This window comes from Pedobacter sp. MC2016-05 (genome assembly GCF_026239735.1).
Classification (GTDB): domain Bacteria; phylum Bacteroidota; class Bacteroidia; order Sphingobacteriales; family Sphingobacteriaceae; genus Pedobacter.
The window spans coordinates 115,344-203,200 of sequence record NZ_JAPIVT010000008.1; the positions used below are offsets into that span (position 1 = coordinate 115,344).

Here is an 87,857-nt window from a genome sequence, read left to right on the forward strand (position 1 = left end):
CCTCGGTGAAGCAAGTGTAACCAGCAAAATGGCCATATCCAAATTTGCAGCCAGAATTTGCGCCTGCTTGCTTAAGTTAATCGATTTGCGGATAATGTAATTTTTTCGAGGCAGCAACTCGTTTATTAAGCCTTGATTACTGTCTTTCTCCAGGTCGAATTTCACCCGATCGCCCACAGCAATTGGATTGGTAGTTTTAATTCCTTTAATCCTGAATTTACCAATAATACGACAGTCGTAACGCTTGCCAGTATCAGCCAAAACGCTATACCAACTTCCCGTAGATTTAATAATTAAGCCCTGCATAGTTGAAAACAAAGGTATGAAAAGGATGGAAGATGTGGGTGGGAAAAATTACTTGTAGCGCATCATTTCGACCATAGCATAGCAAAGTCGAGAAATCTTTTAACCATAACGTTCTTTATGATACAGGAATTCTCTGCTGCGCTCGAAATGACGGATATCTTTAAGATTTTAAATATTAACTTCGCCAAAAACCTACAAATGGAAAACTTCAAAATTATTGGCATCTCAACAGAAACCAGCAATCAAAACAATCAGGCAGCAGCAGATTTAGGAAAACTGTGGCAAAGATTTTTCGCTGAAGAAACAGCTTCGAAAATTCCCAATAAAGAAAATGAAGATATTTATGCCATTTACACCGATTATGAAAGCGACTACACTGGCAGATACACCACGATTATCGGGCAACAGGTAAGCACATTAGATAACATTCCAGATGGTTTTGTGGGTAGAGAAATTAAAAATGAGAGGCTCATTAAATACAAAGCAAAGGGAGAAATGCCACATGCTGTTGTAGATACGTGGCAGGAAATATGGGCAAACGACATTGCTTTATATAGAACCTACAATGCCGACTTTGAAGTTTACGGAGAAAAATCTCAGCAGGGGTCAGATTCGGAAGTAGAGATTTATATTGGGGTGAGGAGTTAGATTAGCCTTTTTTAAGATAGGGTTTTAAGCGATTAAATTCCTTTCTTGAGTCTGCATTCTTTATAGTTACCACAATAACACCATTTGCTGCCCTGACACCATAGATCGCAGTAGCAGCCGCATCTTTTAACACTTCTACCTTTTCAATTGTATTCGGGTTTATCATTGTTGAAGAGGGATCATTTAAAATATAACTCTTCTTTTTAAAGACAACTACCCAAAGCGGAGGATTATCCGAAATCGTTGAAGAACACCTTAATCTTATTGTTGGTTGAGTTTGTGAATAAGCATTGAAACTAAAAGCTGCGCATAGCAGAATAAAGAAAAGAGATTTCATAAAGATGTTTTAATGATGATTCTTACTGGATGGAAATTCCATAAAATAGTAAAGGCAGTATAGCGCTCGAACATTCTACATCACGATTTTTTAAAACATACCAGCAACAAACTCAAATAGTACCTTAAACTAGCTTAGCTAAACCTGACAGCAGCGGAAATACTTTTTGTTGCATTAACTAAATAGATTGCCACGTCGTTCCTCCTCGCAATGGCGGAAATGGGAAAGGCAGAGGAATCCGCAAAAAAGATTGTAGCGAATGGCAGGATTGCTTTAGCATAAGAATTACTGAATCTGCTTTTTCAACAAAATAAAATAATCATTTATTAACCACCCCGCCCTGCGGGCACCCCTCCTTATAATAAGGAGGGGAGATGAAAACCCAGAGCATTAAGATTCTTGCGTCGATCATCTTCGAAATAACGATTTCTATTTTAGTTTTCGGTTCAAAAAATGCCGCTATTTCATTTGATTAAACGTTTTATTAAAAGTTTTTCAAATAAATTTAAAAATTGTTTGCAATTAAGAAAAATAATCTGCTACTTTACGGTGTACAAAATACACCAACAGAAATGATTTTCAATACTTCAATTATTACAACCATTATTATTACCACCGGGATAAACCAGCGGGGCTAATTTGTTGTAAGTTGAATTAACATATAACACAGAAAGCGTCCCGACACAAATCGGGGCGCTTTTTTTTTAAACCAAAACCATTGAAAACTGCACAAACTAATTAACAAGCAAGCGTGCAAGGTTCATTAAAACTAAAAACTAATGAAAGTATTAAAATTCGGCGGCACATCCGTAGGTTCGGCCGAGAACATCAAAACGTTACTGAGCATAGTAGCCAAAGAAAAATTACAGAGCAATCCGGTAGTTGTATTATCGGCAATGAGTGGCGTAACCAATTTGCTAACCGATATGGCCGAAAAAGCCGAACGTGGCGAAGATTATGACACTGGTTTAAAAGAAATTGAGGCCAAACACTTTGCAGTGATTCGTTCGCTTTTACCGGCAGCGGCCCAAAACCCCGTGTTTACGCGTTTGAAAATCTTCTTTAACGAGCTGGAAGATCTATTGCAGGCCGTAACCAACCTTCGCGAATTGAGTTTGCAAACCAAAGACCAGATTTTAAGTTATGGTGAACGTTGCTCTTCTTTCATGATTGCACACATCGCCTCACAGCAATTTGCTGAAGCTTTGTATGTAAATGGTTCGGAATTTATAAAAACCGATAGCAATTTCGGACAAGCAAAGGTTGATACCGAGCTGACTGGAATGTTGATTAATGATTTCTACCTGGCCAATAAAAATAAGATATTGTTTGTTACGGGTTTCATTGCCAGCAATGCGACCGGCAGAGTAACTACTTTAGGTCGTGGCGGTTCTGATTATACCGCAGCAGTTTGGGGTGCTGCTTTAAATGCTGAAGAAATTGAAATTTGGACTGACGTAAACGGGATGATGACTGCCGATCCACGTATTGTGAAAAAGGCTTTTTCATTACCTGAGTTGAGTTATACGGAAGCAATGGAATTGAGTTATTTCGGAGCCAAGGTAATTTACCCACCAACAATGATTCCGGCTTTCATGAAGAAAATTCCGCTGGTAATCAAGAATACATTTGAGCCTGATTTCTCTGGAACCTATATCAAAAGTGATGTTAAAGCGTCAACCCTGCCGATAAAAGGCATTTCATCTATCGACCATATCAGCATTATCAATCTTACCGGTAGCGGCATGGTAGGCAAAGCAGGTTTCAGCGGAAGATTATTTTCTTTATTATCTCGCGAGCAGATTAACGTTGTGCTGATTACGCAATCTTCATCAGAGCACAGCATTACTTTTGCGGTTAAGCCCACTGATGCGGGTCAGGCGATTGCTTTAATTAAAAAAGAATTTGAACTGGAGCTCGATGCCAACAAACTGGCTCTACCAGAGGTTGAAAACAATCTAGCCGTTTTGGCCATTGTTGGCGAAAATATGAAACGTACGCCTGGCATGAGCGGAAGGTTGTTTAACGCATTGGGTAGAAACGGAATTAATGTTAGAGCAATTGCCCAGGGTTCATCCGAATACAATATCTCAGTAATTATCAGCGCAGCTGATTTATCAAAAGCGGTAAATGCCGTTCACGATGCTTTCTTTACCGACTTAAAACGCACATTAAACATCTTCTGTTTGGGAACAGGAAACATTGGTAAAACCTTGTTCAACCAGCTGAAAGAGCAAATGCCATTCTTAGCCGCAAACAATGATTTGCAAGTTAAGGTTGCCGGAATTAGCAATACCCGCAAGATGATTTTCAATGCCGATGGTTTATCACTTGAAAATTGGGAAAGTAACTTGGATACAAATGGTGAGCAGGCAGACTTAGCGGGTTTTGTAGAACGCATGAAAGCATTAAACTTACCCAACTGCGTTTTTGTGGATAATACCGCAGCAGAATCGCCGATTGAATATTATCAGGGCATTTTTGAAAACAGTATTTCTGTTGTTACTTGCAATAAAAAGGGAAATTCAGCAGACTTTGCTCAATACAAATCGTTCAAAGATACTGCCCGAAAATTTGGTGTTGATTTCTACTACGAAACCAATGTTGGTGCAGGCTTGCCAATCATCCGTACTTTAAGAGAGTTGATGATGAGCGGCGATAAAGTTGCTCGTATCGAGGCAATTTTATCTGGAACAATTTCTTACATCTTTAACAACTTTAAAGGCGATGCCGGATTTTATGAAACGGTTAAAGAAGCGCAGGAATTGGGTTATACCGAACCCGATCCACGTGATGATTTGAACGGAAAAGATTTCATGCGCAAAATGTTAATCCTGGCTCGTGATGCAGGCTATCCATTAGAAGCAGCTGATGTTAAAATTGATAACATTTTACCAGAATCTTGTTTAAAGGCAACTTCTGTAGAAGATTTCTATGTTGAACTACAAAAAAATGCATCCTACTTTGAAGATTTGAAAACTAAAGCTGCAAACGATAAGAAAGTGTTGCGCTACATTGGTAAACTCGAAGATGGAAATGTAGAAATCAGTTTGCAAATGGTTGATGACAGTCATCCCTTTTATATGCTTTCGGGGAGTGATAACATCATTTCATTTACGACAGATCGATACAAATCTCGCCCACTAGTGGTTAAAGGCCCTGGTGCAGGAGCAGAGGTTACCGCGGCAGGTGTTTTTGCAGATATTATAAATGTTGGAAGCAATTAGACAGCGATAAATCAAAAACAAAATATATAAATATAAATGAGTTGGAGTCTAGGCCTATAATTTTAGCTCCTTCATCATTATTCAAATTATGAAAGAAATAAAAGTTTTCGCACCTGCAACCGTTGCAAACGTAGTATGTGGCTTCGATGTTTTGGGTTTTGCTGTTAATGAACCCGGCGATGAAGTTGAAATGCGTCTAAAAGATATACCCGGTGTGGTAATCAAAAGAATTACTGGCGATGATGGTCGGTTGCCTTTGGATTCGACTAAAAACACGGTTAGTGCAAGTGTTCAGTATTATTTGCAACACATCAATCGGGTAGATGTAGGCGTCGAAATCGAGCTACATAAGAAGATGCCAATTGGTAGCGGATTAGGTTCAAGCTCGGCAAGTACCGTTGCAGGTTTATTCGCCATAAATAAATTGATGGGCGATTTACTAACGCCTAAAGAACTTGTTCCTTTTGCCATGAAAGGCGAAGAACTAGCTTGTGGTTATGGCCATGCCGATAATGTTGCACCAGCCATTCTTGGTGGGTTTGTATTAGTTAGAAGTTACCATCCTTTGGATGTAATTTCATTACCTACTCCTGCAGGGATGTATGCAGCGATTGTTTATCCTGAGGTGAATGTACCCACAAAAGATGCCCGTCAAATGATTCGCAGCAAAGTATTGTTGAAAGATGCGGTTACCCAATGGGGCAATGTTGCTGGTTTGGTTAGTGGCTTATTTATGAATGATTTTGACTTAATTGGCCGCAGCATGAAAGATGTTTTGGTAGAACCAACCCGATCGATTTTAATTCCAGGTTTTGAAGAAATGAGAGCAATAGCCATGGAAAACGGCGCTATCGGTTTCGGAATTTCAGGCTCAGGCCCATCGGTTTTTGCTTTAGCAAAAGATGAAGAAACTGCCAAAAGAATAACAAAAGCACAGCAACAACATTTACATAAAATAAATATCAACAGCAAAGCTTATGTTTCTTCGGTTAATGCCGAAGGACCTAGAGTAATTTAAGTAATAATTTTTTACTGAAAAGTTAGCCTGTGCGAACTTATAACGTAAAAATTAGAACCTAAAACTTAAACCATGAAACTATACTCAACCAAAAATAAAGATTTACGTGTTTCTTTCAAAGAAGCCGTTTTTAACAGCATGCCTCAAGATAAAGGTTTGTATATGCCTTTGGAAATCCCTCAATTGGATGCAGACTTTTTAGCTAACATCGAACAGTATGCTTTGCCAGAGATTGCTTATAAAGTAGCTTCAACTTTATTAAAAGATGAAATCCCTGCGGAAGATTTAAAAGCTTTGATTGAAGATGCCATTAACTTTGAAGCACCAGCGGTAAAACTAGACCAAAAAACCTTTGTACTCGAACTTTTCCACGGACCATCCTTAGCTTTTAAAGATTTTGGCGCCCGCTTCATGAGCAGGGTGATGGCTTATTTCTTAAAGGATGGCGAGCAACTTTTAGACGTTTTAGTTGCTACTTCCGGAGATACCGGTGGTGCAGTTGCTTTAGGTTTTTTAGGTGTACCCAACACCCGCGTAACTATTCTTTATCCCGAGGGGAAAGTAAGTCCGATACAGGAATTGCAATTAACCACCAACGGACAAAACATTAGAGCAGTTGAGGTAAAAGGCACTTTTGATGATTGCCAGGCTTTAGTTAAACAAGCTTTTGCAGATGAAGAGTTGAATGCAAATTTCCGTCTAACATCAGCCAATTCGATAAATATCTCGAGGTTAATTCCGCAAACGTTTTATTATTTTAACACTTACGCACAGCTAAAAAAACAAGGGTTAAATGATGTAATATTTTCCGTTCCGAGTGGAAATTTTGGCAATATCGGGGCAGGTTTATTGGCCTTTAAACTAGGTTTGCCGGTTAAGCAATTTATTGCTGCTACTAACATAAACGACACTGTTCCACGCTTCCTGGAATCAGGTATCTACGAAACGAAACCGTCTACTCAAACTTATTCAAATGCGATGGATGTCGGTGCGCCAAGTAACTGGGTTCGCATCATGGATTTATTTGGCGAAGATGTAAATGCCTTGAAAAATGTGGTTACATCGTATCGGTTTAATGATGAAGAAACGCTTGCTGGAATCAAAGAAATCGACTCAAAATTTGATTATGTTGCCTGTCCACATACAGCGATTGCTTATCTTGCAATTGAAAAATACAGGCAGGAAAATCCGGAAGATGAGAGCGCAGCAATCTTTTTATCAACCGCTCATGCTTGTAAGTTCCCGGATATTTTCCCTTTAGATATTGCAGCAAAAATTGAAATTCCCGAGCAGGTTAATGTATTAGAAAGCCTGCCTCGATATGCAGATAAACTAGGTGTAGATTTTGAAGCTTTTAAAAATTATTTGTTGAATAACATCGATGGCTGATTTAATTCATGCCTAGTTTGGAACTTTTGCATTAATAAGCTTTGCTTCTCGAGTTTCGAGCAAAAAATGAAGTCTAAAGTAAATAAAGCAAATGGAATTTTGCAGGGTAAAAAAAGATGATATAATCATAAATAATCTAGTTAGTAAACTACAAACAAAAAAGGCTGGAATTAAAAACTCCAACCTTTTGAACTATAAAACTAAACCTAACTATTTCGATGCTTGCGACTTTAGTGAATGCAATTCGCGTTTCAACTCGTCAATTTGCTGTTGCTGTTCTTTAATACTACCCACCAAAAGCGGAATCAAGCTTTCATAATCAACTTTGGTTATTGTAGCTGAGTTGTAGGCATTTTTGCCTGCCGGATATTGCTTGGCTTGTACAGTAACCACACTTGGAACAGCACTTTTAGCCTCAGCTCCCACAAAACCATATTGGGAGGTGGCTGGAAGTTTTAATTTTTCAGCCCAGGTTTTGTCGTAATTAAAGCTTACTGGCTGAAGTTTTGAAACCATCTCTAAAGAGTTACTTACTGGTTTTACATTAGCTTGCGTCACTTCTTGTGCGCTAACTTTTAATGATGCGGAAATTGTAAATACCGCAAAACAGAATGAAATTGCTCGTTTCATATTCTTTATAAATTAATAGAAATAAATACTGGATATTGCCCGACAAAGGGTTTGTTTAGAAACTAGTTACTAAACGGAGGGCGGAGGGGTTAAAACATCCGCGAAGTAGGGAGGGTGATCAAGACATGCTGGAATAGCTATCTTTTGTTTCATTGCAAGGGGAAGATTGCAAAGTTCTTCAGCAATAAAATTTTGCATAAAGTACTCTGTTTCAACTTTTTTTTCTTCTTTCTCAGTCGCATCATCATTTGACACGATATTTTCAATATAGGAAGACGAATAGCTTAAATACGACAATACATTGCCAACCTTTAAAAAAAGAGTTATGGCGATGCATAAAACCAAAAAGTATTTAAGTGTTAAAAACTTCATCCTTACAAATATAAGTTGTACAGTTAAATTAACAAAAATAGACAGTTAAAGTTCTGTAAAATAAAAATCCGCTCTCCCAAATGAAGCGGATTTTGTGTCAAAGTTAAAATATAGCCTTCGCGATGGCTTTGGTTTGCTGCGGTTTTCCCATGGTATAAAAATGGAGCACTGGTACTCCGAAGTCGATTAACTCTTTGCATTGTTTAATCATGGCTTCGGTTCCAATTTCTTTAGCTTCAGCGTTGCTTTTTGCATAAGATAATGCGTCTGTTAACTCATCAGGCAAATCAATATGGAAAATTTTTGGCAAGACATTTAGTTGAGTAAGTGTGCTTATAGGCTTTAAGCCAGGAATAATGGGCACATTAATATCATTCTCCCTACACTTTTTCACAAAGTCAAAATATTTCTGGTTATCAAAAAACATTTGCGTAACGATAAACTCTGCACCCATATCAACTTTCTTTTTTAGGTATTTGAAGTCGGCATTTAGATTGGGTGCTTCAAAGTGCTTTTCGGGATATCCGGCAACACCTATACAGAAATCGCTTTTGAAAGTTTCTACATCTTCATGCAGAAATTTACCATCGTTATGATTTTTGATATGCTGAATTAAATCAGTTGCGTAGCAGTGTCCCCCTTTAGTTGGAACAAAAGAATGATCGGCTGCACGCGCATCACCACGTAAGGCCAATACGTTATCTATCCCTAAAAACTGCAAATCGATTAAAGCGTTCTCAGTTTCCTCTTTGGTAAAACCACCACAAATTAAATGAGGAACTGCATCTATCTTATATTTGTGAATAATTGCAGCGCAGATCGCGATTGTACCTGGACGCTTGCGGTACGACACCTTTTGCAACAATCCGTTTTCCTGCTCTTTGTAAATATAATCTTCCCTTAAGGAGGTTACATCAATAAAAGGAGGATTAAACTCCAGCAAAGGATCGATGGCATCGTAAATCCATTGGATACTTTGTCCCTTAATAGGCGGCAGAAGCTCAAACGAGAATAGGGTTTTGCCCTTTGAATTATTTATATGGTCTGTAATTTTCAATTGTAGTTAAAAGTTATGGGTTAAAGGTTATAAGGCTGGATGCTTATTTAATCAGCTTCTGATAATAATTTATAAATCCGTTAAGTAGTTTTCTAGTTGTTTCAATTTTAAGCACTAGCGTTTTTAAGTCTATTTCTTCGATAAATCCCGAATCAAACGCAAGAGATAGTTGAGTTTCGACCCCATAAACGGAACCCCTTGCGACAAAAAAAATGAATGCTGTCTTTGGGACGATTTCTACCACAACCCTCAGCAATGTCCGATGGAATGGATACAGCGGCTTTTCTAATCTGGCTTATCAACCCGATTTTTTTGTCAATTGGAAAATTTGAAGATACTAAATATACTTCCTTAGACAAAATTCGGTCTTGTTTCCAAACATCCACATCAGTATAATTTTCCTTTTCCTGGTCCATGTTATCTGCAATTTGACTTGTAACATTTAACTCATAACTGGCAACTGCTAGTACGCCAAATTAGGCGAGAGCCATTTCTCCGCTTCTTCTATAGTCATACCTTTTCTGATTGCGTAATCTTCCACCTGATCTTTTGTGATTTTTCCCAAGCCGAAATATCTTGATTCGGGATGGGCAAAGTAAAAACCACTTACCGCAGCTGTTGGATACATGGCGTAACTTTCTGTTAAGTGTAAGCCTATTTTGTTTTCCGCATCAAGCAAGCTAAACAAAGTTCCTTTTTCCGTGTGCTCCGGACAAGCTGGATAACCCGGTGCCGGGCGAATACCGGCATATTCTTCCTTGATCAATTCCTGATTGCTTAAATTTTCGTCCTTTGCATAACCCCAGTATTCTTTACGAACCCGCTCGTGCATGCGTTCGGCAAAAGCTTCAGCCAGACGATCCGCTAATGCTTTGGCCATGATGCTATTATAATCATCATGATTGGCCTCAAATTCTGCTACCAACTCATCAATCCCTATTCCTGCAGTTAGAGCGAAACACCCAAAATAATCTTGAATACCGGATTCTTTAGGAGCAATGAAATCTGACAAAGCATAATACGGCTGTCCATCAACCTTTTCGGCCTGTTGGCGGAGGGTATGGATAGTAACCAGTCTTGAGTCTTCAGTCTTAAGTCCAGAGTCGACATTCAGACTTCTGACTGCAGACTTCAGACTTTCGACTTCTAAATGAATATCGTCTCCAACGGCGTTTGCTGGCCAAAATCCAATTACCGCTCTAGCAGTTAACAATTTTTCGTCTAATATCCGTTTCAATAATGCCTGCGCATCATCAAAAAGTTTTTTTGCTTCACTCCCTACATTTCTATCATCAAATATTTTCGGGTAGCTTCCGCGAAGTTCCCAGGTATGAAAAAAAGGAGTCCAATCGATATATGGAACTAATTCATTCAAAGGATAATGATCAAAAACTCTGGTTCCGGTAAATTCAGGAACTGGTAAATTTTGATCGAAATCTATCTTAAATTTATTTTTCCGTGCCTCTTCAATGGTTTTGAAACGCTTGTCAGAACGCTTGTTCAAATGCGCTTCCCTGGCTTTTTCATACTCTGCTTTTATGCCTGCAACGTAGTCGGCTTTTGTTTCAGGATTCATCAGCGTACTGCAAACGGTAACACTTCGCGATGCATCTAAAACATGGATAGCCGGACCAGAATAATTCGGGGCAACTTTTACAGCAGCATGAATCCTTGACGTGGTCGCTCCACCTATAATTAATGGAATGGTAAAGCCTTCTCGTTCCATTTCTTTGGCAAAGTGGACCATTTCATCAAGTGATGGCGTAATTAAGCCACTTAAGCCAATAATATCAGCATTTATTTCTCTAGCTTTTTTGATGATCTCCTGAGCAGGAACCATCACGCCCATATCTACAATTTCAAAGTTATTACAAGCCAAAACTACCCCCACAATGTTCTTCCCGATGTCGTGAACATCACCTTTAACAGTAGCCATCAATACCTTACCTGCCGAGGAATTCTGATCCTGATCTGGATTATCTAATTTCTCCTGCTCGATAAACGGAAGCAAATAAGCCACGGCTTTTTTCATCACCCTAGCCGACTTTACCACCTGAGGCAAAAACATCTTTCCAGCACCAAATAAATCACCAACAATGTTCATTCCGTCCATCAAGGGTCCTTCAATTACTTTTATTGGGCGGGCATATTTTTGACGAGCCTCTTCAACATCATCGTCAAGATACTCTACAATTCCTTTTACCAGGGAGTGAGAAAGGCGTTCTTCAACGGATCCTTTCCTCCATTCTTCATCTTTTACAATTTCTTTCCCTTTTGATTTTACCGTATCAGCATATTCAACCAATCGCTCCGTAGCATCATCCCGTCGGTTCAAAAGTACATCTTCTACCCTTTCCAAAAGCTCGGGTGGAATTTCCTGATACACCTCAAGCATACCTGCATTTACAATCCCCATATCTAACCCGGCCTGAATGGCATGGTAAAGAAATGCAGAGTGCATCGCTTCGCGAACAACATTATTTCCTCTAAATGAAAAGGAAATATTTGATACACCCCCACTTACTTTTGCATGTGGTAGGTTTTCTTTGATCCAACGGGTCGCATTAATAAAATCGACCGCGTAGTTATTATGTTCTTCTAAACCTGTGGCTACGGTAAGGATATTCGGATCGAAAATAATGTCTTCTGGAGGAAAACCGATTTCATGTACCAGAATATCGTAGCTTCGTTTACAAATCTCTTTTCTACGCTCGTAGTTATCGGCCTGGCCTTGTTCATCAAAAGCCATTACAACAACGGCAGCGCCATATTGCATAATTTTGCGGGCGCTTTCACGGAATTTATCTTCGCCTTCTTTAAGTGAAATAGAATTAACGATACCTTTCCCTTGCAAACATTTCAATCCATTTTCTATCACCGACCACTTAGAGGAATCGACCATGATAGGCAATTTGGCGATATCCGGTTCGGAGGCAATCAGATTCAAAAACTTCGTCATCGCAGCTTCAGAATCGAGCATGCCCTCATCCATGTTCACATCAATAATCTGCGCTCCACCTTCTACCTGTTGTAGGGCCACAGCTAAGGCCGCTTCGTAGTCGCCACCTAAAATTAACTTCGAGAATTTTGGAGATCCGGTGATGTTTGTCCTTTCGCCAACGTTTACAAAAATACTCTCTGGCGTTATCGTTACAGGCTCCAATCCACTCAATCGCATAAAAGGCTCAATGGTTGGCAATTTCCGTGGCGAAGCTTTTTTAGCATTCTTTGCAATGCAGCCAATATGATCAGGAGTGGTGCCGCAACAGCCACCCACAATATTTACAAATCCAGATGTAATAAAATCGTCGACCAGATGAGCCGTTTCGTGCGGTTGTTCATCATAAGCACCAAACTCATTCGGGAGGCCGGCATTTGGGTAAGCAGAAACATAACATCCCGCTTTTGTAGCCAGTTCTTCGATGTGCGGACGCATTTCTTTAGCCCCTAAAGCGCAGTTAAAACCAATACTCAAAGGTTTTGCATGCATCACCGAATTTAAGAAAGCTTCTGCTGTTTGACCGGAAAGCGTTCTTCCAGAAGCGTCGGTAATGGTTCCCGAAATCATAATTTCGAGCTTACGACCGATTACTTCCTCATATTTTTTGATGGCCACAATGGCCACTTTTGCGTTTAGTGTATCGAAGATGGTTTCGATGAGAAGCACATCAGAACCTCCATCTACCAAACCGCGAACCTGTTCATAATATGCCGCTTCAAGTTCGTCAAAATAAACCGCCCTAAAACCTGGGTCGTTTACATTTGGTGACATAGAAAGGGTTCTGTTGGTTGGCCCGATTGCGCCTGCAACAAAACATTTCCGATCAGGATTAGCAGCCATAAATTCAGTAGCAGCCTCTTTTGCCACCTTCGCACCTTCAAAGCTTAACTCATAAGAAAGATCTTCCATCTGGTAATCAGCCATAGAAATTCTTTGTGTACTGAAGGTATTGGTTTCAATAATATCCGCACCAGCGGCTAAATATTCAAGATGTATGGCTTTAATAATATCAGGCCGAGTGATGTTGAGCAAATCGTTATTGCCTTTTACATCACATGGATGATTTTTAAAACGTTCCCCTCTAAAATCCTCTTCAGTTAAAGTATAACGTTGAATCATGGTACCCATCGCACCATCAATTACCAAAATACGTTTTTCTAATTCTTCTCTTATGCTCATTCTGTAGTTAGATGTGAGATTGGAGATGTGAGCTATGAGAAATTCAGTCTTGCGTACCAAGTCTCAAATCTCACATCTATAATCTAAAATCTCAAAAAGCTTATTTAAAAAGTTGGTACGAGAATCGTAATCCTAAACTTATCTGTTTCTGCCAGTGGCAGAATAGAATTTAGCACCTTGTAGGTTACAGGTTGCTAAGACTTCGTTGGGTCTAATCCCTCCGTCTTTCTTAATAAGCGTACAAAAATGCAACAAAGCAACATCAATTCCAAAAATTATCGCTCCGCTACCAAATAAAATTACAAAGGCCATGCAAATTTGCACAGCCTTAAGAATATTGTTTTGTATGAGGGCTTTAAACAACCTCTCTTTTTATAAATCTTTTGTTGTAGTAGGTAATCAAATATCCCATCCAAAATGCACTAGGCAAACAACTAAAAAATACATGATCTGTAATATAAGTTACAGTAATTGCCTCAATTATGCCGCCAACTAAAATGAAAAACATGATTACCAAAAACTTGCTCATTATTTTCTACTTCCGAAAATACGTAGCAAGAAAAGGAAGATATTAATAAAATCAAGGTATAGCGATAAAGCTGCCATTATAGCTAATTTCTTTGTATCAGCAGATGGAATTGATTCTCCGCTTTCTTCAATTCCCATTCCAATTCTTTTAATTTTTTGAACATCGTATGCAGTAAGTGCTGTAAAAACAGCTATACCAACAAATGCCATAATTAAGCTAAACTGTTCGCTTTTGATAAACATGTTTGCAATACTGGCTATAAATAAACCGGCAACACCAACCATTAAAATTGGGCCAAACTTACTCAAATCTATATTTGTTGTATAGCCCATTACAGCCATTATACCAAAAATACCTGCGGCGGCAGCAAAACAAGTTATAATCGATGTGCCAGTGTAAATTAAGAGAATGAAACTCAAACTTACGCCCAGCAGCACAGAAAACAGCACAAACACACCTAACAAGGCGCCATAAGATAGTCTCGAAAAGCCAGCTCCCATTACTAAAACTAGCCCAAGTGGCGCAAACATGGCCACATAACCTAACGCAGTTCTTCTTCCAGTTTCAAAGTCTATTAAAGATCTTAATGCCGACTCCGTGTTTGAAATATAAAAAGCAGATAGAGTTGATAAAGCCAACGCTACAAACATCCACAGGAATACGTTTGCAAAAAACTTTTTCGATACAGAGTTTTCCTGTACAAAGACACTATCGGTTTGATAATTATAATTTTGTTGTTCCATTTTAATTTTGCGTATTTAAATAATTTTAAAAATAACAATTTAGTTTAATCTTTTTGTCAGCAGTTCTTCAACTTTTTTAAAGAACTGTAGCGGTTTAAGTGTACGCCAAGGCAGATTATCAAAAGCTCCTCCGAAATTGATATAGTAATCTATATTATTGTCTTTAAATTCGGAAATAACGTGTTCTTGAAAATTTACACCAACAATCCATCCATCTTCCACTTCCTGAAACCACTCTTCATAATAGCTATCATCAGATGCGTGAAAATTTAAAACGTTCTCTCCAATAAGAATAAATTTGGCAATGCCTTCGTCCATCATCAATTCTAAAATATCACGCTTAAGTAACATGATATCATTATTGATCGCATCATTCCATTCGCCGATAAATTCGATAATGGCATAACTGCGATCATAATCGGCATACAAAACCTTCATGTAAAGGGTGTTCGATCCAAATTCGTCCCACTGCGGATGCAGCAAGAAATTATAAATCTGTTTGTCGAAATAAATTTCCGAATACTCGGTATTGTAAAATGGCGAGCGCTCATCTTCTGCCGAAACATAATCATCTCTCCACTGGTAATAAGGCTCGATTTCGTGCATTTTAATATCTAATTTTTTTGAGTGAGTGAACTTTGAATGACTGAATCTAGCGGCGATGCTACCTCTATCATTCACTCATTATATCATTCATTCATTTACTGTGGTTGTCGTTGTCCCGCCTCCACCGCTTTACGTACGCTTCCATATTTTGTAAGTAAATCTGCCGCTTCATCATAGCCTATGTTTAATTCATCGGCCACCATCTGCGTTCCGCGATCAACTAATTTGTTATTGGTTAACTGCATATCTACCATTTTGTTTCCAACTACACGTCCTAATTGAACCATCACGGTGGTACTCAACATGTTTAAAACCAATTTCTGTGCAGTACCAGATTTCATTCGTGTAGAACCAGTGATAAATTCCGGGCCAACAACAACCTCAACCGGAAAATCAGATTCAGCAGCGATTGGTCCACCAGTATTACAAACAATACAACCGGTTAAAACACCGTGTTTACGAGCAGTATTTAAACCACCAACTACATAAGGTGTGGTTCCAGATGCGGCTAAACCCACTAAACAATCTTTTTCATTGATGTCGAATTCTTCCAAATCTTTCCAGGCTTGTTCGGCATCGTCTTCCGCAAATTCTACCGCCCTTCTAATCGCCGTATCGCCACCGGCAATAATTCCAACAACCCAATCGAAAGGAACCCCATAAGTTGGTGGGCATTCAGAGGCATCAACTACACCTAAACGACCGCTTGTACCTGCGCCAATATAAAATAAGCGGCCGCCTTTTTTCATTCTTTCGGCAACTGCCGAAGTTAGTTTTTCTATCTGAGGCAAAGATTTTTCGACTGCAAAAGCAACCGTCTTATCTTCGTTATTAATGCCCTGCAAAACCTCCAATACCGACATCTTGTCGATGTTATCATAATTAGATTCCTGCTCGGTAACTCTGTTCATAAATTTAATTTTGATAAAATTCGGTAAATTCTTTTTAAAAAGTGGCGTAAAAACTTAAAAATATATCTTCCAGTCGCTGTAAGAAGAATTACATCCGTTAATTTATGTTAAATATTAGAAACAAAAGACACGAAAATGTAGTTAAAAAACATAGTAACCCGCTAAATTTCATAAATTTGCAAAACGCCAATGAAAAAAAATACCCGAAACAACCTACTGATTGCAATAAGCTATTCTGTAATTTTAATAGTAGGTATGATTTTGGGGATAAAATTCATAAAAGACCAGGGTTTTGGCGTTCAGCGAAGTCCGCAGTTGGCTGTAAATAGTGACGGCAAACTTGAAGAGATTCTGCACATTATCAATAAAAACTACGTTGATGAAATCAATACGGATTCTTTACAGAATCTTCCTATAGATAGCGTTCTACATCAACTAGATCCTCATAGTGTTTATTTGCCTCCTACCGATGCGCAAGATATGACCAACAGTTTGGAAGGCAACTTTGAAGGTGTTGGCATTGAGTATTATATGCTCAATGATACGATGATGGTTACTGGAGTAGTCAAAGACGGGCCTGCCTACCAGGCCGGAATAAAACTGGGAGATAAAATTTTGAGTATTGATACCGCAGTTGTAAGCGGGCGAAACTTACCAAAAGAGCAGTTAACCGGACGCTTTCGAGGTAAAGCCGGAAGCGGCGTTAGCGTTGTTTTAATGCATAATGGAACACAGGTGCAAAGTAGGTTAATGGTTACCCGTGGCAAGGTAAACATTAGTAGCATTGATGCTTCTTATATGATTGGTCCTGAAACTGGATATGTAAGAATTAGTAAGTTCGGAGCAAATACCGATAATGATTTCGCTAGTGCTGCTAATAGTTTAAAAGCCAAAGGCATGAAGAAGCTCATTCTGGATCTCCGCGATAATGGTGGAGGGTATTTTTCTGCTGCTACGGGTCTAGCTGATCAGTTTTTACCAGAAAATAAACTTATTGTTTACACTCAGGGTAAACACGAACCTCGTACCGATTATTTTTCAACAGGGACCGGTGCATTTCAAAATGGCAAATTAGCAGTATTGATTAACGAGAATACTGCATCTGCAAGTGAGATTGTTGCAGGTGCTATTCAAGATTTAGGTAGAGGGGTGATTATAGGCAGGCGATCTTTTGGCAAAGGGTTGGTTCAAGAACAGTTTTCTTTTGGTGATGGATCTGCTTTAAACTTAACCATTGCTCGATATTATACCCCATCGGGACGAAGCATTCAGAAATCGTACAAAAAAGGTTATGATGCTTACAAACATGAGTTGGATGAGAGAATGATGGATGGAGAACTGACCGGAGATCGCACATCTTTTCAGGACTCGATAGAAAAAGCAGAAGGTGTAGCCATACAAAATGTAAAAAGACAAAAGCCTAGTGGAGGCATACAGCCAGATGTTTTTGTTAAACTGGATACCGTTGGTTACAATAAATTTTATGCAACACTGGTAAGCAAAAAGATTCTATCAGATTATGTTTTTAATGTATTAACAAACAAATATAACGCTGGCTTTGTAGAGCAAAACATTAATTCTTTCGCGTTAGGAGATAATGATTTCAAAGATTTCATAGGTTATATTCAACGCAAAAACGTACAGATCGATCGTTTTCAACTGTACAATGCCAAGCCTGTAATTTTGAGTGATTTGAAAGCATTGTTATGCCGTTATTACCTTGGCGATGTGGGCTACTACCGGTCAATAAATCAGACCGATAACGCGGTAAAGCAAGCCTTGATAAACCTTCAATAATTATCTCCAGTCCCAAACCACCACATTCCACTCGGTGCTCATTTGATCTGTGTAGGTATCAATCGTTTTGAAGCCAATACGCTCATGCGCTTTCATTGAGCGTAAATTTATAGTGGCAATTTCAGTTATTGCGAATTCAAATTTATCTTCGAAAAAATTCTTATAAGCCTGATAGCATTGATCAAATAAGCCTTTCCCACGGTAATCTTTATCAACACAAACCTGGCCCACAACAATATATTGATACTCAGCCACCGATTTTCCATGATATTGAATGTGATCGAAACTCTCGTACATTTCTACTAATCGGGGAATATCGTTTTTCGATTGCTCCGTCATCCCTAGTACATAAGCGATTACCCTTTCACCATCCTTAGCAATGATGTTCGGTTCATGCTGATGCATTTTTTCCAAATCATCAAGCGTGTGCGATACCGTTACGAAACCCTGCTGTTCAATTTCTTCTGGAGATAAATCTGCTCTTAGATTCTTTTTTTGAAGCGTAATAATACCTTCTAAATCCCGTACTGTTTGTGATGTTGAAATTTCAATCATGAGTATGCTCTAAACTAATCGCCGAATATAAGAAATTCAGTTTTTCATCCATCTTTTACTTCGGCACATTTATTATCTTTGCGACATGCTTTTATATAACGTTACCCTAATTTTAGATGATGCTGCAGCTGAAGAATGGTTGCAATGGATGCAGGAAACCCATATTCCAGAAGTGATGGCTACAGGAATGTTTGTATCCAATCGCTTATTAAAGGTGCTTGATTCGCCAAATGAAGGCGTAACTTATTGCGCACAATATGTTGCCGAAACTTTAGAAAATTACAACGAATACCAAAGCACATTTGCTCCAGAGCTACAAGAGAGATTAAACAGCAAGTTTAAAAACCGCTTTGTGGCCTACAGAACTTTAATGGAGTTTGTGCCACCAACCTCCTAAAGATGGCTTTTGAAAGACTAAGCCGATTTCGACACATAAAAACAAATGTTAGTAGCGCTTATTTAAGTCATGACTCTTGACTAAAGACTTAAGACTTATTTTAGCTTCTCGTTGTTATTATGTCTGTCTGCATCGCGAATGGTTTTCTTTTCGAGATTTTTCTGAAAGGCGTCGGTTAAGTCAATACCTGTTTGATTGGCCAAACAGATCAGCACGAACATCACATCGGCCATTTCATCGGCAAGGTTTACCGCTTCATCACTCTTTTTAAATGACTGCTCACCGTATCTCCGAGCCATAATCCGAGCTACCTCCCCCACTTCTTCCATTAAAATAGCAGTATTGGTTAACTCGTTAAAATACCTGATACCTGTAGTTTTGATCCACTGATCTACTGTTTCCTGTGCTTCATTAATGGTCATCGTGTTAGCTTTTATATTTCGCTGATTACTTCTTTAAACTAAAATCTCCTCTAAAAGATTGCAGTGACGAGGAATATAGGTTTTTTACTCTTTATTCTTCGTATCAATTAAAATTGTAGTTGGCCCATCATTTACCAAAGCAATTTTCATATCGGCTCCAAAAATCCCTGTCTGCACTTTCCTGCCCATTAAAGTCGACAACTTTTCGATCATTTTTTCGTAAAGCGGAATAGCGGTGTCTGGCCTTGCGGCTCGGGTGAAACCTGGGCGGTTACCTTTTTTTGTAGATGCAAATAAGGTAAACTGGCTAATCAACAAAATATCTCCATTAACATCAGCCAACGCTTTATTCATTAAGCCATTTTCATCACCAAACACCCGCATATTAACAATTTTCTGAGCAAGCCAATCCAAATCATCGGCTGTATCGGCATCTTCAATACCTAAAAGCACCAAAAATCCGGTTTTAATCTCGCCCGTAATTGTGCCATCAACTGTGCAACTTGCTTGTGTAACTCTTTGTAAAACTGCTCGCATTTTATCTTACTTTTGATCAATAAAATTGATATGCGCAAGATAAGTATTTTAGTGATTTCTATATTTTTCTTATTCGGTTGTAAGCAAAAGTCAATCGTTCACCCCACTTTTTATTTTTGGCGAACAAACTATAAAAACAAAAAAGTTGAAACTGATTACCTCGAGAAATTTAAGTCAAAATCACTTTACGTTCGCATTATGGATGTAGATTTTAATCCCGACTTTCAACAGGATGTTCCTATTTCTCCTATAAAGTTCTCCGATCCGCTTCCAAAAACAATCGGCATCATTCCTGTGGTTTTTCTTGTTAACCATATTTTTAAGGACATAGATTCGAGCAGAATAAAATCGCTAGCCACTAGAATTGCAGTATTCGTTGATGCCAAAGTTAAGCAGGCCGGAAAGACGGATTATTCTGAACTTCAAATAGACTGCGATTGGACTAAAACCACTAGAGACAAGTATTTCAATTTTCTAAATCAACTGCAAGCTCAGCCGCTTTTGAAGAACAAAACAATTTCCGTCACCTTAAGATTACATCAGGTAAAAAACAAGTCGACCAGTGGTATTCCCCCGGTAAAAAAGGCCATGCTGATGTGTTACAACATGGGGAATCTGCGTAAGTATGGCGAGCAAAATTCCATTCTTGATCAAAGAGAAATGGATATCTACTTAAAAGATTACCTCCGCAATTACCCATTAAATCTTGATGTTGCCTTACCAATTTTTGAGTGGGCAGTCGTATTCAGGAATAAAGAATATGCTGGAATTTCTAAACGAATTACCAAAGATCAAATTAATGACAAAAACCTATTTAAGCAAAAAGGCCATTCCATTTTATACGATCTCTTAATCGATAATCCAGCGGCGGGCTTAAAACGCGGTGACGTGATTAGGTGGGAAGAAATCTCAGCCGGAGATTTATTTACAACATCTAATTTTTTATCCCGATATTTAAAACCTGAAGAGCGAAATCTCGTTTTTTATCATCTCGATACCGACCTTTTAAAACATTTTACAGATGAAGACTTTCAAAAAGTTATCGCTAATTTTTAGCGTTTTTCTTGTTACTTTCTTTGGCGAAATCGCGGTAAATATCGCGTGTGGCGGCGAAATTGACCCCTACGATTATTATATTTCCTATTTCCACAACAATGTTGAGGGTGATGAGTATACGCCTTTTGCTTATAACCAAATGGCCTATTTGAACAACGAGGAAGATGTAGAAAGCGAATCGCAAATTAATAGCCGAGAATGGGCGAAATATTTAGATGTTAAGGAACAGGATGTTCATGAGATTATGTACAATGTAGATAGTGCAACAAGTCACCAGCTTGCACATTTCGACGGAAAGCTTTCAGATTTGGCAGATAGTTTGCAAAACAACACTTTCGTACAAGGATTGAGTAAAAACAAATCCGCCTTGAAATATTATACTTTCGCTAAAAGCTGTGAGCCCCATGCTAATATTAACTTCGATCTTTGGGATCCGATACCTCGAGATAGCACACAAATGGATGTGCTTGCGAAAGAAGCCCTCAAATCAACAGAATTGGAGAAAGATGATTTCTTAAAATTGCGTTATGCTTATCAGGCAGAGCGGATGTTTCATTATGCAGGCCTGCATACCGATAGCAAAAGCGTTTACGAAAAATTTATCAAAACTAATAAAACCAATAGTGCTGTTAAAGGATGGGCTTTGGCACTTTATGCCGGTTCTATTCGCCGATTGGGAAATCCAGCAGAATCTGCATTTTTATTTTCAAAAGTATTTGCAACCAACCCGGAAAGGAGAGTGCAGGCTTATAAGAATTATTATTACAACAGCGCTCCTATAGACGGGGCCTTGAAATACGCTAAAACCAATAGTGAAAAAGCCAACATTTGGGCAATTAACGGCTTTGGAAATCCAGATTTCAATATTGAAAGTTTATATAAAGTATATCAATACGAACCTAAAAGTGAGCTTAACGGGGCGCTATTGGTTAGAGAAGTTAACAAACTGGAGCAGGCATTGATTGAGGCGAATGATATTGCAAAAATATCCTATAGCTATTATTTCTCTCAGAGTAACCCGCGACGAAGGGATAGTGTTAAAAATTTGAACTTAAAACAGCTAAACCTGGTTAGAGATTTTGCCGTTAAATTAGCAACCGAAAAGAAATATCCGCAGCCAGAATTGGTTACTTTAACAGCTGCTTATTTATCGTGGATGGAAAATAAAGATGCAGTTGCCACCAATTACTTAAGTACACTGAATCCTGAAAAACTTCCTGAAAAATTGCGTGATCAATACCGAATTACTGATTTATTGATTAAAGCTAAAAATATTAAGAAAGGAAATCCATTTAACGAAAATGAACTATTGCCGACACTAAAATGGCTAGACGAAAAAAGATTTGCCGAAAATAAATCGCATCCTGGAGATAAATATTATGATTGGGCAGATGCAGAAAGCAAACATTTTAGCAGAACCACAAGAAGTTTCTATCAGCAGCTATTAGCACCTGCATATTTAAAATTAGGCGATACAGCCAAAGCTGCCCTGGCAATGGTTAAAGGGGATTTGGAATACAAGATCGTAAAAGATAACTCGCTTTTCAAAAATATGAGCTATCAAACGACTGCTTTCTGGCAACAATTTTTAAGTCCGAAAAGTATGCAAGATTTGCTAAATTATAAAAAGAAAGCAGTTGGAAACGATGTAACGGCTTTGCTTTCGAAGGCTTTAAATCAACTTAAGAATGATGATTTCTATGAGCTATTTGGAACCACTTATTTGAGAACGCATCAGTATGAAAAAGCGGTTCAAATGTTTGCAAGGGTATCGCTGGATTATAATTATTTCAATCCCGAAAACTGGTATGCTGATGATGCCCGTTCGAAGCTTTATGCAAATCCATTTATTCAAACCATTAATGATTTCCCTAAAAAATATGTAGCGGCAAAAGCTTCTATTACGAAGAAAACTTTTGCGGCGGAAATGCTTCGGTTACAACGACTGATTGTTAGTGAACAGAAGAATGCTTCCCTGTATTATTACAAAATGGCGAACGCCGTTTATCAAACTGGCTATTACGGAAATAGCTGGTTTTTGATTAGCTACGATTGGTCGACTTATGACAATGCCAGCCCGGCAAAGTACGGTTATGATGTAGACTATAAAAAAGCTCAAACTGCCAAAAGCTGGTATTTGAAAGCTAGAGCGCTGAGTACAAATGCAGATTTTAAGGCAAAATGTACATTCATGCTCGCCAAATGTGCTCAAAAGCAGATCATTTTGAACGCCAAAATAAATTCATTTAGTTATTGGGATAAAGATGATGTGAAATATCAAAATTTCATCAATGCAAATTACAACAATCCGTATTTCAAAGAATTGAAATTGAAATACAGCAAAACGCCGTTTTATCAGGTGGCAGCTGGAGAATGTAGTTATTTAGGGGATTTTATAGCGAGGAATTAAAGGTTGAAAAGCTGTTAGACCTGGGACAAAAATTGAAATGGCACTGATAAAAGTATTTGGAGTTTCGTTGATCCTGCTCGGATTTTTTCTGGCTTATGGATTGATAGGTTCGTATCGCCCATTACTATTCGGAACAAAAACCGAAGCTACAATTGTTGCTGTTGAACGGGTGAACAATAAAAGGTTTACATATATATATTATCCCGTGTTTCAATTCAAACATAAGAACAAATTGGTTAAAGCGGTAGATAGAAGCCGTGATATTGAGGAAAATAGCATCGGAATAAAGGAATTTATATTTTATAACGAAAGGTATGGCATTAGTAGGGGGCTTGCATCAACCACTATAGTTTTTTCCTGCATTAGTGCTTGCTTCACCTTATTTGGCTTCGTTGCGCTATTTTATAAAGGAAGGATTTAAACTTCAAATAGATAATAAATTTTACTGTTCTAAACAAAATGACGTTGAGGACATTAATCTTAAGCTTCAATACCCTCAACCTTTTACCTCAAGTTACCACCTGATTAGCGCACTTGCCCAGGTAAAACCTGATCCAAATGCGGCAAGGCAAACTAAATCACCATCTTTAATTTTTCCGGCTTCCCAGGCTTCGCACAAAGCAATAGGGACAGATGCTGCTGTGGTATTTCCGTATTTTTGAATATTATTAAATACCTGATCATCGCTCAAGCCTAACAAGTTTTGTACGTATTGGCTGATCCGTAGATTTGCCTGATGTGGCACAAGCATATCAATGTCCTTTTCCGTTAAGTTGTTTGCAACCAGAGCTTCTTTAATCACTTCTGGAAATTTTACTACTGCTTTTTTGAAAACCGAAGGTCCATCCATGTAGGGCAGTGCGGCACCACTTTCTAAAATTTCAGGCGTCATAAACAATCCGCCTAATTCCTGATCAGGAAAAGCAGGTTTATCCTTCATCCATTTATTTGCATGAGAACCTGGATAATACATGGCTAAAATTTCTGCATCAGCGCCATCACTGTGTAAATGAGTGCTCAAAATCCCTTTACCTTTATCATCGGTAGGTTGTAAAATGACAGCACCTGCACCATCGCCAAAAATTACTGAAACATTACGACTGCGAGTTTCGAAATCCATAGCAAACGAATGTTTTTCGCTACCGACCACCAAAACATTTTTATACATACCGGTTTTCACAAACTGATCGGCAACCGAAAGTGCATAAACGAATCCTGAACATTGATTGCGAATATCCAGGGCACCGATTTCGCCCATCCCCATTTCGCGTTGTAGCAAAACACCACATCCCGGAAAATAATAATCAGGGCTTAAGGTAGCAAAAACAATAAAGTCGACATCTTTTGTGGTGATACCAGCACGCTCGATAGCAATTTTTGCTGCTTCAATTCCCATTGTGGTGGTAGTTTCTTCATTACGATCGGCGAAACGACGCTCCTTAATCCCGGTTCGTTCCTGAATCCACTCATCGTTGGTATCCATAAAACGACTTAAGTCGGTATTGGTATAAACATTTTTTGGAACGTAGTAACCTATTCCTGCTATTTTGGATTGATGCATGCTCATATATTTGATTAGGTAAATGTAATTATTTTATAAAGATATGAGATGAGGGAGAGATAGGAAACGCATATCCTCTGACTTGTCAAATCAAATCTCTCAAATCTTCTAATTATTGTTTATTTTTGCAACCATGTCTACAGAAACCAAAGAAGAGACCTTTACGCTCGAAGAAATTTTAACTTCCCTGAAAACTGTGCATCGCCTTATTTTGTGGAATGATGATGTAAATACTTTTGATCATGTGATTTACTGCATGATGAAGTATTTGGATTATAACGAATCTCAGGCGGAAAAAATTGCGTGGAAAGTACATAATGACGGAAAGTGCCCAGTTTTGGAAGGTTCTTTTACTGAAATGGAAGTTTACCGTAAAATTTTACAGCAAGAAGGATTAACGGTTTCAGTTGATTAGATTTTGGATAAAGTTTTTGTTCAAATAATGCATGAAAAGTATTGATAAAAAAAGTTTGGAGAATGCATTCCATTTATTCGAGCGTGGTATATCTATGAAATAGAAATTGGCACTACGAAAGCCTTACAAGATATACACCTCTATCTTTTTAAAGACTTGTTTGATTTTGCAGGCAAAATACGAACATTAAATATTTCTAAAGGTGGTTTTCGATTTGTTGCAGCTTTATATCTAAATGAGATTTTGGTAAAAGTAGAACAGATGCCAGAAAGCACTTTTGAAGAAATTGTAGCTAAATATGTAGAAATGAATATTGCACACCCTTTTATGGGAGGGAACGGGAGAACAATGCGAATCTGGCTTGATATGATCTTGAAAGAACGCCTAACGAGATTGGTTAATTGGCAGTTTATTGATAAGACATTGTATTTACAAGCGATGGAACGCAGTCCTATAAATGATTTAGAGTTAAAAACCCTACTTGCGGCTCACCTCACAGATGATGTAGATAATAGAGAAGTAATCTTCAAAGGAATTGAGCAATCATACTACTATGAAGGCTACGAAAAAGATAGTGAAGAAAATTAGTTATTTACTTCCAATCCTCTCAAAAGCACATTTAACTCTGCTTGTGTTGTTTGTGTTTTATCTTTAGCATACCAGCTGTGAAGTTTCTCTGCCAGAACAGGCATTTCAGTTGTTTCCTTTCTCCACTCTTTAAGCAATTCTTGCAAAACCTGTGGACGTGGTGCCCACGTTGCTAAAACTTGATCTGCATTTTCATTCAACACAATCAAAACCGGTATTGCTCTCCCTCCGTTAGTCAAATGCGCATCTATCAATGGAAGATTCTTATCACGAAGTACAAATCTTAAATCAACTTTGCCTAAAGACGCTGTGGCTATTTTATTAAAAATAGGAATAATTTGAGCCGCATCTCCGCACCAACCTTCTGTAATTACCAAAAATTTGTAGTTGGCTTTAAAATTATCGATAGCAGCAATTAATTCATCAGTCAAACTTGCGGTTTTATCAACTCGGTTCATACGTTGCACATTCATTTTTGTATAGTGCAAATCGTAAGTAACATCGCCGGTAGCCTTCCCTTCCAGCAAAAGCTGGTCTACCAGCGCACGGTACGTTTGATAATCCATTCCCTGCTCATTGAAAATTTCGCTATAGTTAACCATGATGTTTTTAATTGATGTGACAAAGAAAAGGAGAAAGTTGATAATTTAAATCATCGGTTTGCAATTTGATTGTTCTATAATTAATCAAATTATTAAACCTATTAAAACGCTGAAACTGCTGAAACAACTTTAGCTTTATGATCAAAAATCCTGACAATAGGTTTGATAGTCTTTTTAGATACATTTAAAATCTCCAGATGATTTCCAGCCGGAATAGATAGCGAAACGTTATCATTAACGATAACCTGATCCTGATTATTCCGTTGTTTAATGATCAAGGTATCTTTAGTTGGATTTTGTATATCCACATTAAATGCGCTTGTATCTGCCAAATTCACCGTTAATTTCTTTTTAGCTTCTAGAGGAATCATAAGTGTCCATGACTTTGGATCCGTTCTTAGCGTTGCGCAAGAAGATATTAACAGGATAGACAATAGATAAGTAACAGAAGCAAATTTGTTTTTCATATTTTTTAGTTTGTTATTTATCAGACGAAAATTTGTAAATTTTAGTTGCATGGACAAGCAAGAAAATTTAGCTCTTAAATTCGCTCGTTTTATGGAAATCGATATCCGGGTAATCTTGCTTCGTTAAATTAATCATATAGTCACTGTCTGATAGATAAACTGGGTTTGCCTCTTTATCAAAACCAATGTGCTGCTGTTTACGCTTCACAAATTCATCAAGCTTTTTCCTATCTGTTGAAGTTACCCAGCTCGAGCGTGTGTAACTTAATGTACGGAAACGACATTTAGCACCATATTCGTGTTCTAAACGGAAATTAATCACCTCGAACTGAAGTTCTCCTACTGCACCGATCACCTTTCTATTTCCGGGCTGCATCACAAATAATTGCGCAACCCCCTCATCAGTTAATTGTTCAATACCTTTCTCCAACTGTTTAGTACGCATCGGATCCATGTTTTCTACCTCTTTAAAAATAGATGGCGAGAAACTTGGAATACCTTTAAATTGCAACTTTTCGCCCTCAGTTAAAGTATCGCCAATTTTGAAGTTGCCACTATCATATAAACCAACCACATCACCTGGCCAGGCTTCTTCAACAATACTTTTCTCATTCGCCATAAAATCCATCGGGTTCGAAAACTTTAATTTCTTATCCTGACGGGTATGGTAATAAAATTTGTTACGTTCAAATTTCCCTGAACAAATCCGTAAAAACGCAATTCTATCACGGTGTTTTGGATCTAAGTTGGCATGGATTTTAAATACGAAACCACTAAAGTTTTTCTCCTCTACCAATACATCACGCTCTTCGGCTTCTCTATGGCGGGGACTTGGCGCAATATCAATGAATGTATCTAAAAGCTCCTTAATACCGAAGTTGTTAATGGCACTTCCAAAAAATACTGGCGCCACCAAACCCTCGGTATATAAATCTTTATCAATGTTTCCATAAATACCATCAACCAATTCAACATCATCTTTCAGGTTGTTAATTTCGTTTTCTTTTAGGTAGTTCAACAAAGAAGGATCATTCAAATCATTTGCCGCCACCACAGAATCGGTTACTTTGGTTTTATCAGAATTGAATAGGTTTAAATGTTTGTTATAAATGCTGTAAACACCTTTAAAGGTATGGCCCTGACCAATTGGCCACGAAAGCGGGCACAGGCTGATGTTTAGTTTTTCTTCAATTTCATCCAGCAAATCGTAGGCTTCTTTACCCTCGCGATCCATTTTATTGATAAATATAATTACCGGGGTGTTACGCATCCTACAAACCGACATCAGTTTTTCGGTTTGTTCCTCCACTCCTTTTACACAGTCTACCACCAAGATAACGCTATCCACAGCAGAAAGCGTTCGGTAAGTATCCTCAGCAAAATCTTTGTGACCAGGGGTATCCAAAATATTAATTCGCTTGCCGCTGTATTCGAAACCCATAACCGAAGTAGCTACCGAGATTCCACGTTGCTTCTCAATTTCCATAAAATCGGAAGTATTGCTTTGGTTCGCTTTATTCCGTTTTACCGCACCAGCTGTGTTAATGGCACCACCAAACAACAGAAATTTTTCTGTCAATGTGGTTTTGCCCGCATCGGGGTGACTAATAATGGCAAAGGTTTTACGTTTTTCTATTTCAGGGTTAAGCATAATAAATTTGGGGTAAAAATGGCGATGAAACCGGGTTAAAGAAATTTAACAGCGATAAGATTTGAATAATTTTGTTTCATCAGGCTGCAAAGATAAGAAAATTGGTTAACTGTTTGAACTGGTTAATGGTTTAATCTTTAATAGGGTTACCCGTTCAAATCTTAAATCACGTTTAGAAAAGCAACTGCAGTAGTTCATCGGTAAAAGCAGTCCCGCCATTCATTACAATCTCTTTTAACTTCTGTCATTCTGATGGTTAATTTATTTCACAAAAATCAATATGAATGACGCTAAGGGCGGTCGTCATTGCCTGCCTACGGCAAGCAGGCGAGGCACGAAGCAATCTCATTTAATAGCGCAATACCACCAATGATATTGTTCCAAAGGCACTCCTCTGGAGCTTCTCCCGATGAAAAATCGATTTCGAAATGACGGAAAAAATAATATCGTCAATGGTAAGAATCTGTTTCATCGCTTGCAGATGCTTCGTTCCTCAGCATGAACTGTATTTTCACGGTTAGTGCAATATTTAACCAGAGTAGGGTTTGCTATTTCAAAATTGTGCCAGTTTTGAAGTGTATGCTTTTAACCAAACGGCAAATTCTGTTAAATTTTAATATTAGCACCGTACAGCTCCCCTCCTTATTTTCCAGGAGAGGCAAGGAGTGGTTTTCTTCTCAAAAGCGGTAACCCCTTGTTAAATAAACCTAATGGCAGCGGGCATCCCGATTTTTTCGTCGGGATAAAGCAAACAACAGGACTACCATTCCCGATGAAAAACTGAACATTCATTTCCAGATATTTAACTTTGATTACCTAAATTATTAACTGAAAACTAAAAATCATACCTATTTTTGCACTAAAATTGTTAGCTTTAATCATCCCTCCAACTAGAGCAAACCAAAATCTTACTGCCGATGCCACAACTGGAAGAAACTTCTATGCCCGCAGAAATTGCTGCAAAGTTTGTCAATTACACCTCAAAACATGTTTTCTTAACTGGAAAAGCAGGAACAGGTAAAACTACTTTCCTGCGGAAATTGATTTCGCTTACGCACAAGAAGGCGCTGATTTGTGCCCCAACGGGTATTGCTGCAATTAATGCTGCCGGTGTAACCATTCACTCTTTATTTCAATTGCCTTTCGGAGCATTTTTTCCTGATGCGGCGGGTAATCTGATCAATCAAAACATCACTTTTAATTTTAATACGCCGCGAACCATTGTTAAGCACCTGAATATGCAGGGCAACAAAAAGCGTATGATTCAGGAGCTTGAATTGCTGGTGATTGATGAAGTGAGTATGCTAAGAGCCGACATGCTCGATGCGATTGACTTCTCGTTAAGGTATATAAGGAGAAATAGAAATGTGCCTTTTGGCGGTGTGCAGTTGCTATTTATTGGCGACTTACACCAGTTGCCCCCGGTAGTAAAAAACGATGAATGGCGGGTGATGGCTGGTTTCTACAAGAGCATTTATTTTTTTGATGCACTGGCTTTACAAAATAATCCGCCAGTATATATCGAGCTGGATAAAATTTACCGTCAGGATGATGCAGTGTTTATTGATTTGTTAAATAACCTGCGGAATAATAAGATTACGCCCGAAGATACCGCTTTACTGCGCCAGCATTTTAAACAAGATTTTAAGCCTGCGGCTGATGAGAACTATATCACTTTAACCACTCATAACAATAAGGCTGATACCATTAACCGTGAAAGGCTCACGCAGTTGAAAACAAAGTCGTATTTTTTTGATGCGAAAGTTACCGGCGAGTTCAATGAATACGCTTACCCTAATGAAAAAAATTTAGAGCTGAAAGTTGGCGCTCAGGTCATGTTTATCAAAAATGATATGACTGCCGAAAAGCGCTATTATAATGGAAAAATCGGGGTTGTGCACCACATTGAAAAGGATATTATCGAAATAGAACTTCCCGAAGAGCGCACAGTAATTGCCGTTTCGCCCTATACCTGGGAAAATGTAAAGTACAAACTCAACGAAGCTACAAATGAAATTGCAGAAAATGTGGCGGGCTCATTTGTCCAATATCCACTAAAATTAGCCTGGGCAATTACGGTTCATAAAAGCCAGGGTTTAACTTTTGATAAAGCGATTATCGATATCGGGGATGCCTTTGCCCCGGGTCAGGCTTACGTAGCGCTATCGCGTTTGCGCACGCTGAAAGGTTTGGTACTTACTTCGCATTTGCGAGAGAATGGTTTGCAGCAAGATCAGAACATTCACTATTTCTCTAGCACAAAACAACCTGCAGAGATCTTAACCCAACAAATAAGCGTTGAGAGTTACGGTTTTATCAGAAGTTATTTACTGGCTACATTCGACTTGAACCTGGTTCGATACTATATGAAAGAGCATGTGGAGACTTTCGATAAAAGCGAGGCAAAATCTACCAAACAGCGGTACGATGGCTGGACGATGGACTTGTACAAGGAATTTCAGAAAACTACTGCCACAGCTGATACATTTCTAAATCAACTGAAGGGCTTATTCGCCGAACAAACCGAGCATACCTTATTTAATGTTTCTAAAAGAGTTGAAGCTGCACTAAAATATTTCAATCCGCTTATTAAAGCTGTATCCGACAAACTGTTAGCACAAATTGAATCCATTAAGGAAGAGAAGGGAATCAAAACTTACTTAACCGAATTGCTTGAACTGGAAATTTTAGTTTATGAACAATTGAAAAAAATGCACAAAAGCAAAGCATTGCTCAATGCGATTATTAATGGAAAAGAATTTAGCAAAGCCGATACTGACAAACTGTTGAATCTGGCTGAACGAAATGAGCAATTGCAGAAGGCCATTCAACTTAAAGGCCAGGTTTTAAAAGTGAAATCGGCTGTTGAGAAGAAAAAGAAAGAGCCGAAAGTTGATACAAAATTAATCAGTTTTGAGCTTTACGAGCAAGGCAAAACATTGGAGGAAATTGCAAAAGAAAGAGGTTTTTCTGTTGGTACAATTGAGGGCCACCTGGCTTATTATGTGTCTACGCAGCAAATAGATGTGTCGAAGTTGGTTAAGCCTAACAAAATTAGAACTATTGCTGACGCGGTGGAGAGCCAGAAAACAAAATCGATGGCTACGATCAGAGATTTTTTAGGAAAAGATTATTCATTTGGGGAGATTAAACTGGTGTTGGCTTCTTTGTTTCCATCAGAGGAGTAGGTTTTTATTTAATCATAAAACGGTCGTCATTGCGAGGCACGAAGCAATCTTATTACTAGGGGTTTTATAGCGACCGCATTAGGATTGCTTCGTACCTTGCAACGACGAATTGGCAAATTAGTGTGTATTGAAAACTCGGTGCACTCTGTGGTTAATTACTTCGTTAACTCTGTGTAAATCTTTGTATCCTCTGTAGTTGAATGTTTGGCAATTTCTTACCTTAGCATTCGTGGAGAAAGTTGATTTGTTAGCGCAATATATGCCTGCCGAGGCGGCGCCGCTAATTGCAAAGTGGATAGATTATTTTCAATGCGAATTTAAAATCGCTAAAACCCGTTCTACAAAACTTGGCGATTACCGCCACCCTTACCGCGACAAAGGCCATCGCATTTCTGTAAATTTTAATTTAAATCATTATGCTTTCCTGGTTACCACGGTTCATGAATTTGCGCATTTACTCACCTGGAATGATTTCAAAAACAAAGTAAAACCTCATGGTTTGGAGTGGAAAAAAAACTTCCAAAGAATGATGGTTCCATTTTTTGACATGAATATTTTCCCTACTGATATTCATCAGGCTATTGACAACTACATGTCTAACCCTGCTGCGTCGAGCTGTTCAGATTTGCATTTATCAAGAGCTTTGAAAAAGTACGACCCTAACGCGGTAGAAACGCTGCATTTAGAACAACTCTCGGTCAACACAATCTTTAAAATAAAAGACGGTCGTCGGTTTACTAAAGGCGAACGCATTCGGAAACGCTATCGCTGTGTATGTTTAGATGATAAAAGAATCTATCTTTTTAATCCTTTGGCAGAAGTTTTTGTGGTTTAGTTGCTTAAACAAGCTCGAATTTATCACCATCAAACAGACCTTTATCGCTTAACTTTATACGTGGAATAACCAGCAAAGCCATAAAAGAAAGTGTCATAAATGGCGCAAGCAAAGTAGAGCCTAATTCTTTCGCGAATTTATCAATAGAGGTATAGCTTTCTGCGACTTTGTATCCATCTTGATTGCTCATTAAACCCGCTACTGGCAAAGTCAATAATTCTAACCTTCCCTTTCCAAGTGCAACTACGCCACCAGTTTTTTCAATAACATGGTTTACAGCTTCACAAATACTTTTATCATCTACCCCTACAGCAATAATGTTGTGACTATCGTGAGCAACGCTTGATGCAATCGCACCATTTTTGAGTCCGAAATTCTTGACGAATGATATTGCAACAGGTGCATCGTGATAGCGATTCACCACCACCATTTTCAATACATCGTTTTCTAAATTACTAACAATACTACCATTAGACACTTTAGGTTGGGCAGCAATCCGATTGGTAATTAATTGTCCATCCAGTGCTTCAATTACCGCAAGTTCTTCCTCTCCTTTGAAAGGATAAATAAAATCTTTCTCTTTTTTCGGGCTGCAAGCAAAATGATTGACAGATTTTGCATCTTCAATATTTGTTACCCAATTACCCACTGTTCTGCCGTTTTCGGCAAGCAAATCGCCATTAATATAAGTTTGCTTCACGTTGAAGCTTATCAAATCTTTAATAACGATAAAATCTGCCGCATCGCCAATTTGCAAAGTGCCTACATCAAGTTTATAGTGAAGAATAGGATTGATACAAGCAGCCTGAAGAACTTTAAATACATCAACCCCTTTGGCAACTGCTCTGGCACAAAGTGCATTGATATGATTTTCTACCAAGCTATCCGGATGTTTATCATCACTACAAAACATCATCATCTCGGGCCAATCGTTTAGCAAATCGATCAACGCTTCGAAATTTTTAGCAGCACTGCCCTCACGGATGAGGATTTTCATTCCGCGTTGCAATTTATCTAAAGCCTCCTCTGCAGTGAAACATTCATGATCGGTAGAAATCCCTGCGTCAATATATTGCTGAACGGTATCACCCCTTAAACCTGGTGCATGTCCATCAACAGGTTTACCCAACTCATGTGCAGCAGCAATCTTCTTTAAAACCTCATCATCTTTGTAAAGCACACCAGGAAAATTCATCATTTCACTGAGGTATTTTATTTCTGGTCGCTCCAAAAGTGACCAAACATCATCGTGGTTCAATTCTGCCCCAGCGGTCTCAAAGATAGTTGCCGGAACGCAGCTCGGAGCACCGAAATTAAACTTGAAAGGAACAGTATTACCATTCTCAATCATAAATTCTACACCTTCCAAACCGCAGACATTAGCTATTTCGTGTGGATCGCTGATGGTAGATACCGTTCCGTGAACGACAGCCAACCTTGCAAACTCACTCGGAATTAGCATGCTACTTTCTATGTGGACATGGCTATCAATGAATCCCGGGAGGATAAAATGAGCATCACTTTTGGCTTCAGAAACTTTGCTTATGTTCCTTATTTTGCCTTCTTCAACTTCAACTTCGCCAAAGAAAATATTTCGCTTTGTGATGTCAACTATATTTCCCTTGACTTTAAAATTGCTCATTTCTGTTATAACTTATTTGAAGTTGTGATTATTTTAGGATTGACCTTTGTAAGTTCTATAACAAAGCGTTCAACTTCTTTGGGGCTTATATAAATTTCATTCCATTTATTATATTTTACAATAATTCCGTTGCATGCCAAAGCCGGTTTAAAACCTACAAAAGTCTTTGCATTTAATTGTAACTCCCTAATCTCATCAATTTTTATTTGTCCAAAAAAAGGACCAGACCTATATTTTAAAACTTTATTTTGAATGGTATATTTTGTATTAAATAATAACCATAGCAGTAATGTACCCACTAATGTTGAAATGATAAATGTATATAAAATTGAGAAACCATCGGTATATCTTATCAAAGTATAAATCGATACGCTGATTGATAACAAGATTGTTATCACAACGATAATAAGGTAAAATAAGTCGACTTTACTTTTGAATGTCATATTAGTATAAAAGCAATTTTTCAACGGTTTCGGCCAATCTTGCCTTTGCCAAAAATTCATCCTCCAACGCTTTATTCATCGGGATTGCAGTATCTAAACTTGCGCAACGCATTACCGGCGCATCTAAGTCCTGAAAACAATGTTCACCAATCCATGCTGAAATTTCTGCCCCAAAACCGTTGGTTAGTGTATCTTCGTGTAATATCAAAACCCTTCCGGTCGCTTTTACTGCTGCTCGCACGGTTTCTTTATCCCATGGTTGAAGTGTACGTAAATCAATTAATTCCGCATCACTTTCTGGATTGTTTTTTAGATAATCTAAAGCCCAATGAACCCCTAAACCATAAGTAATGATTACAAATTTATTTCCTTTTTTTAAGGTTAAAGCTTTGCCAATTTTGGTGGTGTAATAACCATCAGGAATGGGAGCGGATAAACTTCTGTATAAATATTTATGCTCAAAATACATTACTGGATTTGGGTCTTCAATTGCAGCTAAGAGCAAACCTTTAGCATCTTGTGGAAACGCAGGGTAAACCACCTTTAATCCTGGAGTTTTTGTAAACCAGGCCTCGTTGCTTTGTGAGTGGAATGGACCGGCGCCCGTTCCTGCACCAGTTGGCATCCGAACCACAACATCTGCTTTTTCGCCCCAACGGTAATGTGTTTTGGCCAAGTTATTTACAATCTGGTTAAAACCAACCGTTACAAAATCTGCAAACTGCATTTCTACAACTGCCTTGTAACCGTTAATAGACAAACCCAAACCAGTGCCGACAATTGCAGATTCACAAATTGGTGTATTGCGAACTCGGCCCTTGCCATACTTGTCAGTAAACCCATCGGTTATTTTGAAAGCGCCGCCATAATCAGCAATATCCTGCCCCATTAAAACGAGGTTTTGATGTTTCTGCATGGCTAAATCTAATGCATCAGTTATAGCATCTAAATATCTTTTTTCTGTGGAGGATTGACTTGGCGCAACAACAGTTTGTTGGTATGGAAAATACATATCAAGCTCTTCCTGTTCAGCATTCGCTTCAGGCTCCGGCTCATTAAAGGCTTCTTCTACTTCTAGCTCTATACTTCTTTTAATTTGAATTTTAATGTCGATCGCTGCATCGGTATTTAACACACCTTGTTCAATCAAATACGATTCATAATTGCTCAACGGATCTTTCTTTTCCCATTCATCAAATAACTCCTGAGGAACATATTTAGTGCCTGATGCCTCTTCGTGGCCACGCATTCTGAAGGTCAAACACTCCACCAAAACAGGACGAGGGTCTTTTCTAAGCTCATTAGCCAGTTGATTAATGGTATCGTAAACTTCCAGAATATTGTTTCCATCTATCTGAACGCCTTCAATGCCATAGCCAATTGCTTTATCAACCAAATTTTTACACTTAAACTGTTCAGATTTTGGTGTGGATAAACCGTAGCCATTATTTTCTATCAGGAAGATAACCGGCAAATTCCAGACTGATGCAACATTAACGGCTTCATGAAAGTCGCCTTCACTTGTGGCACCTTCTCCAGTGTAAACCAACGTTACTTTTTGTTTCTTGTCTAAAATATCTGCCAGTGCAATACCATCAGCTAAGGCCATCTGCGGCCCAAGATGGGAGATCATTCCAATGATTTTATAATCTTGTGTCCCAAAGTGAAAGGAGCGGTCTCGGCCTTTGGTAAAACCAGTCATTTTGCCTTGCCATTGCGCCATCAGTTTTTTTAAGGGAATATCTCTTGAGGTGAAAACACCCAAATTGCGGTGCATTGGCAAAATATATTCATCTTGCTGCATGGCTAGTGTACTGCCAACAGCAATGGCTTCCTGCCCAATTCCTGAGAACCATTTGCCAATTCTACCTTGCCGCAAAAGTTTAAGCATCTTTTCCTCAACCATTCGAGGATAAAGCAATCTTTTATATAAATTCAGTAAGAATTTGTCGTCTTTATCGCGGCGGTTGAAGTGCATATGAATTTGGAAAGACCTGGTTAATTTTTTTTCTAAAATTGATTCATGAGGTGTAAATTAAAAAAAACCTCCAAAGCTCAAATCCTCATCAAGCTCCACCCAATGTATTCCAAATGGCGAAAGTGTAAAATTTTCTAGTGAAGATTTTGATGCCATTTGCAACCTTGGAAACCAACTCAGTAGATGACCTCTTACTTCATTGGTATTTGTTTTAATGAAAATGTTCCAATCATCAAACCAAACTCTAACTACATCAATGTCCATGATATTCAATTCATTTATTGGTGATAATTTCTTTATTCTCTTCATTTAAAGCAATCGCCAAACTAACATCTTTATTCTTTAAGCCTTTATTTGAAATCAATTTAACTTCTTCAACCTCGAATTTAGCTTCACCGCAGCATTTTTAACATGAACATGAACATGAACAAGTAAGTGCTCATTAGAATAGAAGAAAAATTTAAATCTAAAGACGATGAAAAGTGTGGCAAAATTTACTCGACTTTAATAGTGAATTTACGAATTCGATAGGAAATGCGGTAAGGATAGTTAACGTTTTTATTGATTTTCCTTATTCTTCTTCAATTCCTCCCACTGCTTTGCAAAAGACTTATCGGCCACTTTGGGCATTTCACGGTATTTTCCCCAACTTTTTCTGAAGAATGATTTTAGCATAAAGTTCTTGAATTTCCCCCCGAAAAAATCCATCCACTTACGTTTTTGCATCATTCGGTTAAACATTCCCCACCCCATTTCTTCTACTTTGCCATTTTCATGTGTAGCAGCCGCGTCTCTGCGGTTAAGGAGTAACATTTTGTGAATATCGATTTTAACAGGACAAACTTCAGAGCACTTTCCGCATAAACTAGAGGCGTAACTTAAGTGTTTAAACTCCTCCATGCCTTTTAAATGCGGAGTAATCACCGAGCCGATGGGACCGCTGTAAGTGGTGTTGTAAGTATGGCCACCAATATTTTTATATACCGGACAGGCATTTAAACAAGCACCACAGCGAATGCAATACAAGCCCTGACGCTGGTCCTTTTGAGCCAACAAATTTGTTCGGCCATTATCTAACAGAATCACGTACATTTCTTCTGGACCATCCGTTTCGTTTGGTTGGCGTGGGCCGCTTAAAATGGTATTGTAAACCGTTAAGTTTTGTCCAGTTCCATGTGAAGCTAATAATGGCCAAAACAAATCCAAATCAGCCATGGAGGGAATTATTTTTTCGATCCCTACAATTGCAATATGAATCTTTGGAAATGTGGTGCTTAATCTGGCATTCCCTTCATTTTCCGTAATGGCAATGCTCCCTGTATCGGCAATCAGAAAATTACCGCCACTAATCCCAATATCAGCGTTTAAATATTTATCACGGAGCAATTCCCTAGCTTTTTGAACCAGCTGAGGTGGAGTAGCATCTACTGGTGTATCAAATTTATCATGAAACAACTGTGCGATGTCAGTAGCACTTAAGTGCATGGCTGGAGTTACAATATGGTAAGGAGCTTGACCCAGTAACTGAACTATATACTCTCCCAAATCACTTTCTAGCGACTCGATTCCGTTTTCGGCAAGAAAATCGTTGATGTGGATTTCTTCGGTGGTCATCGATTTTGATTTGATAACCGATTTACCGCCATTCCGTTTGATGATATTTAAGATCTCTTGCTGTGCCTCTGCCGCATCATTCGCCCATATCACCTTGCCCCCCCGACGTTGGAAATTGGATTCGAACTCCGGCAGATATTTATCAAGATTTTCCATCACACGCCATTTGATAACATGTGCTTTTCTTTTTGATGCCTCCAGGTTTTCGAATTTAGATAAACCGCGTTCTACCGCAGTATTATATTTACCAATATTAAAATTAATGGTTTTACGATGCGGTAGATCGAACGCTTTCTTATCAGATTTCTCTAAAAATTCATCGGCAGTTTTCATCATATTTCAAAGATAGGAATTTCTATTGCCACCAAAAGTATTGTGCATAAAAAAGCCCCGATTCGTAAATCGGGGCTAAAAAGTTCAATTTTCTATTTTTTTGGATTTCCTTTTCCGTCTCTATCGATAGCAGGACGCTTTGGGCGGTTCGCCAATTCCCAAGCGGTGAAATAGGTAAGTTTAGCTCTCTTAGTCAATAGCGGAAAGTTAATTTTGCTTACTTCATCACCAGGTCGGTGATAATCCTGTTCCAACATTCCATCATAATAGAAAATAATCGGAATCCCCAACTTCGCAAAGTTATAGTGATCAGAACGGTAATAGATCCGGTCTGTATCATTAGGATCATCATATTTATAATCCAATTTCATTTTGGTATAAGTGGCATTTACCTGCTCGCTTAGGGTTCCCAAATCACTGCTCAACATATTTGAACCTACAGAATAAATATAGTTCGCTGAATCTGGTGTACCTAAATATTTCTCGCCGGTACGACCAATCATATCCGTGTTTAAGTTAGCGATGGTATTTTCTACCGGGAATACAGGATGCTGAGAATACCAATCAGAACCCCACAAACCTTTCTCCTCACCAACAACAGTCATGAAAAGAATGCTACGTTTAGATCCTTTTCCGGCTTTTTTGGCATCTGTGAACGCTTTGGCCATTAAAAGAACACCGGTGGTACCAGAACCATCGTCATCTGCACCGTTATTGATTTTGTCTGGTCCTTCAACTTCTGGCGTAATGCCAATGTGATCGTAGTGGCCTGTTAATACCAAAACTTCTTTCTTCAACTTTGGATCCGTTCCCTCAAGGAAACCTAACACATTTTCTCCGCGAACATCAGTGCCTTTTTTCATTGCACTTGCAGAAATGGCTAAACTAATGGTTTGCGAGGCAGGTTTATTTGTTTCGGCCACTTTTGCTTGAAAAGCATCGATAGAGGTATTTGCAGCCTTTAAAATTTCGTCTCCGGTAGCGGTAGAAACGCTGATGACGGTAAATGGATTTTGCTTTTTCATGCGCTCCACCACTTCTTCGGTTCTCATTACCACCTGGCCAGCTTCTAAAGATGCTTTACGTTCTGCAGAAATATTGTCAACAGACGGGTCGATTAATATAACTGCTTTGGCTTTATTTTGAGCCAGATAACCCAATTTCTTCTGCCTTGCCATCATTGCAGCACGTCTGTCTGCTTTATCAGTTGCTTTCATTGTCGGATCGCCAACTGCAAAAATGACAACTACTTTTCCTTCTACACTGATACCGTCGTATTCATTGAAACCGTCTTTAGAAATGCCATAGCCCGCAAAAACAACATCATCAGCACTAAAAGTAAAGCCGTTTAAACCTACAGCATTACTGGTGATTAAGTAATCTTTGTATGCCTGTTTCGGTTGACCGTTTATAGTGAGCATACTTTCACTAATCGCGTAAGTTGCCAGGTCAATTTTCTGGAAATAGCCACCACCAACCGGTCCTTTTAATCCAATGGATTTAAAATAGTCGCGAATATAATCTGCAGCCATCCACGCACCTTTTTTACCTGTTTCACGACCTTCATATTCATCAGAAGCCAAAACAGAAAGGTGTTTAAATGCATTTTCAGGATTGATCACTTTGCTAAACCTAATTGCATCCTTATTTGGCGCTAAAGGTTTAACTTGTGCGAAGCAGCCAACACTTAATATCGAGGCCAAGCCTAGGGTTAAAAATTTTTTATTCATTATGGGTAATAGTTAGTTTAGTTTGATAGGGTTAACATGAAATTTTATCAACACGGGTTTGATGGCGACCGCCTTCAAATTCGGTATCTAAAAAAGTTGATGTAATTTCTTTTGCCAATTCTTCTGAAACAAATCTTGCCGGAATACACAATACATTAGCATTATTATGTTTTCTTACTAGCGATGCTACTTCATTCTCCCAGCATAAACCTGCTCTAATACCTGCATGTTTGTTGGCGGCTATGGCTACCCCATTTGCCGATCCACACAATAAAATGCCATAAAGGAACTCGCCACTTTCGACAGCAGCTGCTACCGGATGGGCAAAATCAGGATAATCGACAGAATCTAACGAATAGGTGCCAAAATCCTTTACATCATAATTGGCAAGAAAATCTTTTAACAATTCTTTATATTCAAAACCAGCGTGATCTCCACCAATCGCTATTTTTATTCTAGTTTCAGACATGTCCAAATTTATATAGAATTATAAAATCTATTCGTAATGTTTTTGTTAGTTAGCGTAGAATGCTGCCTCATCTTTTTTCTTTTTCCTTTCGATGAAAGCAGAAACGAAAATACTTAATTCATAAAGCAAAAATAGTGGTGTCGCTACAATCAACATCGTCATAATATCTGGTGTAGGCGTAACGATGGCTGCTATAATTAAAATGATTACCGCTGCATATCTTCTGCTCGACCTCATTAACTTTGGCGTCATCAATCCAAGCTTCGATAGAATAAAAATAATTACAGGAAGCTCGAAGATAATTCCGGTACCCAACGTTAAAGTAGCTACGGATGATAAGTATGAATCAACCGTAAATGTATTTTTTATCTCTTCACTTACCGTATATCCTGTCAAAAAGTTAACCGAAAGCGGGCAAACAATGAAATATCCAAATAGAATACCAATAACAAAAAGCACTGATGCAAAAAAAACAAAGCCGCTGGCAGATTTACGCTCATTTTCATGCAAAGCAGGTTTAATAAATCGCCAGATTTCCCATAGCAAATAAGGAAATCCTACCACGATACCGCACATCACACAAACGTTTAACTGAAGATTAAACTGCCCTGCCATTTCGGTATTGATAATTTCACCATTAATTTTGGTGATACACATATCTGCTCCAAGTGAAGGAAATTTCTCTACCAACTTGCACATCATGCGATACGTCCAGAAATCGGGTTTCTTTGGTCCAAAAATAATCTTATCCAGGATAAATTCGTTGAAATAGAAAGCGATACCAGTAAAACCGGCAATGGCAATTACAGCTCTGATTAAGTGTTTACGGAGAACGTCAAGGTGATCGAAGAAAGACATTTCTGCCTCTAAGGTTGTACTCTTTTGTCCTATAGCTTTTGTAAGGGAAGTTTTTTTAGTGTCGCTCATGTTGAAAACAAAAATACCATTCTAATTGAATAGAATGGTATCTACGTGTTAAATATAGAAATAGTTTAGATAATTATGAGAAATGCATATAAAAATTGATTTTACATGTTTCCTACTTTATTATTTCACTTTAATTAAACTCATCTGTTTCAAATTAGAAGCATTGCTATAATTAAATTGGTAAACGCCGTCTTCTCCGGTAACAATTAGCGATTTCGGACCTGCAATTACATCGAAACTCTTTACCGTCTGCAGATGCTGTAACATGTTACTTCCAATAGCCTTGTTATCAGAAATATTGAAGCTTTTGATGCCGAAATTACCTTCGCACAAAAACAAATTATTCCCGCTAATACTTAAGCCGTGTGGGTTCTGCATCTGGTAAAGCGCTACCTGCTTAGGTTTTGTTGGGTCTTCGATATCTACCACTTCCAGCTGATTAACGGTTTGCCTGCAAAACGTTCCTGTTCTTAAAGTAACATAGGCATACTTCCCTTGCACCACAACCGGGTCGCAGGCAAAAACATGACTGTAAGTAGATAGTTTTACCGGATTTGCAGCATCAACAGCATTAAAAATATGCATACCTGTATTGGTACCGATGAATAATTTGTTATCATAAGGAAAAATGGTTTCAACTCCCCAACCCAGGTTGATTGATTTGACATAAGATGGACTCGAAGCATCTTTTACATCAAATAAGCCCAGCTCATACATGCCTACAGTATACAGGTAATCATTCATCAATGTAAACCTTGCCATGGAACCGCCCTGACCAGATGAGCCGCTTTGAGAAGATGAACTGGAGTATGCAGAAATGTCATTTACAACACCTGTGTACCTTTGTTTTTTAACCACTGTATCTTTGGTGTAGTATAGATATTTTTGAACCCCAGTAGAATAAACCTGCTTAAAAACGTCGTTTAGTCGTTTAACTTGCTTAATACTGCTCATATTCGAAATATCGAAGGCAAGCAAATCGATGAAACTATCTGCGTAGAGAATATCGTTACGAACAGCAAGATCGACGTTTCCAGGAATTTTTAAAAAAGCAATATTTACCGGTGAACTGGGATTTGCATTATTGTAAATATGAATGCCCTCATAAGGCTCATTAATTAAAAGGTAATCGTTGTAAATGTAGATTTTTCCAGTTTTTTTGGCTTCGATAGCTTTGCTAACTCCTACTGGCAAGGCTCTCATTGCCTCAACAGAAATCATTTTTGTGATTTTGATGACTTCATATTCATCTTTTTTGCATTGTGTAAACAATACTCCAACAAAAAGAAGCAGAAATACGTTAAGTAGATTTTTTTTCATGGTTTGAGGGTTTTTAATTTAGAAACGAGCGTAATTACTTAAACGCTACAAGGTTAAGGATTTATCTTTGATATCACTTGAGATTGATGTTTAACACTCAACCAAATTGCCACAAAAAAAAAGCCAGATTTGAAAAAAACCTGGCTTCTTAAATATTTGAATTTTCAGTTATTCAGAATCTATAAATTCAAACGTTTCCATAAATTTTGTAGTGAAGTTACCTGCTCTAAAGTTAGGGTCTTTCATCAACTGTAAATGGAAAGGAATAGTGGTTTTAACACCTTCGATCACAAATTCTCCTAAAGCACGTTCCATAGTACAAATGGCCTCTTCGCGGGTTTGTGCCACGCAAATTAGCTTTGCAATCATCGAATCGTAGTTCGATGGAATTGAATAACCTGCATATACATGTGTATCTACACGAACTCCATGACCACCCGGAGAGTGGAAATTCGTGATTTTTCCTGGCGAAGGGCGGAAATTATTCGCCGGATCTTCAGCATTGATACGACATTCAATCGCATGCATATCAGGGAAATAATTCTTACCCGAAATCGGAATTCCGGCAGCTACTTTGATTTGCTCCTTAATTAAATCGAAATTGATTACTTCTTCAGTAACTGGATGTTCTACCTGAATACGCGTATTCATTTCCATAAAATAGAAATTGCGGTGTTTATCAACCAAAAATTCGATTGTACCAGCGCCTTCATAGTTTACTGCTTGAGCACCTTTAATAGCAGCCTCACCCATTCTCACACGAAGTTCTTCAGTCATAAATGGTGAAGGAGATTCTTCTACCAACTTTTGGTGACGACGTTGAATAGAACAATCACGCTCGGATAAATGGCAAGCTTTACCAAACTGATCTCCAATAATTTGAATTTCAATGTGACGTGGATCTTCGATGTATTTCTCTAAATATAGACCATCGTTACCGAAAGCAGCACCAGATTCCTGACGGGCGCTATCCCAGGCATTTTCAAAATCTTCATCTTTCCAAACTACACGCATTCCACGGCCCCCACCACCGGCAGTTGCTTTAAGGATTACAGGGTAACCCATTTCATTGGCAATTGTAATACCTTCTTTTACGCTGGTAAGCAGACCTTCTGAACCTGGAATAGTAGGTACACCAGCAATTTTCATGGTTTCTTTAGCAGAGGCTTTATCGCCCATACCATTAATTTGCTCGGGAGTTGCACCAATAAATTTGATACCGTATTCGCGGCAAATGTTAGAAAACTTAGCGTTTTCTGATAAGAAACCATAACCTGGGTGTATGGCATCAGCATTAGTTAATTCTGCTGCTGAAATAATATTTGGGATATTTAAATAAGAATCTTTACTTGGAGGAGGACCAATACAAACAGCCTCATCAGCAAAACGTACATGTAAACTTTCGCGATCGGCGGTAGAGTAAACAGCAACTGTTTTGATGCCCATTTCCTTACAGGTGCGGATGATACGCAAAGCGATTTCTCCCCTGTTGGCAATCAGTATTTTTTTAAACATATATTGTAAATTAGCTAATTGGCTAATCAGTTAATGATCTAATTAGATAGGTTCTACTAAAAACAACGGCTGATCGTATTCAACTGGCGATGCATTATCAACCAAAATTTTAACGATACGACCTGAAACTTCACTTTCAATTTCGTTAAATAGTTTCATTGCTTCAATAATACAAACTACTTTACCGGTGCTGATTTCATCGCCAACGTTTACAAACATCGGTTTATCCGGACTAGAAGAACGGTAGAATGTACCAATCATTGGAGATTTGATAGTAATATATTTTGATGTATCTTCTGCAGCTGGTACCGCAGGTGTAGCCGCAACCGGAGCTGTAGGAGCTGTAGCAACTGGCGCAGCAGCCTGCACAAGTGGTGCTTGCGGCACGGTAGCATGCACAACTGTTGGTGCCTGGTTTGTTTTAATCGTGATCTTGAAGTTTTCCTGCTCAATAGCAACTTCGTTTACTCCAGAACGAGAAACAAATTTAATCAGTTCCTGTATTTGTTTGATATCCATTTTTTAAGCCTTGTTATGTAAAAAATAGTGTATAAATGAATTAACTAAGTTATACTTTTTTTGTTTGTAATTATATGGGAAATAGGGAATAGCGCTGACCCAAGAGGACATCCATCTATTTCTATTTACAATTTTCCATTCTTTAATTTGTATCGTATGCCCATTTAAGGTAAACAGAACCCCAGGTAAAGCCTCCTCCAAAAGCAGCTAACACAATGTTATCTCCTTTTTTCAGTCTACTTTCCCATTCCCATAAGCACAATGGAATAGTTCCGTTTGTCGTATTGCCATAACGCTCAATGTTGATCATTACTTTATCAGTAGTTACCCCCATACGGTTAGCAGTAGCATCGATAATGCGTTTGTTAGCCTGGTGAGGCACCAACCATGCAACATCATCAGCAGTTAAGCCGTTGCGTTCCATAATTTCTGCTGCGACATCTGCCATGTTAGTTACCGCAAATTTAAATACCGTAGGACCTTCCTGATGTGCGAAATGCTCTCTGGCATCAATGCTTTCGTGAGTTGCTGGCTTAACAGAACCTCCGGCTTTCATTCCTAAGAAATCTCTTCCTGAACCATCAGTTCTCAAAATCGAATCTTGAATGCCTAAACCCTCTTCATTTGGCTCTAATAAAGCACAACCACAACCATCACCAAAGATGATACAGGTTGTACGGTCTTCATAATTGATAATAGATGACATTTTATCGCCACCAACAACTAAAACTTTTTTATGTCTTCCTGATTCAATGAAAGATGCCCCGGTGGCTAAACCGAAAATAAACCCCGAGCAAGCGGCTTGTAAATCGTAACCCCAGGCATTTGTTGCGCCAACTTTATCGGCTAAAACATTTGCCGTTGCAGGGAATGTAAAATCCGGAGTAGTGGTGCAAAAGATAATCAGCTCAATTTCTTTTGCATCAATACCTCTCTTTTTAAGTAACCCGTTTACAGCATGCACAGCCATATCAGAGGTACCTAAACCTTCGCCCTTTAAAATCCTACGCTCTTTAATGCCCGTTCTGCTGGTAATCCATTCATCAGACGTATCAACAATGGTTTCTAACTCTGCATTCGTTAACACATAGTCAGGGACGTAACCATTTACTGCAGTAATAGCAGCATGAATTTTACTCATTTTAAAAATTTTAATAAATTATTTAAATGCCATTCTAATCTTTTCTACCAACCCAGTGGTAATCATTTCTCTGGATTGAAGAACCATATTTTTAACAGCCAGCGGACTAGAAATTCCATGTCCGATAACAACGGGAGCGTTAACGCCTAAAACCGGACTTCCACCGTATTGCTCGTAGTTGAAACGATCGAAAAACTCATCTTTCAAGCCCTTTTTAATGGTAATTACATAAAATGATTCTGCTAATTTTAGCATTACATTTCCAGTAAAACCATCGCAAACGATTACATCCGATTTATCATTGAATAAATCTCTACCCTCAACATTCCCAACAAAATTAAAAAGACTGGTATCCTTCATCAATGGAAAAGTAGCCATGCTTAACATGTTTCCTTTTTCATCTTCTTCACCAATATTCATTAAAGCTACCCGAGGGTTTTCTATCTGCAATAAATTTTCGGCATATAAGCTTCCCAAAACGCCAAACTGAAGTAAAATATCTGGTTTGCAATCAGCATTTGCACCTACATCTAATAACAGACCGGTACCACCTTTAAGTTTTGGAAGAATAGAGCAAAGGCAAGGGCGAATAATGCCAGGAATAGTTTTAACGCTGAAAACAGCGCCAACCAGCATAGCACCAGAGTTACCAGCACTTGCAAAAGAATCGATTTTACCTTCTTTTAAAAGGTTAAAGCCAACCGCAATGCTCGAATTTGGTTTCTGAACAATAGCTTTGGTAGGATGCTCGCCCATACCAATAACTTCATCAGTATGAACGTATTCAAAATGATCCGGACTAAAGCCCTCTTCTGCAAGAATGGGTTTAATCTGTTCGGTATCGCCGATAAGAACTAAATGTTCTCCAGCGTTTAGCGATTGATGAGCTGCTATTGCTCCCAAAACGATCGCTTTGGGAGCATAGTCTCCGCCCATTATGTCGAGGCCTATTTTCATAGAAAAAATCTGTTTGTGTTAGATTAGGTAAAATCCTAAAATTATCAGTCGACTAAGGTATGACTAAAGCCGCTGAAAACACAAACAATTTTTTAAGAAAATTACCCGATTTGAGTATTTTCGATAACCAATTTACCGTTATAGTATAAGTTACCATCAACGTTGTATGCACGGTGAGGTACGTGGATAGCACCTGTTGCTGCGCAAGTTGCTAAAGAAGGAGTCACTGCTTTATAGTGTGTTCTTCTTTTATTTTTTCTCTGTTTCGAGATTTTCCGTTTTGGATGTGCCATTGGTGTATAATCTAATTATTTTTTTAACTTATTAAGGGCTTCCCAACGTGGGTCGCTTGTTTGTTCGTTTTCTTCTGCTTGCTTATCAATAGAGAGCTGCTCTAACCGGTCAATCATTTCCTGGTCACACTCTTTATCTGCCTGCTCGCAGTTTTTGATATAAGGTACAGCTACGTTAATCATTTCGTACAAAGGCGCCGATATATCAATCTCGGTATCTTTGCGGTTTAGCGTAATAATTTCCTCATCATCGCTTTCCAACTCATCCTCAGCAAATTTTACAATCTGTCTTTCGTATAGGTTTACCGGGTAGGCAAACTCCGATAAACATTTATCGCAGTCTAAATTTACTGTTCCAATAACTTTAAATTTTAAAAGCAACATGGTCTCTTGTTTCTCAAGTTCCAGTTCTACTTTTAAATCTCCGCTTTTAATCAATGAATATTCAAACGCATTAAAAAAGCGGTCATCAAGCTCATAATCAAAGTGATGAACTCCCAATTTTAATCCGGTAAACGGTATAGAAAATTGTTTTAATGGCTTCAAAGTACTGTAAAATTTTAGCCTGCAAATGTAGGGATAAAATAGTTAGATAAAAAATGTTTTTTAAAAATTGTTGTTGTTCTCGAAGTGAGATTTTAGAATGTTAGCCTAAATCATAATTTTTCAAAATCAGTTTCGTTGATAAGCAGTTACGAAAGTTTCGCCTTTTATTTAATCTTTTTATTGGAAAGTTACTAACTCTAACATGCACCCTGCGTATCAGAGTTGGTAACTTTAAAAACATCAAAAAGGATTTGTAAGCTAATCGCCTACCTGCCGCGGGCAGGGCTTATTTATAATTTCCTTTAGAAGAATCAAAGATCAATGTTTGGCTAATACCATTTCCTTATTGTTTCTACTCCATTCACTCCATGAGCCCACATACAATTTAGCAATAGGCAAACCGGCATAATCCATTGCTAAAAGCGTATGGCAAGCAGTAATACCCGAGCCGCAATGAACAATAACATTTTCAGGCTCAACTTTTTCTAAAGCCCGGGTATAATTTTTTCTTAAAACCTCTGGATTTAAAAATCTGCCGTCCGAATCTAAATTTTCTGTAAAAGGAATGTTTATTGCACCTGGAATATGGCCAGCTATCGTATCTATAGGCTCTGTTAAGCCTGCAAAACGATTTACATCCCTTACATCGATTACCACATGATCATCTGCCTTAGAAACTCTTTCCACTTCACCTATATCAGACAGAGGCAAATTCCATGAACCAACTTCGTATTGACCAACAGCTCTTGGAATCTCAACTTTATTTGTTGTCGGGAAATTTACTTTTACCGCCGCTTGAAAACCTCCATCAATTACCTGAACTTTTTCGTGACCAACAGATCTCAGCATCCACCAGAGTCTGGCAGCAGCATTACCACCGTTTTTATCATCGTAAATGATCACATGACTGTGTTTTGTAATGCCAAGTTTTTGCAACGTATTGGCAAATTGCTCCAAGCCCGGCAATGGATGGCGACCACCTACTGCAAAGTCGCCGATATTGGCTAAATCATCGTTTACATCGACAAAAATTGCACCTGCTAGGTGTTGCTCATCATAACGAACTTTCGAGCCCGCACTGGCATCTACAATTACGATTTCATTCTCTTGATTTAACCCGGTTAAATCTTCGGGCTTGATAATTGGGGAAATTTTGCTCATTTCAATTTTATTTGATACACAATTTTAACCAAAATAAACCTGATAGCAGTGAAAACCTCCCGATTCTTCATCGGGAATTGGAACGAATAACAGGACTTTCGCAACGATAAGACACAGAACCTGCTTTAAAAAAAATTAAGATTTAAGCCTTACGAAGCATCGTCCTTAATATCGAACTGTGTTTCCACAACCTTTCCACCGCCGCGTAATTGAGTACTTAACATTTCTTCTTGCTCTCTGCGGTTTTTAACGATGTGTATGGCTGAAAATAATGCCTCGGTAAATGAAGTAGAATCGGCCAAATCTTTACCGGCGATATCATAACCCGTTCCATGATCTGGCGATGTGCGAACGAAATTTAAACCTGCCGTAAAATTTACACCATTGTGGAAAGCCAAAGTTTTAAAGGGAATTAAACCCTGATCGTGGTACATAGCCAACACTGCATCGAATTGTTTGTAGCTTCCATTTCCAAAAAATCCATCGGCGGGGTAAGGACCAAAAACCATTAAGCCTTTATCGTAAGCCTCTTGAATGGCTGGTGTAATAATTTCGGCCTCTTCAGCACCCAATAAACCATTATCACTGGCATGAGGATTTAACCCCAAAACAGCGATTTTTGGTTTTTCGATCCAGAAATCTTTTTTCAAGCTATCATTAATCAGTTTTAATTTACTGATAATTTTCTCTTTAGTAATAGCTGTCGGAACATCCTTAACAGGAATGTGGCCGGTAACTACCCCAACACGTAAATTCTCGCTTATCAAAAACATCAGCACATCTTTACTTCCGCTTTTTTCCTGCAAATATTCGGTATGACCAGGAAACGAAAAGGTTTCTGATTGAATGTTGTGTTTGTTGATCGGAGCCGTAACCAAAGCATCGATGTCGCCCGCAACTAAATCAGCCGTTGCTCTTTCGAGCGATAAAAGCGCATATTTTCCACCCGTTTCAGTTACCTGCCCAAGCTCGATTTTTACATCTTCTTCCCAGCAATTAATCATATTTGCTTTTTTGAGCTGCGCTTGATTAGCATGATTAATAACGTTAAAACTGAAATCGCCCAGATTATTTGCCTTTCTATGGAAAGAGGAGACCTTGGTATGACCATAAACAATTGGTATACAATAATTTAAAATAGCCGGATTTGATAACGTTTTGATGATTACCTCCAAACCTATGCCATTCACGTCGCCTATACTGATACCAATCTTAAGTTTATTGCTCATAATTACTGGAATATTTTAGCGCAAATTACTGATTTTCGTTTAAAGACTTTAAAAAAAATGAAACCGCAAAGAACACGAAGCTATTCTCAAAGAAATATTAAGACTATCTTTGTTAACAATTTTAATTTTTAAAAGTCTCGAATCTCCGGGATTAATGGTATGAGTTTAGTAAAAGCGAAAAAACATTTAGGTCAGCATTTTTTAACCGATAAGGGCATTGCCAACCGTATCGTAGAAAGCTTGGTGAATACTGAAAAGTACAACGAGGTTTTGGAAGTTGGGCCAGGAATGGGAATTTTGTCTGATTTTTTGCTACAACGCGGAGACTTACAAACTTATCTAATCGATATTGACACTGAATCTTTCCATTTTCTCAATGAAAAATATCCGCAATTGGGCGATCGCTTAATTAATGGAGACTTTTTAAAACTAGATTTCGACGCCATTTTCCCGGATAAATTTGCCATCATCGGGAATTTCCCCTATAATATTTCATCACAAATTCTATTTAAAATTTTAGATAACCGGCATAAAGTGGTAGAAATGGTGGGCATGTTTCAGAAAGAGGTGGCGCAACGTTGTGCTGCGCCAGCAGGCAATAAAGAGTATGGAATTTTGAGTGTTTTTCTTCAGGCTTATTACAAAATCGAATATTTGTTTACCGTAAAACCAGGCACTTTTAATCCACCACCAAAAGTGCACTCTGCAGTGATTCGTTTAACGCGAAATGAAGTTGAAACTTTAGACTGTGATGAAAAACTCTTTTGGCGTGTGGTTAAAGCAGGTTTTAATCAACGTAGAAAGACCTTGCGAAACGCCGTTTCTGCCGTAATGCCAAAAGATAAAATGGACAATCACATCTATTTCGAGAAACGTGCTGAACAGTTAACCGTGGATGATTTTGTAAAGTTAACACAGCATGTAAGCGATTTGATGCAACAAGAGTAAGGTTGGTATGTTATGATTTTTTGTCGCCGTTATCTTCGTACTGGTAATAAGATTGCTGCAACCGCCTTTTAATTTTTGAAATCAAGAAACGTGGCGACAGCACTTTAACGCATTCTCCAAAGCCTAAAATCTCTCTTTCAAGTTCGAAATTTAAAACCACATCGATTCTAAAAGTTGTTGTTTTTTCAGTTTTTGTTAACACCACCTGAGAAGAATGTAAAGGCTTAGTTACTACATAGGGTGCATGATCGTTTGTAAATTCTAAAACTACTTTTTGCGCTCGGTCTCTGTCATTTTTTGTCACTCCGATCAAGTCATCATAATACCGATCGAAATCTACGCCCTGATGAGTTACAAATTCTTCGTGGGGTAATTCCTGAAAATCAATTATTCTATCTAAAGCCAAGTTCAAAATTCCAGGTCTTTTTTTTGCTTTGCAGATTAAAAACCACCTATTTCTGTATTCCTTCAATAAATAAGGATAGTAAATTCCTTGCTGCCCTTGTTGTGCTTTGAATGATTTATATTCAATTAACAACGATCGCTTATTTAAAACTGCCTGATACAATGGAGGAATACACTCTAATCCTTTTACCAACTTATTTCCTTCTAACTGGATGTTATTTCCGCTTTGTTTTGTGCTTTTATAAAGATTATTTTCCAGGCGGGCAATCATATCGCTCATTTCATCGAAATAGTTAAAGGCATTAAATTCTTTTAACACGCCAACAATTTCTTTCATTTTATCAACGTCAGCATTATTGATTGGAGCTTTAGTAATGCTGTAACTCGAGTCCGAATAGGCGTAGAATCGTTTATCTTGAACCACAATGGGCGCATTATAACCTAACTTGTCACTTCGCATTAATTGAATATCGGCTTGTATCGTTCGCTTACTTACACCAGAAGTTATTCCCTCCAATTCGTAAAGCGTGTGTGCAACTTTTTCTATGATATCTTCAAGCGTCCATTTTCGGAAACGATTTTTCAGACAATCGTCAATGGTTTTGTATCGAATGAGCGCTAATTTATTGATGGCCATATTTAGACTTTAATGAACTTTCACAGAAACTATTGAAAATTAATTGTTTAAATATAGCATTATTCAATCTATCTACGCAATACAACTGCGCAATTGGTTAATGACAAAGTAACCAACGAAAATTTTATCATTCATTATCAAACACTTGAGTGTTATTTCTAAAATATTTTCTATTGCGCAAATCTGCTGCGCAGTTGGGTAACAACTTTGTATTGTCGCCCGGCGATAGAGTTCTTTGATTACATATAGAAATAGATATAAAGATATTCCGGTGTAAAAATCGGGATGGCAATATACAGAGGTATCTATCCACAGTTGCGGGTTTTAAATAGCCCCAAAGTATGAGTGCCGTTGCATTTTATATTCTGATAGAGAGGAAGATGTATTGTCTAAACACGTTGTGTGTCGTGGGTTCGAGTCCCACTTTCAGGAAACCGAAATAGCTCAGGGGTAGAGTAACAACACCAAATATGCAGGTTCGAATCCTGCTTCCAAGTGATTGGAATAGCAAAAGGGTAATGCAATGGATTAGGGTTCCATCTAAAAAGAAGAGATACTTTAAACTTCTCAAACCAAAAGTGTTGCGAAATGCGTTCGGCTCAAAAGATTTTATAAATCTCAATAGCAAATTTGCTTTTTGCTTTGCAAGTAAAACGCGAAAAGGGTGCTGATTTAAAAATCAAATCTTCTAGCTGTAGAAAGCCATATTCAACAGAATATCGCCAAAGCTAAAAGTAGATTTCATTCTTAAAAACAACCAGAAGCAATTTACTTCCGCAGAAAACAGATGAATGTTTTCGCAATTCTTTTTAAAAGAATAAACAATTGAATAATTATAAATTTTAAACATCAAAAACATGAGAAAAATAACAATTAACACCAATTATGTTGCATTGGTGTTTAAAAAAGGAGAATTAAAAAGAGTATTAACAGCAGGTAGTTATTGGTTGAGCTTTGGCGAGACCATCACTTTGTACGACATGAGCAAAGATTATGAGTTCTCTGTTGCTGAATTAGATAGGTATTTATTAAATGCCGACTTTGCCAAATTAGTTTATTTGGTAAGCGTAGCTGATAATGAGTTGGCCTTGGTTTATCAAAACAGAAATTTTAAAAACGTTTTAAGTGCGGGCAGATATGCCATCTGGAAAGGTTTGTCGGAATACAGCTTTGTTAAAGTCGATATCAGCAAAATAGAAATTGAGGAAAACATCGATAGAAATTTGTTTGAAAAAGTTGCTTTGATCAACTATATCTGGGCCTATAAAATTGAAGCTTACGAAACAGGTTTGTTATTTATTGATGGCAAGTTTGAAAAAGTGTTATTAGCAGGAAACTATGTTTACTGGAAAAATAACATCACTATCCAAGTTTTGAAAACTGATATGAGGCAATTGAACATGGAGATTATCGGTCAAGAGATTTTAACAAAAGACAAAGCGCAATTGAGAATGAACTTTACAGTTCAATACAAAGTGGAGGATGTTGTTAAAGCATTGTTGGTCAATAAAGATTTCGAAAAGCAATTATATATTACCATGCAGTTGGCTTTGAGAGAAGCTGTAGGTTTATTAACTTTTGATGAATTGATGGAAAGTAAAGAAAAAATCGGAACATCTGTTTTGGAAAGCACCATTAACAAAGCAGAAGAGTTGGGCGTAAAACTGGCAAATGGTGGTGTAAAAGACATCATTTTATCTGGTGAGATTAAAGATATCATGAACCAAGTTTTGATTGCGGAGAAAAAAGCGCAAGCCAACATGATTACCAGAAGAGAAGAAACTGCATCGACCAGGAGTTTGTTGAATACCGCAAAATTAATGGAAGACAATTCCATGTTGTACAAATTGAAAGAGATGGAATACGTGGAGAAAATTGCAGAGAAAATCAACACCATCAGTTTATCCGGCAGCGGGCAAATTGTTGACCAATTGAAACAAATCTTTGTGAAGTAAATTGGTCTCTCGTCATTGCGAGCTTCGCGAAGCAATCTTACAACTATCGCTAGTTGTTTTAAGTATTCGCTTTAAGATTGCTTCGTACCTCGCAATGACGGATTTACTGTAAAAAAAAATCAATTTTAGAAACCCTCGGCTAGGTGAACGATGCCTGCCGAGGTTTAGTTAGGAATAAAATGAAAACAGAAATAACAGGTAAAACCCTAAAGGCATTAGGTTATACCGAAGGAAAAATATTAGGCTTGGCATTGGAAATCTTAAAGGATAACTTTAAGGACGTGGAAGCTAATCAAGTACAAAAATTATTTAAAAAAGTAAAAAATTATCCAGAGAGCTTTTTGGATGATGAAGTATTAGGTGTTTTAGCAACGGCATTAATTGAAGAAGCCACACCGAAAAATGATGATACAATTGGGCTAGTTGAAAATGCCAAAAGCTATACTGTATTTGGCGAAGCTTATATCGAAGATGGTGCGAAAGAACAAATGAATATTGCTATGAAGTTGCCTGTTACCGAAGCTGGGGCGTTAATGCCAGATGCGCACCAAGGTTATGGTTTGCCAATTGGCGGCGTTTTAGCCACACGAAATGCGATTATTCCTTATGGAGTTGGTGTTGATATCGGTTGCCAAATGGCTTTGAGTATTTTCGATATTCCGGAGAAATATTATTTCGGGAAGGATGCGATGTACAAAAGAGAATTAATTGCACATACTAAATTTGGCGCTGGGCAAAATTATAAAGGAGATGAAAGAGCAGACCATGAGGTTTTAGAAAACGAAGATTTTAATGCTACGCCTTTCTTAAAAAACTTACATGGCAAAGCTTGGGCGCAATTGGGAACTTCGGGTGGCGGTAATCATTTTGTAGAATGGGGAATTATAGATTTTGCAGAGCGAGATGAGGTTTTAAATATCGATAAGGGACGTTACGTGGCTTTGTTAACTCACTCTGGTTCTCGTGGATTTGGCGCAACTATAGCGGGTCATTATACCAAACTGGCTAAAGACATTTGCAAGTTGCCTAGAGAAGCTGTAAATCTTGCCTATTTAGATCTGAACACAGCTGAAGGCCAAGAATATTGGATTGCCATGAACTTAGCCGGCGATTATGCTTCCGCTTGTCATGAGGTAATCCATAAAAGATTGACCAAGGCCATTGGCGCTAAAGTTTTAGCGAAGGTAGAAAATCATCATAATTTTGCATGGAAAGAAACCCTCAATGGCGAGGAAGTTATCGTTCATAGAAAAGGAGCAACGCCAGCGGGCGAAGGTGTGATGGGTATTATTCCCGGAAGCATGACAGCACCAGGGTTTTTAGTTAGGGGAAAAGGTGAGACAAGTTCAATCAATTCAGCTTCTCATGGCGCAGGACGATTGATGAGCCGTACAAAAGCCATTCAATCGATTACCAAATCTGACATGAAAGCAATTTTAAAAGACCACAATGTAACGTTAATCGGTGCAGGTTTGGATGAGGCGCCAATGGCTTATAAAGACATCAATAAAGTAATGGCCGCACAAACTGATTTAGTTGATGTGATTGCGAAGTTTGAACCAAAAATGGTGCGCATGGCGGATGATGGAAGTCGGGAAGATTGATTTTAGGAGGAATGAATCCAAAGTTGTCAGTCAGCCATTTATAAAACCGCCCTATTCTCAATAAATGAAAATAGGGCGTTTATTTTTTATATTTTTCTGCTACAACATCACACTAAATATTTGCGTTCTCTAGCGGATAAAATTCAATAATATTATTCATTTTTTTGTCTTTCGCTTTCCCTGTCGGGTTAGAGACATTCAAAATATTAATGTACTTTACCGGATCGCCATTTGATTCGTACACAACCACCTCCGAGTAATTCTGCTCATTGATTAATGATGGATCATCACTCAAAACCGCAAAATTTTTATTATTTAATTCATTCAAGATTAAATTTTTATCATGTACCAAAGGAATTCGGTGCTGTATTTTACGCTTTTTCATCCATTGATCGTTTATTTCTGAATAAGGTTTACTCACCTGACCATTGAAAACAGTAAATATGATTCCACCTATAATCACAATAAACTCTCCTGCCCAGATCAACCATAAGACCAGACCGCTTACCGTACCCATGCTCTTGATCTGAAAAGAACCTACTGCATTTAGGTTTACAATTTCTTGAAAAAGTATGTGAGGATGCGTGAACAGAAAAAAGAAATCGCTAGCTAAAATTTTTAAATCAGCGCTGGTCAAATTAAAGGTGAATCCTTTAGCGCTGTAAATTAATGCATCGAAAAAAACCCATTGAACATAGAAGGCCAGTAATCCGCAAAAAATCGCGATGGATACAACTATTTTTTTATTTCGGAGTTTGCCGATTTTTACGCCAAAATCAATACAAAAACCTAAGCTGATACCAAGAAGTAGCGCAATGATAGCGATAAACCAGATGTTAGGAATTAGCCTTCCAAGGATAATATAGATGAGTGGTAAGATGAAAGCTGATAAAATACCAATGACAAGCGTGATAAGGATTGCTGAGGGCGAAGCATATCCCTGAGGAGTGTATTTGTTTTCCATAAAAGCGTTTAGATGAGATTTTTTATTTGAACACCCGAGCCAACTAATTGTTTGCCCGGGTGTTCAAATGTTTTATTTTAACTTGCTTAAAGCTGTTTTAATCCGGGGTAGCATGTCTTTTATATCCTGCAAGGTGCAAGCACCAACCGATGCCCTGAACCAAGGCATGCTGTGTTCGTTTCCAAAGGCTGAAAATGGAACCAATGCGGCTCCAGCCTCTTTAATTAAGTAGAAGTTTACATCCGCACTATCCCTTAAAAGCTGACCATCTTCAGTGGTTTTTCCGATATAGTCGATTTTAATGGTGAGATAAATTGCACCCATTGGCTCAACCGCATCAACATTAAAACCTTCGTTTTTCAATTCATTAAAGCCATTGTAAAGCGCATTTAAGCTATCTTGAATTTGACCTTTAAAACTGTTTAAAAATGTATCGACCTGCGTTTTATCATTAAAATAATTAGACATTGCAACCTGCTCGGCTTTTGGTGCCCAAGCACCCATGTGCCCAACCAATGCCTTCATTCTGTTAACAATATCTTCAGGGCCAAAACCCCAACCTACACGCACACCTGTTGCAGCTAAACATTTCGAAGAACCATCTACGAAAACCGTAAATTCACGCATTGCCGGGCGTAATGAAACCGGATTTACATGTTCCTTGCCAAAAGTTAAAAGTGAATAAATCTGATCGTACATTAAATACAATGGTTTTTCATCCGCTCCGCGCGATGCATTTTCTTCTAAAATAACATCACATATTTCCGCTAAAGAATCCGCATCAAACATGGTTCCTGTCGGATTCAATGGCGAACAAAGCGCTAATAATGTTGCACCTTTTAAATGTGGTTTCAATTGTGCTGCAGTTGGCATAAAGTTATGCGCTGCATCAGTTTCTACCGCAATGGCCTTCGCCGATGTTAAGTGACAGTAGTGATTGTTATTCCATGAAGGTGCAGGGAAAACAACTGTATCACCTGGATCTATCAAAGCTAAATAAGTAGCATAAATCAATGGTCGAGAGCCGCCTGAAACCAGAATACTATTGGTGTTGTACTCCAAACCGAATCTATCTTTCAATAGTTCAGAAACGGTTTGTCTCAATGGCAAAACACCGTCGGCAGGCGGGTAATTTGTTTGATTTGCATGATAGGCATCTACGATTCCGGCTTTTAATTCCGCTGGAATGGGATAGATGTTTGAATCAAAATCGCCGATGGTTAGATTGGCGATTGAAGCGCCTTTGCGTTTCATTTCATTAACCTCGTTACCAATTTTTATAATTTCTGAGCCTATTAATGAACTGGCTAATACTGAAACTTTCATATATTTGAATTGATTGCTGACATCAGCAAATTATAATGCTTTTATTATATTTTGGAGTTCTTTTTTATCAATACTACTTTCTTCTGATTTGTCACAAAGAGTCAACATATTGATAACAATTCCATTTAGGTTGTTTGATACTAAATAAGTTATTACCCTAAAACCTCCACTTTTGCCCTTACTTTACTTTTAACAGCTAGACGGACTTTGAAAAGACCGCCACCCAAATCGTTCCCTTGTTGAGGGTTCTTCGAAAGACTTTCTTCTAAACTGTAAAGGTCTTCTACTAACGATTGGTGCTTCTTTTTATAGATTTTTGCTTTTTTGATGAAAACTGCAGAATAGATAATGTTGGTAACCATTAAATATCCTTTAAGGACAAAGATTTGCGATCACCTTGCTGCATCTCTTTAATTTCTTTTAAAGCTTGCGCGATTTCTTGAGTAATTTGACTTGTTGGTTCTGCTTTGACCTTAGCGCCAATCTTGCTAAGAAATTCTTTCACGAATCCAGCATCTTTATCTTTAATTTCAATTGTTAAAGTCGTCATATTTACAAAATTAGCAAAAATTATTTAACCAAATCTTCTATTGCTTTATTCACTTTCTCAAAGCCAAATTGTGACAAAACTGCCTGCATTCCTGCAGAAATTTGCTCATTACAAAGATTGCCGATACTTCCTTCGTGTGTATGATTTATTTGGCCCGATGGTGCAAAAGTACCATTTTCTATCTGCTCGCCAACTATTTTGTAGGCTTCTCTAAAAGGAACCCCTTGCAACGCCAAGTCGTTAACCACCTCAACACTAAACAAGTAATCATATTTCCTATCCTGTAAAATATCATCCTTTATGGTGATGTTCTGGAACATGAAGGTCGCAATTTCCAAACATTCGTTTAATGAGGTAATCGCTGGAAATAGATTTTCTTTCAACAACTGTAAATCGCGATGATAGCCAGATGGAAGATTGGTAATCATCATTGCAATCTCGTTTGGCAAAGCCTGTATTTTATTGCAACGTGAGCGAATCAATTCAAAAACATCAGGATTTTTCTTATGCGGCATAATACTCGAACCGGTTGTCAGTTCAGGAGGGAAGCTGATAAATCCAAAATTCTGGTTGATAAACAGACAAATATCCATCGCCATTTTGGCAAGCGTTGCGGCAACAGCGCTCATTGCCTGCGCTAAAATCCTTTCCGTTTTTCCTCTACCCATTTGTGCATAAACCACATTGTAATTTAAGCTTTCAAAACCTAGCAATTTGGTGGTTAATGTTCTGTTTAAAGGAAATGATGATCCATAACCTGCTGCAGAACCTAAAGGATTTTTATTGGTGATTTTCCATGCAGCAAGCATCAATTCCATATCATCGGCAAGGCTTTCGGCATAAGCACCAAACCATAAACCAAAAGATGACGGCATTGCGATTTGCAAATGCGTATAACCTGGCATCAACTTATCCTTGTGAGTATTGCTTAATTTGATGAGCAGATTAAACAAGGTTGATGTTTGGTTAACCATATCTTCAATGCAGGCACGGAAAAACAACTTCAAATCAACCAAAACCTGATCGTTACGCGAACGTCCACTGTGTATCTTTTTGCCCGCTTCGCCGATACGTTGCGTTAGCAACCATTCTACCTGCGAATGCACATCCTCAACGGTATCTTCAATAGTAAAATTCCCGGTTTCAATTTCAGCGTAAATATTTTTAAGTTCCTGTTGAACCGTTTTCAATTCTTCAGCGGTAAGCAGGTTAATAGTTTCCAACATTTGTGTATGCGCTAAAGAGCCCAAAACATCAAACTTTGCCATTTGCAAATCCAATTCGCGGTCTTTACCAACCGTAAAAGTTTCCACGAATTTATTTACATCTATATTTTTTTGCCAAATTTTCATAATCAAACTTCGTCATTCCGAGGCACGAAGCAATCCCCTTTGTATGAAACTAAAAACACCTTACGATTCCTCTGCAATTAAGATTGCTTCGTGCCTCGCAATGACGGATCTAGTGTATCACTGGTTTCAACATATTTACATATCCTTCAACACCTTCAGCAACCTCTCTAACGTATAAAAACTCATCTGCCATGTGCGAGCGACCAGAAAACCCCGGTCCACATTTTACTGATGGGATATCTAATAGCGCTTGATCTGATGTGGTTGGCGAGCCATAAGTGGTTTTGCCCAAAGCAATACCAGCTTGAACTACCGGGTGGTTTTTATCTATCGACGATGGTTTCAAACGAATGGAACGAGGTGTAACATCGCAATCTACATTTGCTCTGATGATTTCTAAAACTTCCTCATTTGTGTAAGCATCGGTTACGCGAACATCAACTGTAAAAGTACAATTTGCCGGCACCACATTGTGCTGAGAACCTGCATTGATAATGGTAACCGTCATTTTCAGCGGACCGAAAACTTCCGATACTTTAGGAAACTGATAATTCCTGAACCACTCAATATCTTTCAGCGCTTTGTAAATTGCGTTTTCTCCCTCTTCCCTAGCAGCGTGACCAGCTTTACCATGAGAAACGCAATCGATTACCAACAACCCACGTTCTGCAATGGCTAAATTCATTTCTGTTGGCTCTCCAACAATCCCAAATTCTAATTCACCTAAATCTGGTAAAACCAGTTCCAAGCCATTATTACCAGAAATTTCTTCTTCTGCCGTTGCGGCCAAACAGATGTTATATTTTAAATTCTCCTGCTCGTAATAATACAAAAACGTACCAATTAACGAAACCAGGCACCCACCAGCGTCATTACTTCCTAAGCCGAATAATTTATCGCCTTCAATGGCAGCATCATAAGGGTCACGAGTATAGCCCGAGTTTGGTTTAACGGTATCATGATGCGAGTTCAGTAACACCGTAGGTTTACTTGCATCAAAATACTTATTATAAGCCCAAACGTTATTCATTTTGCGTTGGGTTTTAATTCCTCGCTCTTGTAAAAATTGAGCAATTAAATTCGCTGTTCTGTCTTCTTCTTTGCTAAAAGACTGAATGCGGATTAACTGTCGCAACAAATCCAGACTTTCTTTTTGTATATTTTCTAACCACATAGTATCAAGTATTTAGTATTAAGTATCAAGATGTGGAGCCTAAACCCTAAACCTTTTACCATACACCTTTAACCTTCTTTAGTGTACAAATTTCCAGCTTTTAAAGCCGATAATTTTATACCTTTTATTAATGATGAACTAAAGCCATTATGCTCCATTTCGTTTAAGCCCGCAATAGTACAACCTTTCGGCGAAGTTACTTTATCTATTTCTGATTCTGGGTGTGTGCCATGTAATAACAGCAAATCAGCTGCTCCCTTAGCTGTTTGCACCGCCATTTTAAGAGCTTCATCTGCATGGAAACCAATTTCGACCCCACCTTGGGATGCGGCTCTTATTGCTCTTAAAAAGAACGCAATACCACAAGCACAAAGCGCCGTTGCCGAAGTCATTAAATCTTCGTTAATCTTCACAACAGAACCAACCGTTTCAAACATTTTGGTTACCTCGGCAATATTTTCGGCAGATGCGTTGTCGCTAGCCATACAAGTCATGGATTGCCCGATGGCAATGGCTGTATTTGGCATTACCCGAATCACCTCTATATCGTCGCCCAATTTTTCTCTAACCGCAGCACAACTCACACCCGAAATCACCGAAATTACAAGGTGTTTAGCTGAATTTATCGAGGACTTGATTTCGTCTAAAACCGTATTTAACTGTTGAGGCAAAACGGCAAGAATTACAACATCTGCACTTGCAACCGCTTGGTTATTGTCGTTTGAAACTTCAAAGCCTGCTGAGGCGAAAGACTGCAAGTGGTCGATATTTCTTCTGGTAAGCGTTATGTCGCCAGCTTTAGCGAAGTCGGCTTTCACCAAGCCTTTTGCTAAAGATAACCCGATATTTCCGCTACCAATTATGGCTATTTTTTTCATGTGGTTCGTTTTATTTGGTCCAGTTACTTAAACTGATTTTTATATTTCTTGAAAAGCAATTGCAGTCTTCAATTAATGTCAGTCCTGCTATTCACTTCTCCCGATGAAAAATCGGGATCCGTTTCTATCAGGTTTATTTCACATCCGTCATTGCGAGGTACGAAGCACTCCTAATGTACTATACTAATAGCTATAGCTTTAAGATTGCTTCGTACCTCGCAATGACGAAACCCAACCTCCCCTTTTTAGCGGATTTAGAGGTTCATTTTCGTCCCGAAAGTCCCATCCGCAAGTTCTCCCAATTCATTAGCTTTGCCTATATAAACCGCAGACACACCTTTTTTGATCGCCTCAAAAGCATTGTGCAATTTCGGAATCATTCCACCCTGTACTGTTCCGTCAGCTTTTAAACCCTCAAATTCATCCGCTTTGATTTCTCTGACAACTGAATCATCATCATTTACATCTTTCAAAACGCCCTTTTTTTCAAAGCAATATACCAAACGCGTTTCATATAAAGCCGACATTGCAACTGCAACAGCTGAGGCAATGGTATCCGCATTGGTATTTAATAACTGTGTATCTCCATCGTGTGTAATTGCACATAAAACCGGCGTTAATCCAGCTTTTAACAAACTATCCAATGTAGTTGCAGAAACAGAATTTCCATCTAAATCGCCAACAAAGCCATAATCGATAACTTCTCCAGCTAATGGGCCCGGAGCTGCTCCATGTGTTTTTGTAACTACAGGACGCTTTTTAGCTTTGATGATGTTGCCATCCGCTCCCGATAATCCAATTGCATTGCTGCCCTTAGCTTGTAATTGGGCTACCATATTTTTATTGATCAACCCTGCATAAACCATCGTAACGATCCGCAAAGTTTCAATATCTGTAATCCGACGGCCTTCAACCATTTTAGCTTCAATGCCTAAGCTTTCGCCCAGTTCGGTTGCAATTTTGCCCCCACCATGAACCAAAATTTTATCTCCAGGTAAGGCTGTAAAATCTAATAAAAACTGATGCAGATTCGCAGAATTATCAATTACATTTCCGCCTATTTTTATGATGGTAAGTTGTTTCATATATGTGTTATGAGTTGTGGGTTGCCAGTTACATGTTTAGGCACTTAGACCGGCAACATGTAACCGGCAACCCACAACAGATTATTTCATTTCTTCCAACATCGCTTTAATTACCGCTTGCGCTGCCCATAAACGATTACCTGCTTCATGAATTACCAATGAATTTGGTCCATCTAAAATCTCAGAAGATAATTCCAAATCGCGACGAACAGGCAAACAGTGCATTACTTTGGCGTCGTTAGTGAACTTCAGTTTTTCATTGTTGATCATCCAGCCATCAGGATAAGTTAAAACTTTACCATATTCTTTATAACTACTCCAGTTTTTCACATAAACATAGTCAGCGCCAGCCAAAGCTTCTTCTATGTTATATTGAATTTCTGCACCAGGCGTAAATTCTTCGGCCAATTCGTATCCTTCTGGCTGTGCTATGGTGAAATCAATCATTCCCTCTGCTTGTGCCTTGCACATCCATTCTGCAAATGAATTGGGAACAGCCTGAGGCAATGCCTTTACATGAGGTGCCCAAGCCAAAACTACCTTTGGTTTACGTCCATCTGGTTTTTTATTCCAGGTTTCATGGATGGTAATGATATCTGCGAAACTTTGTAACGGGTGACGCGTAGCACTTTCTAAACTTACTACGGGAACAGCGCAGTATTTTACAAACTTGTTAAAAAAGTCTTCGCTATAATCTTCCTCGCGATTGTTCAATTTAGGAAAAGAACGCAAGCCTAAAATATCGCAATATTGACCCATTACTGCTGCGGCTTCACGGATATGTTCGACAGTAGAACCGTTCATTACCACACCATCCTGTGTTTCTAAAGCCCAACCTTCTTTATCCAAATTCATCACCATCACGTTCATACCCAAATTTAAGGCAGCCTTTTGGGTGCTTAAACGTGTACGCAAACTTGGGTTCATAAAAACCAATCCTAAAGTTTTGTTTTTACCCAAGCTTTGATGCGCATAAGGATTTGCCTTTAATTCAAGTGCATCTTTTACAAATTGTTTGATGCTCGGAACATCGTGTACGGAAGTAAATAACTTCATATTTTTTAGGGTTTAAGGTTTGAGGTATAGGGTTTAAGGTTTTCCTGCACCACCTCTTAAAAATTTCAAAAACGAAGTTAGTTTGCACCCACTTCGTTTTCGTCCGTCATTGCGAGGTACGAAGCAATCTTAAAGCAATTGCTAAGTATTTCTAGCGTTGTAAGATTGCTTCGTACCTCGCAATGACGAGTGTATTATTTCACCAACTTGGTAAACGCCGCTAAAAACTCGTCAGCATTTTCTTTTGTTAAATTCAAAGCTGGCAACAGACGAATTACGTTTGGCTTGGCTTCACCGGTGAAAATATGATGTGTAAATAATAATTCTTTTTTAACGTGGGCAAGTGCTTCTGGTAATTCAATTCCAATCATCAACCCACGACCACGAACTTCTACAACTTGCTCAAATTTCTTTAGTTCGGTAATTAAATAATTTCCAATCTCCTGGGCATTCTCTATTAGATTGTCTCTTTCCATCACCTCCAAAACAGCTAAACTCGCAGCACAAGCCAAGTGATTGCCGCCAAAAGTGGTTCCCAATTCTCCATGCCAAGGTTTAAATTTTGGTGCAATGGAGATTCCTGCTACTGGAAAGCCGTTACCCATTCCCTTCGCCATCGTGTAAACATCTGCTTCAACGCCCGAATAATCATGGGAATAAAACAATCCTGTTCTACCATAACCGCACTGAACTGAATCGGCGATATAAACTGAATTGTACTCATCGCAAAGAGAGCGGATTTTCTGCAGGAAACTTTTTGAGGCTTCCTTAATTCCGCCAACACCTTGAATACCCTCAATAATTACCGCTGAAATTTCATCGCCCTGCGCTTTAAAAGTTTCTTCAAGTGCAACCTCATTATTAAAGGGTAAGAAGATGACATTCTCGGTTTGATTAACAGGCGCCACAATTTTCGGATTATCAGTTACCGCCACTGCCAAAGAGGTACGTCCGTGGAAAGCGCCAGTGAAAGCAATCACTTTTTTTCTACTATTATAAAACGAGGCAAGTTTCAAGGCATTTTCATTGGCTTCTGCACCAGAATTAACCAAAAACAACTGGAAATCTTTTTTGCCTGAAACCTGGCCTAATTTCTCAGCCAATTGAGTTTGCAAAGGGATTTTAACTGAATTAGAGTAGAAACCGACTTTCTTCAACTGGTCAGTCAAACGAGTTACATAATGAGGATTTGTATGGCCAATTGAAATCACTGCGTGACCGCCATATAAGTCTAAATATTTTTGTTCGTTAGCATCCCAAACATTGCTGCCAGATGCCTTTGTAATTTCTATATCATTAAGAGGGTAAACGTCGAATAGTTGCATGTTGCTGTATTATAAGTTATACGTTTTAAGTTATAGGTTTGGGTGCTTAGCTCTCACCTGGAGATTAAATTAATAAGCATTGCCTTAACTTCATTAATACTATTAGATTAAGTTGTGAACAGTTCTTCAGTTAGGTAATCTAGATTTCTTGATAAAATCAAAAAGTATTCAGTTTCATTAGCCGAACCCAAAGAAATATTTAAAAAATTAGCCAAGCCTGCTTGTGAATTTTTACCACGACCTTCGGCAATATTTGCTCGTATTGATGCCGATGCCCGCCGAAGTTGATTGGTTAAACTATAAATATCTTCCTTTAGAAACCTGGCGCTTGTTTTATAAATACTCAGTGTAAGCTGATGAGCTTTCTCCCAAACCTTTAATTCTTTAAAATTTTGCATACACTTAGAACCCTCCTGCCTTCAATCTCAGCCCCGCTGTTTCTTCCAAGCCAAACATTAAATTCATATTCTGAACTGCTTGTCCGCTGGCTCCTTTTAGTAGGTTATCAATAATGCTGATGATAAATAATTTATTTCCATGTTTTTCTACGTGAACCAGCGCTTTGTTGGTATTTACAACCTGCTTTAAATCGATGTTTTTCAGACTCAGGTGAGTAAAAGGATGAGCACTATAATATTCTTCGTAAATATTTTGTGCTTCTTCTAAAGTCAAATCACTTTCTAAATACATGGAGGCTAAAATCCCTCTGGTAAAAGCGCCTCGCTGTGGGATGAAACTCAGAGCCTCAGAAAGTATTGGTTGCAATTGCAATAAACTTTCTCCAATCTCATTTAAGTGTTGATGCTCAAAAGCCTTGTAAATGGAAAGATTATTATTTCTCCAGCTAAAATGCGAAGTAGTTGATAAACTTTGTCCGGCACCTGTTGAACCAGTTGTTGCGTTGATGTGAACCTCGCTTTTGATTAAATTTTTGGCTGCCAAAGGCAATAGACCTAACTGGATACAGGTTGCAAAACAACCTGGATTAGCGATATTCTTAGCTGTTTTAATTTTATCACGATTTAACTCTGGAAGACCGTAAATGAAGTCTTTAGTCTTAAGTCCAGAGTCTGGAGTCGAAAAACCAGCATTTGCTGAAAGTCTAAAATCTTGAGATAAATCGATGATTTTAATGTTATCGTTAATCGGGTTCGCTGCTAAGAACTTTTTCGCATCACCGTGACCAACGCAAAGAAAAAGTACATCGATATCCTGAGGAATATCGCTTGTAAATTTCAAATCCGTATCGCCGATTAAGTCAGTATGTACATCAGAAATTAAATTCCCTGCATTGCTGGTACTATTTACGAAAGCAATTTCAACATTTGGATGATTGACCAGGATACGGAGCATTTCGCCACCTGTGTATCCCGCACCACCAATTATTCCTGCTTTTATTTTACTATTCATAGTCTATATAACTTTAATCCTTCGACAAGCTACCGATGTAAATCCGATAGCTATCGGATCGGCTCGGGTAAAGATGCCAAAATTAAGGAGATTGCTTCCTCGTGTCTCCTCGCAATGACGAGAGGAGAGGGAACCTTCCGCCTTCAACCTTTTAGCCCTCTACCTCATTATTTACTTTGTGCCAAATCATTACCTGGTTACCGAAGATTTTAGAGAAACCTTTAACATCTTCGCCACTCCAGGCATTGTTCATTTCGCCGTAGCTGCCAAACTTGTTGCTCATCAAATCATGGTTCGATTCAATCCCGATTATCTGGAAACGATATGGCAATAATTCTACAAACACTTTCCCACTCACCACTTTTTGCGTATCTGCTAAGAAAGCCTCAATATTCCGCATAATTGGGTCGTGGAACTGACCTTCATGCAACCAGTTGCCGTAAAAAGAAGACAACTGCTCTTTCCAGCTCAGCTGCCATTTGGTTAAAGTATGTTTTTCTAAAGTATGGTGTGCTTTAATGATTAAAACAGGGGCTGCAGCTTCAAAACCCACACGGCCTTTAATGCCGATAATCGTATCACCCACATGGATATCTCTGCCAATACCATAAGGTTGCGCAATGGCTTGTAATTTTTGAATCGCTCTAACAGGATCCAAAGTTTCGCCATCAATAGCAACAAGCTCCCCTTTTTCAAAGCTTAATTCTATCCTGCGAGATTCTGTTTCACTCACCTGCGTTGGCCAAGCACTTTCTGGTAAAGTTTCGTTTGAGGTTAAGGTTTCTTTACCACCTACTGAAGTTCCCCATAAACCTTTGTTAATTGAATATTGTGCTTTTGCTGCGCTGTATTCAACGCCATGTTCAGCCAGGTATTCTATTTCCGATTCGCGGGATAATTTCAAATCTCTGATTGGCGTAATGATTTCAACCTCTGGAATTAAGATATTAAAAATCATGTCGAAACGCACCTGATCGTTTCCGGCACCGGTACTTCCATGAGCGACATAATCAGCTCCGATTTTTTTAACGTAGTTCGCAATTGCCGTTGCCTGACTCACACGTTCCGCACTTACAGAAAGTGGGTAAGTAGCATTTTTTAATACGTTTCCGAAGATTAAATATTTGATGCAATCGTTATAATAACTTTCCGTTTCATCTACCACAGCATGAGATTTCACGCCTAAAGCATAAGCTCTTTTCTCTATTTCTTGTAATTCTTCATCAGAAAAACCACCAGTATTTACAATTACCGAGTGAACTTCCAAGTCGCGATCTTGAGCGAGATATATACAACAAAATGAGGTATCTAAACCTCCGCTAAAAGCTAAAACTACTTTTTTCTTCATTACTTATTAGTTAACAGGGTAAATAAAAACATCAATACTTTGAAGCCAGATTTAGGCTTCGGTTTTACAACTAAACGTTGCTTGATGCGCATAAAACGCTCATATAATTTGGGTTTCTTCTGTAATTCTTCGGCGAATTTCTTTGCAGCATCGTGCTTTTGAGTTGCCGGATCGTAAAGCATGGCAGTACACATGCAGTTTTTACGTTCCTTCATTTTCAAGATTTCGAAATTGACGCAGCTCTGGCAGCCTTTCCAAAATTCCTCATCCTGGGTTAATTCAGAATAAGTAACTGGTTCGTAACCCAAATCTGAATTAATCTTCATTACAGCCAAACCAGTGGTTAAGCCAAAAATCTTTGCTTTAGGGTATAAAGCTCTCGATAATTCGAAAACCTTCTCTTTAATGGCGTGTGCTAAACCTGCTTTTCTAAATTCAGGAGATACAATTAGGCCGGAGTTGGCCACAAACTGACCGTGGCTCCAGGTTTCGATATAGCAAAAGCCAGCCCAAGTACCATCTTTATGAAACGCAATAACAGCTTTGCCTTCTTGCATTTTATTGGCAACGTAATCAGGAGAACGTTTTGCAATGCCCGTACCACGTGCTTTAGCAGATTCGGCCATCTCGGTTACGATTTGTTCTGCAAATACACGATGTTCAGGAAGTGCGACCTGCACTATAAATTCGTTAATATCCATTCGTTTTCTAACGAAAAATTATAAGTATTCTTGTTAATTGGGTTTTTAGAGAGGATCAATTCCTCGTTACGTTTAGTGGAGTACTAAATACGTGGAGTGAAATTTTGCCGGCTTGTGGGATAATAAAATACGGGCTGAAAACGATTAATAAATAAACTTTCACCAGCAACCAGGTGGGCTGTGAAACTAGAAAGTTTATGTAAAAATTGTTTAATCATTTCTTGCGTATTAAAACGGCTTTAACTCTATTGAGGTGCAAAGGTTTAAATAATAATTGAGTTCCACAATATTTTTTAACTTTTTTACATTTTTTTACTAATCAGTGCAAACAAAAAATCCCGAAGATTCGGGATTTTATTTTTATTCTTTCATGATTCCTACTGAAACTCTTGTTCCATCTAAGAAGAAATTGAGCTTCGATGGATTCGCATTTGCTGGCACCTGAAACTTCCATACCGCTTCGCTTGAAGCTTCGGCATCTGGTTCTGTACTTCCACTTTCTTTACTTCCCGGAATCGATGTGCCATTGTCAAGTTGTAATCTCGCATCAGATGCTGGAATTGAAAAATACTTTTTGGCATCGAGGGTACTCTTGTTAGTCACCAATAGCTTTACAGTAAGCTCTGCCCCGGTCGATTTTCCTTCTGCATCTTGCAAATTAACAGCACTTGCCTCCACAACTTTAACAAGCGCTTCTTTCGCCTTTCCTAAAACCGCAGTATCTGGCGAAACGGTATAAGCAATCGTTTCAGGACCGTTTTCTGCTTTATCACCATGCTTAATAATGGTTTCGCTTTTGGTGATGGTTGTGTCTGCATCAGCAGCCTTATCTTTTGAAGTACCGCCACACGACGAAAGCGCAATCGTTCCTAAGGAGATTAGCGCAAATTTTGAGATGTTTTTAATCATTGTTTTAATATTTGATGGTTAGACGAAATTATAATCGCAATAAGTATTTAATGTTAAGATTATTAAATGGTTAAATAAACTTTAGATGAACAACCACATCGATTTTTTGTTTTCGAGGCATTTAATATCAAACCCTATTATTTCACAAAAATTAACATTGTTAAAATCTATAGGGAAAGTTTAACAAGCATTAACACCATTTAACAACCACAGAAGCCATTAACTTCAATCTTTGCATTGGCTGTAGCGAATTGGTTTTCGATGCCGTTTAAATAGTGATCGTTTATAAAACTTTAAACCTTAAAAAATTGATGAAAACATTTTCCCTATCCTCATTCAGAACATTAGCCTTCGCTCCCGTTATTTTTCTATTGATTTTAACAACATTTAGTGCTTGCAAAAAAGAAGAAACAGCCAGCTCCGTGAGTTATATTCGGGTAGTTAACGCAGCACCAACTTTAGCCACCTACTATCCTTTTTTAAATAGTGCATCAGTAAGTTCCGCAGCATTACCCTATGGTGGATCCACTGCTTTCGGACCGCTATCCGCTGGTGTCAGCAATTTAAAATTTACAACTGAAAACAATGCCGAAAGTGTACTAACCAAAAGTTTTTCGCTTACTGCCAGCACCTACAACAGTTTTTATTTAATTAACAAACCAAGTTCATTAGATGGGTTGCTGATCACTGACGATTTAAGTTTACCATCGGCAGATAAAGCTTATGTCCGTTTCATTAATTTATCGCCTGATGCACCAGCACTCGACCTCGCTAAAACCGGCGAAACCACTATGTTAACCAGTAATAAAACTTACAAAACTGCAAGTGGATTTATAGCAGTTTCTCCAGGCACCTTTACTTTCGATGCAAAGGAAACTGCAACTGGTAAAACGAAAGTTGTCTCAGAAAATACAACTTTACTGGCCGGCTACCATTATGATATTATTTGTGGCGGTTTAGCAAGTCCGGCAAACGATACTGAGCGTTCACTTAATTTATTCGTATTAACCATTAAGTAAAGATTTTTACCCAAAAAACCATCGTTCAAAGGATTGTCGGCTAGCTGACAGTCCTTTTTTATTTTTGTATGATGCAGCAGTTAACTTACTTCAGATCAAAAAACTAGTGCCTACTAAATGTTAAAACTCGCCACCCTTATTTAGAATTGTTCAAAATAATTTGGAAAATAAATTTTTGTGCTGTTATTTTGCGGCTGTTTAGAATTAATCCAAATAAATTTAAGATGCGCAAAATTGAACTTTTCGTTTTAACGTTTTTACTCACTACACTCTCACTAACATCCTACGCTCAACAATTTGGCACTATTAAAGGTCTGGTAACCACTTCAAATGGTAAACCTGCGGCCTATATCTCAGTTGGACTTACAGGTAAAGGACAAGGAACAATCACCGACGAAAGCGGAAAATATACCATAAACCGTGTGAAGGCGGGCAGTTACACCATTAAAGCTTCCGCAATAGGCATTACCTCTGCCCAAAAAACAGTGAATGTTGTAGCCGGAGAAACTGTTTCAGTTGATTTTTCTTTGCAAGAAAATGATCAGGCCCTGGAAGAGGTAACCGTTGCTGGCATCAATAAAAAATACAAAATAAGTTTGCCCTCCGCTACTTTAAGGCTGAATGAGCCTTTGCTGGAAGCCCCTCAAAACATCCAGGTGGTGAGTAATCAAGCTATAAAAGATCAGCAGCTGATTAGCATGAGTGATGGGGTATTAAGGAATGTAAGTGGCGCTGTTCGTTTAGAGCATTGGGGAGATTTATACACTAACATTACCATGCGAGGCTCTCAAATTCAAGCCATGCGTAATGGATTTAATATTGTTTCTTCCTACTGGGGCCCATTAACTGAAGACATGAGCTTTGTTGATCACATTGAGTTTGTTAAAGGTCCTGCTGGTTTTATGCTGGGCAACGGAGATCCGAGTGGATTGTATAATGTGGTGACTAAAAAGCCTACGGGTTTAAATCAGGGTGAAGTTTCGTTTACAGCTGGGAGCTACGATTTATTCAGAACAACTGTTGATTTAGACCACAAACTCACTTCGGATGGTAAATTTTTATTCAGGTTAAATGCGGCTGCACAAAGCAAAGGTTCATTTAGGCCATACGAAGAAAACAACCGCTTCAGTTTTGCCCCCGTTTTAAGCTATCAAATTACACCTAGCACGAAAATAACAGCAGAATATACTTTGCAAAACGCAAAAATGACTGAAGTTGGTTCATACTATTTATTTAATACCACTGGCTATGCAACCTTGCCAAGAGATTTTACCCTCACGCAACCCGGCGTACAGCCCACCCGCATTAATGATCATAGCTTAACCTTAAACCTACAGCAACAATTAGGTCAGAATTGGAAATTAACAGCACAGGCTGCCTATTATAAATACTTACAAACGGGCTCTAGCTCCTGGCCATCAGCCGTTTATCCTAACGGAACATTGATTAGAAATGTAGGAATCTGGGATGCATCAAGCTCAATGAAACTGGCTCAGGTATTTGTAAACGGAACAGTGAAAACCGGAGGTATCGTTCATAGAATTCTTGCAGGCTTCGATGGAGGTAAAAAGGGATACATGGCAGATTTCGGTCAGTCACATGATTTAGACCTTCCAGGTTCGCCATTCAGTCTGGCAAATCCTAATTATGGATTTCCATCAAATGGATATCCGGATTTCGACAGAAACACCAGTCTTGAGGAAAGAGCAATAGCTGGCGGAGGTTTAATTGATCAAAAATATTTAAGCGGGTACGTTCAGGATGAGTTGGGTTTTTGGGAAAACAGAATTCGGTTAACACTTGCTGGCCGTTATACTTATGTAAGTCAATCGGCCTGGGGTGCTGCGCCAGATAAAGCCAAACATGTTACGCCCAGAGTAGGTTTAAGTGTTTCGGTTGATAAAAATACTTCTATTTATGCCGTTTATGATGAGGCTTTTACGCCACAATCTGGTTTGTTGCGTGATGGATCTACACCAAAACCAATCACTGGAAACAACAAAGAAATTGGGATTAAAAAAGATTGGCTTGATGGCCGTTGGAATACTACGCTATCTGCATACAGAATTACCAAACAGAATGAACTGGCTGCCGATCCGTTTAACCAGGCAGGAGAAAATTTTAGTATTGTAGTTGGCGAAAAGCAAGCACAGGGTATCGAGTTTGATGTTCGTGGAGAGATAACAAAAGGATTAAACCTGATTGCGAATTATGCTTATACCGATGGTAAAGTAACCGAGGTAGCCGAAGGCGCCGTAACGGATGTTCTTTTTGTTGGACAAGTGGTACCGGGTTTTGCAAAACATACCGCTAACGCCTGGTTAACCTATACTTTACAAAATGGAGCATTAAAAGGTTTCGGGATATCCGGAGGTTTTACCTATCTGGCCGATCGGGCTACGGCGAATTTTAGCCCTACCAATCCTGAGCAAAACCTACCTGATTATTTCAAATTGGATGGAGGTTTATTCTGGGGAAACAGGAAGTTGAAAATCAACGCCAATGTTTTTAACATTCTTGACAAATATTTATACAGCGGTTCCTACTACACGGGCTACTGGAATGCGCCAGATTATAATCAGCCAGCTTATTCATGGCAAGCCGAAGCACCAAGAAATTTCAGAGTTAGCGTAGCCTATAAATTTTAATCAGCATACATGTCTGAAAAGAAAAAAAATAAAACCTTTAAATATTGGGTGGGAAGAATACACTTGTGGCTCGGATTAATTTCCGGGCTGTTTGTTTGTTTCCTTGGAATTACAGGCTGCATTTTGGCCTTTGAAAGAGAAATTGAAAATGTTACCCAACCCTATCGCAATCTGGCGGTTCAAAACAAACCCTTACTTCCGCCTACCGCATTAAAAAAGATTGCAGATCAAGCCCTGCCAAACAAGCATGCCCATAGCATTACTTACCAACCTGGCAAAAGTGCACAAGTTGTTTACTATAATTTTGATCCTGAATACTATTATATCGTTTTCGTAAACCAGTACACGGGCGAAGTAATTAAAGTTAAAAACATGAACGATGATTTTTTCAGAATCGTGATCATGGGGCATTATTATTTATGGCTGCCACCTGAAATCGGCCAGCCGGTACTCACTACAGCTACCTTAATGTTTGTAGTTTTATTGTTTTCTGGTTTGATATTGTGGTGGCCGAAAAACAAAGCGGCTTCAAAACAACGTTTTACCATCAAATGGAACGCGAAATGGCGTCGAGTTAATTATGACTTTCATAACGTGTTGGGCTTCTACATTACCTGGATTATCATTTTTATTGCACTTTCGGGGATGGTGATGGGCTTCCAATGGTTTGCCAAAACCGTTTACTTTGTAAGTTCGGGCGGTAAAACCCTCAATCAGTTCGAAGAAACCTATTCTGATACCAGCCGTAATGCGAAGCTGCAGCTAAATGCTTCAGCGGCTGATCAACTCTGGAAATCTTATCTGGATGCCGATCCAAAATTTAGCGGAAGTCTTGATGTGCATGTTCCCGAAAACGAAAAAGCATCTATCGAAATCGCAAAAAATCCTGATCCGGATACCTATTGGAAAGCTGACTACAGTTATTTTGATCAGCACACCTTGAAGGAAATCGAAGTACAGCATGTTTTCGGAAAGTTAAAAAACGCAACTGTTGCCGATAAAATCATGCGGATGAATTACGACATCCACGTAGGTTCAATAGCGGGATTACTTGGAAAAATCATCGCGTTTTTTGCAAGCTTAATTGCAGCAATTATGCCAATTACAGGTGTTCTCATCTGGATTGGAAGAAATAAGAAAAAGAAAAAATCTGCCACCGCAGCTCAGTAAACGATAACAACTTAAACTATGAAAATTTTAAACCTCCTTCTGGCAATAACCGTATTTTTTACGTTTAGCGCTAATGCTCAAGACAAATTGGAGCAAGATAGAAAAGCCATCAAATCATTGGCCGGATTTTATAAAGTTAACTTCAATTATGGGGAAGTGACCTCACCTGATCCAAATTATACTTTTAGTAAACCCTACAGAAGCCATGGAAATGAATGGGCTGAAGTAATTGTTGATGAGCCTAAAAAGATCGTCATTCAGCACATGTTGGCGATTAACGATTCGACCGTAATTAAACATTGGCGCCAGGATTGGACTTACGAAGACCCGGAAATTATGCTTTATACTCAAGATAATGCATGGAAGAAGGTTACCTTAAATGCTGCTGAGGTTAAGGGAAAATGGACGCAAAAAGTCTATCAGGTTGATGATAGTCCACGCTACCAGGGTTACGGAACCTGGAGCCATATTGCTGGCCGCGATGCGTGGCAGAGTGAAACCGATTCTCCACTTCCTAGAAGAGAATCTACCGTACGTAAAGATTACAATGTTTTAAACCGCGGTAGTAGAATTACCATTACAAAAGAGGGTTGGATGTTTGAGCAAGACAACAAAAAAATTATTAGAACACCACAGGGTGATAAACTCATTGCTATTGAAAAGGGTTATGAGGAATTTACGAAAATAGATCCGGCTAAATTTGCCTATGCGCAAAAATGGTGGGATAGCCAGAAAACTTATTGGGCAGATGTTCGCGACGTTTGGGCAGATTTAGCCAAAACTTCAAATACAAATTTTAAAGTTCAAACCAATGTAAATGGCAAATTGCTTTACGAAACATTGTTTACTTTAGGCGATCAATCCATTAAAGAAAAATGGACTGCCAGCCAAAATAAGGAGAAAATAAAAACAGCTTTGCAACCCTTTTTAGCTAAGTAAATTTAGCTAGATCATCTCTAAGGTCGGTTGCAAATCAACCGACCTTTTTTTTGATTGCAAATTAAGTTTCTGTGATTATATTAGCTTATAAAATTAATCGCCTTATAAAATGAAGCTTATCAACTTTTCAAAACACTTTTTCCTGGCATCTGGTGTAATCTGGACATTATGTGCACTTTCGATCTTATTATTCCAATTAAATTTTCAGCGTCAGGAAATCATTATCACGCTAATACTGCCTCTGGCTTATGCCATAATTAAAACATTAGAAAAACCTAAAGTAGCGGAATTGCAGCAATGATTTTATAGCATCTTCTCTTGGGTACTTTATAAATAAATAGCGAAAAATTTCTGTGATTTAACAATCGATAGGAAAAACTTGCATCAACATTGGTAAATTACAAGCATGAAAAACTTGTTGCTTGTAGTCGCCTTATTTTATTCTTCTGCTTGTCCTGCTCAAGATTCTGCCTACACCAGAAAAATGGTAAATAAACTTACTGCAAAAGAATTTTGGGGCCGAGGTTACACAAAAGACGGAATGAAAAAGGCTGCAGATTTCATTGCTGAAGAATATAAGGAGCTGGGTTTAATTCCCTTCGGAACAGGTTACAAACAGGATTTTAATTTCCCGGTTAACACTTTTCCTGGAAAAATGATGGTAGAAGTTGATGGGAAAAAGCTAATTCCAGGGAAAGATTTCATCATCAATAACGAAAGCCCTACTGTTAAGCTAAAAGCAGCCTTAAAGCAAATTGATAGTTTAAATTTTCAGGCAAGCCCAATATTAAAAGTTTCGTTAAAAGATAAACTCACCTGGTCGGTGGCTACTGAAGTTGGTGAGACGACACAAATTCAAATCAACAAAAAAGCTTTAACTGCTACTCCGGAGCGAATAAATGTTGATATTGAAAACAAATTTTTTACCAACTTCCAGGCTTCTAATATTTGCGGTTTAGTTAAGGGTACCAAATACCCTGATTCTATTTTAATGATTACCGCCCATTACGATCATTTGGGTGGCATGGGCAAAGACACATATTTCCCTGGCGCAAATGATAACGCTGCCGGTGTTGCTACACTTTTAAGTTTGGCGAAATATTATGCTTCAAATCCTCAGCCTTACTCCATTGGTTTTATTTGTTTCGCAGCCGAAGAGGCAGGCTTATTGGGCTCAAGATACTATACCGAAAATCCACTTCTGCCGCTGAATAAAATTAAATTCCTCATTAATCTCGATTTAGTGGGCACAGGCGAAGCTGGTATGACAGTGGTTAATGCGTCTGTTTATCCAAAAGCATTTTCCTTATTAAAGGAAATCAATGATCAGCATCGATATATCTCAAAAATAAATTCAAGAGGCAAAGCTGCAAATAGTGATCATTATTTTTTCTCCGAAAAAGGGGTTCCTGCGTTTTTTATTTATACTCAGGGTGGGCCTTCTGCCTATCACGATGTGTTTGATCAAGCAGATACTTTACCATTAAATGAGTATAATGATCTTTTCAAATTGCTGGTCAGCTTCCATAAAAAGTTAATGAAATAGCTTCAATTCTGGGATGAATTACCTCAAATTTTATATCAACGCCATCCATGTACTGACGAATTGTTGATTAAGCTTTAAACCCTATTGGGATAAAATTTAAAGTCGTTGGGATAATTAAATAGCGGGGCAGAGTTGTTCTCCTCATATTTGAATCAACAAAAAAAAGAGATTCATTATGAAAACCATCCTAAACTTCAGCTTCGCATTGCTACTATTATTCGGCATATCTGTTAATAGCAAGGCCCAAAATCAAATAGAAATTGTAATCGTGGCCTCTTCTCACGATAACTCAAAATCGACACAAAATTTTCAGGCAATAATTGACAAGCTTAAAAACTTTAAACCGGACATGGTTTTCGGAGAGTATCTGCCAGCAACAGATTATGCTACGCTAAGTGATGACCATTGGGCTAAACAAGGGTTTGCAAAAAAGGTCAACTACATTACCAGATTGAATCCAGAACCATTGAAAAATAGCGCTGCTTCAATTAAGAAAAGACAAAAAGCGTTAACCTCTTTTCCGTACTACCACAAAACAAGAATGGATTTAGCTGTTGAATATGCTAAAAATTGGGACAGGGGTAATTTCGATTATCAGATGTTTGTACTAGAAAATCAAATGAAGACTAGATTTGGAAAGCAAGAGCAAGCAACCTATTCTAAAATGTTTGGAAGCCTGGATTCCCTAAAAAAACTTGGGATCATTAGACCAGGAAGCGAGTACAGCAAAATATATTTTCCGTTGATTTATCAACTCGGTCAGAATCAAATTTATAATATGGATTGCCAAACTTATGATAAACCTTGGGGTGAAGCTTGGAGTAAAATGGCTTCTGCCTATAAAGTAATGGCTCAAAAAGCTAAAGCAGATTCATTATCACCAGAAGGAAGAACAATGACTGCGATAGACAAATATTGGGTTTACAGTAATGAAGAAGAAAAGAAGTTTTCTGCTGATGAATATGCAGGAATGGCTACAGCCAAATACGGAGAATTAATTGAAGCATGGAACTTTTATGGCGGTCGCAAATTTTATGGCTATGCAGGTTTCCCAACCGAAACTTTAAAGGACATGGTGGCACAATGGACAAACAGAAACGAAGGTATGTGCAAAAACGTGATCGAACAGGCTAGAGCTAAAAATGCGAAGCGGGTAGTGGTTGGTGTAGGAGCAGCGCATAGGGTTTGGATGGAAGAAATTTTAGCAAAAAACTCCGGTGTAAAAATCATTAATTACAACGACTTGAAATAAATTTTTCACTTCAGCTTTAAATCCTCTTGATTAATTTCTTGGGGATTTTGCTTTGCCTAATATAATTCTTTTGTCGAAACTAACTCCTGTCCATTTAAAAGATAAGATCTTCATCTGTTATTGTAATTTTTTCGATTGGAATTGTAAATGCTCATGAACACAGTTATATTTAACTAAATATTTAGTTAATCAGTTTTTATTGCAACACTTTCGAATAGTGGGCGTCTTGCATTAAACAAACCTGTTCGTCCCATTTTTACACTTGCTCATCCCATTTTTAAAAACCAAACTTCAAGCAACTATAAATTAGCAATTCCATTATTACGATATATATATGAAGAAACTAGTACTATCAATCGCTTTTTGCCTTGCCTTTTTAAATCTTTTTGCTCAAAAAAATGGAAGTATTATTGGTGTTTTAGCCGATAGCGCCAACCACAAAACCACTTTAAATTATTCAACAGTTTCGGTTTATAAAGTTGGTGACAGCGTTCTTAATAGCTACAAGCTATCGGATGACAAGGGAACCTTTAAAATTAACAACTTACAGATTGGCATCAAATACCGTTTAGTTATTACTGCGTGGCAATATGGAACCTACCGAAAAGAAGTATCCATCACCGCTGAAAATCCAAATATTAACCTGGGCACACTTTATCTATCAACGCAGTCAAATGATTTGAATGAAGTTAATATTGTGGCAGAAAGGCCGCCGGTAATTGTAAGAAAAGACACTATTGAATTTAATGCTGAATCATTTAAGACCTTACCTTCGGCTGTAGTGGAAGATTTATTGAAGAAACTACCGGGTGTACAAATTGCCGAAGATGGATCGATTATGGTTAATGGGAAAGCAGTAAGTAAAATTCTGGTTGATGGAAAGGAATTTTTTGGAGGCGACCAGCAAATCGCCACTAAAAATTTACCCGCTAACATTATCGATAAGGTTCAGGTGGTGGATGATAAGCAGGCCAAAAGAAGAGACCCTGATTTAACCGCGGCAGAAATTCCTCAAATCATCAATTTGAAATTGAAAAAAGCCATTAAAAAAGGGGCTTTCGGCAAGTTGTATGCTGGTGGCGGCATCAAAGAGCTTTATCAAGCCGGGGGTTTAATGAATTTTTTTCGCGATACGACACAGGTGAGTATTTTGGCTTATGGAAACAACATCAACCAGCCGGGCTTTAATCCAAATGATGTTCAACGTATTGGTGGTTTTAACCGAAGTGGTGTCAACTCGATGATGATGAGTTCTGGTGGCTATTTTGAGTTTAATGGAATTAGTTTTGGTGGGAGCTTTAGCGGTATACAAACCTCATCGGGCGGCGGCTTTAACTTTAACACCCTCACAAAAAAAGGCATTAAGCTAAATACACAATATTTTTTCGGCCGTAATGATAATTTACTGGAACGACTAACCAATACCAACCAAACGCTGGGCAATGATCGGTTGATTACCAATGCAAATGAAAACACAAGAGCATTGACACTTAAACATAATATTGCAGGGAAATTAGATTGGCAAATCGATTCATTAACACAACTTACCATTGAGCCTTTTATCGTTTTAAATTCGAACAACGCTATCAGCACCAATCGCTCCACAAACAAAAATGCTGCTGGTCAGCTGGTTAATAACTTGCAGAATATAAACGACCGAAATTCATCAAGTAATAAATATCAGCTGGTAGCCGATTTAAGTAAAGATTTTAAGAAAGCGGGCAGATCATTCAATATCGGTTTTGATATTTCGACTACCCCAAATCCAACCTTAAATTATAACCGCAGCATCAGCAACTTCTTCATTACCCCATCAACTTCAGAAATAGATCAGCTGCGGAATAATCAGATAGAGAATTTTCGATCGTACATCTATGCCAATTATAGCGAACCCATCAGTAAAAAGTTAAGCTTTAAAATTGATTTAAGCGGAAATATTTTAAACAACGAAAATGCGTTGAGCACATTTTACAGAAACCCTGCAAACCAACTGTACGATATTGTGATCCCTAGTTTAAGCCAAACTGTAGAGCAGGCTGGCTTTAAAACGAATACGAATATTAGTTTGAAATGCCGAATAACCAAAGATTTTAATATCCAACCTGGAATTGTACACAACTACATTTCATTAAATAACCGCTTTAGCAATAGCGCCAACATCGATCAGCGATATCATTTCATTTGGCCTTCGTTTCAACTGGTGTATAAAATTTTCAGGTTGAATTATGATGCCCGGTTTACAGAGCCAAATGTAAGTTATTTGCAACCTGTAGCCGATAATACCAATGCCCTTTACATTAGAAATGGTAACCCTAATTTGTTGCCAGCCAGAACGCAAAGATTAACTTTAAACTTGTACAAATACGATCCGAAGTTGTTAGTTAATTATAATTTGTATGGTTACGGAAATTTCACCAAAAACGGCATTGTAAATACCACTACAATTAGCAATGGTGTGCAAACAATTACGCCAATTAACGTGAGTGGCATTTATAACTTTAGTGGTGGTGCAAATGGTTCGAAGGATTTCAAAATCAACAAAACTACTTTAAAAGTAGGCTTGGGTGTTTGGGCAAACTTCAATCATACGCCTGTCATCATTAATAATATTAGAAGTGATGCAAACGTTTTTTATGTTGGGCCAAATGGAAATGTGCGATTAAATTTTAATGATATTGTTGAACTTAATCAAGGCTATTCCATTAACTTAAATCGCAGTCGCTATCAGGATGATTTCTATACCGACCTGAGCTACAACACACAGAACGCAACCTCAGAATTAATTATTCGATACCCAAAAAAGGTAGTTTTTGAAACCAGTTTTGCAATAACGGCTAACACACAACAAATTGCTGGATACAACAATAACATTAAACTGTGGAATGCAGCAGTAACCTATCTCTTCATGAAAAATGACAGGCTACAATTGAAATTAGCGGTGAATGATATTTTGCAAAGTAATGTGAGGCGCTCTGTGGAGATTACCGGGAATAGCGTAATCGATTATCAAACAAATAATTTAGGTAGGTATGGAATGGTAACGCTGACTTACAATATCCAAAATTTTGGGCAGAAAGTAGGCGGAAGACAAACGTTTTTTAGCTTTTAAACTTAGTCAGATCGTCATTGCCTGCAGCAGGCAGGCAATGACGAATTTATGTCAAGGTCAGCTTCACCAAATACTGGTCTTCTCCATCGTCAAAGATCATCTCACAATTCCAGCCGGTTTCTTTCGCGATGGCTTTAATGGTTTCTTCATCTACATAAACCCAGTTAAACCAATTTCCCTTCTCTCCTTTGTATTCATATTGATAAGAAACTTCACCGTAATATTGATCTTGGGGCTTTCGCAAATCCTCATATAAATAAGAAATATCAGATGAATCGAAAATTACCTGTCCGCCTGGATGGAGTAGATCTTTAATTTTGATTAAAAAATCTTTGAAACCGGCCAACGTTCCGGTTAAGCCAATGCCATTCATCAACATTAAGATGGTGTCGAACCTTTCCTGATAGGTAAAGACATCTTGCAGCAAAGCTTTTTTCACTCCACGGTCTTTCATAATGTTAACCGCAGCTTCAGAAACATCAATAGCGGTTACATCAATATTGAAGGCTTGCAAAAGCAAAGCGTGACTGCCGACACCTGCTCCGACATCCAGAACTTTCCCGTGACAAAGGTGCAAGGCCTGAAGTTCCAAAACGGGCATATCTTCATCATCACGGAAGAAAAACTCTAAGGGCATTTCTTCAGGCTCACCATAAGAATTGTGCAACCAAAGTGTATCGGCTTCGCCGGTTTTGTAAATATCAGTAAGCGCTTTGCCAAAAACATCCATGGAAGCAAAGATAGAAAATTGGAAGATGGAATTGGAGGATAAGAATCAATTGGCACCGCCCTTTCGACTGGATCAAAGTCCGTAATATTCGGGAGAGAAATCTTTGAAGCATATTCGCTGGTCAAAGATTTCTCCTTTCGATCGAAATGGGCGGGTTACTAAAAACTACCCCAATTCAAACTCCTGATGATATTCTGGAATAGCCACATGTTTAAATCCATGTTCTTTTAATCGCGTTGCGAAATGCTGCTGAACTTCATATTCTCCATGCACAAGAAAAAGTTGCTTTACGTCCGCTGGGTCTTGACAAGACAGAAACTGCAATAAATCTTCGTAATCGCCATGCGCACTCATCGATTTTATTGCTTGCACTTCCGCCTTCACATCATATTCATCGCGGAAAATTTCCACAACTTTTTTACCAGCAACCAATTGCCCACCCAGAGAATTCGGTTCGCAATAACCCACCATTAAAATGGTATTTTTCTGGTTTCCGATATTGTTTCTGATGTGATGTTTCACCCGGCCAGCATCTGCCATGCCCGATGCAGAAATAATTACACAAGGACGCGGATCATCGTTCAGTTTTTTTGATTCTTCTACACTTTCGATGAAACGCAAGCCTTTAAATCCAAAAATGTCGTGGTCAACTTTTAAAACTTGTTTTACACCATTATTGTAAACCTCAGGGTGGTTACGCAAAATTTCGGTAGCCCTTGAGGATAGCGGACTATCAACATAAAATGGAACATCTGGCAATTTTCCTTTTAACTCCAACCCGTTTAATGCATACAGTAACTCTTGCGTTCTCCCAACCGCAAATGCCGGTATAATTGCTTTACCTTTTTTTGAGATACAGGTGTGATTAATAATTTCGTAAAGCATTTCTTCAATCGGATCGAGGTCTTTATGAAGCGAATCGCCATAGGTAGATTCCATCAAAATGTAATCAGCCTGATCGAATTGCTGAGGACTTTTCAAAAGTAAATCTCCATAGCGACCAACATCGCCAGAAAAGGTAATCCTCTTGGTATCTCCGTCTTCGGTAATAGTTAAATGAACCGCCGAGCTACCCAAAATGTGTCCGGCATCAGTAAGTTTTAAACGGATGTGTTCATCAATTTCGAAATCTTCCTCATATTCCACAATTTTCATCTGACTCAAAGTCTGGGTCACATCTTCTTCTGTGTAGAGCGCCTCTTCCATTTCTTCACCTTCACGACGATGCTTATTCGAAAAATCAGCGTCCTGCATCTGGATCTTCGCTGAGTCCATCATTAAGATGCGAGAAAGATCCATTGTGGCGGGCGTACAGAAGATTTTTCCGCTAAAGCCATCGGCTACCAGTTTAGGCAACAAACCGCAATGATCAATGTGGGCATGAGATAAAATGAGATAAGTAATTTTCTTGGGATCGAAACCAAAATAGTCATTTAGTTTATCGGTAACACGACCCATTCCCTGAAACAGTCCACAATCTAGTAATATCTGAGTGTTATTTTTTAGGGTAATAAGGTGCTTACTTCCCGTAACTGTACGGGCAGCACCATGAAAGGCAATCTTCATTAGATGGTTAGAATTAATGTAGCATAAAAATGCCGGATATTTCCGGCATTTTCAATTTCTTTAAGCGTGAACTTCTGAGATTTTATCTTTAACTCTCTCTGCTACCCCAGAGGCTTTGTCTGCTAAACCTGATGCCTTATCTGCTAATCCAGCTAACTTATCTTTTGAAGCATCTAAAAGATCAGCAAAAAAATCTGAAACCTTACCTTTTAAATCACTAGATGAATCTGATGATAATGCTAATGCAATTGTTGCACCTAATGCTGCTCCGGCTAAAACGCCCACTATAATTTTTGTCTCTTTTTTCATGGTTTTCGTTATTTAGTTATTAAACATATTAACCCTTAAGGTGTTTTAACTTTTTTTACCTTGCAAAAACCAAACCACAATGAAACAAGTATTTTTTATCGATTTAGATAACACAATTTACTTTACCAAACCGAATGAAGATGTTTTGATGAAAGGACTGTATGATTTGCTTGAGCAGCAAGATTTAAAACTCACTGACGAACAATTTATGGCCGCAAAAGCGGAAATGCTAAGAACACCATTCTTAAAAGTTGCCGAAAAATACGAATTTCCAAAAGAGGTAACCGATCGTTTAATTAATTATTTATCGAATAGAGAAGTAACTCAGGCACTAATTCCGAGTGATGATTATCATTATATAAAAAGTTTAAAGGGCAGAAAGTTTATCGTTACCGCCGGTTTCCCTAAACAACAGTATTCAAAGGTGAAAATGTTAGGAATTGCGGATGATTTCGAAGATGTTCAAGTTGTTGATGTAGCTGCTAGCAATAAAAAACAGGCATTCCTGAATTTAATTGAAAAATTTAAGCTGAATAATGAGGATATCCTGATCATTGGCGATGATGCAGAATCGGAAATTAAATATGGGTTGGAACTCGGTATCGAAACTTTTTTGCTGGATCCTGAAAATCTTCATCCAAACGCCAAAAGCACCTATATTGGAAAAAATTTAAGTCAGCTTCACCAGGCTGCGGGGCAATAATTACCCAAAAAAAGTCCCGGTTTTCACCGGGACTTTTGATTAATCTATCCTCTGCCACCTCTTGATGGCCTGCCTTCAGCGCCACTTCTTTCGCCACCACCTCTTTGTTGTTGAGGGGCCGATTCAGTTCTTCTTTGTTCCTGGCGTTGTTGCATTTGTTGCTGTTGTTGAGCTCTTTGCTGTTGCTGTTGCGCATCGCGTTGCGCCCTTTGTTGCTCAGCCTGCTGACTGCGTTGCTGCTGCATTTGCTGATCACGTTGCGCTCTTTGCTGTTCTGCCTGCTGAGAACGTTGCTGCTGATCGCGTTGAGCTCTTTGTTGCTCCGCCTGCTGAGAACGTTGCTGCTGCATCTGCTGATCACGTTGAGCTCTTTGTTGTTCTGCCTGCTGAGAACGTTGTTGTTGCATTTGCCGATCACGTTGAGCCCTTTGTTGCTCCGCCTGCTGACTGCGCTGTTGCTGCATCTGTTCGTTGCGTTGTGCATTTTGTTGTGCTGCCTGCTCGGAACGTTGTTGTCTTTGTGCATCTCCTGAGCGGTCAATATTTCCTCTCGTCTCATTTTGAGCACGTTGCTGATCTTGACTCATGCGATCTTGCTGATTACGTTGCTGACGCATTTGGTTTGTCCGTTCCTGATCTTGACCTCTATTTACGTTGCCATCATTGTTACGTTGGTCAATTCCATTTGAATTGCCTCTGCTCGTACGGCCATTTGCGTTTCTATCGTAAGCTTGACCCCTATTATTTGGTTGATTATTGTCACGACCGGCGTTAGCTTCAATTCCTCTATTCGGTTGGCCACCACGGTTATCGTTTCTGTTTCCAAAGCGGTTATCATTATTTCCCCTTTGATCATTATCGTTGCGATTGCCGTTGTTATCTCTACCAGGTTGATTACGGTTTGCGTAACCTTCATTTCTTCCACCTCTGCTTATCCCTGCATTTCCCTGCTCAAATTTTCTTGGCGCTGCATTGCGGTTATCGGCATTACGCTCTGGTCTTGGTCTGTAAATCGAAACCTCTCTTCCACCAACTCTACTTGCACCTGGGCGGTTACTTTGCGCATACCTGTAAACCGTTACATCACGATTAGTTGCCCTTCTGATATCATCAATCCTCGGACCGCCATAATAAGACCTTCTGTTGTAAACGTAAGTATTATTGATGATCGTAGTATTGCGGATGTAAACATTGTTACGACCATAATCGTACCTTGGAAAAGTGTTTATATAAATATTACGCTGAGGAATAAAATTCCAGCAGAACTCGGGAACTGAATAACGCCTTCCAAAGCTTAAATTAATGCTGATGCTTGGTGCCATTGGTGCCCAACCATAGTATCCATCGCCACTTCTCCAGTCCACCCATGCTGGTCCCCAGTTTGTATCTGGCAACCAAATCCACTGGCGGTAGCTGTTAATTACCCAACGCCCATAGTGAAACGGAGCCCAACCCCAATCGTAGTTCGAAACCCAGGTATTTCCATATTCTGTCATTGCCCATCGGCCATTGGTATAATATGGGCGAAATTCGTTTTGATCAACATCAGGCCTCCAAACATAACCGTATTGCGGATCTTGAATCCAGGTACCGTAAGGAGAAAGTTCATCATAAAAGGTTTGCATAGAAACATTCCCTGTGCTATAACCATCATCCTGGTAATTGTCTTGATAGTCTTGTGCCCTGACTAAGGTGGTGGTTCCGGCAAGGAGCCCAAAAAGCCCCAGCACAATTGCCGATTTTTTCAGTGTTTTCATTTGTGTGTTTATTTAATAACCTAACCTGTGTGTATCAATTAGAGAACCAAAATTCATCAAGGTTTAATATGCTTGCATAGTTTTTCGCTTTTTGCCCTGATATTGCCTCTGAAGGCATATTTAACTAATATTTAACGTTTTAAGCGACGGTTAATTGTGCAGAAAACAAGTCAGCCAGAAATAATATTTGCTACACCACTGTTTAGAAAATAGATTATATCGCATTAACACAAAACTTTAAAACTAAAATTCTGTTTATTGTGCCTATTTTTGCAACATGCAAAACGGCACCTTATATCTTATTCCTGTTCCTCTGGCAGAAGAGGTTTCACACAAAACTTTTACTCCTTATTTGGTTGATACCATCAATCAGATTGACACTTACATTGTGGAGAATAGCAAAACAGCCCGTCGCTTTTTAAAAGAGGCCGGATTAAAAACACCACAAAAAGACCTTATTGTACACGATTATGGCAAACATAACCGCACAGATTTAGGACAATTTTTTAACGAACTAAAGGAAGGAAAAGACGTTGGCCTGATGAGTGAAGCAGGTTGCCCGGGCATTGCAGATCCAGGTGCAGAAATCGTTGCTGAAGCACACAAATGTGGCATTAAGGTAGTTCCTTTGGTTGGCCCAAGTTCGATCTTGTTGGCTTTAATGGCTTCAGGCTTTAATGGACAAAGTTTTGCTTTTTGGGGATATTTACCCATAGATAAAGAACAGCGCACCAAACGGATTAAAGACTTAGATTTATCAGCAAGTCGCTATAAACAAACACAAATTTTTATCGAAACGCCTTTTCGTAACAATCAGCTTTTTGAAGAGGTGTTAAAAAGTTGTAAACCCAACACGCAGATTTGCGTGGCCAGCAACCTCACTGCTGAAGACGAATTTATCAAAACTCAAAGCGTTTACAATTGGCGCAAAGAAGAAATTGATCTTCATAAAAAACCTACTATATTTTTGATGTATTAAAACAAATGGCCTGTGATGAACAGGCTTTTTATTTACTGTATCCCGTCGGCTGAAGGCTGACGGCAATAAAGGGTGTATGTGCAGTGAAAAAATTTTAACGCCTCGGTCTGGTCCTCATAGACCGAAACAGTAACAAACAAGTAATAGCCTATGTCCAATCGGCTGAAGCTGGACGGAAATAGAATAGAAAAATCATTGGTATGGGATGTCTTTACGATTCGAGATAACGCCTCGGTCTGTGTCCTCACCAAC

Annotated in this window: 79 protein-coding genes, 1 pseudogene and 1 riboswitch (1 of these 81 only partly in view); of the genes and pseudogenes, 25 read left to right on the forward strand and 55 right to left on the reverse strand. The window is 38.5% G+C overall.

Annotated elements, in window-relative coordinates; translation table 11 throughout:
* A protein-coding gene (rsgA, locus tag OQZ33_RS12740; protein WP_265799401.1) for a ribosome small subunit-dependent GTPase A crosses the window boundary here: on the reverse strand, positions 1-306 show its 5' end (the start). 615 nt of this gene lie to the left of the window's left edge; 306 of the gene's 921 nt are visible here — the first part of the coding sequence; the start codon lies at positions 304-306; its stop codon lies off the left edge, out of view.
* Between the two features lie 117 nt (positions 307-423).
* Here rsgA and OQZ33_RS12745 point away from each other — a divergent pair, with 117 nt between their 5' ends.
* Positions 424-954: a GyrI-like domain-containing protein gene (locus tag OQZ33_RS12745; protein WP_265799402.1), complete on the forward strand. Its 531-nt coding sequence runs from the start codon at positions 424-426 to the stop codon at positions 952-954.
* A 1-nt stretch (position 955) separates the two neighbouring features.
* Here the strand turns inward: OQZ33_RS12745 and OQZ33_RS12750 are convergent, their stop codons facing one another.
* Positions 956-1,291: a TonB-dependent receptor plug domain-containing protein gene (locus OQZ33_RS12750; RefSeq protein WP_265799403.1), complete on the reverse strand. Its 336-nt coding sequence runs from the start codon at positions 1,289-1,291 to the stop codon at positions 956-958.
* Between the two features lie 779 nt (positions 1,292-2,070).
* On the opposite strand from OQZ33_RS12750, the gene thrA reads away from it, so the two are divergent.
* The 3 genes from thrA (at position 2,071) to thrC (ending at position 6,925) form a co-directional block, all read left to right on the forward strand.
* A complete protein-coding gene (thrA, locus tag OQZ33_RS12755) occupies positions 2,071-4,518 on the forward strand; it encodes a bifunctional aspartate kinase/homoserine dehydrogenase I (RefSeq protein ID WP_265799404.1) in 2,448 nt (815 codons plus the stop codon).
* A gap of 88 nt (positions 4,519-4,606) precedes the next feature.
* The gene (locus OQZ33_RS12760) at positions 4,607-5,536 is read left to right on the forward strand and encodes a homoserine kinase (RefSeq protein WP_265799405.1); all 930 of its coding nucleotides are present in this window, start codon (positions 4,607-4,609) and stop codon (positions 5,534-5,536) included.
* Between the two features lie 72 nt (positions 5,537-5,608).
* A complete protein-coding gene (thrC, locus tag OQZ33_RS12765; protein WP_265799406.1) occupies positions 5,609-6,925 on the forward strand; it encodes a threonine synthase in 1,317 nt (438 codons plus the stop codon).
* A 210-nt stretch (positions 6,926-7,135) separates the two neighbouring features.
* Here thrC and OQZ33_RS12770 read toward each other — a convergent pair whose 3' ends face one another.
* The 9 genes from OQZ33_RS12770 to murQ all read right to left on the reverse strand — a co-directional run bounded on the left by OQZ33_RS12770 (position 7,136) and on the right by murQ (position 15,953).
* Positions 7,136-7,555 (reverse strand): tail fiber domain-containing protein, encoded by a 420-nt coding sequence (locus OQZ33_RS12770; RefSeq protein WP_265799407.1) that lies wholly within the window; start codon positions 7,553-7,555, stop codon positions 7,136-7,138.
* Between the two features lie 69 nt (positions 7,556-7,624).
* Positions 7,625-7,927 carry a hypothetical protein gene (locus OQZ33_RS12775; protein WP_265799408.1) on the reverse strand — a complete coding sequence of 101 codons (303 nt, stop codon included), beginning with the start codon at positions 7,925-7,927 and terminating at the stop codon, positions 7,625-7,627.
* A gap of 103 nt (positions 7,928-8,030) precedes the next feature.
* Positions 8,031-8,984 (reverse strand): methylenetetrahydrofolate reductase, encoded by a 954-nt coding sequence (locus OQZ33_RS12780; protein ID WP_265799409.1) that lies wholly within the window; start codon positions 8,982-8,984, stop codon positions 8,031-8,033.
* Positions 8,985-9,027: 43 nt separating this feature from the next.
* A complete protein-coding gene (locus OQZ33_RS24315; RefSeq protein ID WP_265799410.1) occupies positions 9,028-9,228 on the reverse strand; it encodes a four helix bundle protein in 201 nt (66 codons plus the stop codon).
* The gene (locus OQZ33_RS24320) at positions 9,137-9,400 is read right to left on the reverse strand and encodes a four helix bundle protein (protein ID WP_265799411.1); all 264 of its coding nucleotides are present in this window, start codon (positions 9,398-9,400) and stop codon (positions 9,137-9,139) included. Before OQZ33_RS24320 ends, OQZ33_RS24315 begins: the two co-directional genes overlap by 92 nt.
* 47 nt (positions 9,401-9,447) lie before the next feature.
* Positions 9,448-13,164 (reverse strand): methionine synthase, encoded by a 3,717-nt coding sequence (gene metH / locus OQZ33_RS12795; protein ID WP_265799412.1) that lies wholly within the window; start codon positions 13,162-13,164, stop codon positions 9,448-9,450.
* A gap of 135 nt (positions 13,165-13,299) precedes the next feature.
* Positions 13,300-13,403, reverse strand: a riboswitch (SAM riboswitch).
* 289 nt (positions 13,404-13,692) lie between these two features.
* The gene (locus OQZ33_RS12800) at positions 13,693-14,436 is read right to left on the reverse strand and encodes a Bax inhibitor-1/YccA family protein (RefSeq protein WP_265799413.1); all 744 of its coding nucleotides are present in this window, start codon (positions 14,434-14,436) and stop codon (positions 13,693-13,695) included.
* Positions 14,437-14,475: 39 nt separating this feature from the next.
* Positions 14,476-15,042 carry a hypothetical protein gene (locus OQZ33_RS12805; protein WP_265799414.1) on the reverse strand — a complete coding sequence of 189 codons (567 nt, stop codon included), beginning with the start codon at positions 15,040-15,042 and terminating at the stop codon, positions 14,476-14,478.
* 95 nt (positions 15,043-15,137) lie between these two features.
* On the reverse strand, positions 15,138-15,953 hold the full coding sequence (gene murQ, locus OQZ33_RS12810; RefSeq protein WP_265799415.1) for an N-acetylmuramic acid 6-phosphate etherase: 816 nt from the start codon (positions 15,951-15,953) through the stop codon (positions 15,138-15,140).
* Between the two features lie 189 nt (positions 15,954-16,142).
* Here murQ and OQZ33_RS12815 point away from each other — a divergent pair, with 189 nt between their 5' ends.
* Positions 16,143-17,750 (forward strand): S41 family peptidase, encoded by a 1,608-nt coding sequence (locus OQZ33_RS12815; RefSeq protein ID WP_265799416.1) that lies wholly within the window; start codon positions 16,143-16,145, stop codon positions 17,748-17,750.
* Here the strand turns inward: OQZ33_RS12815 and OQZ33_RS12820 are convergent, their stop codons facing one another.
* On the reverse strand, positions 17,751-18,305 hold the full coding sequence (locus OQZ33_RS12820) for a GNAT family N-acetyltransferase (protein WP_265799417.1): 555 nt from the start codon (positions 18,303-18,305) through the stop codon (positions 17,751-17,753).
* 85 nt (positions 18,306-18,390) lie between these two features.
* Here OQZ33_RS12820 and OQZ33_RS12825 point away from each other — a divergent pair, with 85 nt between their 5' ends.
* The gene (locus tag OQZ33_RS12825) at positions 18,391-18,702 is read left to right on the forward strand and encodes a DUF4286 family protein (protein ID WP_265799418.1); all 312 of its coding nucleotides are present in this window, start codon (positions 18,391-18,393) and stop codon (positions 18,700-18,702) included.
* 95 nt (positions 18,703-18,797) lie between these two features.
* On the opposite strand, the gene OQZ33_RS12830 is transcribed toward OQZ33_RS12825, so the two are convergent.
* Both OQZ33_RS12830 and dtd read right to left on the reverse strand, forming a co-directional pair.
* Positions 18,798-19,124, reverse strand: coding sequence for a nucleotide pyrophosphohydrolase (locus OQZ33_RS12830; protein ID WP_265799419.1), 327 nt, complete (start codon positions 19,122-19,124; stop codon positions 18,798-18,800).
* Between the two features lie 84 nt (positions 19,125-19,208).
* The gene (dtd, locus tag OQZ33_RS12835; RefSeq protein WP_265799420.1) at positions 19,209-19,661 is read right to left on the reverse strand and encodes a D-aminoacyl-tRNA deacylase; all 453 of its coding nucleotides are present in this window, start codon (positions 19,659-19,661) and stop codon (positions 19,209-19,211) included.
* A 30-nt stretch (positions 19,662-19,691) separates the two neighbouring features.
* Here dtd and OQZ33_RS12840 point away from each other — a divergent pair, with 30 nt between their 5' ends.
* The 3 genes from OQZ33_RS12840 to OQZ33_RS12850 are packed head-to-tail and all read left to right on the forward strand — an operon-like array spanning position 19,692 to position 23,548.
* Positions 19,692-20,717: a hypothetical protein gene (locus tag OQZ33_RS12840; RefSeq protein WP_265799421.1), complete on the forward strand. Its 1,026-nt coding sequence runs from the start codon at positions 19,692-19,694 to the stop codon at positions 20,715-20,717.
* Positions 20,683-23,127, forward strand: a complete 2,445-nt coding sequence (locus OQZ33_RS12845) for a hypothetical protein (protein ID WP_265799422.1) — start codon at positions 20,683-20,685, stop codon at positions 23,125-23,127. The genes OQZ33_RS12840 and OQZ33_RS12845 overlap by 35 nt, the downstream gene beginning before the upstream one ends.
* A 37-nt stretch (positions 23,128-23,164) precedes the next feature.
* Positions 23,165-23,548, forward strand: a complete 384-nt coding sequence (locus tag OQZ33_RS12850) for a hypothetical protein (RefSeq protein WP_265799423.1) — start codon at positions 23,165-23,167, stop codon at positions 23,546-23,548.
* A 93-nt stretch (positions 23,549-23,641) separates the two neighbouring features.
* Here the strand turns inward: OQZ33_RS12850 and OQZ33_RS12855 are convergent, their stop codons facing one another.
* Positions 23,642-24,688: a 3-oxoacyl-ACP synthase III family protein gene (locus OQZ33_RS12855; RefSeq protein WP_265799424.1), complete on the reverse strand. Its 1,047-nt coding sequence runs from the start codon at positions 24,686-24,688 to the stop codon at positions 23,642-23,644.
* A gap of 133 nt (positions 24,689-24,821) precedes the next feature.
* On the opposite strand from OQZ33_RS12855, the gene OQZ33_RS12860 reads away from it, so the two are divergent.
* On the forward strand, positions 24,822-25,103 hold the full coding sequence (locus OQZ33_RS12860) for an ATP-dependent Clp protease adaptor ClpS (RefSeq protein WP_010599054.1): 282 nt from the start codon (positions 24,822-24,824) through the stop codon (positions 25,101-25,103).
* A gap of 90 nt (positions 25,104-25,193) precedes the next feature.
* A pseudogene (gene fic / locus OQZ33_RS12865) lies at positions 25,194-25,691 on the forward strand (protein adenylyltransferase Fic); the annotation flags it as partial.
* On the opposite strand, the gene OQZ33_RS12870 reads toward fic, so the two are convergent.
* The 3 genes from OQZ33_RS12870 to OQZ33_RS12880 all read right to left on the reverse strand — a co-directional run bounded on the left by OQZ33_RS12870 (position 25,688) and on the right by OQZ33_RS12880 (position 28,411).
* Entirely contained in the window at positions 25,688-26,293 is a 606-nt protein-coding gene (locus OQZ33_RS12870; RefSeq protein WP_265799425.1) for a thioredoxin family protein, read from the reverse strand. The pseudogene fic and the gene OQZ33_RS12870 sit on opposite strands and share 4 nt — an antisense overlap.
* Before the next feature lie 101 nt (positions 26,294-26,394).
* Positions 26,395-26,760 carry a hypothetical protein gene (locus tag OQZ33_RS12875; protein WP_265799426.1) on the reverse strand — a complete coding sequence of 122 codons (366 nt, stop codon included), beginning with the start codon at positions 26,758-26,760 and terminating at the stop codon, positions 26,395-26,397.
* Positions 26,761-26,827: 67 nt separating this feature from the next.
* On the reverse strand, positions 26,828-28,411 hold the full coding sequence (locus OQZ33_RS12880) for a peptide chain release factor 3 (protein ID WP_265799427.1): 1,584 nt from the start codon (positions 28,409-28,411) through the stop codon (positions 26,828-26,830).
* A gap of 917 nt (positions 28,412-29,328) precedes the next feature.
* Here OQZ33_RS12880 and OQZ33_RS24225 point away from each other — a divergent pair.
* Both OQZ33_RS24225 and OQZ33_RS12900 read left to right on the forward strand, forming a co-directional pair.
* On the forward strand, positions 29,329-31,599 hold the full coding sequence (locus tag OQZ33_RS24225; RefSeq protein ID WP_322975055.1) for a helix-turn-helix domain-containing protein: 2,271 nt from the start codon (positions 29,329-29,331) through the stop codon (positions 31,597-31,599).
* A gap of 229 nt (positions 31,600-31,828) precedes the next feature.
* Entirely contained in the window at positions 31,829-32,434 is a 606-nt protein-coding gene (locus OQZ33_RS12900) for a SprT-like domain-containing protein (RefSeq protein ID WP_265799428.1), read from the forward strand.
* A gap of 4 nt (positions 32,435-32,438) precedes the next feature.
* On the opposite strand, the gene ade is transcribed toward OQZ33_RS12900, so the two are convergent.
* From ade to pdxA, 17 genes are all read right to left on the reverse strand, one after another.
* The gene (gene ade, locus OQZ33_RS12905) at positions 32,439-34,076 is read right to left on the reverse strand and encodes an adenine deaminase (RefSeq protein ID WP_265799429.1); all 1,638 of its coding nucleotides are present in this window, start codon (positions 34,074-34,076) and stop codon (positions 32,439-32,441) included.
* Between the two features lie 5 nt (positions 34,077-34,081).
* Positions 34,082-34,432, reverse strand: coding sequence for a PH domain-containing protein (locus OQZ33_RS12910; protein ID WP_265799430.1), 351 nt, complete (start codon positions 34,430-34,432; stop codon positions 34,082-34,084).
* Between the two features lie 88 nt (positions 34,433-34,520).
* Entirely contained in the window at positions 34,521-36,497 is a 1,977-nt protein-coding gene (locus OQZ33_RS12915) for an alpha-ketoacid dehydrogenase subunit alpha/beta (protein ID WP_265799431.1), read from the reverse strand.
* Positions 36,498-36,554: 57 nt separating this feature from the next.
* A complete protein-coding gene (locus OQZ33_RS12920) occupies positions 36,555-36,806 on the reverse strand; it encodes a DUF2442 domain-containing protein (RefSeq protein WP_265799432.1) in 252 nt (83 codons plus the stop codon).
* A gap of 249 nt (positions 36,807-37,055) precedes the next feature.
* The gene (locus OQZ33_RS12925) at positions 37,056-38,447 is read right to left on the reverse strand and encodes a LutB/LldF family L-lactate oxidation iron-sulfur protein (protein ID WP_265799433.1); all 1,392 of its coding nucleotides are present in this window, start codon (positions 38,445-38,447) and stop codon (positions 37,056-37,058) included.
* 89 nt (positions 38,448-38,536) lie between these two features.
* Positions 38,537-40,174: a M28 family peptidase gene (locus OQZ33_RS12930; RefSeq protein WP_265799434.1), complete on the reverse strand. Its 1,638-nt coding sequence runs from the start codon at positions 40,172-40,174 to the stop codon at positions 38,537-38,539.
* A gap of 31 nt (positions 40,175-40,205) precedes the next feature.
* Positions 40,206-40,643 carry a ribose 5-phosphate isomerase B gene (rpiB, locus tag OQZ33_RS12935; RefSeq protein ID WP_265799435.1) on the reverse strand — a complete coding sequence of 146 codons (438 nt, stop codon included), beginning with the start codon at positions 40,641-40,643 and terminating at the stop codon, positions 40,206-40,208.
* A 45-nt stretch (positions 40,644-40,688) separates the two neighbouring features.
* Positions 40,689-41,570 carry a twin-arginine translocase subunit TatC gene (gene tatC / locus OQZ33_RS12940; RefSeq protein ID WP_265799436.1) on the reverse strand — a complete coding sequence of 294 codons (882 nt, stop codon included), beginning with the start codon at positions 41,568-41,570 and terminating at the stop codon, positions 40,689-40,691.
* A 120-nt stretch (positions 41,571-41,690) separates the two neighbouring features.
* On the reverse strand, positions 41,691-42,890 hold the full coding sequence (locus OQZ33_RS12945) for an LVIVD repeat-containing protein (protein ID WP_265799437.1): 1,200 nt from the start codon (positions 42,888-42,890) through the stop codon (positions 41,691-41,693).
* A gap of 168 nt (positions 42,891-43,058) precedes the next feature.
* Positions 43,059-44,405, reverse strand: coding sequence for an acetyl-CoA carboxylase biotin carboxylase subunit (gene accC / locus OQZ33_RS12950; RefSeq protein WP_265799438.1), 1,347 nt, complete (start codon positions 44,403-44,405; stop codon positions 43,059-43,061).
* Positions 44,406-44,447: 42 nt separating this feature from the next.
* On the reverse strand, positions 44,448-44,924 hold the full coding sequence (gene accB, locus OQZ33_RS12955) for an acetyl-CoA carboxylase biotin carboxyl carrier protein (protein ID WP_265799439.1): 477 nt from the start codon (positions 44,922-44,924) through the stop codon (positions 44,448-44,450).
* A gap of 142 nt (positions 44,925-45,066) precedes the next feature.
* Positions 45,067-46,065: a beta-ketoacyl-ACP synthase III gene (locus tag OQZ33_RS12960; RefSeq protein ID WP_265799440.1), complete on the reverse strand. Its 999-nt coding sequence runs from the start codon at positions 46,063-46,065 to the stop codon at positions 45,067-45,069.
* Positions 46,066-46,083: 18 nt separating this feature from the next.
* Positions 46,084-47,022 (reverse strand): phosphate acyltransferase PlsX, encoded by a 939-nt coding sequence (gene plsX, locus OQZ33_RS12965; RefSeq protein WP_265799441.1) that lies wholly within the window; start codon positions 47,020-47,022, stop codon positions 46,084-46,086.
* 101 nt (positions 47,023-47,123) lie between these two features.
* Entirely contained in the window at positions 47,124-47,315 is a 192-nt protein-coding gene (gene rpmF, locus OQZ33_RS24325; protein ID WP_010600130.1) for a 50S ribosomal protein L32, read from the reverse strand.
* A gap of 15 nt (positions 47,316-47,330) precedes the next feature.
* Complete coding sequence (locus OQZ33_RS12975; RefSeq protein ID WP_056851063.1) at positions 47,331-47,861, reverse strand: YceD family protein; 531 nt, start codon at positions 47,859-47,861, stop codon at positions 47,331-47,333.
* A gap of 318 nt (positions 47,862-48,179) precedes the next feature.
* Positions 48,180-49,022, reverse strand: coding sequence for a sulfurtransferase (locus tag OQZ33_RS12980; RefSeq protein ID WP_265799442.1), 843 nt, complete (start codon positions 49,020-49,022; stop codon positions 48,180-48,182).
* Between the two features lie 149 nt (positions 49,023-49,171).
* Positions 49,172-50,251 (reverse strand): 4-hydroxythreonine-4-phosphate dehydrogenase PdxA, encoded by a 1,080-nt coding sequence (gene pdxA, locus OQZ33_RS12985; protein ID WP_265799443.1) that lies wholly within the window; start codon positions 50,249-50,251, stop codon positions 49,172-49,174.
* A 159-nt stretch (positions 50,252-50,410) separates the two neighbouring features.
* Here pdxA and rsmA point away from each other — a divergent pair, with 159 nt between their 5' ends.
* Positions 50,411-51,199 (forward strand): 16S rRNA (adenine(1518)-N(6)/adenine(1519)-N(6))-dimethyltransferase RsmA, encoded by a 789-nt coding sequence (rsmA, locus tag OQZ33_RS12990; protein WP_265799444.1) that lies wholly within the window; start codon positions 50,411-50,413, stop codon positions 51,197-51,199.
* A gap of 10 nt (positions 51,200-51,209) precedes the next feature.
* Here rsmA and OQZ33_RS12995 read toward each other — a convergent pair whose 3' ends face one another.
* The gene (locus tag OQZ33_RS12995; RefSeq protein WP_265799445.1) at positions 51,210-52,241 is read right to left on the reverse strand and encodes a helix-turn-helix transcriptional regulator; all 1,032 of its coding nucleotides are present in this window, start codon (positions 52,239-52,241) and stop codon (positions 51,210-51,212) included.
* Positions 52,242-53,098: 857 nt separating this feature from the next.
* On the opposite strand from OQZ33_RS12995, the gene OQZ33_RS13000 reads away from it, so the two are divergent.
* Positions 53,099-54,196: a slipin family protein gene (locus tag OQZ33_RS13000; protein WP_265799446.1), complete on the forward strand. Its 1,098-nt coding sequence runs from the start codon at positions 53,099-53,101 to the stop codon at positions 54,194-54,196.
* 179 nt (positions 54,197-54,375) lie between these two features.
* The gene (locus tag OQZ33_RS13005; protein ID WP_265799447.1) at positions 54,376-55,800 is read left to right on the forward strand and encodes an RtcB family protein; all 1,425 of its coding nucleotides are present in this window, start codon (positions 54,376-54,378) and stop codon (positions 55,798-55,800) included.
* Positions 55,801-55,912: 112 nt separating this feature from the next.
* Here the strand turns inward: OQZ33_RS13005 and OQZ33_RS13010 are convergent, their stop codons facing one another.
* From OQZ33_RS13010 to OQZ33_RS13080, 15 genes are all read right to left on the reverse strand, one after another.
* Positions 55,913-56,764, reverse strand: coding sequence for a hypothetical protein (locus OQZ33_RS13010; protein ID WP_265799448.1), 852 nt, complete (start codon positions 56,762-56,764; stop codon positions 55,913-55,915).
* 72 nt (positions 56,765-56,836) lie between these two features.
* Positions 56,837-58,090, reverse strand: coding sequence for a pyridoxal phosphate-dependent aminotransferase (locus OQZ33_RS13015; RefSeq protein WP_265799449.1), 1,254 nt, complete (start codon positions 58,088-58,090; stop codon positions 56,837-56,839).
* 152 nt (positions 58,091-58,242) lie between these two features.
* Positions 58,243-58,452 carry a hypothetical protein gene (locus tag OQZ33_RS13020; RefSeq protein WP_265799450.1) on the reverse strand — a complete coding sequence of 70 codons (210 nt, stop codon included), beginning with the start codon at positions 58,450-58,452 and terminating at the stop codon, positions 58,243-58,245.
* Positions 58,452-58,640: a hypothetical protein gene (locus OQZ33_RS13025; protein WP_265799451.1), complete on the reverse strand. Its 189-nt coding sequence runs from the start codon at positions 58,638-58,640 to the stop codon at positions 58,452-58,454. The genes OQZ33_RS13020 and OQZ33_RS13025 overlap by 1 nt, the downstream gene beginning before the upstream one ends.
* Positions 58,641-58,660: 20 nt before the next feature.
* The gene (gene argH / locus OQZ33_RS13030) at positions 58,661-59,992 is read right to left on the reverse strand and encodes an argininosuccinate lyase (protein WP_265799452.1); all 1,332 of its coding nucleotides are present in this window, start codon (positions 59,990-59,992) and stop codon (positions 58,661-58,663) included.
* Positions 59,993-60,101: 109 nt separating this feature from the next.
* Complete coding sequence (locus OQZ33_RS13035) at positions 60,102-61,166, reverse strand: M20 family metallo-hydrolase (RefSeq protein WP_265799453.1); 1,065 nt, start codon at positions 61,164-61,166, stop codon at positions 60,102-60,104.
* 68 nt (positions 61,167-61,234) lie between these two features.
* The gene (gene proC / locus OQZ33_RS13040) at positions 61,235-62,044 is read right to left on the reverse strand and encodes a pyrroline-5-carboxylate reductase (protein ID WP_265799454.1); all 810 of its coding nucleotides are present in this window, start codon (positions 62,042-62,044) and stop codon (positions 61,235-61,237) included.
* A gap of 254 nt (positions 62,045-62,298) precedes the next feature.
* Positions 62,299-63,129 (reverse strand): acetylglutamate kinase, encoded by an 831-nt coding sequence (gene argB, locus OQZ33_RS13045; protein ID WP_265799455.1) that lies wholly within the window; start codon positions 63,127-63,129, stop codon positions 62,299-62,301.
* Positions 63,130-63,210: 81 nt separating this feature from the next.
* The gene (locus OQZ33_RS13050) at positions 63,211-64,185 is read right to left on the reverse strand and encodes an acetylornithine carbamoyltransferase (protein ID WP_265799456.1); all 975 of its coding nucleotides are present in this window, start codon (positions 64,183-64,185) and stop codon (positions 63,211-63,213) included.
* Positions 64,186-64,379: 194 nt separating this feature from the next.
* Complete coding sequence (locus OQZ33_RS13055) at positions 64,380-65,510, reverse strand: aspartate aminotransferase family protein (protein ID WP_265799457.1); 1,131 nt, start codon at positions 65,508-65,510, stop codon at positions 64,380-64,382.
* 107 nt (positions 65,511-65,617) lie between these two features.
* On the reverse strand, positions 65,618-65,908 hold the full coding sequence (locus tag OQZ33_RS13060; protein ID WP_265799458.1) for a four helix bundle protein: 291 nt from the start codon (positions 65,906-65,908) through the stop codon (positions 65,618-65,620).
* A gap of 4 nt (positions 65,909-65,912) precedes the next feature.
* Positions 65,913-66,920, reverse strand: a complete 1,008-nt coding sequence (gene argC / locus OQZ33_RS13065; RefSeq protein ID WP_265799459.1) for an N-acetyl-gamma-glutamyl-phosphate reductase — start codon at positions 66,918-66,920, stop codon at positions 65,913-65,915.
* 151 nt (positions 66,921-67,071) lie between these two features.
* Complete coding sequence (argG, locus tag OQZ33_RS13070) at positions 67,072-68,268, reverse strand: argininosuccinate synthase (protein WP_265799460.1); 1,197 nt, start codon at positions 68,266-68,268, stop codon at positions 67,072-67,074.
* The gene (locus OQZ33_RS13075; RefSeq protein ID WP_265799461.1) at positions 68,268-68,969 is read right to left on the reverse strand and encodes a GNAT family N-acetyltransferase; all 702 of its coding nucleotides are present in this window, start codon (positions 68,967-68,969) and stop codon (positions 68,268-68,270) included. Before OQZ33_RS13075 ends, argG begins: the two co-directional genes overlap by 1 nt.
* Positions 68,970-69,329: 360 nt before the next feature.
* Positions 69,330-69,878 carry a hypothetical protein gene (locus OQZ33_RS13080; protein WP_265799462.1) on the reverse strand — a complete coding sequence of 183 codons (549 nt, stop codon included), beginning with the start codon at positions 69,876-69,878 and terminating at the stop codon, positions 69,330-69,332.
* A gap of 311 nt (positions 69,879-70,189) precedes the next feature.
* On the opposite strand from OQZ33_RS13080, the gene OQZ33_RS13085 reads away from it, so the two are divergent.
* The 7 genes from OQZ33_RS13085 to OQZ33_RS13115 all read left to right on the forward strand — a co-directional run bounded on the left by OQZ33_RS13085 (position 70,190) and on the right by OQZ33_RS13115 (position 81,561).
* Positions 70,190-70,897, forward strand: coding sequence for a DUF4397 domain-containing protein (locus OQZ33_RS13085; RefSeq protein WP_265799463.1), 708 nt, complete (start codon positions 70,190-70,192; stop codon positions 70,895-70,897).
* A gap of 224 nt (positions 70,898-71,121) precedes the next feature.
* Positions 71,122-73,545: a TonB-dependent receptor gene (locus tag OQZ33_RS13090; protein ID WP_265799464.1), complete on the forward strand. Its 2,424-nt coding sequence runs from the start codon at positions 71,122-71,124 to the stop codon at positions 73,543-73,545.
* A gap of 9 nt (positions 73,546-73,554) precedes the next feature.
* Positions 73,555-74,715 carry a PepSY-associated TM helix domain-containing protein gene (locus tag OQZ33_RS13095; protein WP_265799465.1) on the forward strand — a complete coding sequence of 387 codons (1,161 nt, stop codon included), beginning with the start codon at positions 73,555-73,557 and terminating at the stop codon, positions 74,713-74,715.
* 18 nt (positions 74,716-74,733) lie between these two features.
* The gene (locus OQZ33_RS13100) at positions 74,734-75,654 is read left to right on the forward strand and encodes a DUF6607 family protein (protein ID WP_265799466.1); all 921 of its coding nucleotides are present in this window, start codon (positions 74,734-74,736) and stop codon (positions 75,652-75,654) included.
* A gap of 406 nt (positions 75,655-76,060) precedes the next feature.
* Positions 76,061-77,200, forward strand: coding sequence for a M28 family metallopeptidase (locus OQZ33_RS13105; RefSeq protein WP_265799467.1), 1,140 nt, complete (start codon positions 76,061-76,063; stop codon positions 77,198-77,200).
* A gap of 175 nt (positions 77,201-77,375) precedes the next feature.
* Positions 77,376-78,452: a DUF5694 domain-containing protein gene (locus OQZ33_RS13110; RefSeq protein ID WP_265799468.1), complete on the forward strand. Its 1,077-nt coding sequence runs from the start codon at positions 77,376-77,378 to the stop codon at positions 78,450-78,452.
* A gap of 334 nt (positions 78,453-78,786) precedes the next feature.
* Positions 78,787-81,561 carry an outer membrane beta-barrel protein gene (locus OQZ33_RS13115; protein WP_265799469.1) on the forward strand — a complete coding sequence of 925 codons (2,775 nt, stop codon included), beginning with the start codon at positions 78,787-78,789 and terminating at the stop codon, positions 81,559-81,561.
* A gap of 46 nt (positions 81,562-81,607) precedes the next feature.
* Here the strand turns inward: OQZ33_RS13115 and OQZ33_RS13120 are convergent, their stop codons facing one another.
* The 3 genes from OQZ33_RS13120 to OQZ33_RS13130 form a co-directional block, all read right to left on the reverse strand.
* Positions 81,608-82,291, reverse strand: a complete 684-nt coding sequence (locus OQZ33_RS13120) for a class I SAM-dependent methyltransferase (RefSeq protein WP_265799470.1) — start codon at positions 82,289-82,291, stop codon at positions 81,608-81,610.
* 165 nt (positions 82,292-82,456) lie between these two features.
* Entirely contained in the window at positions 82,457-83,857 is a 1,401-nt protein-coding gene (locus OQZ33_RS13125) for an MBL fold metallo-hydrolase RNA specificity domain-containing protein (RefSeq protein ID WP_265799471.1), read from the reverse strand.
* Positions 83,858-83,917: 60 nt separating this feature from the next.
* Complete coding sequence (locus OQZ33_RS13130) at positions 83,918-84,166, reverse strand: YtxH domain-containing protein (RefSeq protein ID WP_056851094.1); 249 nt, start codon at positions 84,164-84,166, stop codon at positions 83,918-83,920.
* A 79-nt stretch (positions 84,167-84,245) separates the two neighbouring features.
* On the opposite strand from OQZ33_RS13130, the gene OQZ33_RS13135 reads away from it, so the two are divergent.
* Positions 84,246-84,869: an HAD family hydrolase gene (locus OQZ33_RS13135; RefSeq protein WP_265799472.1), complete on the forward strand. Its 624-nt coding sequence runs from the start codon at positions 84,246-84,248 to the stop codon at positions 84,867-84,869.
* Between the two features lie 44 nt (positions 84,870-84,913).
* Here the strand turns inward: OQZ33_RS13135 and OQZ33_RS13140 are convergent, their stop codons facing one another.
* The gene (locus OQZ33_RS13140) at positions 84,914-86,626 is read right to left on the reverse strand and encodes a DUF6600 domain-containing protein (protein ID WP_265799473.1); all 1,713 of its coding nucleotides are present in this window, start codon (positions 86,624-86,626) and stop codon (positions 84,914-84,916) included.
* A 277-nt stretch (positions 86,627-86,903) separates the two neighbouring features.
* Here OQZ33_RS13140 and OQZ33_RS13145 point away from each other — a divergent pair, with 277 nt between their 5' ends.
* The gene (locus OQZ33_RS13145; RefSeq protein ID WP_265799474.1) at positions 86,904-87,605 is read left to right on the forward strand and encodes an SAM-dependent methyltransferase; all 702 of its coding nucleotides are present in this window, start codon (positions 86,904-86,906) and stop codon (positions 87,603-87,605) included.
* Positions 87,606-87,857 lie beyond the last annotated feature (252 nt).

What these genes read in the sequence shown, in the direction of transcription:
- rsmA (WP_265799444.1), top strand. Translation starts at nt 50,411, where the DNA reads ATGAGTTTAGTAAAAGCGAAAAAACATTTAGGTCAGCATTTTTTAACC.
- OQZ33_RS13135 (WP_265799472.1), top strand. Translation starts at nt 84,246, where the DNA reads ATGAAACAAGTATTTTTTATCGATTTAGATAACACAATTTACTTTACC.
- OQZ33_RS12770 (WP_265799407.1), bottom strand. Translation starts at nt 7,555, where the DNA reads ATGAAACGAGCAATTTCATTCTGTTTTGCGGTATTTACAATTTCCGCA.
- dtd (WP_265799420.1), bottom strand. Translation starts at nt 19,661, where the DNA reads ATGCGAGCAGTTTTACAAAGAGTTACACAAGCAAGTTGCACAGTTGAT.
- OQZ33_RS13080 (WP_265799462.1), bottom strand. Translation starts at nt 69,878, where the DNA reads ATGATTAAAAACATCTCAAAATTTGCGCTAATCTCCTTAGGAACGATT.
- OQZ33_RS13095 (WP_265799465.1), top strand. Translation starts at nt 73,555, where the DNA reads ATGTCTGAAAAGAAAAAAAATAAAACCTTTAAATATTGGGTGGGAAGA.
- OQZ33_RS13060 (WP_265799458.1), bottom strand. Translation starts at nt 65,908, where the DNA reads ATGCAAAATTTTAAAGAATTAAAGGTTTGGGAGAAAGCTCATCAGCTT.
- OQZ33_RS13025 (WP_265799451.1), bottom strand. Translation starts at nt 58,640, where the DNA reads ATGACGACTTTAACAATTGAAATTAAAGATAAAGATGCTGGATTCGTG.
- OQZ33_RS12870 (WP_265799425.1), bottom strand. Translation starts at nt 26,293, where the DNA reads ATGGTTAACTATAGCGAAATTTTCAATGAGCAGGGAATGGATTATCAA.
- OQZ33_RS13120 (WP_265799470.1), bottom strand. Translation starts at nt 82,291, where the DNA reads ATGGATGTTTTTGGCAAAGCGCTTACTGATATTTACAAAACCGGCGAA.
- OQZ33_RS13000 (WP_265799446.1), top strand. Translation starts at nt 53,099, where the DNA reads ATGAGAAAAATAACAATTAACACCAATTATGTTGCATTGGTGTTTAAA.
- OQZ33_RS12840 (WP_265799421.1), top strand. Translation starts at nt 19,692, where the DNA reads ATGCGCAAGATAAGTATTTTAGTGATTTCTATATTTTTCTTATTCGGT.
- OQZ33_RS12760 (WP_265799405.1), top strand. Translation starts at nt 4,607, where the DNA reads ATGAAAGAAATAAAAGTTTTCGCACCTGCAACCGTTGCAAACGTAGTA.
- OQZ33_RS12805 (WP_265799414.1), bottom strand. Translation starts at nt 15,042, where the DNA reads ATGCACGAAATCGAGCCTTATTACCAGTGGAGAGATGATTATGTTTCG.
- OQZ33_RS13005 (WP_265799447.1), top strand. Translation starts at nt 54,376, where the DNA reads ATGAAAACAGAAATAACAGGTAAAACCCTAAAGGCATTAGGTTATACC.
- OQZ33_RS13085 (WP_265799463.1), top strand. Translation starts at nt 70,190, where the DNA reads ATGAAAACATTTTCCCTATCCTCATTCAGAACATTAGCCTTCGCTCCC.
- pdxA (WP_265799443.1), bottom strand. Translation starts at nt 50,251, where the DNA reads ATGAGCAATAAACTTAAGATTGGTATCAGTATAGGCGACGTGAATGGC.
- argC (WP_265799459.1), bottom strand. Translation starts at nt 66,920, where the DNA reads ATGAATAGTAAAATAAAAGCAGGAATAATTGGTGGTGCGGGATACACA.
- OQZ33_RS13010 (WP_265799448.1), bottom strand. Translation starts at nt 56,764, where the DNA reads ATGGAAAACAAATACACTCCTCAGGGATATGCTTCGCCCTCAGCAATC.
- OQZ33_RS12925 (WP_265799433.1), bottom strand. Translation starts at nt 38,447, where the DNA reads ATGATGAAAACTGCCGATGAATTTTTAGAGAAATCTGATAAGAAAGCG.
- OQZ33_RS12825 (WP_265799418.1), top strand. Translation starts at nt 18,391, where the DNA reads ATGCTTTTATATAACGTTACCCTAATTTTAGATGATGCTGCAGCTGAA.
- OQZ33_RS12800 (WP_265799413.1), bottom strand. Translation starts at nt 14,436, where the DNA reads ATGGAACAACAAAATTATAATTATCAAACCGATAGTGTCTTTGTACAG.
- OQZ33_RS24320 (WP_265799411.1), bottom strand. Translation starts at nt 9,400, where the DNA reads ATGGACCAGGAAAAGGAAAATTATACTGATGTGGATGTTTGGAAACAA.
- OQZ33_RS12880 (WP_265799427.1), bottom strand. Translation starts at nt 28,411, where the DNA reads ATGCTTAACCCTGAAATAGAAAAACGTAAAACCTTTGCCATTATTAGT.
- OQZ33_RS13145 (WP_265799474.1), top strand. Translation starts at nt 86,904, where the DNA reads ATGCAAAACGGCACCTTATATCTTATTCCTGTTCCTCTGGCAGAAGAG.
- OQZ33_RS12930 (WP_265799434.1), bottom strand. Translation starts at nt 40,174, where the DNA reads ATGAATAAAAAATTTTTAACCCTAGGCTTGGCCTCGATATTAAGTGTT.
- OQZ33_RS13130 (WP_056851094.1), bottom strand. Translation starts at nt 84,166, where the DNA reads ATGAAAAAAGAGACAAAAATTATAGTGGGCGTTTTAGCCGGAGCAGCA.
- OQZ33_RS12820 (WP_265799417.1), bottom strand. Translation starts at nt 18,305, where the DNA reads ATGATTGAAATTTCAACATCACAAACAGTACGGGATTTAGAAGGTATT.
- OQZ33_RS12995 (WP_265799445.1), bottom strand. Translation starts at nt 52,241, where the DNA reads ATGGCCATCAATAAATTAGCGCTCATTCGATACAAAACCATTGACGAT.
- OQZ33_RS13110 (WP_265799468.1), top strand. Translation starts at nt 77,376, where the DNA reads ATGAAAACCATCCTAAACTTCAGCTTCGCATTGCTACTATTATTCGGC.
- proC (WP_265799454.1), bottom strand. Translation starts at nt 62,044, where the DNA reads ATGAAAAAAATAGCCATAATTGGTAGCGGAAATATCGGGTTATCTTTA.
- plsX (WP_265799441.1), bottom strand. Translation starts at nt 47,022, where the DNA reads ATGAAAATAGGCCTCGACATAATGGGCGGAGACTATGCTCCCAAAGCG.
- ade (WP_265799429.1), bottom strand. Translation starts at nt 34,076, where the DNA reads ATGAGCAATTTTAAAGTCAAGGGAAATATAGTTGACATCACAAAGCGA.
- OQZ33_RS12855 (WP_265799424.1), bottom strand. Translation starts at nt 24,688, where the DNA reads ATGCATCAATCCAAAATAGCAGGAATAGGTTACTACGTTCCAAAAAAT.
- OQZ33_RS13020 (WP_265799450.1), bottom strand. Translation starts at nt 58,452, where the DNA reads ATGGTTACCAACATTATCTATTCTGCAGTTTTCATCAAAAAAGCAAAA.
- OQZ33_RS13115 (WP_265799469.1), top strand. Translation starts at nt 78,787, where the DNA reads ATGAAGAAACTAGTACTATCAATCGCTTTTTGCCTTGCCTTTTTAAAT.
- OQZ33_RS12750 (WP_265799403.1), bottom strand. Translation starts at nt 1,291, where the DNA reads ATGAAATCTCTTTTCTTTATTCTGCTATGCGCAGCTTTTAGTTTCAAT.
- argH (WP_265799452.1), bottom strand. Translation starts at nt 59,992, where the DNA reads ATGAAAATTTGGCAAAAAAATATAGATGTAAATAAATTCGTGGAAACT.
- accB (WP_265799439.1), bottom strand. Translation starts at nt 44,924, where the DNA reads ATGGATATCAAACAAATACAGGAACTGATTAAATTTGTTTCTCGTTCT.
- OQZ33_RS13075 (WP_265799461.1), bottom strand. Translation starts at nt 68,969, where the DNA reads ATGGATATTAACGAATTTATAGTGCAGGTCGCACTTCCTGAACATCGT.
- OQZ33_RS13035 (WP_265799453.1), bottom strand. Translation starts at nt 61,166, where the DNA reads ATGTGGTTAGAAAATATACAAAAAGAAAGTCTGGATTTGTTGCGACAG.
- OQZ33_RS13100 (WP_265799466.1), top strand. Translation starts at nt 74,734, where the DNA reads ATGAAAATTTTAAACCTCCTTCTGGCAATAACCGTATTTTTTACGTTT.
- rpmF (WP_010600130.1), bottom strand. Translation starts at nt 47,315, where the DNA reads ATGGCACATCCAAAACGGAAAATCTCGAAACAGAGAAAAAATAAAAGA.
- accC (WP_265799438.1), bottom strand. Translation starts at nt 44,405, where the DNA reads ATGTTTAAAAAAATACTGATTGCCAACAGGGGAGAAATCGCTTTGCGT.
- OQZ33_RS13055 (WP_265799457.1), bottom strand. Translation starts at nt 65,510, where the DNA reads ATGCAACTATTCGACGTTTACCCTCTTAATGATATAGAAATTACAAAG.
- OQZ33_RS12915 (WP_265799431.1), bottom strand. Translation starts at nt 36,497, where the DNA reads ATGCACTTCAACCGCCGCGATAAAGACGACAAATTCTTACTGAATTTA.
- OQZ33_RS12860 (WP_010599054.1), top strand. Translation starts at nt 24,822, where the DNA reads ATGTCTACAGAAACCAAAGAAGAGACCTTTACGCTCGAAGAAATTTTA.
- murQ (WP_265799415.1), bottom strand. Translation starts at nt 15,953, where the DNA reads ATGAACAGAGTTACCGAGCAGGAATCTAATTATGATAACATCGACAAG.
- tatC (WP_265799436.1), bottom strand. Translation starts at nt 41,570, where the DNA reads ATGAGCGACACTAAAAAAACTTCCCTTACAAAAGCTATAGGACAAAAG.
- OQZ33_RS12745 (WP_265799402.1), top strand. Translation starts at nt 424, where the DNA reads ATGATACAGGAATTCTCTGCTGCGCTCGAAATGACGGATATCTTTAAG.
- OQZ33_RS12830 (WP_265799419.1), bottom strand. Translation starts at nt 19,124, where the DNA reads ATGACCATTAATGAAGCACAGGAAACAGTAGATCAGTGGATCAAAACT.
- OQZ33_RS12980 (WP_265799442.1), bottom strand. Translation starts at nt 49,022, where the DNA reads ATGAGCAAAATTTCCCCAATTATCAAGCCCGAAGATTTAACCGGGTTA.
- OQZ33_RS13090 (WP_265799464.1), top strand. Translation starts at nt 71,122, where the DNA reads ATGCGCAAAATTGAACTTTTCGTTTTAACGTTTTTACTCACTACACTC.
- rpiB (WP_265799435.1), bottom strand. Translation starts at nt 40,643, where the DNA reads ATGTCTGAAACTAGAATAAAAATAGCGATTGGTGGAGATCACGCTGGT.
- OQZ33_RS13125 (WP_265799471.1), bottom strand. Translation starts at nt 83,857, where the DNA reads ATGAAGATTGCCTTTCATGGTGCTGCCCGTACAGTTACGGGAAGTAAG.
- OQZ33_RS12875 (WP_265799426.1), bottom strand. Translation starts at nt 26,760, where the DNA reads ATGAAAAACAAATTTGCTTCTGTTACTTATCTATTGTCTATCCTGTTA.
- OQZ33_RS13015 (WP_265799449.1), bottom strand. Translation starts at nt 58,090, where the DNA reads ATGAAAGTTTCAGTATTAGCCAGTTCATTAATAGGCTCAGAAATTATA.
- OQZ33_RS12850 (WP_265799423.1), top strand. Translation starts at nt 23,165, where the DNA reads ATGGCACTGATAAAAGTATTTGGAGTTTCGTTGATCCTGCTCGGATTT.
- OQZ33_RS13050 (WP_265799456.1), bottom strand. Translation starts at nt 64,185, where the DNA reads ATGAAGTTATTTACTTCCGTACACGATGTTCCGAGCATCAAACAATTT.
- metH (WP_265799412.1), bottom strand. Translation starts at nt 13,164, where the DNA reads ATGAGCATAAGAGAAGAATTAGAAAAACGTATTTTGGTAATTGATGGT.
- OQZ33_RS12815 (WP_265799416.1), top strand. Translation starts at nt 16,143, where the DNA reads ATGAAAAAAAATACCCGAAACAACCTACTGATTGCAATAAGCTATTCT.
- OQZ33_RS12945 (WP_265799437.1), bottom strand. Translation starts at nt 42,890, where the DNA reads ATGAAAAAAAATCTACTTAACGTATTTCTGCTTCTTTTTGTTGGAGTA.
- thrC (WP_265799406.1), top strand. Translation starts at nt 5,609, where the DNA reads ATGAAACTATACTCAACCAAAAATAAAGATTTACGTGTTTCTTTCAAA.
- OQZ33_RS13140 (WP_265799473.1), bottom strand. Translation starts at nt 86,626, where the DNA reads ATGAAAACACTGAAAAAATCGGCAATTGTGCTGGGGCTTTTTGGGCTC.
- OQZ33_RS12775 (WP_265799408.1), bottom strand. Translation starts at nt 7,927, where the DNA reads ATGAAGTTTTTAACACTTAAATACTTTTTGGTTTTATGCATCGCCATA.
- argB (WP_265799455.1), bottom strand. Translation starts at nt 63,129, where the DNA reads ATGAAACAACTTACCATCATAAAAATAGGCGGAAATGTAATTGATAAT.
- argG (WP_265799460.1), bottom strand. Translation starts at nt 68,268, where the DNA reads ATGAAGAAAAAAGTAGTTTTAGCTTTTAGCGGAGGTTTAGATACCTCA.
- OQZ33_RS12845 (WP_265799422.1), top strand. Translation starts at nt 20,683, where the DNA reads ATGAAGACTTTCAAAAAGTTATCGCTAATTTTTAGCGTTTTTCTTGTT.
- OQZ33_RS13105 (WP_265799467.1), top strand. Translation starts at nt 76,061, where the DNA reads ATGAAAAACTTGTTGCTTGTAGTCGCCTTATTTTATTCTTCTGCTTGT.
- OQZ33_RS12920 (WP_265799432.1), bottom strand. Translation starts at nt 36,806, where the DNA reads ATGAAGAGAATAAAGAAATTATCACCAATAAATGAATTGAATATCATG.
- thrA (WP_265799404.1), top strand. Translation starts at nt 2,071, where the DNA reads ATGAAAGTATTAAAATTCGGCGGCACATCCGTAGGTTCGGCCGAGAAC.
- OQZ33_RS24225 (WP_322975055.1), top strand. Translation starts at nt 29,329, where the DNA reads ATGCCACAACTGGAAGAAACTTCTATGCCCGCAGAAATTGCTGCAAAG.
- OQZ33_RS12960 (WP_265799440.1), bottom strand. Translation starts at nt 46,065, where the DNA reads ATGAGTAAAATTCATGCTGCTATTACTGCAGTAAATGGTTACGTCCCT.